At 73.9% G+C, this 114351-nt stretch carries 99 protein-coding genes (2 of these 99 running past the window's edge); 42 read left to right on the plus strand and 57 right to left on the minus strand.

Features of this window, described 5'->3' with window-relative positions; genetic code table 11:
• On the plus strand, nucleotides 1–231 hold the final stretch of the coding sequence (locus tag LG943_RS04575; RefSeq protein WP_270070893.1) for a peptide chain release factor 3. 1398 nt of this gene lie to the left of the window's left edge; the window shows 231 of its 1629 coding nt (coding positions 1399–1629); its start codon lies off the left edge, out of view; its stop codon occupies nucleotides 229–231.
• A gap of 145 nt (nucleotides 232–376) precedes the next feature.
• Here LG943_RS04575 and LG943_RS04580 read toward each other — a convergent pair whose 3' ends face one another.
• On the minus strand, nucleotides 377–1051 hold the full coding sequence (locus LG943_RS04580) for a TetR/AcrR family transcriptional regulator (protein WP_408648540.1): 675 nt from the start codon (nucleotides 1049–1051) through the stop codon (nucleotides 377–379).
• Between the two features lie 500 nt (nucleotides 1052–1551).
• On the opposite strand from LG943_RS04580, the gene LG943_RS04585 reads away from it, so the two are divergent.
• Nucleotides 1552–2907, plus strand: a complete 1356-nt coding sequence (locus LG943_RS04585; RefSeq protein ID WP_408648546.1) for an MFS transporter — start codon at nucleotides 1552–1554, stop codon at nucleotides 2905–2907.
• A gap of 18 nt (nucleotides 2908–2925) precedes the next feature.
• Here the strand turns inward: LG943_RS04585 and LG943_RS04590 are convergent, their stop codons facing one another.
• Both LG943_RS04590 and LG943_RS04595 read right to left on the minus strand, forming a co-directional pair.
• A complete protein-coding gene (locus LG943_RS04590) occupies nucleotides 2926–4134 on the minus strand; it encodes a nitric oxide synthase oxygenase (RefSeq protein ID WP_270070896.1) in 1209 nt (402 codons plus the stop codon).
• Between the two features lie 271 nt (nucleotides 4135–4405).
• Nucleotides 4406–5002: an HD domain-containing protein gene (locus LG943_RS04595; RefSeq protein WP_270070897.1), complete on the minus strand. Its 597-nt coding sequence runs from the start codon at nucleotides 5000–5002 to the stop codon at nucleotides 4406–4408.
• Nucleotides 5003–5182: 180 nt separating this feature from the next.
• On the opposite strand from LG943_RS04595, the gene LG943_RS04600 reads away from it, so the two are divergent.
• Nucleotides 5183–5806 carry a class I SAM-dependent methyltransferase gene (locus LG943_RS04600; RefSeq protein WP_270070898.1) on the plus strand — a complete coding sequence of 208 codons (624 nt, stop codon included), beginning with the start codon at nucleotides 5183–5185 and terminating at the stop codon, nucleotides 5804–5806.
• 60 nt (nucleotides 5807–5866) lie between these two features.
• Here LG943_RS04600 and LG943_RS04605 read toward each other — a convergent pair whose 3' ends face one another.
• From LG943_RS04605 to LG943_RS04615, 3 genes are all read right to left on the minus strand, one after another.
• A complete protein-coding gene (locus LG943_RS04605) occupies nucleotides 5867–6706 on the minus strand; it encodes a carbohydrate ABC transporter permease (RefSeq protein ID WP_270070899.1) in 840 nt (279 codons plus the stop codon).
• On the minus strand, nucleotides 6703–7725 hold the full coding sequence (locus tag LG943_RS04610; protein ID WP_270070900.1) for a carbohydrate ABC transporter permease: 1023 nt from the start codon (nucleotides 7723–7725) through the stop codon (nucleotides 6703–6705). The genes LG943_RS04605 and LG943_RS04610 overlap by 4 nt, the downstream gene beginning before the upstream one ends.
• A gap of 90 nt (nucleotides 7726–7815) precedes the next feature.
• Nucleotides 7816–9132 (minus strand): extracellular solute-binding protein, encoded by a 1317-nt coding sequence (locus tag LG943_RS04615; protein ID WP_270070901.1) that lies wholly within the window; start codon nucleotides 9130–9132, stop codon nucleotides 7816–7818.
• A gap of 449 nt (nucleotides 9133–9581) precedes the next feature.
• Here LG943_RS04615 and LG943_RS04620 point away from each other — a divergent pair, with 449 nt between their 5' ends.
• The 5 genes from LG943_RS04620 to LG943_RS04640 all read left to right on the plus strand — a co-directional run bounded on the left by LG943_RS04620 (nucleotide 9582) and on the right by LG943_RS04640 (nucleotide 14963).
• Nucleotides 9582–10475: a manganese catalase gene (locus LG943_RS04620; RefSeq protein ID WP_270070902.1), complete on the plus strand. Its 894-nt coding sequence runs from the start codon at nucleotides 9582–9584 to the stop codon at nucleotides 10473–10475.
• Nucleotides 10476–10765: 290 nt separating this feature from the next.
• On the plus strand, nucleotides 10766–11608 hold the full coding sequence (locus LG943_RS04625) for a helix-turn-helix transcriptional regulator (protein WP_408648541.1): 843 nt from the start codon (nucleotides 10766–10768) through the stop codon (nucleotides 11606–11608).
• Between the two features lie 298 nt (nucleotides 11609–11906).
• Nucleotides 11907–12929 (plus strand): iron-siderophore ABC transporter substrate-binding protein, encoded by a 1023-nt coding sequence (locus LG943_RS04630; RefSeq protein WP_270070903.1) that lies wholly within the window; start codon nucleotides 11907–11909, stop codon nucleotides 12927–12929.
• A 67-nt stretch (nucleotides 12930–12996) separates the two neighbouring features.
• Nucleotides 12997–13932, plus strand: a complete 936-nt coding sequence (locus tag LG943_RS04635) for a FecCD family ABC transporter permease (protein ID WP_408648542.1) — start codon at nucleotides 12997–12999, stop codon at nucleotides 13930–13932.
• Nucleotides 13929–14963 (plus strand): FecCD family ABC transporter permease, encoded by a 1035-nt coding sequence (locus LG943_RS04640; protein ID WP_270070904.1) that lies wholly within the window; start codon nucleotides 13929–13931, stop codon nucleotides 14961–14963. Before LG943_RS04635 ends, LG943_RS04640 begins: the two co-directional genes overlap by 4 nt.
• A gap of 31 nt (nucleotides 14964–14994) precedes the next feature.
• Here LG943_RS04640 and LG943_RS04645 read toward each other — a convergent pair whose 3' ends face one another.
• Together LG943_RS04645 and LG943_RS04650 are read right to left on the minus strand one after the other, a co-directional pair.
• Nucleotides 14995–15666 carry a response regulator gene (locus tag LG943_RS04645; protein WP_270071023.1) on the minus strand — a complete coding sequence of 224 codons (672 nt, stop codon included), beginning with the start codon at nucleotides 15664–15666 and terminating at the stop codon, nucleotides 14995–14997.
• Complete coding sequence (locus tag LG943_RS04650) at nucleotides 15654–17000, minus strand: sensor histidine kinase (protein WP_270070905.1); 1347 nt, start codon at nucleotides 16998–17000, stop codon at nucleotides 15654–15656. The genes LG943_RS04645 and LG943_RS04650 overlap by 13 nt, the downstream gene beginning before the upstream one ends.
• A gap of 205 nt (nucleotides 17001–17205) precedes the next feature.
• Here LG943_RS04650 and LG943_RS04655 point away from each other — a divergent pair, with 205 nt between their 5' ends.
• The gene (locus LG943_RS04655) at nucleotides 17206–17790 is read left to right on the plus strand and encodes a DUF6069 family protein (RefSeq protein ID WP_270070906.1); all 585 of its coding nucleotides are present in this window, start codon (nucleotides 17206–17208) and stop codon (nucleotides 17788–17790) included.
• A 130-nt stretch (nucleotides 17791–17920) separates the two neighbouring features.
• Here the strand turns inward: LG943_RS04655 and LG943_RS04660 are convergent, their stop codons facing one another.
• On the minus strand, nucleotides 17921–18163 hold the full coding sequence (locus tag LG943_RS04660; RefSeq protein ID WP_270070907.1) for a CsbD family protein: 243 nt from the start codon (nucleotides 18161–18163) through the stop codon (nucleotides 17921–17923).
• Between the two features lie 331 nt (nucleotides 18164–18494).
• Here LG943_RS04660 and LG943_RS04665 point away from each other — a divergent pair, with 331 nt between their 5' ends.
• On the plus strand, nucleotides 18495–19577 hold the full coding sequence (locus LG943_RS04665) for an MrcB family domain-containing protein (RefSeq protein WP_270070908.1): 1083 nt from the start codon (nucleotides 18495–18497) through the stop codon (nucleotides 19575–19577).
• A gap of 112 nt (nucleotides 19578–19689) precedes the next feature.
• Here the strand turns inward: LG943_RS04665 and LG943_RS04670 are convergent, their stop codons facing one another.
• The 5 genes from LG943_RS04670 to LG943_RS04690 all read right to left on the minus strand — a co-directional run bounded on the left by LG943_RS04670 (nucleotide 19690) and on the right by LG943_RS04690 (nucleotide 26112).
• Complete coding sequence (locus LG943_RS04670; protein ID WP_270070909.1) at nucleotides 19690–20871, minus strand: NAD(P)/FAD-dependent oxidoreductase; 1182 nt, start codon at nucleotides 20869–20871, stop codon at nucleotides 19690–19692.
• 160 nt (nucleotides 20872–21031) lie between these two features.
• Entirely contained in the window at nucleotides 21032–22468 is a 1437-nt protein-coding gene (locus tag LG943_RS04675) for a sodium:solute symporter family protein (RefSeq protein WP_270070910.1), read from the minus strand.
• Nucleotides 22469–22851: 383 nt separating this feature from the next.
• Complete coding sequence (locus tag LG943_RS04680) at nucleotides 22852–24060, minus strand: FAD-dependent oxidoreductase (protein WP_270070911.1); 1209 nt, start codon at nucleotides 24058–24060, stop codon at nucleotides 22852–22854.
• Nucleotides 24057–24812, minus strand: a complete 756-nt coding sequence (locus tag LG943_RS04685) for a GntR family transcriptional regulator (RefSeq protein WP_270070912.1) — start codon at nucleotides 24810–24812, stop codon at nucleotides 24057–24059. Before LG943_RS04685 ends, LG943_RS04680 begins: the two co-directional genes overlap by 4 nt.
• 157 nt (nucleotides 24813–24969) lie before the next feature.
• The gene (locus LG943_RS04690) at nucleotides 24970–26112 is read right to left on the minus strand and encodes an epoxide hydrolase family protein (protein WP_270070913.1); all 1143 of its coding nucleotides are present in this window, start codon (nucleotides 26110–26112) and stop codon (nucleotides 24970–24972) included.
• 63 nt (nucleotides 26113–26175) lie between these two features.
• Here LG943_RS04690 and LG943_RS04695 point away from each other — a divergent pair, with 63 nt between their 5' ends.
• Complete coding sequence (locus LG943_RS04695) at nucleotides 26176–27186, plus strand: helix-turn-helix transcriptional regulator (RefSeq protein ID WP_270070914.1); 1011 nt, start codon at nucleotides 26176–26178, stop codon at nucleotides 27184–27186.
• A 13-nt stretch (nucleotides 27187–27199) separates the two neighbouring features.
• Here LG943_RS04695 and LG943_RS04700 read toward each other — a convergent pair whose 3' ends face one another.
• Nucleotides 27200–29293: a prolyl oligopeptidase family serine peptidase gene (locus LG943_RS04700; protein ID WP_270070915.1), complete on the minus strand. Its 2094-nt coding sequence runs from the start codon at nucleotides 29291–29293 to the stop codon at nucleotides 27200–27202.
• Between the two features lie 239 nt (nucleotides 29294–29532).
• Nucleotides 29533–30855 (minus strand): FUSC family protein, encoded by a 1323-nt coding sequence (locus LG943_RS04705; protein WP_270070916.1) that lies wholly within the window; start codon nucleotides 30853–30855, stop codon nucleotides 29533–29535.
• Nucleotides 30856–30972: 117 nt separating this feature from the next.
• Here LG943_RS04705 and LG943_RS04710 point away from each other — a divergent pair, with 117 nt between their 5' ends.
• On the plus strand, nucleotides 30973–32331 hold the full coding sequence (locus LG943_RS04710; RefSeq protein ID WP_270070917.1) for a PP2C family protein-serine/threonine phosphatase: 1359 nt from the start codon (nucleotides 30973–30975) through the stop codon (nucleotides 32329–32331).
• A gap of 15 nt (nucleotides 32332–32346) precedes the next feature.
• On the opposite strand, the gene LG943_RS04715 is transcribed toward LG943_RS04710, so the two are convergent.
• Nucleotides 32347–32595, minus strand: a complete 249-nt coding sequence (locus LG943_RS04715) for a DUF397 domain-containing protein (RefSeq protein WP_270070918.1) — start codon at nucleotides 32593–32595, stop codon at nucleotides 32347–32349.
• 5 nt (nucleotides 32596–32600) lie between these two features.
• Nucleotides 32601–33470 (minus strand): helix-turn-helix domain-containing protein, encoded by an 870-nt coding sequence (locus LG943_RS04720; protein ID WP_270070919.1) that lies wholly within the window; start codon nucleotides 33468–33470, stop codon nucleotides 32601–32603.
• Nucleotides 33471–33667: 197 nt separating this feature from the next.
• Between LG943_RS04720 and LG943_RS04725 the strand changes: the two genes are divergently transcribed.
• Nucleotides 33668–34192, plus strand: coding sequence for an ATP-binding protein (locus LG943_RS04725; RefSeq protein ID WP_270070920.1), 525 nt, complete (start codon nucleotides 33668–33670; stop codon nucleotides 34190–34192).
• A gap of 40 nt (nucleotides 34193–34232) precedes the next feature.
• Here the strand turns inward: LG943_RS04725 and LG943_RS04730 are convergent, their stop codons facing one another.
• On the minus strand, nucleotides 34233–35279 hold the full coding sequence (locus LG943_RS04730; protein WP_270070921.1) for a LacI family DNA-binding transcriptional regulator: 1047 nt from the start codon (nucleotides 35277–35279) through the stop codon (nucleotides 34233–34235).
• A 418-nt stretch (nucleotides 35280–35697) separates the two neighbouring features.
• Between LG943_RS04730 and LG943_RS04735 the strand changes: the two genes are divergently transcribed.
• Nucleotides 35698–38013 (plus strand): AbfB domain-containing protein, encoded by a 2316-nt coding sequence (locus LG943_RS04735; RefSeq protein WP_270070922.1) that lies wholly within the window; start codon nucleotides 35698–35700, stop codon nucleotides 38011–38013.
• Between the two features lie 176 nt (nucleotides 38014–38189).
• Here the strand turns inward: LG943_RS04735 and LG943_RS04740 are convergent, their stop codons facing one another.
• Nucleotides 38190–38813 carry a maleylpyruvate isomerase family mycothiol-dependent enzyme gene (locus tag LG943_RS04740; protein WP_270070923.1) on the minus strand — a complete coding sequence of 208 codons (624 nt, stop codon included), beginning with the start codon at nucleotides 38811–38813 and terminating at the stop codon, nucleotides 38190–38192.
• Between the two features lie 262 nt (nucleotides 38814–39075).
• Between LG943_RS04740 and LG943_RS04745 the strand changes: the two genes are divergently transcribed.
• Nucleotides 39076–39300, plus strand: a complete 225-nt coding sequence (locus LG943_RS04745; RefSeq protein WP_270070924.1) for an EF-hand domain-containing protein — start codon at nucleotides 39076–39078, stop codon at nucleotides 39298–39300.
• Between the two features lie 37 nt (nucleotides 39301–39337).
• Here LG943_RS04745 and LG943_RS04750 read toward each other — a convergent pair whose 3' ends face one another.
• A complete protein-coding gene (locus LG943_RS04750) occupies nucleotides 39338–39811 on the minus strand; it encodes a hypothetical protein (RefSeq protein WP_270070925.1) in 474 nt (157 codons plus the stop codon).
• 262 nt (nucleotides 39812–40073) lie between these two features.
• Here LG943_RS04750 and LG943_RS04755 point away from each other — a divergent pair, with 262 nt between their 5' ends.
• On the plus strand, nucleotides 40074–40901 hold the full coding sequence (locus LG943_RS04755) for a hypothetical protein (RefSeq protein WP_270070926.1): 828 nt from the start codon (nucleotides 40074–40076) through the stop codon (nucleotides 40899–40901).
• Between the two features lie 90 nt (nucleotides 40902–40991).
• A complete protein-coding gene (locus LG943_RS04760) occupies nucleotides 40992–41705 on the plus strand; it encodes a hypothetical protein (RefSeq protein WP_270070927.1) in 714 nt (237 codons plus the stop codon).
• Nucleotides 41706–41825: 120 nt separating this feature from the next.
• Here the strand turns inward: LG943_RS04760 and LG943_RS04765 are convergent, their stop codons facing one another.
• Together LG943_RS04765 and LG943_RS04770 are read right to left on the minus strand one after the other, a co-directional pair.
• Nucleotides 41826–42695 (minus strand): NAD(P)H-dependent oxidoreductase, encoded by an 870-nt coding sequence (locus LG943_RS04765; RefSeq protein WP_270070928.1) that lies wholly within the window; start codon nucleotides 42693–42695, stop codon nucleotides 41826–41828.
• Nucleotides 42696–42829: 134 nt separating this feature from the next.
• Complete coding sequence (locus tag LG943_RS04770; RefSeq protein ID WP_270070929.1) at nucleotides 42830–43747, minus strand: aminoglycoside phosphotransferase family protein; 918 nt, start codon at nucleotides 43745–43747, stop codon at nucleotides 42830–42832.
• A 765-nt stretch (nucleotides 43748–44512) separates the two neighbouring features.
• On the opposite strand from LG943_RS04770, the gene LG943_RS04775 reads away from it, so the two are divergent.
• The 9 genes from LG943_RS04775 (at nucleotide 44513) to LG943_RS04815 (ending at nucleotide 56669) form a co-directional block, all read left to right on the plus strand.
• Entirely contained in the window at nucleotides 44513–46438 is a 1926-nt protein-coding gene (locus LG943_RS04775) for an NHL repeat-containing protein (protein ID WP_270070930.1), read from the plus strand.
• 130 nt (nucleotides 46439–46568) lie between these two features.
• Nucleotides 46569–47684: an AAA family ATPase gene (locus LG943_RS04780; RefSeq protein ID WP_270070931.1), complete on the plus strand. Its 1116-nt coding sequence runs from the start codon at nucleotides 46569–46571 to the stop codon at nucleotides 47682–47684.
• Nucleotides 47684–49366 carry a DUF58 domain-containing protein gene (locus LG943_RS04785; protein ID WP_270070932.1) on the plus strand — a complete coding sequence of 561 codons (1683 nt, stop codon included), beginning with the start codon at nucleotides 47684–47686 and terminating at the stop codon, nucleotides 49364–49366. Before LG943_RS04780 ends, LG943_RS04785 begins: the two co-directional genes overlap by 1 nt.
• Complete coding sequence (locus LG943_RS04790) at nucleotides 49363–51606, plus strand: transglutaminase family protein (RefSeq protein ID WP_270070933.1); 2244 nt, start codon at nucleotides 49363–49365, stop codon at nucleotides 51604–51606. The genes LG943_RS04785 and LG943_RS04790 overlap by 4 nt, the downstream gene beginning before the upstream one ends.
• 40 nt (nucleotides 51607–51646) lie before the next feature.
• Nucleotides 51647–54256 (plus strand): protein kinase domain-containing protein, encoded by a 2610-nt coding sequence (locus LG943_RS04795; protein ID WP_270070934.1) that lies wholly within the window; start codon nucleotides 51647–51649, stop codon nucleotides 54254–54256.
• 115 nt (nucleotides 54257–54371) lie between these two features.
• Nucleotides 54372–54860 carry a hypothetical protein gene (locus LG943_RS04800; protein WP_270070935.1) on the plus strand — a complete coding sequence of 163 codons (489 nt, stop codon included), beginning with the start codon at nucleotides 54372–54374 and terminating at the stop codon, nucleotides 54858–54860.
• A gap of 52 nt (nucleotides 54861–54912) precedes the next feature.
• Nucleotides 54913–55272, plus strand: a complete 360-nt coding sequence (locus LG943_RS04805) for a hypothetical protein (protein ID WP_270070936.1) — start codon at nucleotides 54913–54915, stop codon at nucleotides 55270–55272.
• Entirely contained in the window at nucleotides 55269–56123 is an 855-nt protein-coding gene (locus LG943_RS04810; protein ID WP_270070937.1) for a hypothetical protein, read from the plus strand. The genes LG943_RS04805 and LG943_RS04810 overlap by 4 nt, the downstream gene beginning before the upstream one ends.
• A 90-nt stretch (nucleotides 56124–56213) precedes the next feature.
• Nucleotides 56214–56669, plus strand: a complete 456-nt coding sequence (locus tag LG943_RS04815) for a hypothetical protein (RefSeq protein ID WP_270070938.1) — start codon at nucleotides 56214–56216, stop codon at nucleotides 56667–56669.
• Between the two features lie 127 nt (nucleotides 56670–56796).
• Here the strand turns inward: LG943_RS04815 and LG943_RS04820 are convergent, their stop codons facing one another.
• Nucleotides 56797–58527, minus strand: coding sequence for an NAD+ synthase (locus LG943_RS04820; RefSeq protein ID WP_270070939.1), 1731 nt, complete (start codon nucleotides 58525–58527; stop codon nucleotides 56797–56799).
• Between the two features lie 596 nt (nucleotides 58528–59123).
• Here LG943_RS04820 and LG943_RS04825 point away from each other — a divergent pair.
• On the plus strand, nucleotides 59124–60605 hold the full coding sequence (locus LG943_RS04825) for an alanine/glycine:cation symporter family protein (RefSeq protein ID WP_270070940.1): 1482 nt from the start codon (nucleotides 59124–59126) through the stop codon (nucleotides 60603–60605).
• A gap of 309 nt (nucleotides 60606–60914) precedes the next feature.
• On the opposite strand, the gene LG943_RS04830 is transcribed toward LG943_RS04825, so the two are convergent.
• From LG943_RS04830 to LG943_RS04900, 15 genes are all read right to left on the minus strand, one after another.
• Nucleotides 60915–61361 carry a hypothetical protein gene (locus LG943_RS04830; protein WP_270070941.1) on the minus strand — a complete coding sequence of 149 codons (447 nt, stop codon included), beginning with the start codon at nucleotides 61359–61361 and terminating at the stop codon, nucleotides 60915–60917.
• A 38-nt stretch (nucleotides 61362–61399) separates the two neighbouring features.
• Complete coding sequence (locus tag LG943_RS04835; protein WP_270070942.1) at nucleotides 61400–62203, minus strand: hypothetical protein; 804 nt, start codon at nucleotides 62201–62203, stop codon at nucleotides 61400–61402.
• A gap of 45 nt (nucleotides 62204–62248) precedes the next feature.
• On the minus strand, nucleotides 62249–62581 hold the full coding sequence (locus LG943_RS04840; protein ID WP_270070943.1) for a hypothetical protein: 333 nt from the start codon (nucleotides 62579–62581) through the stop codon (nucleotides 62249–62251).
• Nucleotides 62578–63054 (minus strand): hypothetical protein, encoded by a 477-nt coding sequence (locus LG943_RS04845; RefSeq protein WP_270070944.1) that lies wholly within the window; start codon nucleotides 63052–63054, stop codon nucleotides 62578–62580. Before LG943_RS04845 ends, LG943_RS04840 begins: the two co-directional genes overlap by 4 nt.
• Nucleotides 63055–63260: 206 nt before the next feature.
• Nucleotides 63261–63785: a DUF4913 domain-containing protein gene (locus LG943_RS04850; protein WP_270070945.1), complete on the minus strand. Its 525-nt coding sequence runs from the start codon at nucleotides 63783–63785 to the stop codon at nucleotides 63261–63263.
• A gap of 118 nt (nucleotides 63786–63903) precedes the next feature.
• Entirely contained in the window at nucleotides 63904–65637 is a 1734-nt protein-coding gene (locus LG943_RS04855) for a hypothetical protein (RefSeq protein WP_270070946.1), read from the minus strand.
• Nucleotides 65638–65709: 72 nt separating this feature from the next.
• A complete protein-coding gene (locus LG943_RS04860) occupies nucleotides 65710–66990 on the minus strand; it encodes a hypothetical protein (protein ID WP_270070947.1) in 1281 nt (426 codons plus the stop codon).
• Nucleotides 66991–67001: 11 nt separating this feature from the next.
• Nucleotides 67002–68858, minus strand: coding sequence for a type IV secretory system conjugative DNA transfer family protein (locus LG943_RS04865; protein ID WP_270070948.1), 1857 nt, complete (start codon nucleotides 68856–68858; stop codon nucleotides 67002–67004).
• A gap of 6 nt (nucleotides 68859–68864) precedes the next feature.
• Complete coding sequence (locus LG943_RS04870; RefSeq protein WP_270070949.1) at nucleotides 68865–70457, minus strand: hypothetical protein; 1593 nt, start codon at nucleotides 70455–70457, stop codon at nucleotides 68865–68867.
• Between the two features lie 18 nt (nucleotides 70458–70475).
• The gene (locus LG943_RS04875) at nucleotides 70476–71945 is read right to left on the minus strand and encodes an SCO6880 family protein (RefSeq protein WP_270070950.1); all 1470 of its coding nucleotides are present in this window, start codon (nucleotides 71943–71945) and stop codon (nucleotides 70476–70478) included.
• Complete coding sequence (locus LG943_RS04880) at nucleotides 71945–73528, minus strand: hypothetical protein (RefSeq protein ID WP_270070951.1); 1584 nt, start codon at nucleotides 73526–73528, stop codon at nucleotides 71945–71947. Before LG943_RS04880 ends, LG943_RS04875 begins: the two co-directional genes overlap by 1 nt.
• A 72-nt stretch (nucleotides 73529–73600) precedes the next feature.
• Entirely contained in the window at nucleotides 73601–74389 is a 789-nt protein-coding gene (locus tag LG943_RS04885; RefSeq protein WP_270070952.1) for a hypothetical protein, read from the minus strand.
• Nucleotides 74390–74423: 34 nt separating this feature from the next.
• Nucleotides 74424–74777, minus strand: coding sequence for a hypothetical protein (locus LG943_RS04890; RefSeq protein ID WP_270070953.1), 354 nt, complete (start codon nucleotides 74775–74777; stop codon nucleotides 74424–74426).
• Nucleotides 74778–74872: 95 nt separating this feature from the next.
• On the minus strand, nucleotides 74873–75199 hold the full coding sequence (locus tag LG943_RS04895; protein WP_270070954.1) for a hypothetical protein: 327 nt from the start codon (nucleotides 75197–75199) through the stop codon (nucleotides 74873–74875).
• A 5-nt stretch (nucleotides 75200–75204) separates the two neighbouring features.
• The gene (locus LG943_RS04900) at nucleotides 75205–75744 is read right to left on the minus strand and encodes a hypothetical protein (protein WP_270070955.1); all 540 of its coding nucleotides are present in this window, start codon (nucleotides 75742–75744) and stop codon (nucleotides 75205–75207) included.
• Nucleotides 75745–76387: 643 nt separating this feature from the next.
• Between LG943_RS04900 and LG943_RS04905 the strand changes: the two genes are divergently transcribed.
• From LG943_RS04905 to LG943_RS04925, 5 genes are all read left to right on the plus strand, one after another.
• Nucleotides 76388–77011 (plus strand): hypothetical protein, encoded by a 624-nt coding sequence (locus LG943_RS04905; RefSeq protein WP_270070956.1) that lies wholly within the window; start codon nucleotides 76388–76390, stop codon nucleotides 77009–77011.
• Nucleotides 77008–78474 carry a C40 family peptidase gene (locus tag LG943_RS04910; RefSeq protein WP_270070957.1) on the plus strand — a complete coding sequence of 489 codons (1467 nt, stop codon included), beginning with the start codon at nucleotides 77008–77010 and terminating at the stop codon, nucleotides 78472–78474. Before LG943_RS04905 ends, LG943_RS04910 begins: the two co-directional genes overlap by 4 nt.
• A gap of 135 nt (nucleotides 78475–78609) precedes the next feature.
• On the plus strand, nucleotides 78610–79110 hold the full coding sequence (locus LG943_RS04915; protein WP_270070958.1) for a hypothetical protein: 501 nt from the start codon (nucleotides 78610–78612) through the stop codon (nucleotides 79108–79110).
• A 91-nt stretch (nucleotides 79111–79201) separates the two neighbouring features.
• Nucleotides 79202–79846 carry a hypothetical protein gene (locus tag LG943_RS04920; RefSeq protein ID WP_270070959.1) on the plus strand — a complete coding sequence of 215 codons (645 nt, stop codon included), beginning with the start codon at nucleotides 79202–79204 and terminating at the stop codon, nucleotides 79844–79846.
• Between the two features lie 20 nt (nucleotides 79847–79866).
• A complete protein-coding gene (locus LG943_RS04925; RefSeq protein ID WP_270070960.1) occupies nucleotides 79867–80565 on the plus strand; it encodes a M15 family metallopeptidase in 699 nt (232 codons plus the stop codon).
• A gap of 160 nt (nucleotides 80566–80725) precedes the next feature.
• On the opposite strand, the gene LG943_RS04930 is transcribed toward LG943_RS04925, so the two are convergent.
• Entirely contained in the window at nucleotides 80726–82906 is a 2181-nt protein-coding gene (locus tag LG943_RS04930; protein WP_270070961.1) for a hypothetical protein, read from the minus strand.
• A gap of 1269 nt (nucleotides 82907–84175) precedes the next feature.
• Here LG943_RS04930 and LG943_RS04935 point away from each other — a divergent pair.
• The 3 genes from LG943_RS04935 (at nucleotide 84176) to LG943_RS04945 (ending at nucleotide 86630) form a co-directional block, all read left to right on the plus strand.
• Nucleotides 84176–84661 carry an acyl-CoA thioesterase gene (locus LG943_RS04935; RefSeq protein WP_270070962.1) on the plus strand — a complete coding sequence of 162 codons (486 nt, stop codon included), beginning with the start codon at nucleotides 84176–84178 and terminating at the stop codon, nucleotides 84659–84661.
• The gene (locus tag LG943_RS04940) at nucleotides 84658–85827 is read left to right on the plus strand and encodes an alcohol dehydrogenase catalytic domain-containing protein (RefSeq protein ID WP_270070963.1); all 1170 of its coding nucleotides are present in this window, start codon (nucleotides 84658–84660) and stop codon (nucleotides 85825–85827) included. The genes LG943_RS04935 and LG943_RS04940 overlap by 4 nt, the downstream gene beginning before the upstream one ends.
• Before the next feature lie 326 nt (nucleotides 85828–86153).
• A complete protein-coding gene (locus LG943_RS04945; RefSeq protein ID WP_270070964.1) occupies nucleotides 86154–86630 on the plus strand; it encodes a DUF3592 domain-containing protein in 477 nt (158 codons plus the stop codon).
• 113 nt (nucleotides 86631–86743) lie between these two features.
• Here the strand turns inward: LG943_RS04945 and LG943_RS04950 are convergent, their stop codons facing one another.
• The 5 genes from LG943_RS04950 to LG943_RS04970 all read right to left on the minus strand — a co-directional run bounded on the left by LG943_RS04950 (nucleotide 86744) and on the right by LG943_RS04970 (nucleotide 93887).
• On the minus strand, nucleotides 86744–88096 hold the full coding sequence (locus LG943_RS04950) for an alpha/beta hydrolase family protein (RefSeq protein WP_270070965.1): 1353 nt from the start codon (nucleotides 88094–88096) through the stop codon (nucleotides 86744–86746).
• Between the two features lie 651 nt (nucleotides 88097–88747).
• The gene (locus LG943_RS04955) at nucleotides 88748–89512 is read right to left on the minus strand and encodes an SDR family NAD(P)-dependent oxidoreductase (RefSeq protein ID WP_270070966.1); all 765 of its coding nucleotides are present in this window, start codon (nucleotides 89510–89512) and stop codon (nucleotides 88748–88750) included.
• Between the two features lie 88 nt (nucleotides 89513–89600).
• Entirely contained in the window at nucleotides 89601–91070 is a 1470-nt protein-coding gene (locus LG943_RS04960) for a mannitol dehydrogenase family protein (protein ID WP_270070967.1), read from the minus strand.
• Nucleotides 91071–91132: 62 nt separating this feature from the next.
• The gene (locus LG943_RS04965) at nucleotides 91133–92596 is read right to left on the minus strand and encodes an MFS transporter (RefSeq protein ID WP_270070968.1); all 1464 of its coding nucleotides are present in this window, start codon (nucleotides 92594–92596) and stop codon (nucleotides 91133–91135) included.
• Nucleotides 92597–92714: 118 nt separating this feature from the next.
• Nucleotides 92715–93887 carry an Ldh family oxidoreductase gene (locus LG943_RS04970; RefSeq protein ID WP_270070969.1) on the minus strand — a complete coding sequence of 391 codons (1173 nt, stop codon included), beginning with the start codon at nucleotides 93885–93887 and terminating at the stop codon, nucleotides 92715–92717.
• Between the two features lie 986 nt (nucleotides 93888–94873).
• On the opposite strand from LG943_RS04970, the gene ygfZ reads away from it, so the two are divergent.
• Together ygfZ and LG943_RS04980 are read left to right on the plus strand one after the other, a co-directional pair.
• Nucleotides 94874–95902: a CAF17-like 4Fe-4S cluster assembly/insertion protein YgfZ gene (gene ygfZ, locus LG943_RS04975; RefSeq protein WP_270070970.1), complete on the plus strand. Its 1029-nt coding sequence runs from the start codon at nucleotides 94874–94876 to the stop codon at nucleotides 95900–95902.
• A 241-nt stretch (nucleotides 95903–96143) separates the two neighbouring features.
• Nucleotides 96144–96920 (plus strand): GIDE domain-containing protein, encoded by a 777-nt coding sequence (locus LG943_RS04980; RefSeq protein ID WP_270070971.1) that lies wholly within the window; start codon nucleotides 96144–96146, stop codon nucleotides 96918–96920.
• Nucleotides 96921–97083: 163 nt separating this feature from the next.
• On the opposite strand, the gene LG943_RS04985 is transcribed toward LG943_RS04980, so the two are convergent.
• The 5 genes from LG943_RS04985 to LG943_RS05005 form a co-directional block, all read right to left on the minus strand.
• On the minus strand, nucleotides 97084–97794 hold the full coding sequence (locus LG943_RS04985; protein ID WP_270070972.1) for a type 1 glutamine amidotransferase: 711 nt from the start codon (nucleotides 97792–97794) through the stop codon (nucleotides 97084–97086).
• A gap of 11 nt (nucleotides 97795–97805) precedes the next feature.
• A complete protein-coding gene (locus tag LG943_RS04990) occupies nucleotides 97806–99062 on the minus strand; it encodes a MurT ligase domain-containing protein (RefSeq protein WP_270070973.1) in 1257 nt (418 codons plus the stop codon).
• 375 nt (nucleotides 99063–99437) lie between these two features.
• Nucleotides 99438–101432 carry a hypothetical protein gene (locus tag LG943_RS04995; protein ID WP_270070974.1) on the minus strand — a complete coding sequence of 665 codons (1995 nt, stop codon included), beginning with the start codon at nucleotides 101430–101432 and terminating at the stop codon, nucleotides 99438–99440.
• A gap of 311 nt (nucleotides 101433–101743) precedes the next feature.
• A complete protein-coding gene (locus LG943_RS05000; protein WP_270070975.1) occupies nucleotides 101744–102052 on the minus strand; it encodes a DUF1416 domain-containing protein in 309 nt (102 codons plus the stop codon).
• A gap of 51 nt (nucleotides 102053–102103) precedes the next feature.
• Nucleotides 102104–102943 (minus strand): sulfurtransferase, encoded by an 840-nt coding sequence (locus LG943_RS05005; protein ID WP_270070976.1) that lies wholly within the window; start codon nucleotides 102941–102943, stop codon nucleotides 102104–102106.
• A gap of 561 nt (nucleotides 102944–103504) precedes the next feature.
• Here LG943_RS05005 and LG943_RS05010 point away from each other — a divergent pair.
• The gene (locus LG943_RS05010; RefSeq protein WP_270070977.1) at nucleotides 103505–103801 is read left to right on the plus strand and encodes a molecular chaperone GrpE; all 297 of its coding nucleotides are present in this window, start codon (nucleotides 103505–103507) and stop codon (nucleotides 103799–103801) included.
• Nucleotides 103801–104124, plus strand: a complete 324-nt coding sequence (locus LG943_RS05015; RefSeq protein WP_270070978.1) for a type II toxin-antitoxin system PemK/MazF family toxin — start codon at nucleotides 103801–103803, stop codon at nucleotides 104122–104124. The genes LG943_RS05010 and LG943_RS05015 overlap by 1 nt, the downstream gene beginning before the upstream one ends.
• Before the next feature lie 18 nt (nucleotides 104125–104142).
• Here the strand turns inward: LG943_RS05015 and LG943_RS05020 are convergent, their stop codons facing one another.
• Together LG943_RS05020 and LG943_RS05025 are read right to left on the minus strand one after the other, a co-directional pair.
• Nucleotides 104143–104835, minus strand: a complete 693-nt coding sequence (locus LG943_RS05020; RefSeq protein WP_270070979.1) for an LmeA family phospholipid-binding protein — start codon at nucleotides 104833–104835, stop codon at nucleotides 104143–104145.
• A 220-nt stretch (nucleotides 104836–105055) separates the two neighbouring features.
• Complete coding sequence (locus LG943_RS05025) at nucleotides 105056–106273, minus strand: putative quinol monooxygenase (protein ID WP_270070980.1); 1218 nt, start codon at nucleotides 106271–106273, stop codon at nucleotides 105056–105058.
• 183 nt (nucleotides 106274–106456) lie between these two features.
• On the opposite strand from LG943_RS05025, the gene LG943_RS05030 reads away from it, so the two are divergent.
• On the plus strand, nucleotides 106457–107386 hold the full coding sequence (locus tag LG943_RS05030; RefSeq protein WP_270070981.1) for an HAD family hydrolase: 930 nt from the start codon (nucleotides 106457–106459) through the stop codon (nucleotides 107384–107386).
• 295 nt (nucleotides 107387–107681) lie between these two features.
• Here the strand turns inward: LG943_RS05030 and LG943_RS05035 are convergent, their stop codons facing one another.
• The 5 genes from LG943_RS05035 to hemL form a co-directional block, all read right to left on the minus strand.
• Entirely contained in the window at nucleotides 107682–108698 is a 1017-nt protein-coding gene (locus LG943_RS05035) for an NAD-dependent epimerase/dehydratase family protein (protein ID WP_270070982.1), read from the minus strand.
• A 147-nt stretch (nucleotides 108699–108845) separates the two neighbouring features.
• Nucleotides 108846–108944: a 30S ribosomal protein bS22 gene (locus LG943_RS05040; protein ID WP_013155353.1), complete on the minus strand. Its 99-nt coding sequence runs from the start codon at nucleotides 108942–108944 to the stop codon at nucleotides 108846–108848.
• Nucleotides 108945–109427: 483 nt separating this feature from the next.
• Nucleotides 109428–110063 carry a histidine phosphatase family protein gene (locus LG943_RS05045; protein WP_270070983.1) on the minus strand — a complete coding sequence of 212 codons (636 nt, stop codon included), beginning with the start codon at nucleotides 110061–110063 and terminating at the stop codon, nucleotides 109428–109430.
• A gap of 64 nt (nucleotides 110064–110127) precedes the next feature.
• Nucleotides 110128–111069, minus strand: a complete 942-nt coding sequence (locus tag LG943_RS05050; RefSeq protein ID WP_270070984.1) for a LysR family transcriptional regulator — start codon at nucleotides 111067–111069, stop codon at nucleotides 110128–110130.
• A 650-nt stretch (nucleotides 111070–111719) separates the two neighbouring features.
• Nucleotides 111720–113009: a glutamate-1-semialdehyde 2,1-aminomutase gene (gene hemL, locus LG943_RS05055; protein ID WP_270070985.1), complete on the minus strand. Its 1290-nt coding sequence runs from the start codon at nucleotides 113007–113009 to the stop codon at nucleotides 111720–111722.
• A 280-nt stretch (nucleotides 113010–113289) separates the two neighbouring features.
• Here hemL and rraA point away from each other — a divergent pair, with 280 nt between their 5' ends.
• The gene (rraA, locus tag LG943_RS05060; protein WP_270070986.1) at nucleotides 113290–113784 is read left to right on the plus strand and encodes a ribonuclease E activity regulator RraA; all 495 of its coding nucleotides are present in this window, start codon (nucleotides 113290–113292) and stop codon (nucleotides 113782–113784) included.
• Between the two features lie 12 nt (nucleotides 113785–113796).
• Nucleotides 113797–114351 carry the 5' portion of a hypothetical protein gene (locus LG943_RS05065; protein ID WP_270070987.1) on the plus strand. Its footprint extends 45 nt past the window's final position, so only the first 555 of its 600 coding nucleotides appear in the window; it begins with the start codon at nucleotides 113797–113799; the stop codon falls past the right edge of the window.

Genomic DNA, 114351 nt, shown 5'->3' on the forward strand with positions numbered 1-114351 from the left:
CGCGCCCCCATCGAGCTGGCGCACCTGGACTACACCCTGGCCCGCCGCACCGACGCCGCCTCGGCGCCCACCGCCCACAGCCTGTCGGGCGCGGAGGTGCTGACCCGCCGCTCCGACGGCGAGCTGCTGGTCCTGGTCCACAACAAGTGGCGCCTGCGGGTGATCCAGCGCGACCACCCGGAACTGGTGTTGGAGCCGCTGCTGGCCGGCGGGGTCGAGCAGGAGGAGTAGCTTCCAGCCCGGGGCGCATCAGCCACCGGGGTGCGGCCCGTTGACCGCCCACCCCGGCCGCCCCCGGCCGTCGCCGGCCGTCGCCGCCGTCATCGCAGCACCGACCAGCCGTCCCGCGAACCGATCACGCCCGCCGCGTCTCCCCCTATTCCGCTTCCCCTCCCGCCACCTCAGCGGGGGTGACCTCGGCATGCCAGATGGCGGTGATCGCGTCGATCAGACCCGTGGCGGTGCCGTGCCAGTCGGGCTTGGCGGTGGGGGCGCCGCGTGCCAGGGCGCGTTCGCGTTCGGCGCACATGTGGACGAGGAGTTGGCCCGCCATCTCGGCGCGTTCGGCGTGGACCTCCAAGGGGAGGTCGGGCAGCCGCCGGTTGAGGCGGTCGACGACCTCCCGCAGCGACGGCGTGGTCAGCGCCTGGTCGGTGAGGATGCCGCGCAGCGCGGGGTCGGTGGCCAACTGGGCACCGAACCTGGCGTACCAGGAGGGCACTCCCAGGCTGCCGAGGTGCTCGGTGACCGGGCGCACCAGGCAGGCCACCCACTCGCGGACTCCGGCCGCCGGGTCGGTGCGGGCCAGCAGCAGCTTGCGGCGGCGTTCGATGTCATCGGCGTGCCTGCGGGCGATGGCCCGGACGAGGTCGGCCTTGGTGCCGAAGTGGTACCCCACGGCGGCGGTGTTGCCCTGCCCGGCGGCCTCGCTGATCTGGCGGTTGGACACCGCGACCACGCCGCGCTCGGCGAACAGCCGCTCGGCGGTGTCGAGGATGTGCTCGCGGGTGGCGGCGGCCCGGCGCAGGCGCCCGTCGACCGTGCTCACCACCGGACCGGGACCTCGCGCCGGCCGCCGACCGCCGGGTCCACGGCCGGCCCCACCGCCGGTCCCGCCCGGCGGGCGCCGACGCGGCCGGCACCGGCCCGGCGAGCGACCAGGCCACCCGCCGGGGCGTCGCCGAGCGGGGTGATGTACGCCACCGGGCGCCGCTCCCCCCGGCCGCCCCGCCCGGCGGGCGGAGTCGGCGGGACAGGCGCTGACGTGGGGCGACTCAGCGGGAAACCGGTTCTCCGCCGCTCCATGGCGACCTCCTCGGGTCAGGGGGACTGGACCGCACAGTCAACCCGCGTCGGCCGTTTTAAGTCAATCGACTGATTTAATGGGTGGCGTCTTCCCCCTTCCTCCCCCTTCCGCTCTCCCGGAGGTTCGCCGTGTCAAACGCCGCCGCCGCGCCGCCCTCAACCCCATCCTCGGTCCCGAACGCGCGGGCGCCGCGGACCGCCACCGTGGTGGGGGTGCTCGCCTTCGCGGGGATCGTGGTGTCGCTGATGCAGACGGTGGTCATCCCGCTGGTGCCCCGGCTTCCCGGGCTGCTGGGGGCGACGCCGGCCGACACGAACTGGGCGATCACCGCGACGCTGCTGGCCAGCGCCGTGGCCACGCCGGTGGTGGGCCGGTTGGGCGACATGTACGGCAAGCGCCGGATGCTGCTGGTCAGCCTGGCGCTGCTGGTGCTGGGGTCGGTGGTGTGCGCGCTCAGCGGCTCCCTGGCGCCCCTGGTCCTGGGCCGCGTGCTCCAGGGCCTGGCCGCCGGGGTCATTCCGCTGGGCATCAGCATCATGCGCGACGAACTGCCCGCCGACCGCCTGGGCTCGGCCATCGCGCTGATGAGCGCCTCCCTCGGCGTCGGCGGCGCCCTCGGCCTGCCCGCCGCGTCCTTCCTGGCCGAGCGCGCCGACTGGCACGTGCTGTTCTGGACCGCCGCCGCCTTCGGCGTGGCGGCGCTGGCGCTGGTCGCCGCGCTGGTGCCGGAGTCGTCGGTGCGCAGCGGCGGCCGGTTCGACCTGCTCGGCGCGGTCGGGCTCTCGGCCGTGCTGGTGTGCCTGCTGCTGGCGATCTCCAACGGCGCCGGCTGGGGCTGGGGCAGCGCCCTCACCGTGGGGCTGTTCGCCGGCGCCGCCGCCGCGCTGGCGCTGTGGGTGCTGTGGGAGCTGCGCGCCGCCCGCCCGCTGGTGGACCTGCGCACCACGGTGCGCCGGCAGGTGCTGCTGACCAACAGCGCCTCCGTCGTCTTCGGCTTCGCGATGTTCGCGATGTCGCTGGTGTTCCCGCAGCTCATCCAGCTTCCCGAGGCCACCGGCTACGGACTGGGGGCGTCCATGCTCACCGTCGGGCTGGTGATGGGGCCGTCGGGCCTGGTGATGGTGGCCATGGCGCCGGTGTCCTCGCGGATCTCCGCCGCGCGCGGCCCCCGGACCACGCTGATGCTGGGCGCGGTCGTGGTCGCGGCCGGCTACGGCCTGGGCATCGTGCTGATGTCGAGCGTGTGGCACCTGGTGGCGGTGTCCACCGTGATCGGCGCCGGGATCGGCCTGGCCTACGGCGCCATGCCCGCGCTGATCATGGCGGCGGTGCCGGTGTCGGAGACCGCCGCCGCCAACAGCCTCAACACGCTGATGCGCGCCATCGGCACCTCGGTGTCCAGCGCGGTGTCGGGCGCCGTGCTGACGCAGTTGACCATCGTGGTCGGCGGCGTGGACGTGCCCTCCCAGACCGGTTTCCGCGTGGTCATGGCCATCGGCGCCGCCGCCGCGCTCACCGCGCTGCTGGTGGCCGCGTTCCTGCCGCGCACCGGGCGGTCCGGGCGCGCCGGCGCGCCCGCCGCCGGCGGCCACGGCCGCTGATGCGGGGGCGCGCGGCCCTCACCAGGGGAGGCGCGCCACGAACGCCGGGCGCAGCGCGCCGGGCACGGGGTCGTAGTAGCGGTGGAACACGGCGGTGGCCGAGCCCGAGATCGGCGGCACCAGCCAGCTCCAGTCGGCCGGGACCGGGCGCCCCGCCCGGTCCTCGCGCTCGATGTGGGCGAGGAACCGGCGCGCCTCGGTGTGGTGGTCGGCCATGGTGACCCCGGCGCGGCGGAAGGAGTGCAGCACCGCGAGGTTCAGCTCGACCAGCGCTCGGTCGCGCCAGAGGCTGTCCTCGGCGGCGGTGTCGAGGCCCAGGCGGCGGGCGACCTCGGGCAGCAGGTCGTAGCGGCCGGTGTCGCCGAGGTTGCGGGCGCCGATCTCGGTGACCATGTACCAGCCGTTCTGCGGCGCCGAGGGGTAGCAGACGCCGCCGACCTCCAGCGCCAGGTGCGACACCGCCGGGACCGCGTGCCAGCGCAGCCCCAGCTCGGCGAACCACGGCAGGTGGGGGTGGGTGATGGCGACCTCGTGCACGGTGTCCTCGGGCAGCCGGAACCAGCGCGGCGCCCGGTCGGGGCGCTCCTGCACCACCAGCGGCAGCACGGTGAACTCGCCGACGGGGTCGCGCCAGCCCAGCCGCCGCGCCAGGGCGGTGGTGTCGGCGTTTTTGGGGTCGCCGACGCGGCCACCGGTGCCGCGCAACCCGGCGTAGGACACGAGCTGGCCGTTGCGCACGCGCGGCCCGGGGCACCCGGGCCGGTCGGGCGCGAAGACCGACACCACCGGGCGGATCCGCCCGCCGTTGTGGCCCTGGCGCAGGTGCTCGAAGCAGGCCGCCGCGATCCCCTCGGCCGAGGACACGTGCCGCAGGTCGCGCACGGTGAGGCTCTGCCAGTACAGCCGGCCCAGGCAGCGCCCGGCGTTGCGCCAGGCGACCTTGGCGCCGAAGACGAGTTCGGCGCGGGTGTGGGTGTAGGTGCCGGTGGCGGCGATCTCGGCGAGCGCCTGGCGCAGGCGCGGCTCCACCGGTCCGGCCTCGGGCCGCTCGCGGTGGTACTGGCGCAGGAACGCCTCGGCCTCGCGGGGGTCGGCCCGGCCGTCGCGGACCCGCTGCACGGGCTCCTCGCCGGGCGCCAGGACGGCCCGTTCCGGGGCGACCGGGTCAGGTGCGGCTGTGTGGTGGGGGCAGCCGGGGTGGGCGCCGGTCAGGGGGTGAGCTGTCATGGGGAGCGCCGTTCGTCGCGAGCGAGCCCACGGTGCCGTGGCGAGGCCGGGGGGAGCCTCCGGAAAGCAGAGTAAGACATCAACGGGAATTGTTCTATAATCCAGAGGGGTAATCGGTTCTGGAGTTTCCCGTGTGGTTTCCGGTCGGTAATAACACGATCCAGTCGGATATTCCGCACCCGTTTCCGCCTACCGGACCACCGTCGATTCGACTGCCGGTTCCCCCTGTGTACTGGGCGTTCCCCGCATCGATCGGCCTGCGCGCGGACACCTAGACCAGCGCGTGGCCGTATTTATCGATAAACGGCGTGAGATCCGGTTCGCCGAACCGCTCGCGCATTGCGGCGAACTTCGAGACCTTGTCCTTGCCGAACCTGCGCAGCGTCGCGGCATAGGCGGCCGGGGTCAGGAAGACCGGCGGGTCGGTCTTGCTGTGGAACTTGTCGGCGTACATCACCAGCGCCTCCTCCTCCGACTCCGCGAGGTAGTCCCCCACCGGGATCGGCAGGTGCTGGCGCAGCACGTCCCGGCTGGTCAGGCCCATCCCGGTGTGGCAGGAGCAGAACCGGCACAGCGCCTGCGGCAGCCCGTCCTCCTCCAGCAGGGCGTGGCCGAGCACGCCGTGGGCCACGTAGCGGGAGTGGTCCAGCCGGCCCTCGGCGTCGTAGAGCCGGTAGACGCCGATGTCGTGCAGCAGGCTTCCGGCGCGCACCAGGTCGCGGTCGAGGCCGAACCCGCCGGTGTCGAGCAGTTGCTCGGCGATCCCGCACACGATCTCGCAGTGGGTGTAGACCAGTTCCAGCGCCTCGGGCGTGGGCGCGTGGCGCACGTGCAGGGCGCGGATCTCCTCGTCGGTGGGCAGGCGCATGGGCCGGACCCTACCGCCCGGCGCGCCCGGCCGCAGTGCGTGCCGCGCGCCCCGCCCACGACCATGCCGCCGGCCGCGCGCACCCCCGCCCGCGTCCGCGCCGCCGTAGGCTGGTGCCCGGCGCGGCGGCGCGCCGCCGGGCCGTAGCACCGCACCACCGTCGGCGGAAAGGGGCCGGTCATGGCGATGGCGTACTGGGAGGGGCCGGGCGCCGGCAAGACCTTCACCCACCCGGTGCCGCTGGACCTGATCGCGCGCCACGTCGACACCGGCGCCCGCATCCTGGACTTCGGCTGCGGCTACGGCCGGGTGCTGCGCGCCCTGGCCGACGCCGGGTACCGCAACACCGTGGGCACCGACCCCTCGGCCGCGCTGATCGCGCGCGGCCGCCGGGAGTCCCCCGACCTCGACCTGCGCCACGCCCCCGCGCTGCCGCTGGCCGAGCCCGACGGCGCCTTCGACGCGGTCCTGCTCGTCTCGGTCCTCACCGTGATCCCCGACGAGCGCGACCAGCGCGCCGTGACCGAGGAGGTGGAGCGCTTGTGCGCCCCCGGCGGGGCGGTGGTGCTGTGCGACTTCCCGCTCCAGGACTCCGCCCACTACCGCGCCACCTACGCCGCCTCCCCCCACCCGGTGCACGGCGTGTTCACCCGCCCCGACGGCGGGGTGTTCCGCCACCACGACCCCGCCCACCTGGAAGCGCTGTTCCCCCGGTGCGCCCTGGAGCACGCCGAGCCGGCCGACATGACCAGCCTCAACGGCCACGCCATGCGCGGCCTCCAGTGGGTGCTGCGCCGCCGCTGACGCGCCGGCACCGTGCCCGGAGCCGGCTCCGGCCCCACCCCCGGAGCCGACCCCGGCGCCTCACCGCACCGCCCCCGCCGACAGCCCCGACACGAGGTGCCGCTGGACCAGCAGGAACGCCACCAGCACCGGCAGCGAGACCGTCAGCGAGGCGGCCAGCAACTCGTTCCACCGGGTGTCCACCTGGCTGGTGTAGAGCTTGAGCCCGATGGACAGCGTGCGCGTCCGGTCGTCGGTGAGCACCGAGGCGAACAGCACCTCGCCCCAGGCCGTGACGAACGCGAACACCCCCACCGCCACGATCCCGGGCCGGGCCACCGGCAGCACCACCCGCACCAGGGCGCCCAGGCGGCCGGTGCCGTCGATCATCGCGGCCTCCTCCAGCCCCTCGGGGATCGCGCTGAAGTGGCTGGCCAGCATCCAGATCGAGAACGGCAGCGCGAACGTCAGGTAGGTGAGGATCAGCCCGTGGTAGGTGCCGGTCAACTCCACCCCCAGCAGGTCCTCGGTGCGCACGTAGAGCAGGAACAGCGGCAGCAGGAACAGGATGCCGGGGAACATCTGGGTGGACAGCACGGTCATGGCGAACACCCGCTCGCCGCGGAACCGCAGCCGCGCCAGCGGGTAGGCCGCCAGGATCGCCACCGCCAGCGCCAGCGCCGTGGCCGACACGGTCACCACCAGGCTGTTGGCCAGGAAGCGGGCGAGCGGGATGGTCGACCACATGTCCACGTAGGGCGCCAGCGTGACGCGCTCGGGCACCCAGGTGAACAGGCCCCGCACGTCCTCCAGCGGCTTGACCGAGGTGGTCACCAGCACGTACAGCGGCAGCAGGGTGAAGGCCGCCAGGAACCCCAGCGTCAGCCGGCGGAACCAGCGGAACCCGGTCGTCTCGGTCATGCGCGCCTCCGGGGCAGCACCGCGCGGATGTAGAGGGCCGAGGCCGCCACCAGCGCCACCAGCAGCAGCGCGCTCATGGCGGCGCCCAGCCCGAAGTTCCAGTTGACGAAGGAGTGCTCGTAGACGAGCGGGGACACCAGCCGCGCGCTCTCCGGCGAGGTCTCGCCGAACAGCAGGTAGGGCAGGTCGAACTCGTTGAACGTCCACAGCCCCATCACCAGCAGCACCACCCCGTTGGCGGGGCGCACCACGGGCAGGGTGACGGCGGTGAACCGCTTCCAGTTGGAGGCGCCGTCGATCGCGGCGGCCTCGTACACCTCGTCGGGCACGCTTTGCAGCGCCGCCAGCAGCATCAGGAACGCGAACGGCCACAGCCGCCACACCGACACCACCACCAGCACCCAGAACGCGTTCTCGCCGATGAGCCAGAACGGCCGCTCCTCCAGCAGGCCCAGGTCCGCCACCAGCAGCCGGTTCACCACGCCGTCGCGCTGGTTGACCATGAACGTCCACACGATGGCGGTCACATACACCGGCAGGGCGTAGGGCACCAGGAACAGCGTGCGCAGCAGGCCCCGGCCGCGGAACCGGGAGTTCAGCGCCACGGCGGCGGCCATGCCCAGCGCCCACGACAGCCCCACCACGCACACCGTGTAGACGACGGTGCGCCACAGGCTCTGGTAGAGCGCGGCGCCCAGCGCGCCGCCGGGGTCCAGTCCTTCGGCGAAGTTCTCCCAGCCCACGAACGGCGCGGTGGTCCAGCGCCGGATGGTGAGCTGGGTCAGCGAGGTGAAGGCGATGTAGATCCCCAGGGCCATGGGGATGATGTGGATGAGCAGTTCCAGCAGGGCCGCGGGCGCGACCATGCCGTAGGGCAGCAGCGAGCGGCGGCGGCGCTCGGCGCCCCGGCGCGCCGCCGGGGGCCGGGCCGGGGGCGGCGGTGCGGCGCCCGGCCCGGGGGGCGGTGCGGCGCCCGCCGGGCGGGCGGGCCGGGCGGGCCGGTCGGGGCCGGTGGACATGGCGGCGCCTCCAGGGGGATCGCCGCCCCCGCCCGGCAAAGAGGGCGGGGGCGGGGGGCGTGGCTGGACGTTGGTGGCCGGCGCGCGCCGCTAGTCGGCGGCGTTCATCTGGGTCTCGGCGTCCTCCAGCGCGGCGCGCACCGCGTCCTCGCTGACATCGCCGCCGGTGGCGGCCTCGGCGAACAGGCCCGCCACGGCCTCGCCGAGCACGGTCTCCATCTGGCCCTCCTCGGGGATCTGCGGCATCGGCTCGGCGTGCTCGGCCAGGATGGTGCGGAAGGTCTCCATGTGCTCGTCGGCACCCAGCGCCTCGTCGTCGTAGGCGGCCCGGGCCACGGGCAGGGTCTGGAACTCCTGGCTGAGGTAGACCTGCTCCTCGGGGCTGGTCAGGTGCTCCACCAGGGCCAGCGCGCCCTCGCGGTCGCCGGTGTCGGTGAAGACGCTGATGTTGATGCCGGCGGCGATGCTCTGCACCGGCTCGCCGGGCAGCGGGTCGAGCACGGGCACCTCGGCGATCTCGTAGTCGCTGAACCCGCGCTCGGCCATGCTGGTGCGGGTGCTGCCCTGCACGATGACCATGGCGGCGCGGCCGTCCACGAAGTCGCCCACGGCCTGGGTGCCGTCGCTGAACTCGGCGTTGCCCGGGTCGACCACCCCGTGCTCGGCCATGAGGTCGACCCACATCTTCACCGCGTCGACCTGCTCGGGCGAGGCGAAGGTGGGGCCGTCGTCCCACAGTCGCCCGCCGTGCTGGCGGCCGAGGACGAACGCCATGTGGGAGTTCTGCCGCTCGCTGCCGCCCTCCAGGGCGAACCCGTACTGGTCGGTCTCGCCGTCGCCGTCGGTGTCGCGGGTCAGCTCCTCGGCGGTGGCGACGAACTCCTCCCAGGTGGCGGGCGGCTCCTCGATCCCGGCCTCCTCGAACATCGCGGGGTTGTAGAACAGCGCGTAGGACAGGCCGTAGAGCGGCACCGAGGTCGGCGGCTCGCCGGGCGCGCCGCCGGTGGCGTAGCTGGTCTCCACGAACCGGTCCTGACCGCCCACCGCGTCGAGGTCGGCGCCCTCGAACGGCACGAACGCCCCGGTCTCCTGGAGGCTCGCCGCCCAGGTGTTGCCGATGTTGAGGACGTCGGGGGCGTCGCCGCTGCTCACGGCGGTGAGGATGCGGTTGTACAGCTCGCTCCAGGGGATCACCTCCAGTTCGACCTCGATACCGGTCTCCTCGGTGAAGCGGTCCAGCGCGGGCCGCAGGACCTCCTCGTCCTCGGCCACGCTGGCGCCCTGGTTGCTGGCCCAGTAGGTGAGGGTGCGGTTGTCGCCGGAGCCGTCGCCGCCGCACGCGGTCAGGGCCGCGGCGAGGGCGAGGGCGGTGCAGGCGCCGGCCGCCGGCTTGAGGGGGACGTGCACGACCTTCTCCGATCTGGTTGAGGTCAGGGGTGCCGGCGCCGGCCGCCGGACGCGGCGGGCGAACGGCCGAGGGGGAGGGCGCCTGCCCGGTGGCGCGCGGGGGCACGGGGCGCACAGGCGGCGCGGGGGCACGAGGAGGGGGATGCGGACGCGGGTCGAAGGGGCGCGCCGGGCGGTGGCCGGGCGCGCGCGGTAGGTCGACTGAACCGGTTTGCCGCGCGTGAGTGTAACCCCGGCCGGCCCTCGAAGGCCACCATCGGTGATCAGGCCCGTGCCGTCGGAGACCGACCGCGCGGTCGGCGCGGCCCGGGGCGGCGGCGGAAAACCGGGCGTGCGGGGGAGTCGGACCGTGCGCGGCGGGTAGCGGCGCCCTCACGCTGCCCCCGCGTTCCCCAGCGGCTCAGGTGGAGCCCTGCGCGGCGCCCGGCAGCCCACGGCAAGGAGAGCAGATGTTCCGCCACACCAAGCACTTGCAGTTCGAGGCCAAGCCGGAGAAGCCCGACGCGCTCTACGCCATGAAGCTCCAGGAGCTGATCGGCGGCGCGTTCGGCGAGATGACCGTGACCATGCAGTACCTCTTCCAGGGCTGGAACTGCCGCATGGAGGGGAAGTACAAGGACATGATCATGGACGTCGCCACCGAGGAGATCGGGCACGTGGAGATGCTGGCCACGATGGTCGCCCGCCTCCTGGAGGGCGCCCCCGACGACGTCACCGCCGAGGCCGTGAAGGACCCGGCCGTGGCGGCCGTGGTGGGCGGGATGAACCCGCAGCACGCCATCGTGGGCGGCGGGGGCGCGCTGCCCGCCGACTCCGCCGGCACCCCGTGGAACGGCAAGTACATCGTCGCCAGCGGCAACCTGATGGCCGACTTCCGGGCCAACGTGGCCGCCGAGGCGCAGGGCCGGCTCCAGACCGCGCGGCTCTACCACATGACCGACGACCCCGGCGTCAAGGCCATGCTCAAGTTCAACCTGGCCCGCGACACCTACCACCAGAACCTGTGGCTGGCGGCGATCCAGCAGCTTCAGGAGGACGGCGTGGAGGGGCCCGTGGTGCCCTCCGACCTGTTCGACGAGGAGAACCAGGAGCACGCGGGAACGTTGTGGCACCTGTCCGACGGCACGGAGTCCGACCAGGGCGCGTGGGCGTCGGGGCCGGCACCTGACGGCCGCCACACGTTCGAGTACCTGGCCGACCCGGCCGCGCTGGGCGGCCCGGCGTCGGGGCCGGCGCCCAAGCCGACCCAGTACGTGACCTCGCACGTCGACTCCTCGGGCAAGCCCAAGCAGCCGCCGCAGGCCAAGGGGCCGGGCGAGCGGATCAAGGACGCGTTCCAGTAGCCGGACGGACGCCGCGGGTTTCCGGCGCCCGCGCCCCCACGGGGGTGCGGGCGCCGCGCTTGTGCGGGGGGCCGGGTCCGCGCCGCCGTCCCGCGCGGACCCGGAGCCGGGAGGGACCCCGGGACGGGGCTCACCGGCGGAGCGCGGCCCACAGCCGCGCGGTGGCGGCGCGGGAGACACGGCGGACGCGGGGGGATGCGGGGGCACAGGAGGCGCGGCGGCCGGGCCGAGCACCCGGGGCGCGGGGCGCGCCGCCATCGGCGAACAGCGCGGTGATTAGCCTGTATGCCGTGGTCAGACCAGATATCGCCGCCGTCACCGCCGCCGCGGACCCGCCCGCCGCCCGGTACGCGCGCACCGGCGCCGACCGCCGCCGGCTGCCGCGCTACGCCGCCGGCGAGATCGAGGTGCCCTTCGTCATCGCCACCCGCGCCGAGGCCATCGACCGCGACACCTTCTGGGAGGAGCATTCCCACCCCACCCACGAGCTGCTGTGGAACGAGCGGGGGGCGTCGTGGGCGCGGATCGGCGGCCGGGTCTGGACGGTGACCCCGGCGGTGGCCCTGTGGATCCCGGCCGGCGTGGCGCACTCGGGGTGGGCGCCGGCGGGCACGCTGCACCGCGCGGCGCAGTTCGGGATCCACGCGGTGCCGCTGGTCTCCGACCGGCCCGCCGCCATCGCGACCACGCCGCTGCTGCGGCTGCTGCTGGACCGGCTGGAGTCCCCCGGCCTGGCCGCGCCGGCGCGGGCCCGCACCGAGGCGATGGTGCTGGACCTGCTGGCGCCCGCCGAGCACGAACTGAGCCTGCGCATCCCCGACTCCCCGCTGCTGGCGCCCATCGTCGCCGCCGTGCGCGCCGACCCCGCCGACACCACCACACTGGCGGCCTGGGCGGCGCGGCTGGGGGTGAGCACCCGCACCATCACCCGCGCGTTCCTGGCCGAGACCGGCACCGGGTTCAGCCGGTGGCTGGCCACCGCGCGGGTGCAGCACGCCATGGCGCTGCTGGCGCGCGGCGAGGAGATCGACGAGGTCGCGCTGCGCGTGGGGTACCACTCGGCGAGCGCGTTCGGCGCGGCCTTCCGGCGGATCACCGGGGTGAGCCCGGGGCGGTTCCGGGCGCAGCGGTAGGTCCACCGGGGACGGGCGTTCCGGCGCACCGGTGTCCGTTTCGCTAGAAAGAATGTCTTATACGCGGTATTGCGCACTTTTGGGCGCTCTTCTAAATTCGGTTAGGCAAACCTAACCACCTGCCACGGCTGCGGCGGCGTACGCCCCCGCGCCCCGCACGCGGCGCTCCGGCCGCCGTCCCCTCCGCCCCCTCGGGCGGCGCACCGCGCCGCCGCCCGACGCAACGGGCGGTCCGGCACCGGAGCCCCGCCCCCGCCGTGGCGGCGGCCGCACCCCCGGCCACAACCGGAAGGAAACCATGCCCCGCGCTTCACGGCTGGTCGCGCTGTCCACGGCCGCACTGCTCGCCTGCGGGCTCGCCGCCTGCTCCTCCCCCTCCTCCGACGGCGGCGGCGAGGGCTCCGGCGACTGGGAGCCCATCACCATCGAGCACGCGCTGGGCACGACGACCATCGACGCCAAGCCCGAGCGCGTCGCCACCGTCAACTGGGCCAACCACGAGGTCCCGCTGGCCCTGGGGGTCGTGCCGGTCGGCATGGCCTCCGCCGACTTCGGCGACGACGACGGCGACGGCGTGCTGCCCTGGGTCGAGGAGCGGCTCACCGAACTGGACGCCGAGACCCCGACGCTGTTCGACGAGACCGACGGCATCGACTTCGAGGCGGTCGCCGACACCCGGCCCGACGTCATCCTCGCCGCCTACTCCGGGCTGACGCAGGAGGACTACGACACCCTCAGCGAGATCGCGCCCGTCGTGGCCTACCCCGAGACCGCCTGGGGCACGCCCTGGCGGGAGATGATCGAGCTGAACAGCCGGGCGCTGGGCATGGCCGACGAGGGCGCGCAACTCATCTCCGACCTGGAGGGCGAGATCGCGGACTCCGTGGCCGAGTACCCCGAGATCGAGGGCCGGTCGGCGATGTTCCTCACCCACGTGGACTCCTCCGACCTCAGCGAGGTCAGCTTCTACACCACCCACGACACCCGCGCCCAGTTCTTCGCCGACCTCGGCCTGGAGACGCCGGAGAGCATCGCGACCGCCTCGGAGGAGACCGACCAGTTCTCCCTGACGCGCAGCGCCGAGCGGGCCGACGCGTTCAACGACGTCGACATCATCGTGACCTACGGCGGCGACGACCTCGTGCGCAGCCTGGAGGAGGACCCGCTGCTGTCGCAGATGCCGGCGGTGGCCGACGGCGCGGTCGTCAACCTGCCCGGCGAGGAGCCGCTGGGCACCGCCGCCAACCCCACGCCGCTGTCGATCTCCTGGGTGCTGGAGGACTACCTGGAGCTGCTGTCCGCGGCCGCCGGCGAGGCGTAGTGGCGGCGGCAACCGCCCCGCCCGCGTCCTGTGGCTGGCCGGCCTGGTCGCCGCCCTCGCCGCGCTCATGTTCACCTCGGTCGCCGTGGGCTCGCGCACCGTGCCCTGGGCGGAGGTCGTGGCGGCCCTGGGCGGCTCGGCCGAGGGCTTCGACCAGGCGGCGGTGGCCAAGCGCGTGCCCCGCACCCTGCTCGCGGTGCTGGCGGGCGCGGCGCTGGGGCTGTCGGGCGCGGCCATGCAGGGGGTAACCCGCAACCCGCTGGCCGACCCCGGGATCCTGGGCGTCAACATGGGCGCCTCGCTCGCCGTGGTGGTCGGCCTGTCCTACTTCGGGCTGTCCTCGGCGACCGCCACCATCTGGACGGCGATCGCCGGCGCCGCCGCCACGGCGGTGTTCGTCCACGTCATCGGGTCGCTGGGGCGGGGCGGCGCGACACCGCTCAAGCTCGCCCTGGCCGGCGCGGCGACCTCCGTCGCGCTGTCGGCGTTCATCAGCGCCGTGGTGCTGCCGCGCGCCGACATCGCCGACCGGGTGCGGTCCTGGCAGATCGGCGGGGTGGGCGGCGGCACCTACGAGGCCATCGGGTACGTGCTGCCGTTCCTGGCGGTGGGCGCGGCCGTGTGCCTGCTGTCGGCCGCCGGGCTGGACCTGCTGGCCCTCGGCGACGAACTCGCCGCCGGGCTGGGCACGCGGGTGGCGCTCGTGCGCACGGCGGCCTCGGTGGGCGCGGTCGTGCTGTGCGGGGCCACCACCGCCGTGTGCGGGCCGATCGGGTTCGTCGGGCTGGTCGTGCCGCACATGTGCCGGCTCCTCGTGGGGGTGGGCCACCGCTGGCTGCTGCCGTTCTCCGTGCTGGCCGGCGCGGCGCTGCTGACGGCCGCCGACGTGGTCGGCCGCCTGGTGGCCCGGCCCGCGGAGATCGACGTGGGGATCGTGACCGCCCTGCTCGGCGCCCCGTTCTTCGTCTACATCGTCCGCCGCCAGAAGGTGCGCTCGCTGTGAACCTCTCCACCGCCCCCTCCATCGGCCGCGACCGGGCGCGGCGCGCGCTCCGGCGCCGCGCCGTCATCGGGGTGCTCGCCGCCCTGATCGTGGTGGCCTTCGCCGTCAGCCTGATGGTGGGGCAGACGTTCTACCCGCCCGGCGACGTGCTGGGGGTGCTGCTGGGGCAGAACGTGCCCGGCGCGTCGTTCACCGTGGGGCGGCTGCGGCTGCCGCGCGCGGTGCTGGCGCTGGTGGCCGGGCTGTGCTTCGGGCTGGCCGGGGTGACGTTCCAGACGCTGCTGCGCAACCCGCTGGCCAGCCCCGACATCATCGGCATCAACTGGGCGGCCGGGGCGGCGGCGACCTTCGCGATCATCGTGCTGTCGCTCGACGGGATCGGGGTGTCGGTGTTCGCGATCACCGCCGGGCTGCTGGTGGCGGGGGCGGTGTACCTGCTGTCGTTCAAGAACGGGGTGTCGGGCACCCGGCTGATCCTGATCGGGATCGGGATCTCGGCCATGCTGGAGAGCGCGACCTCCTACATCCTGGACCAGGCGGCGTCCTGGGACCTCCAGGAGGCCATGCGGTGGCTGACCGGCAGCCTCAACGGCACCACGTGGGCGGAGACCCTGCCGGTGGTGGTGGCGCTGCTGGTCATCGGGCCGCTGCTGCTGGCGCAGTCCACGCGCCTGTCGATCATCCAACTGGGCGACGAGACGGCGGCGGCGCTGGGCGTGCGGGTGGAGCTGGTGCGGCTGGTGGCCGTCATCGGGTCGGTGGGGCTCATCGCGTTCGCCACGGCGGCGGCCGGGCCGATCGCGTTCGTCGCGTTCCTGTCCGGGCCGATCGCGGCGCGCGTGGTGGGGCGCGACGGGTCGCTGCTGCTGCCGGCGGCCCTGGTGGGGGCGCTGCTGGTGCTGGTGGCCGACTTCTGCGGCCAGTTCGCGTTCGGCACCCGCTACCCGGTGGGGGTGATCACCGGCGCCCTGGGCGCGCCCTTCCTCGTCTACCTGATCGTGCGCACCAACCGGGCGGGCGGCTCGCTGTAGCCGCCGGGCGCTCAGGCCAGGCCGGCGGGCGTCAGGCCAGGCCGGCGTCGTGGGCCAGCAGGGCGATCTGGGTGCGGTTGTCCAGGCCGAGCTTGGTGAGGACGCTGGAGACGTGGGCCTTGACCGTGGCCACGCTCATGTACAGCTCGGCGGCGATCTCGGCGTTGGTGCGGCCTTGGGCCACCGCCAGGACCACGTCGTTCTCGCGGGGGCTCAGCGCGGCGAGGGCGCGGCGGGCGCGGTCGAGGGCGTCGGCCTGGACGGCGGCACGGTCCATGAGGCGGCGGGTGACGCGCGGCGACAGGATCGGCTCGCCTGCCGCGACCCGGTGGACGGCGGCGACGATGCGCGGCGGCGGGGTGTCCTTGAGCAGGAATCCGGCGGCGCCGGCGCGCAGCGCGCGCAGGATGTTCTCGTCGGTGTCGAACGTGGTGAGCACGACGACCTCGGGCGGGTGGGGGCGGGCGCGCAGGCGGCGGGTGGCGGTGATGCCGTCGACGCGGGGCATGCGCAGGTCCATCAGCACGACGTGGGGGCGGTGGGCGTCGACGGCGGCGAGGACCTCGTCGCCGTCGGCGGCCTCGCCGACCACGCGGATGCCGTCGCCGCCGTCGAGCATCATGGCCAGGCCGCCGCGGACCAGGGCGTCGTCGTCCACGACGAGGACGCGCAGCTCACCGGGCATGGCGGTCATGCCGGCCATGGTAGCCATGCGCGCAGCGCGAACTCCCCGCCGGCGGCGCCGTGGTCCAGCCGGCCGCCGGCCAGGCGCACCCGCTCGGTGAGGCCGACGAGCCCGGTCCCGGTCCCGGGCGGCGGAGGGGGAGCGGGTTCGCGAGGGGAGTCGGGGTCGCGGGGGTGGGGGTCGCCGGGGTGGGGGTCGCCGGGGCGGAGGCCACCGTGGCCGCCGCGCCCACCGACCGGACGAGGAGCGAGGTCGCCGGGGTCATCGGGACGGGGGCCGTCGGCGCCGGCCAGCGGGTTGGCGAGGGAGACCGTAAGTCCCTCTCCCGGGGCGCCGTGCACGGTGACGGCGACGGGGCTGCCCGGGGCGTGCTTGCGGGCGTTGGTCAGGCCCTCCTGGACGACGCGGTACAGCGCGCGGGCGGTGCCGGCGGGGAGGGTGTCCAGCCGGTCGTCCTCGACGCGCAGGCGCAGGTGGACCTGCGTCCCGGCCGCACGTGTCTCCGCCACCAGCCCGGCGAGGGCGGCCGAGGGCGGGCGCGCCGCCTCGGGGGCGTCGAGGTCGTCGTCGGCGGCGCCGTCGTCGGCGCGCAGCAGCACGATGACCTCGCGCAGCTCCTCCAGCGCCTGGTGCACCCCCTCGCGCACGACGCCGGCGGCCGCGGCCAGCCGCTCGGGCGCGGAGTCGGGGCGGTACTCCAGCGCGCCGGCGTAGGTGGCCAGCAGGGACAGCCGGTGCGCGAGGACGTCGTGCATCTCGCGGGCCAGCCGGGTGCGCTCGGCCATGCGCGCCTCGGCCACGCGGCGACCCTGCTCGGCCTCGGCGCGCCGGGCGCGCTCGCGCAGCGAGCCCACGAGCGCGCGGTGCGCGCGCAGCAGGGCGCCCCAGCCGACCATCGCGCCGTACCCGGCGGCGACCAGCAGCAGCCACCAGCCGTAGGAGATGCCGCCGCTGGGCTGCCACAGGCCCTGGAGGGCGTGGGCCGCCAGGCCCGCGGCGGCCACGGTGACGGCGACGGGGAGGCGGTGGCGCTGGGCGGTGAACAGCGCGGCCATGGTCGCGACGGGGGTGGCGGCGGGCGAGAGCAGCGCCAGGACGGCCAGCGCCAGGGCGACGGGCACCGGGCGCCACAGCAGCGCGGGTGCGGCGACCCAGGCCAGCAGGCCCACGGCGATGTCCAGCGCGGGGACGGCCCCGGGCGGGCCATCGGCCAGGCGCACCCACACGGTGGCCGCGACCAGCGGCAGCACGGCGGCGGCGACGGCCACGGCGGCGACGGGCGTGGGCCGCCAGGGGTCACCGCCGTCGCCGGCGGGGAGCGCGGTGGGGAACGCGCTGACCTCGGATTTCATCGGGCCAGGGTAGCCCCGGCGGGCGTCGGGCCGACACCGACCAAAGTCGGGGCCAGGGGGTCCGTAGGAGGGAACGCGAAGGGCCGGCCGCCCGATGCGCGACGCCCCGCCCCGAGGCGAGGGTGAGGTGGCCGGAAGCGCAGGGGGCGGCCCACCGCCCGAACCCAGCGCCACAGACCACCGCCAGAAAGAAGGCGAACCGCCCATGAGCAGCCACAGCAGCCAGAAGACCCCCCACGCGCCCAAGCCCGCCAAGCCCGCGAAGCCCGCCGAGTGGCCCGAGTCGTCGCCGGAGTCGGGGGAGTCGCCAGGGGCGCCCGTAGGGACGGCCACCGAGGCGGCCACCGGCACGGCCACCACTCCCACCACCAGACCCGGCGTGGTGGCCATCGCCGCCACGGCGGGCCGCAGGCGCGTGCGCCGGGCCCTCGCCGTGGGCGGCGCGGTCGCGGCGTCGCTGGGGGTGTGGGCGGCGGCCGTCGCGGTGGGCGTCGAGGTGGAGGCCCTCCAGGGCAACACCGTCCAGCCGGTGGGTCCGGTGCCGGTGGCGGTCGCGAGCCTGGCCGCCGGCCTGGCGGGCTGGGCGCTGCTCGCCGTCCTGGAACGCACGATGAAGCGGCGCAACCCCTACCGCCTCTGGACGGCGACGGCGGCCGCGGTGCTCCTCCTGTCCCTGGTCGGCCCCCTGACATCAGGCACCGCCCCGGCAACCACCTGGACCCTCGTCCTCCTCCACACCACCCCCGCCGCCATCCTCATCCCCCTCCTCCCCCGAGCCGCCTGCCGATGACTCCGGCTCCCCCGGAGCACGGCGGGGCGGGGAGTGCCCACCGGAACCGCTCGAAGAGCGGAAAACACGGAAGACACGACCGGGGGCGGGCCGATGATCGGCCCGCCCCCGGATGGGTGGTTGTCAGCGGTCAGACGCGGCGGTCGGGGCCGGGGCCCTCACCTCGGCGGTGGGGGTCGTCGTCGCGCATACCCTCGACGAAGCCGCTCACGGCACCCTTGGCGTCTTCCTTGGTCTCGCGGACGTTGCCCTTCACCTGCTCGCCGCGACCCTCGTTCTTCAGCCGCTCGTTGGCGGTGAGCTTGCCCGCGGCCTCCTTGATCTTGCCGCTGATCTGCTCACCCTTGCTCTGGCCCTTCTCGCCGGCGCTCATGTCAGCCTCCAGACCGGCCGGATCACCACGACCCGACCGCGATAGCGGTTTGGCCTCACTCCTCCACTTCCGCGTCCTCGACGTTCTATGCGTCCCAGATCGCGTCATTACGTAGACGCCTAGGTCAGAACGGCTCTGGCCCTGCTGACGTGCCGCGCTAAGTCGCCGCGTACCTGGCCACTTGCGGCCTAGGGGGCGGCTATCCAGGTCAGTATCGACTGCTTATGATCTCGAATCACCTGACTCTGAACTGCCACCTAACAACACAGCAATAGAAAAATATTTTCGAAAACCCAAATCGGGAGAGTATGTGAAACTTCGAGATTATCTCATGTCCATCGCCGAAAATTATGACCGCGATCACCCCATGAGTTCTCCCGTGCAAATTCTACTCAGACAAGCAAGTCGCCATTTAGCGGACATAACCCCAGCCGGACTCATTGTACGCGGCAGCGGAGGACAGGGAAAGGGAACATATACGCCTTGGATCGGATTTTTCGATCCAGACGAAACAAGCAACCCTGGCCATGGTTTGTATGTGGTCTACATTTTTTCCGCGGACCTGAAAAGCGTCACACTCATGCTCAACCATGGCGTCACCGAACTCCGCAAGCAACTTAAGGAAGCATCCCAAGGGAGCCAAAATGAACTACACGAACGACTTCGACTATCGTCAAAGAAATTGATTGGCCGAATACCAGAATCGATGTTGGATCACTGGTCGGATCCTGTCGATCTGAAATCAGATGGGTGGCGACAGAACGCGTATCAGGCTGGTTGCGTAGCCGCCCGAAGGTACGATGCGATGCAACTCCCCGACGAGGACTCCCTTCGCACTGACCTATGGCACATGACCGGGATCTATCAGGAAGCCATAATCGCTCGCCACAACTTGGCTGCAAGCGGCCAAGACCCCATGACCCCAGGCGATACCCCATCCGACCTTAAGGCACCTATCCCGAGTAACGCTCTCATTGAGTTCCGACCGAAGAGCGACTCCGACTATATCGCCCACATGAAAGGGCACAGGATTGTCAAGAAACGCCGACACGAGACTTTAATCGCCGAGTACGGAACCCAGATACAAAAACATGGATTCCAAGCGGCTACGAATGTCCATCCGCGCGACCTTCTTCTCCACCACGGAAGCAAGGTTTGGCTAGTGGAAGCCAAAGTCGTGTATCAAGGAAACGCGACAAACGCAGTGCGCGATGCGATCGGCCAATTGTTCACTTATCGGCACTTTCTTCACAGCACCCCTCCCGAGCCCCACATGGTCGCACTTTTCACCGAATCCATTGGACAGGGATACGTCGACCTACTCGAGAGTTTGTCCATAGCCTCTGTCTGGAAAACGAGGAACGGGTGGCACGGATCACCATCGGCCGAGAACGATTCCCTGATCCCCGGATAGAGCGCGGTTCGTGTTCAGTAGTCGAAGTCCATCCAGGCGGGGGAGGACGCGGGCGGTCGCGTCCTCCCCTTTTTCGGGTGGGTGTCCTGTCGCTTCGGGGGTGGGGCCGGGCCTATTGCTGGCCGGGGAGGCGGACTTGGGTGAGGGTGGTGGTGGGGCGGGCGTCCCGGGGGAAGCGGGTGGGGCGGAAAGCTTCCAGCAATGGGATCTCCGTGGGGGTGTGGACCTCCTCCGTGACCCAGCCCGCCAGTGCGGGGGCCAGGGTGATGCCGCTGTGGGTGGCGACCACGTACAGGCGGCGGTGGGTGTCGGCGTCGGCGAAGCCGCAGACCGTCAGGCCGTCGGCGGGCAGGGCGCGGCGGCCCACTCTCACCTCCGCCACCCGGGTGTGTTCGCCGCCCGTCATAACCTCCGCCAGGCGGGCCGTCAGCTCCCTGGCCACCCGGGAGTCCGGGCCGAGGGGCGGGGCGGCGGGGTCGGCCTCGGCGTCGAGGTCGAGGCCCTGGAGGACCAGGCGGCCGCCGCCCTCCGGGCGGGCGTTGATGCGCGAGGTCGTCAGCACCCGCTCCAGCCGCACCGGGGTGGGCTCGGTGTAGGCCAGGTACCCCACGGTCGCCGAGCCCACGCCCTCCGGGTCGGCCATCGGGATCGTGACCCCCGCCGTGGCCGCCAGTTCCTCGGTCCAGCGCCCCACCGCGCTGATCACGGTGTCAGCGGTCTCCACCGCGCCGTCCTCCAGAGTGATGCGGGCGCCCTCGGCGTCGGCCGCCACGGCGCGCACCGGGGCCGGGCAGCGCAGCCGCACGCCGCGCGCGAGCGCGTCGGTGAGCAGCCGGGCGAGGTACTCCCCCGGCAGGACGTAGCCCTCGTCCGGGAACAGCACCGCCCCCGCCACGCCGTCCGGGATGCGCGCCCCCGGCTCCAGGGTCCGCGCGTCGTCGGCCCCGATCCACTCGGCGGCGTATCCGCGGTCGCGCAGCCGCTCGACCGACGCCTTCAGTGCCGCCTCGTGCTCCGGGGTCGAGGCCCACTCCAGGTTCCCGGTGGGGTGGAACCAGCGCGGCCCGTCGGCGAGTTCGGCGTGCAGGGCGTGGTGGGCGCGCACGCCCGCCAGGTTCAGCTCGTGGTAGGCCATCGGCTCCTTGGCGTGGGAGTTGACCCAGGCGAAGCTGGTGGAGCTGGTCCCCGCGCCGGGCCGGACCGCCTCGTAGACGGTCACGTCGTCGCCGCGCCCGGCCAGTTCGCGGGCGATGGACAGCCCGACCACACCGGCTCCGATGATGGCGATCCGCACGTTGTTCCTCCTGTGATGCTCTTGCTGTGATGCTCTGGGCCTGTGGCGGTCTTGGTGATCTTGGCGATGTTGGTGATCTTGGTGATGGCGGGGGGCGATGGCTTGACGGGCGATGGGGCCGGGGCGCCGACCGGCGATCCCGGCCCCACCCTTTCCCCGCTCAGGCTGTGGGCGCCGGCGTGCGGTCGCCGCCCCTGGCTCCGCGTTGGACGGCCACGGCCACCAGCATGCCGACCAGCGACACGACGATGCCGTACACCGCGTACGGCACCTCGGTTCCGATGATGTGGGCGGCGGCGCAGCCCACCAGGCCGCTGCCCATCGCCGTCAGGGCGATGCCCGGCGTCAGCCGCACCCGGTTGCGCAGGGCGAACCCGACGAAGATCGGCACCGCCAGGGTGGCCGCCGAGTACGCGTAGGTCGCCACCAGCCAGTCCAGCGCCCGGGGGAACGCGATCGCCAGCAGTGCGGCCGTCACCGTCACGCCCACCGTGATGAGCTGCGACATCCGCACCAGCTCCCGCTCGGGCCGGTCGCCCCCGCGGATGTTCTGGTAGAGGTCGCGCACCAGGTTGGTCGTGACCGAGTGCAGCGCGCTGGAGGTCGTCGACACGATGGTGGCGACCAGGAACCCGCTGAAGATCGCCATCACCCACAGCGGCAACTGCCCGATGAACCACCCCGCCGCCAGCTCACGCTCGGCCACGCTGAAGTCCGCGCCCATCGCGCGCACCGCCAGCCCCAGCACGCCGGCGTAGACCCCGGCGATCAGCATCATCACCCCGCTGACGACCAGGCTGCGGCGCACGTTGGACATGTCCTTGGTGGCGAAGATCCGCTGGTAGTAGAGCTGGTTGGTGAGGGTGCCCGGCACGATCGCGAAGACCCACAGCAGGATCGTCGGCCAACCCACCAGGGTGATGGAGGACGGCGACCACAGCTCCTCGGGCACGGTGGTGGTGATCGCGCCGACCCCGCCGGCGGCGTAGACGGCGTAGCCCACCACGAACACCGTCACCACCAGCATGAACACGCCGAAGATGTAGTCCGACCAGGCCACCGACAGCAGCCCGCCCGGCAGCACGAACAGCAGCGACGCCACCGCCATCACGGCGATCAGCACCGGCAGCGACATCCCGGTGAGCTGAGAGAACAGCCGGGCGAACGCCACGAACTGGGTGGCCAGCCAGCCGAAGGGCACCACGATGCTGCACAGCGCCGCGATGGCCACCACCTTGGTATCGCGGCCGAACAGCCGGCTGAGGACCTGCGGGACGGTGTCGAACTCCTGGCTGCGCAGCCACTTGGCCAGCAGCACCAGCAGCAGGAACCCGGCCGTGCACGCCAGTTCGTACACCAGCACCGACCAGCCCCAGGCGTAGCCGATACCGACGTGGGCGACGAGCACGCCGCCACCCGAGGCCGTGGCGAACTGGCTGAACACGACCACGCGCAGCGGAAGCGAGCGCCCGCCCACGATCCAGTCGTCGGAGGTGGCCGCGCGGCGGCCGTAGTAGAACGCGATCAGGGCGCCGGCGGCCATCACGATCAGGGCCGAGGCGACGACGACGGCGGTGGAGACAGTGGATTCAGGCATGGGTTCATCCCCGTTTCGGGCATGCCGATGACACGGCAGAGGTGTGCGGCGGATGGCGACGGAGGGGCGGGCGGCGCGGAGCCCTCGGGCGCGCGTCGGTGCGCGGACGCGGGGGTTCCGGTCGGCGCGGCGCCGCCGGTCCGGTGCCGCGCGGGACGGGTCGGAGTCCGCGCGGCCGCGATGGCGGGATGGTGGACGACGTGATGCGTGGATGCGTCCGGTGGTCGGACGTTCCGGCATGCCTCCGCTGGGTGTGCGGGGAGGGTTCCGGGGTGCCGGTCCCGGGTGGCCGCACCGGGGGTCTCCCGGTGCGCGGCCCGGACCGGCCGCTCGTGTGAGTACGCGGTTCCGCTACGCTGCGGCTCCGCTGCGCTGAGGTGCCGCTACGCTGCGGCGCCCAGGAGGCGGGCGGGATCGAGGTGGCCGATGTCGTACGCGGTCTCCCCGTCGATCGCGAGGTCCGCGATGACCTCGCCGAACAGCGGGGAGAGCTTGAAGCCGTGCCCGGAGAACCCGGTGGCCAGGACCACCCCGGGGCTTCCGGGCAGCGGACCCAGCAGCGCGTGGCCGTCCGGGCTGAACAGGTCGGCGTAGACGGCGGTGCGGCTGGGGTCGGGGTGCAGCCCCGGCAGGTGGCGGCGCACGGTCTCGCGCGCCGTGGCGACCACGTCGGGGGCCGCGCGCGGCGGCAGCTCGCCCGGGTGGCCGACGGCGGGCCGGGGCGCGCTGTGCGGGCTGACCTTGACCGAAACCCCGTCCATGACGGGGAAGCAGGAGTAGCCGTAGTCCCCCACCCGGATGGCGACCGGGTTGGGTCCGGGTATCAGGGCGTCGGGCTCGCGGGCCGGGAACCAGGTCATGGGGATCTGCCGCGCCTGGAGCCCTGCCGAGGCGAGGAGTCCGTGGGCGAAGGTGCCGGGTGCGGCGCTCCACGGCCCCAGGGCCAGGACCAGGCGGTCGAGGTCGTGGCGGCGCCCTCCGGCGGTCACCGACCATCCGGCACCGCGCCGCTCCACCCCCTCCACCTCGGTGTAGCGGTGGATGCGCGCGCCCAACTCCTCGGCCCGCGCCGCCGCCGCGAGCAGCGCGGCGTCGGGCCGCACCACTCCGGCGCGCGGGTCCAGCACGGCGGTCTCGCCCGCCCCCACCGGGTGCTGCGGGAAGCGCTTGGCCGCCTCCTCGGGGGTGAGGACGCGGTGGTCCAGCCCGTACTCTTCGGCGCCCTCCACGATCTCGCGCATGCGGGGGTCGTCGGTCGGCCCGATGGACAGCCCGCCGCACAGGTCGAGCAGGCGGTGGCCGGTGCGGTCCTCCAGTTCGCGCCAGAGTCCTTCGGCGCGCTGGAGGAGCGGGATGTAGCGCCGCCCCTCCAGGTAGGCGGTGCGGAAGATGCGGGACTCGCCCCCGGCCGCGCCCCGGTCGTGCCCGGGTGCGTCGCGGTCGAAGGCCACGACCTCGGCGCCGCGCTCGGCCGCGCGCCAGGCCGCCATGGTGCCGATGGTTCCGGTGCCGATGACGCCGATGCGGGGCCGGGGGCGGGCGCCGGGCCGGGGGCCGGGGCCGGCGCTGGGGCTGGGGTGCGGGCTGGTCATGGCGACTCCTCTGCGGTGGGCGGGGCCGGTGCGAGGGACTGCTCGATGTAGAACGGGCTCTGGTCGGGCAGCAGGTGGGCCTGGAACACCTCGGCGAGCGCGCCGTCGGCCAGCCAGATGGCGCGGCGCAGCCGGAACACCGGCCGCCCCGGCGCGGTGCGCAACTGCTCGGCCTCGGCCTCGGGCAGCGCCACCGGCTCCACGTACAGCCGCGACCGGTGGATCGGCACGCCCGTGGCGCGGAAGTAGGCCACCGTGGTGAGGTCCTCCAGCGGCTCCTCCAGCAGGCGCGGGGCCAGCGCGAAGGGGATGACCGCCCGCTCGGTGGCGATGGGGTTCTCGGCGGCGTCGAGCTTGACGCGGCGCAGCAGCACCACGGGGGTGTCGGGCGCGAACCCGGCCGCCGGTCCGGCGGCGCCGGACCCGGCCGCGCCCGCGTCCTCGGCGGTGGCCACGCGCGCCTCGGCGACCAGGTGGCGCCCTTCGATGTCGGGCCCGGCGCCGTGGGGGTTGACCAGCCGCAGCAGGTCGCGTTCGGGTTCGGCGCTGGCGACGAACGTGCCGCGTCGCCGGTAGCGCACCACCAGGCCGCGCCGCACGAGTTCCTGCACCGCCCGCTGCACGGTGACCCGGCTGACGCCGTGGGCGCGCGCCAGCTCGGCCTCGGTGGGCACCCGGGTGCCGGGCGGCCACTCTCCCGAGGTGATCCGGGCCTCCAGCTCGGCCCGGATGCGGTCGTACCGTGCGGTCATTTTTTGAGTTAACCAATCGGGCATTTGATAAGTCAATACCCGTTCCCTGGAGTTTCCGCCGGTGAAACACGTGCACGTCGGTGAAACACCCGCGCCCCGGGCGGCCGGCGGCCGTCCGGGGCGCGCGGGGCGGGGCGCGGGGCGCCTGCCCGCCCGGCTACCGGAACTCGCGCAGCGCGGCCCGCAGGTCGCCCACGAGCAGGTCGGGCTCCTCCAGCGCCGCGAAGTGCCCGCCCCGGTCGAACTCGGTCCAGCGCACGATCGGGTTGTTGCGCTCGGCCAGCCGCCGCACCGGCAGCATGATGTCCTCGGGGAACACCGCCACCGCCGTGGGCACCGCCGACTCCGGCTCCGGCTCGCCCCAGGTCTCCACGCCCTCCTTGTAGTAGCGCGCCGAGGACCCGGCCGTGCGGGTGAACCAGTACAGCGACACGTTGGTCAGCAGCGCGTCGCGGTCCACCGCGTCCTCGGGGACGTCGGTGCAGTCCGTCCACGCCTTGAACCCGTCGGCGATCCAGGCGAGCTGGGCCACCGGCGAGTCGGTCAGCGCGTAGGCCATGAGCTGCGGCTTGGTGCTCTGGATCGCCGCGTAGCCGCTCAGCTCGTACTCGTAGCGGTAGTGCTTCTCCAGGCTGCGCTTCTCCGCCTCCACCGCGACGTCGGCGGTCTCAGGCGTGGCCCCCGCCGAGAACACCTGGGTCAGGTGCAGCGCCGCCATGTGCTCGGCGTCGATGAGCGCCAGTTCCCGCGACACCAGCGCGCCGAAGTCCTGCCCGTGCGCGGCGTAGCGGGTGTAGCCCAGGCGGCGCATCAGCTCCCGCCACGCCCGCGCCACCCGCGCCACCGTCCACCCGGTCTCGCGGGTGGGTCCCGACAGCGTGAAGCCCGGCGGCGAGGGCACCACCACGTGGAACGCGTCGCCCGGGTCGCCGCCGTGCGCGCGCGGGTCGGCCAGCGGCCCCACCAGCTCGGCGAACTCCGCGAACGACCCCGGCCACCCGTGGGTGAGCAGCAGCGGCAGCGCGCCGGGCTCGGGCGAGCGCACGTGCACGAAGTGCACCGGGTGCCCCTCCAGCTCGGTGGTGAAGTGCGGCAGCTCGTTGAGCCGCGCCTCCTGCGCCCGCCAGTCGAAGCCGGTGCGCCAGTACTCCGCCAGTTCCCGCAGGTAGCCCAGCGGCACGCCGTAGGACCAGTCCTCGGCGGGGTCGTCGGGCCAGCGGGTGCCCGCCAGGCGGCGGGCGAGGTCGTCGAGGTCGTCCTGGGGGATGTCGATGCGCAGCGGCGTGATCGTCTCGGTCATGGCGGGCACGCTAGGCGGGGTGGCGGACGACCTCCGTCCGCCATTCCTGCCAGACTCCCGCCCATGATCGAGACCTCGGCCCGGCTGCTGCGGCTGCTGGGCCTGTTGCAGTCCCGCACGGAGTGGTCGGGCGCCGAACTCGCCGAGCGGCTGGGGGTCAGCACCCGCACCGTCCGGCGCGACGTCGACCGCCTGCGCGGCCTGGACTACCCGGTGGAGGTCGATCTGGGACCCTCCGGCGGCTACCGGCTGGGCGCGGGCGGGCGCCTGCCGCCGCTGCTGCTGGACGACGAGGAGGCGGTGGCCGCCGCCGTCGCCCTGCGCACCGCCGCCGGAAGCAACGTCGCCGGGATCGGCGAGGCGGCGCTGCGCGCCCTGGTCAAGCTGCGCCAGGTGCTGCCGCCGCGCCTGCGCGGCCGGGTGGGCGCCCTGGACATCGCCATGGTGCGCGTCCCCGGCATGCCCTCGGTCGACGCCGGGGAGCTGGCCGCCATCGCCACCGCCTGCCGCGACCGGCGCGGCCTGCGGTTCGACTACCGCAGCCGCCCCGGCCGGGAGAGCGTGCGGCGGGTCGAGCCGCACCAGGTGGTGGTGTGGGGCGACCGCTGGTACCTGGTCGCCTGGGACCTCGACCGGGTCGACTGGCGCACGTTCCGGGTGGACCGCATGCGCCTGCGGCCCGGCACCGGCGCCCGGTTCGCCGCGCGCGAGGTGCCCGGCGGCGACGCGGCGGCGTTCGTCACCGCCAGCCTCGACCGCGCCTGGCCCCACCAGGCCACGGTGCGGCTGCACGCCCCGGCGGACTCCCCCACGGCCCGCCGCGCGCGGACCTACGGGCGCGTCGAGCCGGTGGACGAGCGCACCTGCCTGCTGCACTTCGGCGCCGACACCCTCCACTCCCTGGCCTTCCTGCTCGGCACGCTGGAGGAGGAGTTCGAGGTGGTGCGCCCGCCGGAGCTGGCCGCCGAACTCCGCCGCCTGGCCGCGCGCCTGGTGCGCGGCGCCGAGGCCGCGGAGGAGGAGGCGGTGGTGGAGGTGGAGAGGCGGGCGGACGCCCCGGCGGAACCGGGGTAGGGCGCCGTCCCGGCTAGCGCCCCTTGCCGCGCCCCTTGCCGCGCCCCCTGTCCGGATCGCGGCGGACGGCATTGCGCAGGCCGCGCCCGCCGTGCCGGGCGGCGCCCTTCCGCAGGTCGCGCAGGCCCGGCGCGCGGGCGGCGGTCGGGCCGGCGCCCGCGCCCTCGGTCGCGGGCGGCCGGGAAAGGCCCAGGAATTTCAGCACGTACCCGGTCTCGACCTCGCGGACGGCCTCGGCCACCTCCTTCGGGCGCCGGTCGGGGTTGTGGCCGTCGGCGAAGTCGGTGAAGGAGATGTTGTCCTTGCCGCGCTCGCGGACCGCGTCCTCGAACGCCTTGGCCTGGCGGAAGCCGTAGCGGGTGTCCAGGGTGTAGCGGAGGACGTGCATCCTGCCGGTGATGCCGTCGCTGTTGAGCCGCGCCGAGGCCCGCTCCCATGCCTCGGGCGAGGCGTCCGGCGGCCCGCCGAAGTGGGTCTCGTGGGTGATGCGCATGGACAGCGCCGCCTTGGGGTCGGCGTGGTTGATCTCGGGGGCGAGCAGCGGGCCGCCGCAGACCCCGTTGGGAAAGCCCCGCGTCATGAGCAGTGCGACCAGGAATCCGCCGTAGGAGAACCCGTAGCCGGTCATGTGGTCGGGGTTGACCGCCCGTTCCGGGTTGGCCCGGCCCCGGGCCACGACGGCCTCGACGGCGGCTTGCAGGTGGTCCACCTCGGTGGTGCCCGCCCTGCCGTAGATGCTGGTGCGCCAGGCGCGGCCGTACCCGCCCGACCCCGCGTAGTCCGGCATCACCAGCACCGCGCCCGCCTTGACCGCCGTCTGGGAGACCTCCGAGGGCGGCGCGTTGGGGATGCTGGAGACCGGCCCGCCGTGCACGTCGAGCAGCAGCGGGTAGCCGCCCGGCGGCGGTGGGGCGGTGGGGGTCACCACCACGACCGACAGGCGGCCGTTCTCGGGTACCGCAACATCCACCCACATGCGCTGCACGCGGGCCTCGCCGGGTCCCAGCAGCGGCGGCTTGGACGGGGCGAACGGGAAGACCGCGCCGGAGGTGGAGCGGTACTCCCCCGCGCTGAACATGTTCTGCCACCGGTACTCGACGCTGCCGTCGGGGCGGGCGGCCACGTCCTTCAGCGTGCCGGGCTCGGTGGGCACCAGGGTGGGCGGGGCATCGGGCCGGGTGGTGTCGAACCTGTAGACGCGCTGGTCGAAGCCGTCGTTGAACACCGCCAGCGCGGTCCACCCGTCGGGCGCGTAGCGCGCCTCGGTCAGCCACCACGAGGTCCAGCGCTGGTACAGCTCCCCGACGACGCCTTCCCTGGAGAGGCGGCGCTCGTCGGCGGGGTCGTCGGCGTCGGCCACCACCAGGCTCCGCAGGTCGTCGTCGGGGCCTTCGCGGAACAGCAGGAGTTCGTGGGAGGCGGGGTCCGTGCTGAACTGGATCGGGACGACCGACACGCCCTCGCGGTCGCCCACCCGCCGGACGGGGGAGCCGTCGGCGGTGCGGCGGACGTCGGCCCACGCGCCGCCGATGACGCCGTTGACGAAGGCGACGAGCGTGCCGTCGGCCGACAGCATCGGCCCGTTGAGGAGCGCGGTGTCGTCGGCCGCGATCTCGCGCACGGTGCCCTCCGTGCTCTCCGTGCCCTCCCGTTCGGCCACGTAGACCCCGAACCGCTTCCCGCCGGGCGGGAGTTCGCCGTCGAACTCCATGCAGAACGCGAACTTCCCGGCACGGGCCGAGCCGCCGAGGTAGCGGCCGGGCGGGAGGCCGGGCGCGACGGGGGCCTCGTCACCGGGGGCGCTGGCGAAGGGCTGGCTCACCCAGGTCCCGTCCTCGGAACCGGGGTGGGTGGGCTTGAACCAGTACACGGTCTCGCCGTCCGCCGAGATGACGGCGTCCGCGGCGTTGTGCTCCAGGTCGGTCAGCCGACGCCGCTCGCCGGTGGTCCGGTCCCAGGAGTAGACCGCCCACTTGCCGGGCTCGTCGTCCGGCGGTTCCTCGCGGTAGCAGTAGATGCTCCGGTCGGGCCGCCGCTCCGCGGTCCTCAGCTCCGCCGTGTCGCCCTGTTCGCGGGGCGCCCCCAGCGCCGTCGCCGCGTCGTCCATGGCACACCCCTCTCCCCGCCGCGCGCGGACCGCCTCGGCCGGGTGTCGACTCCGTTGTCGTCAGGCGGATCCTACGGGAGGCGGATCCACGGGAGTCGGCGTCCCGGCCCTTCTCAGCGCGGGTGCGGGGTGGAGGGGGTGGGGTGGTGGGGGTGGGGGTGCGGGCGGACCGAAGGATCGGGGGATCAGGGGATCGGGGGATCGGGGGCGAGGGCCGGGGCGATCAGGAGCGGGGCGCGTCACCCGCGCCGGCCGCGCTCGGTGGTCTCGTCGTGCTCGTCGTGCTCGCCGGGCTCACTGCCCGCCTCGCGTTCGACCGTCCGCCGCAGGACGTCGCACGTGTACTGGAACTCCTCCTGGAGCCGGGTGGCGTCCACCAGCAGGGTGGCGTACGGGCTGGTGCGGTCGGTCAGCGGCAGGTCGGCCTGCGAGACGTGGTCGGCCAGCCCCTGGGCGTACTCCTCGACCTGGTCCACCTTGCGGCACAGGTCCTCGGTCTGCTCGGCCAGCCGCTCCTCCTCCACCTCGCCAAGGTCGCGGGTGACCTCGGCGGCCGAGGCGAGGAAGTCGGCGTAGCGCCCCAGGAACTCCGTCCGGTCGGGACCGGCCTCGGTCTGGGCGACCGACACGTCCAGGGTGCGGGCCACCGACGCCAACTGGTAGCCGACCCGGTCGAGGGCGTCGACCACCTCCGCGTAGCCCGTGAACGACGTGTGCCCCCGGTTGCGCCGCAGCAGGCGGCGCGGGTTGTAGTACACGCTCTCCTCGGCCGTCCGCACCGCCGACCTGGCCTGGTCCACCTGGCGGCCGAGGTTGTTGGCGCGGCTGCGCCACTGCGCGGTCCGCTCCTCGTCCAGGGAGCCCTCGCGCAGCGGCGGGTGCATGTCGGAGATCAGGTCGCACATGACGTGCGCGAGCGCGCGCACGCCGTATTCCGCGCTGCGGAACCGCATCGGCGGCAGCACCAGCAGGTTCACCAGCACGCCGACCCCGCACCCCACGCACACCAGCAGCACGATCTGGCCCAACTGCGCCAGCCGGTCCAGCGGCGTGGTGGCCGTGACGTACATGGAGAACGCGAAGAACGCCGCCGTGGCCACCTGCGAGCCCTGCGAGCCCAGCCGGGGCCACCGCCCGATGACCAGCGCCCCCAACGCGACCAGCGCGAACGTCAGCACGTCCGACCCCGCCAGGAACCCGAACACCCCTTGGAGGGCCACCCCCAGCACCACCGCGCCCAGGTAGCGCAGCGACTGCGCCACCGACTGGTACACCGTCACCTGCATCATCAGCACCGCCGAGAACGGCGCGAACGCCGGTGCCTGGGCGCGCATGCCGTAGTAGGCGATGGCCCAGGCGATGGTAGCGGCCAGCGTGCTCTTGGCGATCATCAGCAGGACGTTGCGCTCGTGGCCGTCGGACCGCGCGCGGTGCAGCCACTGCCGGGCGCGCGACCACCGGTCGATGGACGCGGGCGCCAGTCCGGTCCGCTCCGAGGGGCGCCGCGACCGGCGCGGCGACCCCGACGACTGCGACGACTGCGACGACCCCGATGAACCCATGCTCCGCTGCCTCCTGCCTCTGCCCTGCGCTCCCGTGCCGCCGCGCGGGACCGGCGGCCGGGCCGCGCGCTCACGTCGGCTCCCGCCCTCCTCCGGATAACCGCGAACGCCGCGAACATGTCGCATTCGGTGCGTGTCGGCGGCAACGGCCTGTCGGTCGTGGCCCCGCCGCGCCCGGTGGCCGAGACTGAGGCGGGGGTGGTGGGGGCGATGGCGGACGGCGAATCGGAGACGGCCGTGGCCGGGCTGCGGCTGCTGGCCGAGGTCAGCACGGTGGTGGGCAGCAGTCTGGACGGCGAGGACGTACTGCGCCGCCTCGCCCGCCTGGTGGTGCCCGAACTCGCCGACTGGTGCGTGGTGGACCTCATCGGCGAGGAGATGCGCCGGGTGGCGCTGGTGCACCGCGACCCCGACGTGCGCCCCGCCCCCTACACCGCCGGAATGACGCTGCCCGCGCCCGACCCGGTGGCCGCCAGCCCGGTCGAGCGGGTCCTGGCCGGTGAGGGGCCGCTGGTCGTCACCGACTTCCCCGCCGCCCGGAGCCCGCTGGGCCGCGAGCACCGGCAGCTCATCGACGCCTTCGGCGCCCACACCGAGGTGCTGGTGCCGCTGCGCGTGCGCGGCCGGGTGCTGGGGGTGCTGGGGCTGGTGCGGACCTCGCCCGAGCGCCCGGTGACGGACGAGGATCTGGGGCTGATTCAGGACATCGCCCACCGCGCCGCGATCGCGCTGGACAACGCCCGCCTGTACGCGTCGGTGCGCGGCGCCGCCCAGGACTTCCAGCGCGCGCTGCTGCCCCACCTGCCGGACCTGGGACCGCTGGAACTCGCCGCGCGCTACCTGCCCGCGCAGGACGAGGTGGAGGTGGGCGGCGACTGGTACGACGCGTTCGTGCTGCCCGACGGCGCCGCCGCGCTGGCCGTGGGCGACGTCTGCGGCCACGACCAGACCGCCGCCGTGGATATGTCCAAGCTCCAGAACATGCTGCGCGCGCTGGCCTGGGACCGCGCGGAGCCGCCGAGCGGGATCGTGCGGCGGCTGGACGTGCTCATGGACCTGCTGGGGGCCAAGACCGCGACGGCCGTGTTCGGCCGCCTCCACGGCCCCGACGGGGGGCCGTGGTCCTGGACGTGGAGCAACGCCGGGCATCTGCCGCCGCTGCTGCTGACCCCCGACGCCCGCACCCGCTACCTCGGCGGCGACCCCGACCTCATGCTGGGCACCGGGGTGCCGATGCCGCGCACCGATCGCACCGAGACCCTGCGGCCGGGGTGCACCCTGCTGCTCTACAGCGACGGGCTGGTCGAGCGGCGCGGGGAGTCCCTGTCGCGGGGGATGGTCCGGCTGCGCCAGCAGCTCGCGCTGCGCGCCCGCGAGCCGGTGGAGACGCTGTGCGACGCGCTGCTGGAGAGCATGGTCCCGCAGCGCGGCGACGACGTGGTCCTGCTGGCCCTGCGGGTGCCCGAGGGCGGGTGAGGGCGTGTGGGCGGTTTACAGTTCGGCGGCGCGAGCGGCGGCGAGGAAGGCGTCCCATTCGGCGGCGGGGAAGGCGAGGTGGCCGCGCTCGGGGTGCTTGGAGTCGCGAATGGCGGCCCCGGCGGGGAGGTCCGCGACCTCGACACAGTCGCCATTCACACCGCTGTGGCTGCTCTTGCGGAAGGACGGCGGCAGCGTGGCGACCTCGACGCAGTTTACATCGCGGCCACTGTAGCTACTCTTCCGGAATACCAATTCCTTCATCGCTGTCAGTTACTTTCTAGATGATCGATGTGAGCTTTGATAAAGGCAGCCGATTCAGATGAACTGCTAGCCGAACCCTGAATGTCGCCAAAGGTCGCCGAGTACGACTCGACCACGTCTGGTTCCTCAAGATAGAGGGCGTCGGTCAACGTAGGAACACACACGATCGTCGGATCGAGGGGACTGGGGAAGCTCATGATGACGAACGGTGCAGTCAGCCCCGCATGCGCTCCCTTGCTGAAGGGAAGCACTTGGACGTCGATGTGAGGCATCTGCGCCATGTGTAACAGGTACCTCAACTGCTGGAGCATGACTTCCTTGCCACCGATAAGGCGATGGAACGCCGCCTCATCGATAACCGCTCGCAGGTGCACGGGATCGAACCGCGTGAGAATGTCCCGGCGTGCCATACGGGCATCGACTTGACGCTTGACCTCTTCCTGGTTGGCATACCGGGCGCCGTGAAAGATCGCTTCGGTGTACTCAGGGATCTGTAGCAGTCCAGGAATCACCTGCGCCTCGTACGTGCGCAGGTTCGATGCTTCGGCCTCGAAGTCGGGAAGCGTCTCGTTGCGGAAGACGTCTTTGTACTTGGCCCACCAACCGCGCTCCTTGGCGTCGCGAGCGAGTTGGTGGAGGGCTCCCCGCTTCTCGGCGTCGTCCACCTTGTACAGATCCAGCAGCTTATCGAGATCTGCGGGCTTTACCGACTTCGTCTCAGCATTCTCAATCATGCTGAGCTTCCCGACCGCCCAGCCGAGTTCCCTGGCGGCCTGGACCGCCGTGAGAGGCACCTCGATCCGAGCGCGGCGCAGCTCCGCCGAGAGTCGGCGACGCCGGAGGGAGGGACTGCGGGGGTGCTGCTGCATGATCATGAGCCTATCGCGATACGAAAAGTATGAAGTTCATAAGTTCTGCTTGACTTGCATGAGCTTCAAGATGACCATGGCAAGTGAGACCAGTCACTGTGGTTCCGCCCAGCGGTACTACGCACCGTCTCAGCCACACGCTCGTCCTCATGCTTGAAGGAGTCGCCGTGCCCGTCCCTCCTGCCCTCAATCAGCTACCGTCCGTGACGATACCGCTCGGCCTACTGGTCCCCTGGCAGAAAGAGCATTACTTCGACCCCACCGCACCCCGCATCAACTTCCGCTGCCGGGCCCACACCTTCTGGGGCGACACCGCCCTCTTCCCGCTCGTCCACGCCTTCCTCGACGCCTGCGCATCCGACCAGCCCGACGACTACCGCTACGTCTTCAACCTCCTCGGCAGCGAACTGGCCGCCAACGCCATCCGGCACTCCCTCTCGGGCGACCCCGGCGGCACCTACACCCTGCGCGTGGACCGCTCCGCCACCGGCATGACCGTGACCTGCCGCGACGCCGGAATACCCGTGGACCGCCCGTGGGACATCCGCAACCGCCGCTACCTCTCCCCCGACCCCAACGCCCTCAACCCCGAGGTCGACGCCGGGCGGGGCCTGGCCCTGATCGACCTCCTGTCCACCTCCTGGGGCGACAACGGCATGGTCACCCACCGCCATGTCTGGTTCCACCTGGACTACGACATGTCCGACAACGCCTGGTCCACCGCCTGAAGCGGACCGGGGGCCGGGGCCAGGGGCGGGCGGGCAGCGCTCAAGGGCGCCCGAGGGTGCTCTCGCGGGGGATCAGGGCGAACCCGGGCCGGATGTGGCGCGGGGGCTCGGGAGACACGGGAGACACGGACGACTCGGGGGTCGCGGCGGGGCCGGGGCGCAGGCGGGCGAGGAGGGCGTCCACCGCCTCCCGGGCGATCGCCTGCTTGTGGGGAGCGATGGTGGTCAGGGTGGCCGCGCAGTAGCGGCCGTCCTCGATGTCGTCAAACCCCACCACCGCCACGTCCTCGGGCACGCGCAGCCCGCGTTCGCCCAGCGTGCGCATGGCCCCGATCGCGACCAGGTCGTTGTAGCAGAACACCGCGTCGGGCGCGGCCCCCGAATCCAGCAGGCGGGCCATCGCCCGCGCCCCGTCGGCGCGGGTGTAGCCGTCCGTGGTGGCCACCAGGTCCTCCCCGGCCGCCGCGCCCGCCGCCGACACCTCCTCCCGCCAGCCGCGCAGCCGCAGGTGCGCGGGCTGGCGGGTGCGGCCGTGGCGGGCGCCAAGGAACGCGATACGCCGCCGCCCCAGCTCCAGCAGGTGCCGCGTCGCCGCGCGGGCGGCGGCCACGTTGTCGATGGCGATGTGGTCGTAGGGCGCCTCGTACTCCCGCTCGCCCAGCAGCACCAGCGGCGCGTCGGAGCCGCGCGCGGCCAGGTCCTCGTTCTCCAGCTCGATCGGGCTCAGGATCAGCCCGTCGATCAACCCGGCGCGCACGCCCCGGATGAACAGCACCTCCTGGTCGCGCCGCCCGTGGGTGTGGTCCAGCAGCACGGTGTAGTCCCGGCCGGCCGCGTAGGCGATGACCTCCTCGGCCAGCTCGGCGAAGTAGGGGTTGCCCAGCTCGGGCAGCGCGAGCGCGATGATGCCGGTGCGCCCGGCGCGCAGGTGGCGGGCGGTGAGGTTGGGGCGGTAGCCGAGTTCGTCAATGGCCTGCTGCACGCGCCGCCGCGTGGCCGGGGTGACGTGGCGGTAGCCGTTGACGACGTTGGACACCGTCTTGGCCGAGACCCCGGCGCGCTCCGCGACGTCCTTGAGACCGACCACACCGCCCCCTTCGCCCGTGGAGCCGCCGCCGGGCGCGTCAGGGGCGGCGGCGCCGCCCGCTCCGGCTGTGCTCGCTCCGGCTGTGCTCGCTCCGGCTGCCCGCTCCGGCTCTGCCCGGATTTCCATCGTTATACAGCACGGCCCAGCCCGCCACCCCGGCTTGCCAACCCCGCCCCGCCACCCCGACCTTCAACCCGACTCCGCAGCTCGGCGCCGCACCCGGCGCCCGCGCGCGGGAGGGCGGGGCGGCGGCGGACGGGCCGGACCCCGTCCGCGACTCTGGACAGCGGACGGTGACTGTGCTCTCATCGTGGGTGAACCCGGGTTTTCCACGTTGTAAAAGCGCGACGCAGGCCGGAGCGAGTGGCGGACACGACCCGCTCCCGCTCCGGCCGTCCCCCCGTTCCGGAGGCCCCCCATGAGACTCCGCCCCTCCGATCCCCCGGCCCCTCCCCCCGCCCGCATCCGCACCGCCGCACCGGCCGCCGTCCTCGCGGCGGCCCTCTCCGCCGCCCTGCTGGCCCCCGCCACACCCGCAGCCGCCGCCGAATGGCAGCCGCTGGAGCCCCCGCTCACCACCCCGTGGACCGACGACGTCTCGCCCGACAACGCCCTGCCCGAGTACCCGCGCCCGCAACTGGAGCGGCCCGACTGGCGGAACCTGAACGGCGTGTGGCAGTGGGCGCCCGCCGCCGAGGGCGAGGCGCCGCCGATCGGCGAGGAACTGGACCGCGACATCCTCGTGCCCTACCCGGTGGAGTCGGCGCTGTCGGGCGTCGGCGAGGACACCGACCGCATGTGGTACCGCCGCACCTTCACCGTGCCCGACTCCTGGGACGGCCGCCGCGTGCTGCTCCATTTCGACGCCGTGGACTGGCGCGCCGACGTCTGGGTGAACGGCACCGAGGTGGGCGGCCACTCCGGCGGCTACGACCGGTTCTCCCTCGACGTCACCGACGCCCTGCGCGAGGGCGACAACGAGGTGGTCGTGGGCGTGCACGACCCCACCGACGCCGGGTCCCAGCCGGTCGGCAAGCAGCGCGACGAGCCCGGCGGGATCTTCTACACCTCCTACACCGGCATCTGGCAGACGGTGTGGCTGGAACCGGTCGCCCCCGCCCACGTCACCCGGGTGGACCTCACCCCCGACGTGCCCGGGGAGCGGCTGGACGCGGTGGTCCACGCCGAGCGCGCGGGCGGCACCACCGCCCGCGTGACCGTGCGCGACGGCGACACCGTGGTAGGCAGCGCGCGCGGGCGCCCCGGCGCCGAGATCTCTGTGCCGGTGCCCGACCCGCACCTGTGGTCGCCCGGCGACCCGTTCCTCTACGACGTGGAGGTCACCCTGGAGCGGCGGGGCCGGGTGGTGGACCGCGTGGCGAGCTACGCGGGCATGCGCTCGATCGACACCGCCGAGGTGGACGGCGTGGTGCGCCCGGTCCTCAACGGCGAGTACGTGTTCCAGATGGGCACGCTCGACCAGGGGTACTGGCCCGACGGCATCGCGACCGCGCCCACCGACGAGGCGCTGCGCTTCGACATCCAGGCGCACAAGGAGCTGGGCTACAACACCATCCGCAAGCACGTGAAGGTGGAGCCCGACCGCTGGTACTACTGGGCCGACCGGCTGGGCGTGCTGGTCTGGCAGGACATGCCCTCCATGGCCGAGGTGCCCGACGCCGCCGGGCGCGAGCAGTTCGAGACCGAGCTGCGCGAGATGATCGACCAGCACCGCAGCTCCCCCGCCATCACCCACTGGATCCCGTTCAACGAGGGGTGGGGGCAGTACGACGGCGCCCGCATCGCCGACGAGGTGGCGGCCATGGACCCCTCGCGCCTGGTCACCGGCGCTTCGGGCTGGCACGACACCGGCAACGGCGACGTGATCGACTCCCACATCTACACCGGGCCGGGCGACCCGGCCCCGGCCACCGGCACGCGCGCCTCGGTGCTGGGCGAGTACGGCGGCCTGGGGCTGCGGGTGGAGGGCCATGAGTGGAGCCCCGGCAACGGGTTCGGCTACGAGATGGTGTCCGACGGCGCGTCGCTCACCCACCGCTACACCGGCATGCTCGCCGGGCTCCAGCGGCTGGAGCGCACCAACGGGCTGTCGGGCGCGATCTACACCGAGATCACCGACGTGGAGAACGAGCTGAACGGGCTCTACACCTACGACCGCCGCGAACTGAAGGTGGACCCGGAGGCGGTGCGGGCCGCGCACGAGGACCTGATCGCGGGGCGGCCGGTGAGCGAGGCGGCCGACCTGCCCGCCGGGGAGTGGCGCTCGCTGCGGGTCACCACGCCGGGGCACACCGACCGCTACATCCGCCACGCGGACGGGCTGGGGTTCACCGCCGTGGTGGACGGGTCCGGGTCCGACCTGCTGAAGGCCGACGCCACGTGGAAGATGGTGCCCGGCCTGGCCGACGACGCCTGCTATTCGCTGGAGTCGCGCAACTACCCCGGCGAGTACCTGCGCCACCGCGAGGACCGGGTGCGGCGCGACGCCGACGACGGGACGCGGCTGTTCGACCAGGACGCCACGTGGTGCGCGGTGCCGGGGCTGTCGGGCACCGGGGTGTCGCTGCGGTCCTACAACTACCCCGACCATTTCCTGCGGCACTACGACTCCGAGCTGTGGCTGGCCGGGATGGGCGGGCCGCAGCCCTACGACACCGCCGAACTGTTCGCCGAGGACGCGAGCTGGGCGGTGGCCGACCCGTGGGCGCCGTGACGGCCGTGGCGGTCGTGACGGCCGCGCGCCCCTGAAGGACCGGCGTCGGCGGTTCGCCCCGCCGCCGGCGCCGCCCCGCCGCCCGCTCGCACCCGTCCGGCGAGCGGGCGGCGGACTGCGGAGGGCCGGACGCGGGTGTCGGGCCGGGCAAGCGGGTGTCAGGCAGGCGGTAAGGGTCAGGCCGGGCAGCGGGAGCGGAGTTCAGCGACGCCCTCGCCGGTGAGGTCGTCGCAGAACGCGGCGCGGCCGGTCATGGCCATGATGAGGGCGATCGTGGGACCCGACACCAGCAGGCCGTCGCCGCCGCTGAAGTCGGTGTCGGTGGCCTCCAGCCGCAGGCCCTTCACACGGGACTTGGCCTCCACCACGAAGTCGCTGCCGTGGTAGTAGGCGGCCAGGCGGGTGAGGACCTCGGGCGGGTGGTCGCGGCGCAGGCCCAGCGGGCGGCGGATGTCCTCGCCGTGGACCACGGCCTCGCCCAGGTTGGCGATGGGCGGCAGCGGCGAGGTGGTGCTGGTGACCACGCGGCGGAAGCGGTCGAGGGTGTCGGCCGGTGAGGAGCCCAGGTGCTCCCGCAGCCGCATGGCGACCATGGCGTCGAAGTCGAACCGGCAGCGCAGCACGCCCACCAGCCAGCGCGCCATGTTCAGACTGGCCCCGGCGGTGAGGTGGGCCAGGACCTCGCGCACCGACAGGCCCGCGCACAGCGAGGGCGTGGCCCAGTCGGCATCGCTGAGACCGCCGAGGTCGGCGGCCAGCGCGGCGCGCTCGGAGTGGACCAGGGGCCAGAGTTCGTTCATACGTACGACCCTACTGACCGGGTACGACAACGGCCGGGTACGACAAGCGGGTGCGGCGGGTGCGGCGGTGCGCGCCGAGCCGCGTCGGCCCCCGGCCGCCTCCGTACTGAACCCTCCGGCCCACCCCCATCGCCGGCCGCGTTTCCGTTCCCCGGCCGCGTCCCGGATCCCGGGCCGCGCGGGCGCACCGGTAGCCTTTCCGGGCGGCTCCCCCGGCCGCGCACCGACGACCCCCCGCAGATCCCGCAGAAGGGTGGCGACCATGGCCGACTCCACCGAGCACGCCGAGTACGCCGAGACGTTCGCGCTTGTCGACGGCGACGACGACGGCCTGATCTCCGCCGACGAGTTCGCCGACCTGCTGGCCCGCCTGGGCCAGGGCCGCGACACCGAGCGGGCCGCCGCCGCCGTGGCGGTGCTGGACTCCGACGGCGACGGCCGGGTCTCCCTGGCGGAGTTCACCCGCTACATGGCCCAGGGCGGCTGATTCCGCCGCCCCCGGGGCACCCGGGCGCGGCGCGTCCTCACCGGCGGAACCGCCCGGAGGGGCCGAAGTAGTCGTCGTAGAGGTCGCCGCCGCGCCGGACCCCCACCACCGTCAGCACCGCCAGCAGGATCACGCCTCCGGCGATCGGCAGCAGCGACGCCCGGAAGTTCGCCGCCCGCTGCTCCTCCACGGTCTCGAAGCACACCCACCGGTCGGTCGTGACGCAGTGCGGCTCGAAGGCGGCGATGAGGTAGCCGCCGAGCGCGATCAGCCCGAACGCCGCCGCCACCCCCGCGAACCAGGCCAGGACCAGCGCGGCGTCGGTGGCCGCGAAGCTGCGCGGCACCAGCCAACCGCCCACCACGCACCCGGCCATGATCAGCGGGAAGCCGACGGCCGGGATCAGCCACGTCTGGAAGCCCACGGCGGCCGGGACGAGCACCATCGCGGCGGGCACCGACACGTACAGCCCCAGCCGGACGCTCTCCCAGAAACCCAGGTGGCGCTCCACCGGCGTCCTCCTTCGCTCGTGGCGTTCAGGCGTGCGGGCGGGCGCCCGCGTGCGCCCGGTGACAGCATGCCCGTTTTCCCGCGCCGCCGCCGCGCCGCGCGCCCGCGTCGCCGCAGTTGGCGGCCGGGTTTCCGCCCTCTCCGCTCTTGACACGACCGTGACCGATGGTTTACCCCACCGTTGCCGGGTAGGCGCTCCGACACAGCCTTACGGGGTCCGCGCCGCGGATCCCGACCAGGGAACGAGGAGGCCGAAGAACGATATGAGCACCGGCCTGATCATCGCGATCGTCGTGATCGTGCTGCTGGTCGCCGCGGTGGCGGTCGCGGTGGCGGTCATCCTGCCCCGGCAGCGCACCCGGCACCTGCGCCAGCGGTTCGGCCCCGAGTACGACCGGGCCGTCCAGGAGCACGGCAGCCGCGCCGCCGCCGAGCGGGAGCTGGCCGCGCGCGAGAAGAAGCACGCGCAACTCGACCTGAAACCCCTCTCCGAGCCGTCCCGGCGGGGGTACGAGACCGGCTGGGCGCGCATCCAGGAGCAGTTCGTGGACACCCCGGCGGAGTCCGTCCGCGAGGCGCACGACCTGCTCACCCGCCTCATGACCGAGCGCGGCTACCCCACCGAGGACGACGACCGGCGGATCGCGGCGCTGTCCGTGGAGCACGCGGGCACCCTGGACCGGTACCGCGAGGCCCGCGCGATCAGCCGCCGCACCGGCAGCGGCGAGGCGTCCACCGAGGACATGCGCAACGCGATGGTGCACTACCGGGCGCTGTTCACCGAACTGCTGGCCAACGGCACCACCGGCAGCACCCCCGCCGACGCGGCGGGCCGCTCCGCCCACGACCGGCCGGGGCACGGCACCGGCCACCATGCCGGACACGACGCCGGGCACAGCCCTGGGCACGACGCCGGGCACGACCGCACCGGCCGGACCGACCACGGCACCGCGCCGCCTGCCCCGCGCACCGGTGAGCAGGCCGCGCCGGGCGTGACCGCCGCCTCCGGCACCGCCCCCGGCGCCCACGCCCGCCCGTCGGGCGCCCCGGCGGAGTCCGACGAGCACCGCCGCCACGGCCCCGCGCACTAGCCGGTGCCGCGCGGCGCGCTCCGGCCGGAGCCGCACCGACCTCCCGGCGCGCCCCGCGCGCGCCGCCCCGAGCGAAGGGAGACCCCTCCCATGAGCAGTCCCACACCGAGTTCCAGCCCCCGTCCCGGCGGCCCGCTGAACCACCCGCACGACCCGGCCGCCCCCGGCGTGCCCGGTGCCGCAGGCGCCCGCGACGACGTCCACGCCGTGGGCTCCGACGGCACGGTGACCCCGGGCGGCACCGGCCAGACCGGCGACGCCGCGAGGCACCGCGCGGAGGACCGCTACGCGGCCGAGACCGGCACCCGCACCCCGCCCACCCGGGCCACGACCATCGGCAGCGCCGAACGGCGCGGGTCCGCCCGCTCCGGATCCGGCCCGCAGAGCACGCCCGCCGGGGGCGGCGCCACCGGTTCCCCGCCGCACGGCTCCCCGGCGGGCGCCGAGGCCGCCTCCGACGGCCACACGGCCGCACCGGTGGCCTCCGACCGGGCGGCGAGCACCGCGCCGCGCGGCGACGGCGCCGACGTCCTCACGCTGTTCTCCGAGGAGGACCGCAAGCGGTTCCAGGACAAGTGGCGCGACGCCCAGGGCGACTTCGTGGACGACCCGCGCGCGGCCGTGCACACCGCCGACGAACTCGTGGACGAGGTGCTGCGCACGCTCACCGCGAAGTTCACCGACCACAAGCGCACCCTTGAGGCGCAGTGGTCGCACCAGGGCGAGGCCGACACCGAGACCCTGCGCACGGCGATGCGCAGCTACCGGACGTTCTTCCAGCAGTTGCTCCAGACCCGCAACTGACCCGCTCCCCCTCCGCCCGCCCCGGCCGTGGCCGGGGCGGGCTTCGGCTGTCGGGGCGCGGGCGCGGAGTGCCGGGGGCGCGCCGCGAAGCGGCGGCCCTCAGCGCCGAAGGCCGCCGGGCTACTCGGCGGCGCCCGGCGCCCCCGCCTCCGCAGCCGCCGGGGCGGGGGCGGGGGCGGCGGAGTCGTCCACCCGGTGCACGCCCAGCCCGGTGCGGCCCGGCTCAAGGTCGGGCCGCAGCACCAGTTCGCCGTCGTAGTCGGCGCTGTTCTCGTAGCGGTAGGCGATGGGCCGCTGGGTGGGCAGTTCGGCCAGGCGGGCGCGCAGCCGCGCGGCGGCGTCGGCGGCGGCCTTGGCGTCGGCCCGGTCGGCGCCGTAGACGACGAAGGGCGGCAGCGCCGCCGCGCCGGTGTACCAGAACGTGCCGTGCAGCAGCGGGAACAGCACCTCGTCCACGTGCCCGTGGATCCCGCGCGGGCCGAAACTGGCCTCGCGCGCCCCCACCGAGGTCACGATCAGCGCGCGCTTGCCCACCAGGCCGCCGTCGCCGTAGCGGCGGGTGCGGCCCTGGTCGTCCTTGAGCCCGAACGCGAACCCCTGCACCAGCACGCGGTCCAGCCAGCCCTTGAGGATGGCGGGCGGGCCGAACCACCAGAGGGGGAAGTGCAGGACGATGGCGTCGGCCCAGTCGATCTTCTCCTGCTCGGCCAGGACGTCGGGGCTGAGGCGACGCTCGCGGTAGCCGCGCTCCTGGGCCTCGCCCACCACCAGCCGGTCGCCCTCGGCGCTGCACGCGTCCGTGCCCGTGCCCGCGCCCGCACCCGCACCCGGGAAGTCCGCCGCGTCCACGACCGGTTTCCAGCCCATCGCGTATAGGTCGGACACGCGGACGTCGTGCCCGCGCTCCGCGAGTTCCGCGAGCCCCGCCTCCATGAGGGAGCCGTTCAGCGAGCGCCGTTCGGGGTGGGCGAACACCCAAAGGATCTTCATCCAGACGATGGTGCCTTAAAGCTCGTAACACGATCGTGTTGAGGTGTGCTGGTCGTGTTCTGACAGGGGTGACGATTCGGCCGTTCCGCAGGGTAAACACCTGGCGGAGATCTTCATCCTGCCAAGGGGCAGGGTCACCGGTTGAGCAGCGACTCCGCGATCGCGACGGAGGACGAGGCGAGAGCGGTCTCACCGTCGCCGATGTCCCAAAGCGAGTTCTGCAACAGCCGCCCGAGCGTCCAGCCGGTAGCGCGTGCGCGGTCCAGGCCGAGGACCTCGGTGAGCAGATCGAAGCGGCGCCGCACTACGCGCACGGCATCGTTCTTCGTAACGACATCGTCCCACCTGCTGTCCAGGGCGGGCCAAAGGTCGAAACCGGGGTCCCCGGCGAGCGGCTCGGGATCGATGGCGAGCCACGGCTCACGCTGCGCGGCGAGGACGTTGTCGTAGTGCAGATCCCAATGCAGCATCCGGTCTCCGGGCTCGCCGACCAACTCGGCCACCGCCGACGCCCAGCCGCGCAGGAGTTGCCGGTCGGCCGGGTCAGCCAGAGCCGCGACCGCCTTGGGAACCTGCTCCAGCATCTCAGTGGCGATGTCGCCGAGGCTGCGCAGTCCCTGCGGAGCAGGGACGCAGACCAGCCGAGCCTGAAGCTCGGCGAGGATACCCATCGCAACGTCGTCGTCCTCGATCGAGGTCAGCGTGCGGGCAGCGTCCAGCCGCTCCAGGAGCATGGTGCTGCTTTGAGGATCGTGGTCGAGCAGCCGCACCATCCCATCGCCGTTCCAGGTTCGCAGTCCGATGAGTGCGGCGGTGGTCTCCTCTCTGGGCATCTGCAGTTTGAGGACCGCGCGCGTGCCGTGCTTGCGCAGCACCGGCAGCACCAGCGAGGCTTCCCCGGCTTCGACCGCCCCGTCCCGTTTCAGCTCCCAGCGGTCCAGGAATTCCGCAGCGAGGGCCGGCAGTCCGGCGATCCAGGCCCTCCCTTCCTCGCCGAAGGCGCTGGCGTACGACGCCGCCAGTGACTGCGGGACCTCGGCCGCTTCTAACATGCTCAGATCGTGTGCCCTTCAACGGGAATCGTGTTTCCCGCTGCAACTTACCGGAGCGCAGCGGAGGGCCCTACCGTCACCGACCTTCACCAGCCATCTTCGGCTATCGCTCACACACGATCACGATGGGCTTTCTTGAAGCGTGTCCAGCAGATGAGACCGCGGGCGAGGGAGACGAGGGCGCTGTGCAGGTCGAGGCGCCGAAGGCAGACGTTTTCGCCCCAAGAAGGCAACCGGAAAGCGCCTTCGCGCGTCTTAGCTAATCACCATCGAGTGGAAGGGCGTAGGCGAAAAGCGCCGGGCGCGAAAACCACTACGGGCCGCACCGCACCGGTGGCGCGGCGTCGCCGCCGGGGGGCACCGGTGCCCTCCGGGAACCGCCGTGTGGACGGCGCCGACTCGGGCCACGACCGGAAGAGGACACCGAAACACCGATTTCCCTGCTGGTTCCGTGATTGTTGGCCGCATTCGCACCTTTAACCGGCGTTGCCAGGCGGGTACTATCGCTGCTGCGGCAACTCCGTACGTGGATTTCCCGCCGAACCGACGATTCTTCGCCATGGCGCCGCGACACCTCCCGCCCGGGTGCCCCGCCCCCCGCGCCACGGCGCCCACGCCCTCCCGGTTCCGGCGCGGCCGTCCCAGGCTGCGGCGGGGCCGCCGGGCCTTGAACCGCCGTTCTTCACCCCCAGGAGCGACAGGAGTTCGGTTACCTTGCGGCACCAGTCCAGAACGGCACGCGGACGCCTCGGCAAAGGCACGACCGTGGGCGCCGTGACGGTCCTGGCCACAGGACTCGTCGGCACCGCGATCTTCGGCGTCGGCGCCTACAACCACTGGGACGACATCTCCAGCGGCAGTGTGTGGCTGTGGAGCAGCGTCACCGGTGAACTCATCCGCGTGAACGCCAATAACGGCCAGGTCGACCTCGTCCAGGAGGTCGAGGACTCCGAGAACCACCCGGTGCGCCTGGCGCAGAACAACCGGTACCTGGTCGTGCACGACCTCGACACCGGCGCGCTGTCCTCGGTCGACCTCGCTCGCATGGACTTCACCGGGCAGACCGACGTCGGCACCGCCGGCGACAACCACTTCGTGCTCGGCAACGACACCGCCGTCATCATCGACAAGGCGCGGGGCGAGGTCCGCCGCGTCAACCCCGAGACCCTGGAGTCGGTGGGCGAGCCGCTGCGGCTCGTCGGGCCGCTGGTCGGCGGGGAGTTCGACCGCGACGGCACGCTGTGGGTGGCCTCGCGCTCCCAGGGCACGGTCGTGGCCATCGACACCGCGCGCGACCAGCCCGAGGTCATCGACAGCGTCGCCGTGAGCGACCCCGGTGCCGACCTGGTCATGACCGTGCTGGACTCTGGCGCGCTGGCCGTCAACCGCGACACCGGAGAACTGAGCGTCGTCGGCAGCGGGTCGGCCACCACGGTGGACTCCCCCATCGACCTCAAGGGCGCCAAGGTCCCCGACCGCACGGTCGGCAACCTCGCCTCGGTCACCGTGCCGGGGTCCTCCTCGCTGGTGGCGCTGGCCAACCTCACCGGCGACCCCGAGGCGTCGTCCTTCGAGATCCACGGCACCAAGCCCGAGACCGCGCTGCCCTTCGCCCAGGACATCTTCGTGCCCTACAGCGAGGAAGGCCTGGTCCGCAGCTTCCGCCCCGACGGCTCGCAGAAGAACACCATCCGCGTGCCCGACGCCGGCGACAGCCCGCTGGAGCTGGAGGTCCGCGACGACCACCTGTTCATCAACGCCCCGGAGTCGGAGTCGGCGCTGGTCATCGACCCCGACGGCCGCGTGCGCAAGGTCGACAAGTACGACCCCGAGGGCGAGGGCGACGGCGAGGGCGGCACCAGCCAGGAGGAGCAGGAGGAGGAGGCCGACCCCTACGTCGAGGGGCCGGACAGCGACTACGAGCCGCCGCAGCTCGACCTGCCCGACGCCAGCAACCAGGAGGACCTGCCGCCGGACGTCCCGGTGGTGCAGGCCGACCAGGAGAACGGCCGCAACGAGGACGACGAGAACGACCCGCCCGGCCGCCCCGAGGACGAGTACTCCCGGCCGCCGAACGACGGGCCCCGGTTCCCCACGCCCGACGAGTGGACCCCGCCGCTGCCCGACCTCGACGACGATGACGACGAGGACAACGGCGAGAACCAGACGCCGCTGGAGCCGCCCGGCTGGGACAACGGCAACGGCAATGGGAACGGCAACGGCAACGGCGGCAACGACGACGATGACGACGACAACGGCGGCATCTTCGATCCCCCGGACTGGGGCGACGACGATGACGACGAGGACGACGACAACGGGAACGGGAACGGCAACGGGAACGACGACGAGGAGGAGCCCGCTCCCGGCTGGCCCGGCCTGCCCGACGAGGAGGAGCCGGAACCCGAGCCGGAGCCGGAGCCGGAACCCGAGCCCCAGGAACCGCCGACCGACCCCGTCGAGCCGCCGACCGATCCGGTAGAGCCGCCGCCGGACCCCGTCGAACCGCCGGTCGACCCGGTGGAGCCGCCGCCGGCCCCCGTCGAACCGCCGCCGGTGGATCCGGCGCCCGTTGACCCGGCACCGGTGGACCCCGCCCCCGTGGACCCCGCGCCGGTGGATCCGGCGCCGGTGGACCCCGCCCCCGTGGAGCCCGCCCCCGAGACGGGCACCACGCCGCCGCCCGCGGCCTAGCCCGGCGGCGCCGCGCGGGCGACGACCCCGTCCCGTCCCGCCTCCGCGCCCGGATCCCCGGGCGCGGGGGCGGGCACCCGCCGGCGGCCCGTCGCGGGCCGCCCCGCACCGACCTTTCAGAGAAGAGACCGTGACCACTCCGGACCCGCAGGCCGAGTCGGGCGCCGACACCGCCCCGGCCCTCGACGCCGACGCCGCCCCCGCCGCCGCCGAGGCAACCGCCGAGACGGCCGCCCCCGCACCGCAGGCCGACCCGGGCACCGTCGCACCCGCACCGCTCACCGCGGAGGAGGCCGGTGAGCACGCCGAGCGCTTCGCCCGCCTCTCCGCCGAGATCGAGTCGGCGGTGCTGGGCAAGCGGGAGATGGTCCGCCTGGCGCTCGTGGCCATGCTCAGCGAGGGCCACGTGCTGCTGGAGGACGTTCCCGGCGTCGGCAAGACCACCCTGGCCCGCGCCATCGCCGCGGCCACCGACGGCGAGTGGCAGCGCATCCAGTTCACCCCGGACCTGCTGCCCTCCGACGTCACCGGCGCGCCCGTCTACAACCAGGACACCCGCGAGTTCCAGTTCCACCCCGGGCCGGTGTTCAGCAACGTCGTCATCGCCGACGAGATCAACCGCGCCTCGCCCAAGGCGCAGTCGGCGCTGCTGGAGGTCATGGAGGAGCGCCAGGTCACCGTCGACGGCCGGCGCCACCCGGTGCCGCGCCCGTTCCTGGTGGTGGCCACGCAGAACCCGGTCGAGATGGACGGCACCTACCGGCTGCCCGAGGCCCAGCTCGACCGGTTCCTGGTGCGGCTGTCCATGGGCTACCCCGACACCGAGTCGGAGCTGGCGATCATGCGCGGCGACCGCCTGAAGGACACCGAGGAGCTGAAGACGGTGGTGGACGGCGCCCAGCTCGCCGAGATGTCGGCCGCCGCCCGGCGCGTGCACATCCACGACGCCATCTACTCCTACGCCCTGGGCATCGCCCACACCACGCGCGACCACGAGGAGATCCACGTCGGGGTGTCGCCCCGGGCCACCGCCGCGCTGATGCGGGCGCTGCGCATGTACGTGCTGAGCGAGGGCCGCCACTACGCCACCCCCGAGGACGTCAAGGCGCTGGCCGTGCCGGTGTGGGCGCACCGGCTCGTGCTGGCCGCCGGGTCGGCCGTCAGCGGGCGCACCCCCGGCGAGGTGCTGGCCGACATCGTGGACCGCGCGCCCACGCCCCAGCCGGTCCGGCTCGGCGGCGAGTGATGGCCGGCGACGCGCGTCCGGACTCCGTGGACGCCGCCGGCGCGGCTCCGGCGGTGGCCGGCCCGTCGCCCTGGGCGCCCGAGAGCACCGCCGCACCGGCTGCCGCAGCGGCCCCCGCGTCCGCACCCGCCGCGCCGCGACCGCGCTCCGCCACGGCCGACACCGGGTCGGACTCCGGGTCGGACGCTGCGGCCTCCGGCGGCCCGGCGAAGGCCGAGCGGCGCCGCGCCCGGCGCGGCCGCACGGACCCCGACACGGAGACCGGCGGGAACGCCGGCAAGAAGACCGGAAAGAAGACCGGCGGGAAGCGCCGCCCGGCCAAGCGCGCGGACGCGTCCGCCGCCACCGGCACGCCCGACGCGGCTGAGGCGTCCGCGTCGGGCCGCGCCGGCGCCGGGCTGCCCGGACCCGCCGTCAGCGGCCCCGCGCCGCGCCCCGCCGGCACGCGCACCGCCGCCCCCGACACCTCCGCCACCGCCGCCGACCGCCCCGCCGCCGCCGAGGACGCGCGCGAGGACGTCCGCCGGGGCGCCGCCGCCCTGCCCACCCCGCGCGGCTGGTTCGTCCTGGCCGGCGGCGCGGCGCTGCTGGGCGCCGGCGTGGCCTTCGGCTACCGCGAACTGGTGGTGCTGGGCTCGGTGCCGTTCGCCGTCGTGCTGCTGTCGGTCGTGCTGGTCGGCCGGCTGCGCCCCATGACCGTCTGGCGCAGCGTCGCCACCCCTCGCGTCTCCCCCGGCGACGAGGTCGAGGTTCTGCTGGGCACCACCGAGGACGGGCGCGGCCGGGGCGCCCACCTGCTCACCGACCGGGTGGCCGGCCCCACCGGCACCCGCACCGTGGAGCTGCCCGCCCGCCGCTCCAGCGAGACCGGCCCCGTGGGCTACCGGCTGCGCGCCGAGCGGCGCGGGGTGCTGGACCTGGGCCCGCTGGAGTCGCGGCGCAGCGACCCGCTGGGCCTCATCGCCACCCGGCGCAGCTCCGGCGGCACCGAGCGGGTGTGGGTGCACCCCCGCTTCGAGCCGCTGCCCTCCATGCCGGTGGGCCGCACCGACGACCCCCAGGGGGTGTTCGACGGCGGACGCGCGGGCAGCGTCAGCTTCCACTCCCTGCGCGACTACGTGCCCGGCGACGACGTGCGGCACATCCATTGGCGCAGCTCCGCCCGGCACAACAAGCTGCTGGTGCGCGAGCACCTCGACACCTCCCACACCCGGCTCAGCGTCGTGGCCGACGACCGGGGAGGCGCGGCCGGCGACGAACTCGCGGCGCTGGACGAGGTCGCGGGCGCGGCGGCGGCCGTGGTGGCCGCCTCGGTCAACGGCCGCTGGGCCTGCGAGCTGCGGCTGGTCAGCGGGCGCAGCCTGGAGAGCACCGGCCGGATGGCGCCCATGCTCGACCTGCTCGCCGAGGCGCGCGTCAACAGCGGCGCCGACTTCACCGAGGAGCTGTGGCGGCTGCGCAACCGCCCCTTCGGCGACACCCTGGTGCTGGTCAGCGCCTCGATCACCAGCGGCGAGGCGCGGCTGTTCGCGCGGCTGCGCGACGTCTACCCGCGCCTGGTGCTGATCGTGCTGCGCCGGTTCGGCCAGCCGCTGGGCGCGATCCCCGGCGTGACCGTCGTCAACGCCGCCGACGCCCACGACCTGGCGACCCGCTGGGAGAGCGAGCGGTGGTCGGCATGAGCCGTGCCGCCGCCCGGGTCGCCGACACCGCCGGCCTCGCGGCCCTCGTCGCCGCCAGTGCCGCGCCCGGCCTGGCGCTCGCGCCCGCCTACGTCGACCAGATCCTGGTGGGCGGCCTGCTCGCCGGCTGGGCGGCGGCGGCCGTGCTGCTCACCACCGCGCTGCGCCGCACGCTGAGCGCGCCCGCCACCCTGCTGGCCGGGGTGGTGGTGGCGCTGAGCGGCGTGGCGGTGCTGGCGTCGTTCTTCCCCGGCCCCGAGCGCGACCTGGCGCGCGCCGTGCTCGACGCGGTCGTGAACTCCGGCGCCCGCATCCTGACCACCTCCCTGCCGACCGAGATGGCGGTGGACACCCTGGCGCTGCCCGCGCTGGCGGTGTGGCTGTCGGGCGCCGCCGCCGCGCTGGCGGTGCGCGCGGGCTACCCGCTCGCGGGGATGCTGTGCCCGCTGCTGGCGCTGGCCGGCGCGGCGGTGCTCAACGGCCCCGAACTCTCCCCCGCCTACTTCCCCGCCGCGCTGTTCGCGCTCTCGGCGGTGGTGGTGCTCGCCGTCGCGGCGCGGACTCCCTCCCCCGAGGAGCTGGCGGTGGACGTGGGGCCGGGCACGGTGGTGCCGATCGCCGCGCCCGACCGCGCCGGCCGGATCGCCCGCGCGCTGCCGCGCGCGCTCAGCCTGGGCGGGGTGCTGGCGCTGGTGGCCGCGCTGACCACCTACCTGGGACCGCTGGCGCTGTACGGCACGCCGATCCGCCCGGCCGACCCGCGCGCGGCGGTGTCGCCGCCCGAGGAGGAGACCCAGGTCGTCAGCCCGCTGAGCTACCTGGCGGGCTGGACCGAGGAGCCCGGCCACCGGCTGATGACGGTCACCTCGCCCGAGCCCACCGAGCTGCGCTGGGTCACCCTGTCGCACTTCGACGGGGTCACCTGGCAGCCCGAGGGGCGCTACCGCCCCTCCTCGGAGGTGCTGCCCGACCCCGAGCAGGACGTGCCCGACGGCCCCGAGCGCACCGTCGAGGTCGACGTGGAGGAACTGCCGGGGCACTGGCTGCCCACGGCCGGGATCCCCGATCGGGTCACCGGCACGCCGGTGGCGGTCCAGCCCGTCTCGGCGACCCTGCGCACCCGCCAGGGCGACGCCGCCGGGCTGGCCTACCGGGTGCGGGGCCACGTGCCCGAGTACGACCGGGAGTCCCTGCGCGGCGCCACCGAGGCCGACCGCGCGGAGTTCGCCGACTACCTCGCGCTGCCCGAGGGCACGCCGCCGGAGATCCACGCCATCGCCGACGCGTTCGCCGACGGCAGCCCGTACGAGCGCGCCAACTGGCTGGCCGCGCACCTGCGCGCCAACTACGGCGTGGACCCCGAGGCGCCCGGCGGGCACGGCTACGCCAACCTGGAGGAGCTGCTGGTGCCGCCCGACGAGAAGGGCGGCGGCGGGACCTCCGGGCAGTTCGCGAGCGCGTTCGCGCTGCTGGCGCGGGCCTCGGGGCTGCCCAGCCGGGTCGTGGTGGGGTTCGGCCCCGGCACCCCGGCGGGCGACGGCGGCGACGAGCGGATCATCCGCTCCGGCGACGCGCTGGCCTGGGGCGAGGTCTACCTGGAGGGCGTGGGCTGGGCGCCGTTCGACGTGCAGCCCGGCGACCCCAAGCGCAACGGCCTGGACCAGGGCGGCGAAGGCGGCGAGGACGGCGGCACCGCCGGGCAGGCCGCCGGCGGCACGGAGTCCGAGGAGGACCGCGGGTTCTTCCGGGTCGGCGGCGCCCCGCTGGATGTGGGCTACGCGTGGTCGATGGCCGGGCGGTCGTCGGCGGGGATCGTGGCGGCGCTGGTGCTGGCCGCGCTGCTCAGTGGGGCGGTGCGGGGCGCGCGGCGCGGGCTGCGGCTGGGCGCGCGCGACCCCCGGCGTCGGTTGGCGGGCGCGTGGTGGGAGCTGCGCGACGGGCTGCGGCAGGCCGGCGCGCCGCCGCGCCCCTCCGACACCGTGACCGACGTGCTGGTCCGCTCCGACGGCCTGCTGCCGCCCGAGGGCGGCGGCCGGCGCGACTGGACGCTGGGCCGCACGCTGAACGCGCTGGCGTTCGTGCCGGCCGAGGAGCGCGCGGCCGCGCTGGACGCGGAGTCGGCCCGCCGCGCGGCCGAGGAGGTGCGCGCCTACACGGCCGCGCTGCGGCGGCGGCTGCCGCGCGCGCGGCGGGTGCTGTGGTGGCTGGACCCGCGTCCACTGTTCTGGAGGCGGCGGTGAGCGCGGCGGGGACGCCGCGCCCGGGGACGGGAGTGTACCGATGAGCTCGGGCAGGATCGCAGCGCGGCCGGAGCCGTGGCTGGTGCCGGGTGTGCACTCGGCGGAGCTGCTGCACAGCGGCGCCCAGTCGGTCGTCTACCGCGCGCGGCGCGCGCCCGCCGACACGGTGGTGGTGGTCAAGGTGCTGCGCGCGGCCGGGCCGGAGGGCCGCCGCGACGAGATCGAGCTGTGGCGCATGCACTCCTCGATCCGGGGCGTGCACTCGCTGCTGGACGACGGCGTGACCGAGAAGGGGCGCCGCTCCTACGCGGTGATGGAGGACTGCCCCGAGGGCGACTACGAGTGGATCTCGGTGCGGCGCGGCCCCCTGCCGGTGGAGGAGGTCCGCGCGGTGGGCACGGCGGTCGCCGACGCGCTGGCGGGCGTGCACGCGCGCGGGCTGCTGCACCACGCGGTGGAGCCGGCGAACGTGCTGAAGGCGCGGTTCGGGCCGGCGCTGATCGACTTCGGGTCGGCGCTGCCGCAGGACGCGCCGTTCGCACCGGTGTACCACTCGCGGGAGTCGGTGCGGTTCGCCCCGCCGGAGGAGCTCGCGGGCGGGGTGCCGTCGCCCGCGTCGGACGTGTACCGCCTGGCGGCGACGCTGTGGACGCTGCTTGTGGGCCGCGCGCCGTTCGAGGACGCGCCGGGCGAGCCGGAGTCGGTGGAACACTACCGCGCGCGCGTGCTGGGCGGTGAGGTCCCGGCCCTGCCGCGGGAGGACGTGCCGGAGTGGCTGGCCGCCGCCCTGACGGCGGCCCTGGCGCCCGACCCGGCGTACCGGGTGCCCACGGCGGAGGAGTTCGGCCGCCTGCTGCGTGAGGAGGCGGCCCCGCAGGTCCCGGTGGCGGGGGCGGGTCCGGGGATGGACGCGGCGCAGGTGGCGGCCGGCGGCCTCGCGGCAGGGGCGGCGGGCGCCGTCGGTGCGGCGGGCGCGGCCGGAATTCCAGCGTTCGGCGCGGAGGCGCCGGACGAGCGCGCGTTCGACGCGCCCGCCGAGGTGGACACGGCCGGCGCCGCCGCACCGGAACCGCAGGAGTCGGCGGAGCCGCAGGAGTGGCCGGAGCCGCAGGAGACGCAGCGGCTGGAGCCGCCGGTGGAGGCGGAGCCCTCGTTCCCGGTGGACCCGGTGGCCCCGGCGGACCTGGCGGCCGAGGCCACCGCCGTCCTCAACCCCGGCCCGCAGCCCGCCGAGCCGGTCGCGGACGACGCCCCCGCCTTCGGCGCGGAGGCGGCACCCTACGCCGACACGACCGGGAACACCGGTCCCGCTGAGGCCGCCGACTTCACCGGTCCTGTCCCCCCTGCGGAGACGACCGCGTTCGGCTCGGCCGCCGGTCCGGCGCTGCCGCCCTGGGAGACCGGCCCCGCCGAGCACCCGGCGGCCGATGCCCTGCCGCCGCTCCCCCCGATCCCCGCCGCGCCCTACTCCGTGCCGTCGGCGCCGCCTGGGCCGTCAGCGCCCTCGGTGCCGCCGGCGCCGCCGTCCGTTCCCGACCCGGCGCACGGCGCGGGCACGCCCGCGCACGGCGTCGCACCGGCCGCACACGGCGGCGGGTCCGCCGGCACCGGCCCGCACGCGTTCACGCACCACACCCCGCCCCGGGGAGCGCCCGCGCCCGGGTCCCCGGCGACGCCCCGGGACGCCGCCCACCACGCCGCCCCCGCCGCGCCGTGGCCGGAGGCCGACGAGGCGGCGCAGCCGCCCGTGCCTCCGCCGCCGGCGCCGCTGCCCGACTCGGCCGCTCAGGCCGCTCCGACCGCTCCGGCGCAGCCCCCGCACGCCCTTCCGGAGTCTTCGCACGCCCTGCCTGAGCCCCCGCACGCCTTTTCGGCCCCGTCGCCGCACGCCCCCGGAGGGGATTTCGGCGCGGACGCGGTCCCGCCGCCGCCCTACGGGATGGCCCCCGCTGTTTCCGGTCCGTTCACCGGCCCCCAGGGCCGCCCCCAAACGCCGTATTCCGGTGTTTCCCCTGATCAGGGCATTGCAGCGGACCCGGCCAAGCGGGATCTGCACGCCCGCGTGCTGGAAAGGCGCAGGCAGGCGGAAAGCCTTAACCAGGCGGGGATGACATCTTCGCAAACGAATCGTAATCGCCCTCTGAAGACAAAACGGCGCCCCGCGTTGTACGCTCTCGCTGCTGTGGCCTGCGTGGTTGTGGTCACGGCGGTGGGCTTGGGGGCCGCTTCCCTGCTCTCGAACGACTCCCCTCAGCCGCCTCAGGCGGGCGAGGCATCGCCGGTCGAGGACGGCGAAAGCATCGCTGAGGACGCGGCCGGCTCCGCGGACTCCGCGGAGGAGTCCAGCGCCCCCACTCCCTCAGCCTCAGCACCGGACATCACCCCGACGGGGGTGGCGCTACGCGACGGAAACATCACCGTGGCACTGTCGTGGGAGCAAGGGACCGGTGAGGAAGCCGTCCACTACGTGGTGGGCGGTCCCACGGGGGGAGAGGAGTCGACCATGGCGAGCGTGCCCGCCGGCGAGAGCCGCGTTGAGATCACCGGTCTGAATCCGGACGTGGAGTACTGCTTCCGCGTCGTTGCCGTCCAGTCGACCGAGGTGTCGGCGGCATCCGAGCGCGTCTGCACCGAACGCACCGAAAACTGACCCCACCGACCGGTTTCGCACGCCTACGGGGAACCCGCGCCCTATCGCGCGACCATACCGCTCCGGCGCGCCTACCCCATAGGCGTATTCGCATGCGATCAGGAGGGAGGGGATAATGCTAAGCGATTTGGCAGAATTGTTCTTTGGCGGCGGCGCGCCTGCCGTCACCGGGTGGGTTATCGCCCTCAACGTCGCGATCAACGGCGTGGTTTTCGGTTCCTACCTCGGAATCAGGAAACTCGCCAACCATCGCCGAAACATCCAAGACAAATTCCAGGGCGCCCTGCTCAGGCCGGCCGAGAGAGCGATCAAGGAGCGGGAAGCGTGGAACAAACTGGAAAAGCTGGTGGAGGACGACCACAAAGAAATCTACAATGACATTGCGGAAAACGTGCCCAACCAACTGAAGACGTCTATTATTCACTCGTCGCAGGTACTTGGGAAATGGTATCAAACCATTCCCATGGCGCGGGCCGCAATGGACAAGCACAGCGGGACGCGATTCATGCGGCCCGCCGCGAAAAACGCGGAGCTTTCGCGCCGCGGTGTGGATCTGGGAACAGCCACTCTGTACAACATCGGAGGCCGGACGCCAGGCCGGTAGCCACAAGCGCAACCTTGTTCTCCATCGCCACATCCAGAAGGGGGTGAGGGAAGTGGAACAAATCGTCACCATCATCATACTCGTATTTTCAGCCGCCCTGGTGGTTCGCATGACCGTGGTCGTCATGCTGATTAAAAAAGGCGTCTACATGCGGAATTTCAAGGCACGAAACCGCATCACCGACCAGATCGACGTCATTGAGCAATCCAGTTCCGCTCTCACTGATGCAGAGGTTGCCCTGTTCGAGAAGAACAGAATCGTCCTTCACCTTTTGGACCTCGCCGAGTCGGCCCGCACGAGTCCGGACCCGGACGCCGTGGACCATGCCAGGAGTCGGTTGGCGGTGTACGAGGAGAGGCTACGCGAACTGGACGCCATCGCGGAGACCGCCCACAGAAGGGAACCCGCGTGAGCCTCTTTGAACTGACGGTGGCGATGCTCGGGAGCATGGCCGCAATGGTCGGAGTCAGTGAAATACTGGCGCACCGGTTGACAAGGAAGTACACGGACCACGCGACTCACGAAAACCGCCTGGACCGCGTCACCGACACCCTGCTCAAAATCTTCGGCCTCAACTCTAAGAACTGGTACAAGGACGTCAACAAGTTCCTTGTCCTCAACCAGTTGCTTAAGGGGAAGGACGCCTTCAACGATGCGAACCGCCTTCTACCGGTTCGCCACGAGCAGTACCTCGAATTCAATGCGGTCGTTGAGCACCTACGCAGCGTCGGCCTGGCGGACAAGTCACTGGACGAGATGCTCTCCTCGGATTCTCCCATCGAGATCCGGTCGCGGGAGAAGCGCCCGTGGCGCCGCGCCCACGAAAGCCTGAGCGCAGAGCACGCGGCCACTCTCAGCAAGGACCTCGAGACGTTCCGGGCGCAGGTGAACGACCTTGGTGAGCGCGTGCTGCTGTGGGAGACGGTAGCCCGGCAGTTGACCGACCGGGCAGCGCCCCTTGAAAAGGCACACACGTTGGGGCTGAGCACCATCAAGCGCAACGAGATGACCAACTACGACAGCACGATGCGCGCGATCCACGCGGGCTACGCCAGAACCCCCGAGGAAGTGGCCGCGAATGTGGGGATGACCACGGAACTCCTCATCGCCAAGACCCTCTCCGATATCGCGGAAGGAAAAGGGCTTGGGTACATCAGGAAGTTCACGATGCGCAAGGAGATCAGGAAGGCAAGAGAGTTCGATGCACGGGTTCGCTCGACCAAGGGGCTTCCCTACGACAAGCACCACGGCCCGCACCTGTGAACGTGGCCGTGGCACGGCTTCCGCCGCGCCCACTCCTCTTATGGTAATTCCGCCCGGATATTGAGGGAGGTCACTATTTTTCCGATAGGATTGGCCCTGGTTTTCCTCGTCGCCTTCACGGCTTCGGCTGCTTCCGTGTTCCGTCTCTACGAGTCCTACGTCGACTTCCCGTTGCAGTCGGTCCGCAACACAACGGACGAGCGGATCCTCGGGGTTCAGCGCTCCATCCTGGCAAGGAAGAGCGTTCTCATCGAAGAGAAGACGCGGATCGCCAAGCAGCACCTCGTGGAGGTGCTGTCGGGGTCGGGCGGTCCGCTGCCCAAGGACCAGCAGGCGCAACTGGAGTCACTGGACCGCCAGCTTCAGCAGACCTCGGAGACCGAATACGCACAGGTCCGGCAGGAAGAGCGCGAAGGCGCCGGTACTCTCGACCAGCTCAACCACCTCCGCCAACTCGCGATCCGCGGCGAGGCGGTGTTCCTCGCCGTGTCGCTCATCTGCACCGTGGCAACGGGCATCCCGCTCTTCGGCATGATCACGGTGTGATGCCATCGCGATCCCTACCCGGCATGCGGCACCGACTCCACCGGTCTCTACGACGGCCGCCTGCTGATCCCCGGCCTTGGCAGGGAACCAGCAGGCGGTTTTTGCTGTGCCCGCCTTCTCCGGGCTTCTAGGTCCAGCGGTTGGTGATCGGGAGGCGGCGGTCGCGGCCCAGGTTGCGTTTGCTGATCTTGGGGCCCGGCGGGTACTGGCGGCGTTTGAACTCCGCGCGGTCGACCAGGCTGACGATGTTCTTGACCAGGTCGGCGTCGAACCCGGCCGCGATCAGCTCGGCCTGGCCCCGGTCGGTGCCGATGTAGGCGTCCAGCAGGCTGTCCACCACGTCGGGGTCGGGCAGGTCGGGCCAGTCGCCCTCGACGGCGCGGTCGAAGGAGTTCGCCGGGATGGGCGGGGTCGTGCCCTCCTTGGCGGCCGCGCCGTTGCGCCAGCGGGCGAGGTCGCGGACCTGGGTCTTCCAGCAGTCCTTCAGCGGGGCGTAGCCGCCCACCGAGTCGCCGTAGAGGCTGCCCTCGCCGGTGGCCAGCTCGGTCTTGTCGCCCGTGGCCAGGACCAGGTGCCCCTCCTCGTTGGACAGCGCCATCAGCAGGTTGCCGCGCACGCGCGACTCCAGGTCGCGCTCGCCGGCCCGGCCCAGGCCGGCCGCCGACTCGTAGGCGTCGACCATCGGCTTGACCGACACGGTGCGGCCGTTGATCCCCTGGCGCCGGACCAGGTCCTCGGCGTCCTCGATCTCCTGGGCGGTGGTGGTCCGCCCCGGCATGACCACGCCGTGGACGTGCTCGGCCCCCAGCGCGTCGACCGCGATGGTCGCGGTCAGCGCGGAGTCGATCCCCCCGGAGAGCCCCACCATGACCGAGGTGAAGCCGTTCTTGCGGGCGTAGTCGCGCAGGCCCGTGACCAGGGCGGTGTAGACCTCCGCCCGGTCGTCGGTGGGGTTCCTGCGCGGTGTCAGCACCGGGGTGAGCGGCTCGTAGGCGGCCGGCGGCTCGTCCGAGACCGTGTGGCGCACGATCCGGAACCCCTTGGCCTCGGCCGGCAGCACGGCCGGGTCCTTGGCGCGGGGCAGCTCGACGTCGGTCACCAGCAGCGCGTCATCGAACTGCGGCGCCCGCGCGACAAGCTCGCCGTCGGAGTCCACGATGAAGGAGTCGCCCTCGAAGACCAGTTCGTCCTGGCCGCCGGTCATGTTGACGTACCCCACGGCCGCCCCGGTCTCGCGGGCGCGGCGCTGGCACAGCTCCAGGCGGACGTCGTCCTTGGCCCGCTCGTAGGGGGAGCCGTTGAGGGTGATCAGCATGCCGGCGCCCGCCCCGCGCACCGCCGACACCGGGCCGCCCTCCTGCCAGAGGTCCTCGCAGATGGCGAAGGCGATGTCGGCGCCGTGCAGGCGGACGACGGGCAGGGTGTCGCCCGGCACGAAGTAGCGCGCCTCGTCGAAGACGCCGTAGTTGGGCAGATGGTATTTGGCCGAGACGAGCCGCAGCTCGCCGTGGTGCAGCAGGGCGAGGGAGTTCTGCGGCGCGCCCGGAGGCTGCCCGAACCGCTCGCCCAGCCCCTCACGCCGGCTGAGGTAGCCGACGATGACGGGCAGATGCCCCAGCCCCTCCGCCTCCAGCCGCCGCGCAAGGCCGTGGGTGGCCTTGATCGACGCCGAGACGAACCCGTTTCTCAGGGCAAGGTCCTCGACCGAGTATCCAGTGACGACCATCTCAGGGAATACCGCGAGATGGGCGCCGGCGTCGTTCGCTCGACGGGAGTAAGCGACGACGCTGTCGCAATTACCTTCCAGGTCGCCCACAGTGGGATTGACCTGGGCCAGAGCTATCCGAAGTTGTACCACACAGGGGAGGGTAGCGAACTCGTTAACACAACGGAAATATGTCACGGAAATATAACGAGGAGGACAACAATTGATTGTCATCCCATCTATCGACACTGTCCGAAAACCCGCTAACGGGAGCGTTAAATCACGTGATGATCATCACACAAGATGACACCGCGAGGCATCACACCAGGTCACCGCACGGTTCTGCCACGATGAACACCCTTCGCCCATTCACTGGAGAAACCACAGCTCACAGGCATTTCCCGGCATGTGCCGCAAAGGGGCGCGCACTGACCCAGCGCGACCGAGGGCGACCGCCCCGCGACACAAGGCGACCCCCCACCGGTGCGGCCGCCCCTTGACGCGGAGGGGCGTCTTGCGGTTCACGGAGTTTTCCCGTTACGTTGTCGCGGCCCTAACACCCTGGGGTTGCCAACACCACACTTCGAATCCGACACACCGGCGACGACCTCGCCGCCGTTCACCGTGCGTGCACCGATCCGCGCACACCGACCGCACCCCCCATCGCGGTGATCCCGCGTCAGACGCAAGTTGATGTCGCGGAGCGAGACAGCGCCGTCTCCGCCGACGACGAAGGGAACGATCCCCCCGTGGACGCCTTGAACAACGGCATCTTGGCCTTCAACGATGCCTTTTGGGCTTATCTGCTCATCCCACTCCTGACCATCCTGGCCATCTACTTCACGATCCGCTCCAAAGCGGTGCAGATCCGGCTGATCCCGGAGATGTTGCGGGCTCTGACGAGCGACCCGGGCATGTCCGAGGACGGCAAGAAGCCGATCTCCTCCTTCCAGGCGTTCGCGGTCTCGGCCGCCGCCCGCATCGGCACCGGCAACATCGCCGGTGTGGCCACGGCCATCGCCCTCGGCGGCCCCGGCGCGGTGTTCTGGATGTGGGTCATGGGCCTGCTGGTCGGCTCGGCCTCCTTCGTGGAGTCCACGCTGGCCCAGCTCTACAAGGTCCGCGGCGGCACCGGCGGCTTCCGCGGCGGCCCGGCCTACTACATGAAGTTCGGCCTCAAGGCTCCGTGGATGGGCGTCCTCTTCGCCATCACGATCACGCTGACCTTCGCGTTCGTCTTCACGGCGGTGCAGAGCAACACCATCTCCGGCGCCCTGGCGCAGTCCGTGGAGACCGTCAGCGGCTCGGCCCCCGCCCCGTGGTTCGCCTACGCCGTCGGCATCGTGCTGGCCGCCGTCACCGCCCTGATCATCCTGGGCGGCGCCAAGCGGATCGCGCAGGTCGCCACCGCGCTGGTGCCGCTCATGGCCGGCATCTACATCCTGCTCGGCCTGGTCATCATCGTGATGAACATCGGCGAGATCCCGGGCGTGATCGCCAGCATCGTCTCCCACGCGTTCGGCATCCAGGAGATCGCCGCCGGCGGTGTCGGCACCGCGATCATCCAGGGCGTCCGCCGCGGCATGTTCTCCAACGAGGCCGGCCTGGGCTCCGCCCCCAACGCCGGTGCCAGCGCCGCCGTCACCCACCCGGTCAAGCAGGGCCTGGTGCAGACCCTCGGCGTCTACCTCGACACCCTCATCGTCTGCTCCACCACCGCGTTCATCGTGCTGCTGTCCAACCCGGTCTTCGACGAGACCCGCGGTGCCACGATGACCCAGGACGCGGTCGCGGCCAACCTCGGCTCGTGGACGATCCACCTGATGAGCCTGATCATCCTGCTGGTCGCCTACACCTCGGTGCTGGGCAACACCTTCTACGGCGAGTCCAACGTCGGCTACCTCACCCAGAGCCCGACCGTGATGACGGTCTTCCGCTGGCTGGTCGTCGTGGTGGTCTTCCTCGGCTCCATCGGCTCGGTGGACCTCATCTGGAACCTGGCCGACGCGACCATGGGCATCATGGCCCTGATCAACCTGGCGGCCATCGCGCCGCTCGCCGGGGTCGCCATCCGGCTGCTGAACGACTACGTCGCCCAGCGCAAGGAGGGCAGGGACCCGGTCTTCACCAAGGACCGGATGCCCGACCTGGTCAACGTGCAGTGCTGGGACGCCTCGGACCTGCCGAGCGCCGGCCCGGCCTCCGCGACGGGGAGCACCGCTCGGGACTGACCGTCCCGGTCCCGGTTGCCTCCCCCCGGAAGGCGCGGTCACCGCTCCCTCGTGCCGCGCCTTCCGGCCCCCGGGACCCGGCGGGCCGACCCCCGGGTCCCGGCCTCCCCGAGAACACGCCGCGAGCCCGCGGCCGACGCCTCTCACCACGAGAGGCGACCGGCCGCGGGCTCGCGGCGTTGCGGGGGATGGAGGTCCGGGTGAACGTGCGGTGGGGGTGCGAACGGGGTTCCGGTGGCTCCGGGAGGCGCTGGAACGGCCCGGCACACTCCCGGCGGCCCTCCGGCCGCGCGGGCGCGGCTCCGGGCCTCAGAGCACCAGCAGGAGGACCGCCACAAGGGCGACCAGGGCCGCCGCCGTGCTCGCCGCGACGAGCGCGATGTCCATGCCCCGGGCCAGCCGCCGTCCCGCCTCCGCGCGGTCGCGGGCGGCGGCGGTCGCCGCCGCGACCTCCGCCAGGCGGTCCTCGACCTCGCCGTCCAGCAGCGCGAGGTCGGAGTCGAGCCGGGCGACCGCCTCGCCGGCGCCGGGCGCGCCCGAGAGCACCTTCGCCTCCGCCGCCTCCAGCAGCTCCCCGCGCCGCCGCAGCCCCTCGGCCCGCACCCGCTGCCCCTCGCGGATCTCGTCGCCGCGCAGGAGCAGCGGCGGGTAGTCCAGCCCGTTGTCGGCGAGCCGGGCCGCCGACCGGGCGCACACCCAGCCGCAGACCGCCAGGGTGCCCGCCGCCAGCGGCAGGGTCAGCAGGACGTCGCTCATCGGCGCCACTGTGTGTCTCCTCTCGTCGCCGCCGGGGCCTAGCGGCCCCGCCGGGTCTGGCGCTCCGACCGCAGTCGCGCGGCGTCGAACCGCCGCATCGCGGTGGCGCGGCCGCCGGTGAGTCCCTGGAACACCGCCGACTCGGTCATCCGGGCGGTGCGCTGCCGCGACTCCAGCGCCAGCCGGTCCCTGACGCGCTGGATCCGCTCCTGGGGGCGCTCCTGGAAGGCGAGGGCCTTCTCGGTCTCGGTGATCGCCAGCTCGTCCACCCCGAGGTTGTCCGGGTGGACCCGCTGCTGGAAGTTGGCCACGTCCTCCGTGGTGACCGGGTTGATGTCGAGGTCGCGCCCGAACCCCTTCAGGGGCGCCTCGCGCGCCAGCTCCGCCCGTCCCACCAGCACGCTGTCGAGGAAGGCGGCGTCATCGCCGCCCCGGGCCAAAATCTCCGGGCGGACGCGGGGCACACCGTCACGCACTTCCGCGATTCCCTCGGCGACCAGGGCGTCGACCTCCCGCCGCGCCTGGTACTCGTAGGAGTGGTAGGACTTCTCCGAGCGCTTGAGGCTCTCCTGGACCTCGTCCCACCTCTTCTTGAGGTTGGCCATCCCCCGGCGCAGCGTGCCCGCCTTCTTCGCCGAGAGCACCTTCGCACCGGACCCGTAGCTCTCGATCTGCGCGTCGCGGAAGAGCCGGTCGGCGCGCTCGACAATGGCATCGGCCTGGGAGCGGCCCGATTCCACGACCGCGCGGGCACCGCGGAAGACCGCGGAGATGCTGGCGACCATGAATCCCATGGAGCCCAGGGCCAGTCCCCACAGCCCCACGGCGGCGAGCGTCGACAACGCGAACCCTCCTCTTCATGCCGCGCACGAGCGCGGAAGCGGACCTCAGTCGCCCAGTCCGTCGACTTCGGACCGGAACTGGGCTCGGATCCGCTGGGCGGACTCCCGAACCTGGGGGGCGGCGGGGCCGGGGGCGCCGGCGCGCTCGCGGGCGGCGTCGGACAGCAGGTCCCGCCAGGCCGTGGCGTGGCCGAGGGCCGCGCCCAGGCGCCGCTCGGCCTCGATCGCGCGGTCGCTCCGGTCGGTGAGTACCGCCGTGGTCTCGCCGGGACGGCGGTAGACGCGCAGCCGGGTGAAGCGGCGGCCGCTCCACCAGCTCAGGGCGGCCAGCACGGCGGCGAGCACGGCCGCCGCCGATGCGACGAGTACGGGAGTCATCGGCGCCTCCCCGTCCGGGCGGGAACGGGAGCGGTGTTGCGGCGGCGCGTCCCCTCGCCGGTGAGGCGGGCGCGGACGCCGTCGAGCAGGCCGCGCCTCGGGGGCCGGTCCTTCAGTGTCTGGCGCAGGTTGCCCGCGGCCAACTTGAGGTCGCTGAGGTTCTCGAACTGCCGCTGGTTGAACCGCCGCCGCTCCTCGGCCAGGGTCACCACGTCCCTCAGTTGCTGCTCGCGGGTCTTCAGCTCCTCGCGGCCGAACGTCTGAGCGGACTCGTAGGCGGCGACGAGCGCGTCGTTCTGGGCGATCTTCAGGACCTCGGGCGACTGCTTGACGGAGAGTTCGTAGCGCTCCGCGCGGGCCACGAGCATGCGGGCGCGGGCGCGGCCGGCCCAGCGCAGGCCCACGGCCGCTATCGCCGTGAGGAGGCTGGCCGAGCCCAGCACGATCGGGAAGTTGGCCAGGATCTGGTCCACACTCGCCCCCGTCCCCCTGTGTGCGGCGCGCACCGCGCCCCCGTGCTGACGGGACATTTGTAGTGGCGGGGGGATGCCAGCTTCATCATGGCGGGTTTCACCGGGCCGACGGCCGGGTGAACAAACGGTATGCGCACGCCCGGACCTGCGGCGGAGTGTGATCCGGGCCGCCGCGCGCGCTGTTCAGCCCGGTGTCACCTGAGGGCCTACCACTCGTCCTCGAACCAGCCCTCGGGCGAGGGGTCGGCCGGCAGCGGGCGCGGCTCCTGGTGGCGGCGCGAGGTGCACTCGCGGAACGGCCCGGTGTCGCCCAGCAGGATGCCCATCTGGAAGTCGAGGTGGTCGCGGTACCACACGGCCATGCCGGTGCCCGGCTCCCAGCGCAGGACCTCCCAGGCGTGCCACAGCGCCTGGAACCGCGACACCGCCTCGGCGTGCCGCCACCACTCCTTGCACCAGCGGAACTGGCCGCCCTCGGGGCGGACGTAGACCGGCAGGAACCGGTGCCGCACGAACTCCTCGACGTTCTTGAACACCGGCTCGGGCGCGGGCTCCTCGGCGTCCTCGGGGGGCGCCTCGGCGTTCTCGTCCACGCGGGACACCGCCGTGCCCACGCTGGGGGCCTCACCGGCCAGGGAGTACCCCGGGCCGACGCCGTCCTCGGGCTCGAACGTCGCCACGGTCTCGGGCTGAGCCCCTTCGTCCGCCCATCCCGGCTCAGCGCTGCTCATCGCCGCCGCTTCCTCTCCTGTTGACTCCTGTTGACGCTGTGGTGCCGCCGCCGCCCGGTGCGGCGCGCGGCCGCGCCCGCCCGGCCGCACAGGTGCGGTCGGGCGCCGCGCGGGTGCCTCATCGGCGGGCGGTGGTCGTCCTGCGCTCGCGCTGCGCCAGGACGGCGTTGCGGGTGCGCGCCGTCGTCTGGTGCTTGCTCAGCCGCGCGAGGGCCGCCCGCTTCTGCACGGCGCTGCGCGGCAGCCGGGAGTCGCCCCGCACCGCGCCGACCCGGTCGCCGCCGCTGTGGCGCGCCCGGACGTCGCTGGAGCGCACCCCGCCCGCCGTGCCGTGGATCCGGCCGACGCGCACGTTGCTGCCCTCGCCCACGGCGGCGCCCCGAGCCGCCGCGCGCCGGTCGGCCTCGGCGCGCCCCTGGCGCACACCGCTCCCCTGCCCGAGGTCGCGGCCCTGCTCCCGGGCCCGCTGGTTCAGCCAGTCGGTGCCGCTCTGGCGGGCGTCGGCTTCGACCATCTCGCGGACGGGCCGGCGCAGCCCCGAGCCGGAGGCGTTGTGCGCGCGCACGGCGTCGGCTATGTTGCCCGGCAGGACGGAGTCGGCCGCCTGGCGCGGGTCGGCCGCCCGGATCTCGGTGCCCGACGCGGCGGCCTGCTCGCGGTAGGCGGCGGCCTGGGCGTTGAGCGCCGTGACCCGGTCGGCGGGGGTGGCCCGGGCGAGGTCGTCGGCGGGCACGCCCCGGAGCTGGTCGGCGGTGGTCAGGGCGGCGTCGGCCGCCGGGTAGCCGTTGCCGGTGCCGCGCTCGGCCCGCTGCTCCTCGCGCTGGAGGTTCTCGCGGTAGCGGTCTGCGAACCCGGCGATCTTCTCCTTGGCGTGGTTGAGCCGGTTGACCAGGCTCTCCCAGGCGGCCTTGCCGCCCACCACACCGGCGGCCAGCGACTCGAACCTGTCGCGCCAGGCGTCCAGGTCCACGCGGTCGCGCCGGGCGTCGTAGCCGGTGGCGGCCTGGTTCCACTCCTGCTCGGGGGTGCGGGCCGAGGAGTCGTCCAGCCGCACCGAGGAGCGGGCCGCGATGGCGGGCCAGTTGAGGTCCTTGGAGGTGTTGCTGTCGCGCCAGTTGGGGTCGGAGGCCATGGCGCGGCCCAGGGAGTCGGCCAGCAGCGGGTGCTCGCCGTCGATCCGCTCGTTGACGCGCTCCAGCGCCTCGCGCGCCTCGGCCTCCTGCGCCATCGCCGCGCTGAGCTGGGCCTGGATCAGGTGGCGGGGGTCCATCTTGTTGAGGGTGCGGTCGTCCAGGGCCAGCCGCCACACCTGCTCGGGCGGGGTGGAGCCGGTGATCCGGTCGCGCAGCCCCTCGGCCGCCGCCCGCTCCAGCCGCTCGGCGCGGTCGTCGTCGCCGTAGAGGACCTCGCCCACGTCGGAGTAGGTCAGGCCGCGCTGGACCTGGCGCAGGTACTCCGGATTGAGGCCGCTCGCCTGGGCGGCGGTGTTGGGGTCGGCGCTGCGGGCCAGGTGCACGTTGGCCTGGATGACCTCGGGCGAGCGCCGCAGGTTCTCCTCGGGGGTGTCGAACTGGCCCTCGCGGACCTGGCGGCGCTTGCGGGTCTCGTAGTAGGTCGCCGCCGTCGCCGCCTTGTCGCGGTTGGTCGCGGCGCCGGGGCCGCGGCCGACCGCCGCCCGGTACTGGGCGGCCAGCAGGGCCTCCACGGCGTCCTTGCCGCCGCCCGAGGACCCGGACTCACCGTCGGCCCCGGCCTGGCGCGCGCGGGCGTCGAGCAGGTTGCGGGTACGGCGGCGGTCCTCCGCTTCCTTGCCGAGGAGCGGATTGCGGTTGCCTGGCTCCTGGTCGGCCATGGGTCCCTCCGTGACGAAACGGGCGTGGCGGGCGCCGCGCGTTCGGCGCCCGCCGCGCTGGTGCGGCCGGTGCTAGGGGGTCGGCCCGCGCCCGCCTCCGGGCGTGGGGCCGGAGTGCCGGGTGCGAGCGGCCCGCCGCGCCGCCGCGTTCCGCCCGATGCGCACGTTCGGCTGAGTGCGCCCGTGAGGGAGCGTCGCCGTTCCGTGGGGATTGTTGCGGAGGGCGTGCGGCGCTGCCGGGGCCGGGGCCGGGGCGGGCGCCGCGGCGGGGTTTCCGGCCGCGGCGGGTGCGCCGGTCGCGGCGGGCGCGGCCGGAGCGGCGGCCGCGGCGTTCGTCGGCGCCGTCGTGGGAGGCGGCGGGGCGCCGTGGCGGGCCGCCTCGAACGTGTCGCGCATCCGCTGCCGCTCCGCGCGCATCTGGGGCAGGTAGGTGTTCTGGACCTCTTGGGGCAGGATGTCGTTCTTGCGGACCTGGCGGTCCAGATCGCGCAGCTCGCGCACGTGCCGCCGGTGCTCGGTGCGGTAGTCGGAGTACGCCGCGTTGGCTCGCGCGCGGTCGCGCAGGGTCTCGGTGAGGCGGACGTTGGTGGGGTGCGAGATGTGGTCGAAGGCCCTGTTTCGGCGCTCGATCTCGGCGCGGACCCTCCGGGTGTACAGCTCGCGCCCGCCCCGGGCGTCGAAGCGGTTCAGCCTGTCGGCGCGCGCTCCCACGGCCTCCCGGTTGCGCTCGTTGCGCGCCTCGATGATCTGCCGGCGATGCTCGCGGTCCCGTGTGCCGCGCAGCAGTTCGCGCGCCGCGCGGTTGTTCTCGCGCCGCTGGGCGTTGAGCCGCCGCGTGGCCCTGAGGAACACCCGCAGCCGGACCATGCGCGCCCCGAGCATGCGCCGGAGGTTGCCCGCCCGGAGGCGCAGGCGGCTGAGGAACCGCCGCACGCGGGCGTAGAACACGCGGCGGCGGGCGCGGTTGCGCACCCGGCGCACCTGCCGGCGCTGCCGGTTGGCCGCCCGCCGCTCCTTCTTGATGTCGATGCGCGCCTTGCCCTCGGGGGTGGCCCGCTCGCGGCGGCGTTCCTGGCGGCGCCTGCGCAGCCGCCGCACCGCCTGGAGCAGAAAGCCAATATAGCCCAGCAGGGCACCCGTCACTCCGCGCGAGAACGACTCCAGGAACTGGCCGATCCACTTGCGCAGGCCCTCGATGCCGCGCAGACCCGAGATCGTCCCGTTGGCGGGATCCTCTCCCGGCCCTCCGTTCAGATTGGGGTCGCCCGGCCCGCCGCCGTGGGCCATCTTGGCCCGCATGTTGTGCGCCGCCATCTCGGCCGCTGACGGCCCTCTGGCTCCCGCGTCGTCCATGTCCCGCGCTCCTAACCCACAAGCTGGGACGCGACGTCACCGGCTCCGGAGCCCTGGGCCGGACGGCCCTGCTCCCGGCGCCTCGCCCCTGCGGTGATCTGTTCCTCGGCCTCGGCGATCGCCTTGCCGATGAGCTTGGCCTTGCTGGTCTTGTACCAGGGCAGCATGCGCAGGATCGTGGGCCGGGCCGCCGTCGCGAACAGCAGGCACTCCCCCTTCTCGATCTGGCGGATGTCCGAGCCCTGCATGATCTCCTGGCGGCGCAACTGCACCGACTGGTTGCCCTTGCCGTCGCCGTAGCTGAACGACGTGGTGGACACGTCGTGCTGGCCGATCAGCTTCGACAGCGCGTCGACGATCTTGTGGTCGTCAAGGCCGGCGCCGAACACCTTGACCGTGGCCGCCGACCACATCGCCTCCATGCCGTTCTCCGTCCACACCCGCACCCCCTGCCGGTAGCTCTGGAGGATCGTGACGGGCACGATACCGCGCGACCCCAGGTGCGAGTACATGTCGGGCAGGTCGGCGATCTTGCAGATGTTGGCGGCCTCGTCCAGCACCGCCACCAGCGGCGGGTCGAGCCGGCCGCCCTGGCCCTCGGCGGCCTCCTCACCCGCGAGGAAGATCGCGTCGGTCATGGCCGCGATGAGGGGGGCCGCCGCCGCGCGGGACTTGCTGAGCAGGTGCAGGGTCTCGCGGCTGCGCACGAACGTGCGCGGGTTGAACTCCGGCAGCGTGGGGTCGTCGGGACGGGTCACCCACGACATGATCGCGGGGTCGTCCAGGCACCGCGCGGCGGTGCGCGCGGTGGTGTAGATGCCGTCGCGGGTCTCGGCGACGATGTTCTGCGTCTGGCGCAGCGCCTCGGCGTAGGCGGTGAACCCGTGGTCGAACAGCAGGTCCACCGGCATCGGCAGCTTGGTGTCGTTGAGCCACTCCCCGACCCGGTCCAGCCCCAGGCCGCCCACGGAGGCCGCGAGGATGAGCTGGGAGAGCAGGGCGCGCGCCGCCGGGCCCCACATGTCCTTCTTGGAGTCGTCGTCGATGGTGAGCACGAAGTGCCCGGCCACGCGGTACGCGTCCTCCACCGTGTTGACGTTGGCCAGCGGGTTCCACCAGAACGTCTGCTCCTGGTGGGTGACGTGCTGGGGGTCGAACAGCCACACCCGCTCGCCGGTCATGCGCTCGCGCAGGCTGGCGGTGGCCGCCCACACGTCGGCCTTGTTGCTGGTGGCCAGCGCCGGGCCGGGCGCGTCCATCACGTAGGGGATCGCCAGCGCGGTGGTCTTGCCGGCGCGGGGCGCCATGTAGGCGAGGATGGTGTCCTCCCAGGAGGCGAACAGCCGGGGTCCCGCCTTCTTCCCGTTGCCCTTGATGTCGCCGATGATCAGGCCCACCTCGGCGTCGGGCAGCAGCTTGGGCTTGCGCTTGGCCAGGGAGCGCTTGCGCAGCCGGACCGCCTTCTCGGCCGCCTGGGGCCGCGCCAGCTCGGCCACGGTCTCGTTGTCGCGGTTCAGGGCGTCGATCGCGTCGGGCTGGGCGTAGAGCCGGCGGCGCACCAGGCTCAGCACCCGCCAGGTGCCCAGCACCGCGCCGCTGAGCAGCACCGCGAACACCAGCAGCACCGGCAGGGTGGGGGTGCCCGGCCAGGTGGTGGCGGTGTCGCCCATCAGCAGGGAGTAGGCCCAGAACGCGCTGAAGCCGCCCACGCCCCCGCCGGTGACCGCGGCCACCAGCCAGGCCGCCACCCAGAACAGGAAGAACAGGCCCACCACGCCCCACAGGGAGAGCAGGATCAGCAGGGGCGGGGCGCCGGCCGCCGCCGCGCCGCCCTTGACCTGGTAGGTGGGCTTCTTGTTCCGCGCCATGGCGCCTCAGTCCCTCCGGATCGCCTGGTCGGTGTCGTAGAGGACCATCTCGTCGCGGGTCAGCGACATCTGCACCGGGATGCCGAGCCGCTCCGCGCCGGTCTTGATCAGGTACTTGCCGCGGCCGGGGTGGCGCGCGCCGGGCTGCCAGGAGTCCGGCGAGGACCACGAGGACACCAGCCCCTGCTCGGGCGCGGTCAGCGGGGTGATGCGGTTGACCCACGCCAGCTCGCGCGGCGGCAGGCCGGCCAGCACCGTGATGGCGGAGCGGTCCACGAACCCGCGCGCCTTGGCGCGGTCCTCCTCGGTGGACAGCGCCTCCAGGTCGCTCAGGGAGTGCGTGACCATCACCGACGCCATGCCCTTGGAGCGGTTGAGGCGGGTGAGGGAGTCGGCGAAGTCGACCAGGCCGGGGGCGCCGCGCAGCGCCCGCCACAGCTCGTCCATGACGCCGATGTAGGAGCGGCGGCGGATCAGGCCGTGCTCGGCCAGCACCGAGGCGGCGTCCACCATGCCGAAGCCGTAGCTCCAGGTGCACAGCATCGCCGCGGTGAGCAGCTTGTCGCCGGCGGCGCCGACCCGGGAGATGTCGACGCTGACCCCGGGCGCCTCCATGTCCAGTGCGCGGGTGGTGGCTCCGTCGAATACGCCGGCCAGCGACCCCGTGCACAGCAGCCGCAGCGTGAAGACGAGGTTGTCGACCCGCTGGTCGTAGGTGCGGGCGTCGGCGCGGGCGTAGGAGCGCAGCGCGTCGGGGCCCTCCTCGACCACTTGCAGGACGTCCACGACCGTGGGTTCGCGGCTGCCGGCCAGGCGCTCGTCCAGCAGGTCCACGGCCGCGCCCAGCACGACCTCCTCGGCGTTGCTGATGCGGTCCTCGCGGATCAGCGTGCACAGCGCCATCAGCAGGGAGATGCGGCGGGAGCGGACCTCCCAGCGCAGCTTGTCGCGCTCGACCTGGCTGAGCCGGCTCATCACGCCGCCCAGCGGCCCGGCGTCCAGCGGGTTGATGCGGTCCAGGCCGCGCCCGATGCGCACCACCTGGCCGCCCAGGTGGCGGATCAGCTCGGTGTAGTCGGGCTTGGTGTCGCCCAGGATGATCGCCTGGGAGCCGAACGCCACCGCGCCGGTCACCAGCCGCTTGACGAACGTGGACTTGCCGGTGCCGGGCTGGCCCAGCACGAAGCAGCCGGGGTTGGTGACCAGGCCGGCGCGCAGCCAGCCCATGGGGTCCATGCACACGACCTCGCCGGAGAGCAGGTCGCGGCCGATGGGCGTGCCGATGGACGGCGGCTTGGAGGAGGTCACGAACGGGTACAGGCCGCACGCCTGGGCGGTGGTGGCCTGGTACTCGGGCGCCTGGGGGACGTTGACGGCCGCGCCGCCCCCTCGGTGGCGCCAGCCGCGCAGCGGCGCGATCACCTCGCGCCGGTCGCCGGCCTGCTGGCCGCCGCCGCGGCGGCGCCCGCCCAGCTCGCCGCCCTGGTCCTGGGCCTCGCGGCCCTGCTGCCCCTTCCTGCCCGCCTGCTTCTGGAGCTTGCGCTCGGCCTTCTGCTGCCGGCGCTCCTCGCGCCGGCTCTGGCGCTGCACGATGGCCATGTGTGTCCGCTCTCTCCCCTAGCCCATTCCGCGCTGCACGAGGAACGGCGGGCACACGCCCAGCGGCAGGGTCGTCGCGAAGGCGACGTCCTGGCTGCCCCATGCCCGGCGCAGCCGGATCTTGGAGGTCTCGGCCGCCGACTCGGTGTGGGCGACCGCACGCTTGAGCTGCTCGGGGTCCTCCACCGTGACGCTGGCGTACAGGCTCATCTGCACCAGCCCGGCGCCGCGGGTCTCCTCGCGGGCGGCCTGGCGGGCGTAGGCGAGGTCCTGGTTGTCGCGGGCGCTGACCCTGCGGCGCACCCGCCACGACAGCTCGCTCTTGTACTGCGCGGCGGAGTTCTGCGACTCCAGCGCGCGGGCTGCGGCGGCGGCCGGCCACGGGCGGAACAGCAGCGTGGTGCGCTTGGTGTAGCGGGTGGGCGCCAGCAGCTCGGCCAGCACGGTGCTGGTGACGTGGGTGCGCGGCGCCTCCTGCCAGATCCAGGCGACGCTGTGCCCGCTGTCGTGGACGTAGCGGTCGTGGAAGGTCTCGGCCTCCACGGGGGTGGCGTCGGTCCAGTCGCCGGTCTCGATGCCGGCGGGGTTGGTCCGCAGCAGCGTGTTGAACTCGTTGAGCGCCGCCGGGTCGTAGGCGGTGCGCACCATGGCGACGAGCTGCTGGGGGGTGGCCCGGCCCAGGACGGTGACGCCGGCGCTGCCCAGGCTGGACTCGATGGTGTTCAGGTAGTTGCTGATCTCGGCCGCCGCCTCCAGGCGGTCCTTGGGGTTGGCCGGGAACTTGCGCGGGTCGAAGGTGATGGACACCCGGGTCTCGATCTGGGCGCTGATGGCCGGGGCCTGCTCCACCAGGTCGCTGACGATCTTGCGGGCGGCCTCGGGCGAGAACGGGTCGACCTGGGAGGCCACCCCCTCGCGCAGGGCCGCGCCGGGATCGGGCCGCGACTCCACGGTCACCGTGATCCACTGGACCCACGGCATGTGCCCGAAGGACGCCAGCCAGGAGTGCCAGTTGGCGACCCAGCCGTCGACGTCGCCGGGTTCGGCCAGCCACACCGAGTTGGACGACACCAGCACGGTGGCGGTCATGTGTCCCAGGCGGCGGTTCCAGGCGATGCCGAACCGCCCGCCGCGACCGTCCTCGCACGACAGCAGGGTGATCGGGGCGAGGATCCCGGGGAGCTGGAAGGCGCGCGGGTGCTCCACGAGCACGCCGGCGCGGTAGCGGGTGTGGCCCAGGACCGAGGCCCACCACCAGCGCAGCCGGGTCAGCAGGAAGCTGAGCAGCGACTCCCCCTGCACGGGCACGGCCGCCAGCGCGAACACGGCGGCCATGACCGGCAGCAGGTAGAGGAACAGCGCCGGCGCGTACAGGCCGGAGAACATGAGCACGATCAGGCCGGCCAGCAGGCCCAGCGTCGCGTTGAAGCTCAGCCCGAACAGGCCGATGCTGCGGCGCCGGCGCCAGCCCCCGTAGGTGCGGGCCATCAGATGAGCCTCCCTTCAGAACCGTCGGGCAGCGGCGGCGAGGACGACGCCGGGGTGGCGGCACCGGGCTCGGCCGCGGGGGAACCGGTGGCCAGGGCGCCCTCGGCGCCGGGTCCGGGGTCGCCGCCGGCCGCGCCGGGGGCTTCGGCGGCGCCGCCGGGGGTGTCGACCGCGGCGGTGCCCGCACCGGTGGTGGCGGTGGACTCCGAGGCGCCCGAGGCGGTCTCGTAGCCGGCGGTGGTGGCGGTGGTGGCCGATCCCGACTGGTCGGTGGCCTCGGTGGCGCCGGTGGAGAGCGCGCCGGAGTCCTCGCTGATGAACGACCCGCCCTCGCCGCCGAGCGCGCCGCCGCTCATGTTGCCGGCGCCGCTGAAGGAGCCGGCGGAGAACCCGCCGCCCTGGGTGCCCAGGGCCGAGACGGTCTGGGCGCCGCTCGTGGGGTCGCCGGCGCTGCCGGGCATGGAGCCGTCGCCCAGGCTGTTGTTGAGCGAGTTGGCGTGACCGATGGCGCCGCTGGCCGCGCTCGCCGGCTGGACGTCGCCGGAGCCCGAACCGGAGCCGGAGTAGGAGGAGGGCTGGGCGTCGGCCGCGCCGGAGCCCTCACCGCCGCCGCCTCCACCGCCGCCACCGCCCCCGCCGCCGCCTCCGCCGCCGAGGAGGCCCATGGAGCTGGCGCCGCCGGCGGCCAGCGCCATCATCCACACGCCGGAGGAGCTCATCAGCCGCATGAGGACCGGGAGCGCCCCGGTGGCCAGCAGCAGGATGGCGGCCCCCAGCAGGTAGCGGAACAGGTCCTGGCTCTCGTCGCCGCCGGAGCCCTCCGACGCCTGCTGGGCGCTGCCCAGGATGATCAGGCCGGCGAGGTAGATCAGTAAGACGAGCGGCTTGTAGAGCATGCAGGCCACCAGCCACCCGATGACCTTGGGGAAGATCTTCAGGTTGGGCACCATGGTGCTGGCGGCGGCCAGCGGCAGCACGCAGGCGATGATGTAGATGACGCCCTGGAGCAGGGTCACCACGATGATCTGGGTGATCATGCCGAGGATGACCGCCAGGCCGATCATGTAGGTGAGGGCCTGCGTGGCGGCCTCGTTTTCGATGCCCAGGCCGTTGCCGCCCTCCTCCAGCGCCACGCGGAAGACGCTGGGGTAGACCTCCTTGGCGGTGGGGATGAACCCCTCGGAGTCGCGGTCCATGCCGGTGGTCATGACCATGATGCCGAGGTTGCGGCTGAGGTCCATCAGCATCGAGACCAGGAAGATTCCGAAGAAGGTCGCGCCGATCACCGTGAGCAGGCCGCGGACCATGTCCATCATGGGGTCCAGGCGGCGGTGCCACAGCAGCCGGATGCACGCGAACAGGATCCCCAGCGTGGCCAGGAACAGCACGAACGGGCTGAGCACGTTCTGGAGGTGCAGCATGCCCTGGTCCAGCTCGGGCGGCACGGGCTGGCCCGTCGAGGTCGTCACGTTGCCCGTGTTGCCGGAGATCAGGAACGGGTCGTAGAGCAGGCGGTCGAAGAGGGTCGCGATCAGGCCCTCGATGCTCTCGGTGATCCAGTCACCGGACTCTTCCTCGTTCACCGCCGCCCTCCTTTCTGGATTCCGGCCGACCGGGGTGGGGATCGGCGGCCCGCCGGCGCGGCCTCGGCCGCGCTAGCGGTACTGCTCGTCGGTGTTGGGGTCGCAGTAGCGGTCCGGGTCCTCCCGCTGGTCGTTCACCCACTCGCGGTAGTGCTCGCACGCGTACTGGCGGTAGGCCCACTCGGTGGTCCAGGCGACGTCCTCGGGCGCGTCGTCGGGCATGGGGCCGTCGGGGCAGTTGGGCGCCTCCGAGCGGGGCTCGGGGTCCAGCACCGGGCAGGCGTAGTCGGCCCAGATCCAGTCCTCGGAGCGGAAGTCCTGGCTCAGGCACGGGGAGTGCTGGATGGGCGACATCGGCTGGACGTAGCAGTACTCGTAGCAGTTGACCTGCTCGTCGTCGTCGTTGCGGCAGCGGGGGTCGTTGTCGCCCTGGACCGGGATGGTGGTCGACAGGTCCTCCCAGTCGTCGTCGTCGGGGCAGACGAAGGGGTCATCGGCCTCGTCGTCCTCGGGCCGGGGCAGGCAGCCGGGGCGGGTCTCCTGCTCGATGTCGCGCTGGCCCTCGCCGGCCTGGTCGATGACCTCGCTGATGTCCTGGTCGGTCTGGTGGATCGAGCCCTGGAGCAGGTTGGCCGCCAGGGTGCCCGAGCCGATCAGCAGCACCACGCCGAGCACGACGTAGGGCAGGTCGGCCATGCCGCGCGCCGCGATCCAGGGGTCGCCGGTGAAGTTGGCGTGGATCATGCGCCCGCCGATGATCACCAGGGCGAGGACGCCCACCAGCACGCCCAGGCCGGCGACGTAGCCGAGCAGTTCGTTGCCGCGCCCGATGAACTCGGCGCGGCCCAGCATCACCAGCACCGTCCCCGCCTCCTGCCGTCCGCGGCCGTGCGCATCAGACCCCCGCGATCGTGGTGGCGACCGGGATGGCCACGAGCATCAGCGAGACGCCCATGATCGTCCAGACCACGCCGCCCACGCCCTCGGCGGCCACCTCGGAGCGGCCGAGCCGCCCCACCACCATCTTTCCGGCGGAGTAGAGGATGCCCAGGACGCCCAGGACGACGATCACCCCCTGGGCGTAGTTGAGGAACCGCTGGATGGGGTTCTGCTCGGGCGCCTGGCTGTCGCCGAACCCGTAGTCGGGCAGGCGGGGAGTGGTGTCCCACTCCACTACGTTGGCGATCGGGATCGAAACCGTGTCCGCGAGCGCGGCGAGCATCTCGACTCCCGCGTGCATGACCGTCATGTGGCACCCCCTCTGCCGCGGAGATCGATACGGGTCCGCGCCGTCCGGCACTGCCCGCCGCGAAGCGCGGGGGCGGGCCGGGCCGGCGCGGCGGTTCAGGCGACGCTGGCGACCGTGCGGATGACCGGGATGGCCACGAGCATCAGCGAGATGCCCATGACGGTCCACACCAGCCCGCCGACACCGTCGGCGGCGAGGTCGGAGCGGCCGAACTTGCCGATCGCCATCTTGCCCGCGGCGAACAGGATGCCGATGATGCCGATGACGACGATGATGCCCTGGCCCCAGTTGATGACCTGCTCGATGGGGTTGGTGCTGCCGTTGAAGTCGGGCAACTCCGGGTTGTTCGACCAGTTGAAGCTCATGGGCACGAGGGCGAGGTGGTCGACGAGACCACCGGCGAGGTACAGCAGACCGTCCACAGTTCTCAACTCTCCTCAACCTGGCGCGCCAGAGCGCCCCGCGCGGCGCTGAAGCACGCGTTCCTGATCTCGTCCAATGCCTGCTGCGCCTTCTTCGGCAGCTTCACCTGGCCCACCTCGGCGACGTCCACGAAGCGCAGCCCCGCGACGAAGGGGAAGCGGATGAGCCGGCCCACCCGCGCCTCCACCAGGCGCAGCCGGGTCGTGGCCTCGGGCGGCTCGGGTCCCGAGCCGTCGGCCACGACCACCATGGCCGCCGGGACGAGCCCGCCGGCCTCGATGTTGTTCACGACCTCGGCGGCGCGCGCCGTGGCGGCCGCGTTGTCGCGGGTGACCAGGACGAGCGGACGGCCGAAGGTGGCGATCTCCCGGCGGTCTGCGGAGTAGGCCCCGAACTCCCACGGCGTGTTCAGCAGGACGCGCAGCGTGGTGGTGCCGGCGCCGCCGTGGCAGCCCAGCAGCACCATCTCGCGCGCCCATTCGGGCAGGGTGGCGGCCAACTGGAGGGTCTGGGCCGCGTCCTGCTCACCGCGTCGGCGCGCCATGGCGACCCCCGTTGTCCGACGTCCCGTCCGACGTCCCGCCCGGCGTGCGCACCGCGCCGCGAGCGGCCGCGCTCATCGCGCACCGCGCCGCGAGCGGAATTCGCCGCCCCGCGCCCCTGCTCCCGCGAACGGAATCAGGATCGCCACTGAATCCGCGCATTCCAGAGCCCTTAAGTTCGTGATTCCAGATAACGAAGACAACGGTCGCCGGACGCGCCTGCGGGCGCGATGGTCAAGGGCGACACAACGGGGCATATCTATCGCACCCGGGGCATGCATTGCAAGTGTCGCAGATCACAGCGCTCACCCAGCGCGTTCCCCGTCTGCCGGGGGAATCGCGAAAGGTGAGAATCGCATGGAACAATTCACATTTCCGCGCGGAATTTCCGCGGCGCCCGGGAACGGGAAGCCGCGCCCCGCACCGCCGCGCCGGCAATCGGCCCGATTCGGCCAATGCGGGCGCCGCACCGCTCAATACCCGCCCGCAGCACCGGGAAAACCCCGAAAAACCACGAAGCGTAGCCGGAATCCCGGGTGAAAGGGATTGCGCGCGACCACGGTTCTTCGGTATCAAGGGACGTCCTTTCCGCACGAATCGACGGTGAGGTGTGCCCATGTCCAGAACGGCCGGTCAGGGACCCTCATGAGTGAGTTCACCGGCGGCTCGTCGCGCGAGCGGGTCCTCGTGACCGCGATCATCGTGACGCTGGTCGCGGCGGCGGTGTTCCTCTACCTCCAGTTCACCGGCGGCGGAGAGCCCGACGAAGGCGCCGGCGGCACCGGCGCGGCCGGCGAGTCCGGCACCTCCGGCGGCGCCGCCGACCAGGACCGCCCCGTCGGCGACGTCATGGCGCTGCTGCCCCACTCCGAGGACGAGCTGTCCGCCGGCGCCGCCGTGGCCCGCGACTTCGTGGCCGCCTACGCCACCTTCGACCCCGACGAGGACCCCCAGGAGCGCATGGACCGCCTGGAGCCGCTGACCGGCGACGACTTCGTGGGACAGTTGGAGACGCTGCTGCTGAACCCGCCGACCGCCGGGTCGCGCCAGGGCGCGCCCGCCACCACCGCCTCCGCCGAGGTCGTCGAGATCCGCAACGTCGGCACCGACTCCGTCATCTTCGTCGTGGACGCCAACCTGTCGGCCGAGACCGGCGGCGCCGGCGAGACCCAGTCGGCCAGCTACGCGGTCACGGTCGTGCCCGAGGCCGGGGAGTGGCGGGTCTACGGCTTCCAGGACGCCTCGCTCGGCGACCCGGGGATGCCGTGAGCGCCCGGGGGCGCGCCGGCGCCTGGGGCGAGCGCCTGGCGGCATGGGTGCGCGGGCTGGGCGGCCGGCTGCGCGCCGCCGGCGACCGCGGCGAGGTGGTGCCCCGGGTGGCCGGCGGGCTGTCGGCGCTGCTGGTGGCCGGGACGGTCACCTACGTGGCCACCGCGTGCGGGGCCGACCCCACGGCCTCCACCGCGAGCACGGCCGGGACCGGCCAGGCGGTCAACGCCTCCGTCTCGGGCGGCACCATCACGTTCGACGCCCACGAGGAGGGCGGCATGGACACCACCAGCGTGCCGCGCAACATCCCCGCGGACATCCTGGAGATCCAGGAGAAGGCCGCGGAAAAGTACGACTTCCCGTGGGCGATCATCGCCGCGATCTCCCAGAAGGAGACCCACAGCGGCCAGTACGTCGACAGCGGAGACCCCAACTGGGACACCGGTGTGCTGCCGGGCACCCGCAACCCCTACGGCGCGGCCGGCATCATGCAGTTCGGCGTGCTCGATCCCGTGACGGGGCAGGAGGGCGGCCGGCTCGGCAACGCGGGCAACGCCTGGGGCGGCATGCCCAAGGAGCACGTCTCCGAGCGCGCGAACGACTGGGAGCCCGGCGAGATGCCGCCCAACCCGGGCGGGTTCGGCATCGACGGCAACAACGACGACTGGGTCGACGTCTGGGACCCCTGGGACAACATCATGTCGGGGGCGTTCCGGCTGGCCTGGGTCGCCAAGAACGTCGAGGAGAACCCCGGCGGCTCCTACGCCCGGAAATGCCGCAACAAGGAGCGGCCCATCACCGACCCCCTCGAGTGCACGATCTTCATCCACAACAACGCCGACTGGTACGTGTTCCAGATCCTCGACCTGGCCGAGATCCTGGACCGGGAGTACGAGGTGGGGCCCGCGCTCAACCTCACACCGGCCTCCTACACGCCCGCCGGCGACTCCGCCGACTGCGAGCCGGGCCAGGGCGGTGTGTTCGGCGCCTCCTACGGGATCCCCGCCGGGGTCACCGACGAGCACCGCGCCTTCCTGGAGTTCATCCACGCCCAGGTCGGCAAACCGTACGTGTGGGGCGCCACCGGGCCCAGCAGCTTCGACTGCTCGGGGCTGGTGATGACGGGCTTATCGAAGATCGGCGTGACATCACCACGGGTCTCCCAGGACCAGTGGCGAAATATCGACGGCTACAGCGGCAACGGCGTCACGGCGCACCGGGTGCAGACCGGCACGCTCGACGTCTCCAAGCTCCAGGCCGGTGACATCGTGTTCTTCGGCGGCTCCGCCCCCACGCACGTGGGCGTCTACATCGGCAACGGCGAGATGATCGACGCCGGCAACCCGCGCGTGGGCGTGCGGCGCGGCCCGCTCGACACCGGCTACTGGCGGGGGGAGTACACCGGCGCGGTGCGGCTCTCCTTCGGCGGAGGCGGCGACGACGGCGGCGCGATCCAGGCGTGACGGGCGCCGCGGCGCCTCCCCGGCCCCGGTCCCCCCGAAACCCACCCGACCACGGCACCGACACCGACCACCCGACGACGACCGACCGCCGCGGCCCCGCCCCCGCCGAGGCCACACCGGAAAGGACGAATGACAATGGTTCTACCCGCGGTACTCGCCGTCGGAGGGGCGGCACTGCGCGTGGCCGGCCCCTGGATCGCCCGCACGGCGCTGCCCTGGCTCGGCCGCCAGGCCATGAGCAAGGTCATCACACCACTTGCCACCCGGTTCGGCCCCCGCATCACCGGCTGGCTCGCCCAGCGCGGCTGGGGCCGGGCCCTGATGAGCTTCGCCGGCAGGGTCGGGCCCAAGCTCGGCGGCGCGTTCAGCTTCCTCGGCGGCGCGCTCAGCGTCGTCGGCAAGGGGCTGGGCCTGTTCGGCAAGGCCGCCGCCGCTCTCGCCCCCGGAGCCATGTCCGTCGCAGGAGACATCGCCGGCGCGGGCGCCGCCGGACTCCAAAGCGGCGGCGGGCTCTTCAGCCTGGCGGGGCAGTTCGAGGCGGCGGTCGCCGGGGGCGGCGCGTCGCAGTCCGGTATGGGCACCACCGTCGCCGACGGCCTGCGCAAGAGCAGGGGCCAGTTCGGCCTGGCCGCCTGACCGGCACGTCCCGGGCGGTCCGGGGCCGGAGGCGCCGCGCACCCGCGCTGCCCCCGGCCCCGGCCGCCCTCCGCACCACCTCGGCAAGGACATGAGAGACTCGCTCTTCCCGCAGCGCACGACCATCGTGTTCGTCGTGGTCATCGGCGGCCTCATCGGCGCGCTGATCGCCCTCGCCGTGGCCATGATCGACGGCGGGTCGCCCGGGGCGGACAGCGGCCCCAGCGACCGGTCGAGCTACCCGCCCTTCAGCGACGCCCTCCCGGCCGACGCCGACGACTACGCCGACGCGGCGGAGGTGGCACTGGCCCACGCCGAGAGCTACGGCACCTACACGCCCGGCCAGAGCGCCGAGGAGCACCTGGCGGCGGTGCGCGAGGCCGCGCCGCTGGCCGACGTCCCCGACGGCGTGGATCTGGCGGGCGCCACCGCCGCCCACACCGCCCTGGATGAGCGGGGCGCGGCCACGGCGGGCGCCGCCGAAGTGGTGGGCATCGAGTACCTGGGCGCGGAGTCCATGGAGCTGTCGGTCGACGTCACGGCGCGGCCCGAGGACGCCGGGAACTCCGAGGACACCGCAACCGCCGAGGACGCCGATGACATCGAACTGGGCCGCTACACCCTGCTGCTGATGCGCGAGGCCGACGCGTGGGTGGTGGCCGGCGCGGTGCCCGCCGCACCCGAGGACGGCGGCGACGGTGGTGTCGGCGGCGACGAACCGGCGGCGGACCTGTGAAGTACCCGAGGAGGTGGGCGATGTTCAGACGACGCGGCGGCACCGCTTCCCGCATCGCGCGCCGATGGCGGCGGGGTGAGCGGGGCAAGCGGAGCGACCGGGGCGAGCGGGGGGAGATCCGCTCCGACTACTCCATCGCCGGGGCGTCGCTGTCGGTCAGCGGCATCCTGAGCTTCGTGGTCGTCCAGGCCATGACCGGCTCCACCCCCTTCTCCGAGGACCAGCAGGCCGGGACCGACCAGGTGAACTACAGCACCGCGGCGGCCGGCGACTGCGACCGCGGCACCGTGCAGCAGGCCGAGGAGTACGAGAACGGCCGCATCCCCACCGAGGCGCTGTGCGAACTGACCGAGGAGGGCCAGTTCCTGCGGGCGGACGCGGCGGTGGCGTTCCTGGCGATGAACGAGCGCTACCGCGAGGAGTTCGACGAGGACATCTGCATCACCGACGCCTACCGCAGCTTCGCCGACCAGGAGCGCCTCTACGACGCCTACGTCAGCGGAGAGGGCAACCTCGCGGCGCGGCCGGGCACCAGCAACCACGGCGAGGGCCTGGCGGTGGACCTGTGCGGCGGCGTGCAGAACTTCGGCACCCCGCAGCACGAGTGGATGCGCGCCAACGCCAACGACTTCAACTGGTTCCACCCCGTCTGGGCCCAGGAGGGCAAAAGCACCTCCGAGGCGTGGCACTGGGAGTTCACCAACGCCATAGAGGCGTAACCACCGGCCCACGGCCATGCCCGGGGTCTGGGTTTGGGGCCGCGACCACCGACCGGCCACGCCTTGCCTCGGTACCCCGCCGCCCGCCGCCATCGCCGCTCCGGCCGCCGGCGGTGGCCGCCGCCAGAACGGCAATCCCCCGTCAGCGATGGCGGTCCGCCTACTCGGGCCGCTCCTCCCCGTCGAAGCGGTTGGTGCAGACCTCCTCCGAGGACTCCGTCTCCTCGCCGCTGACGACCGCGACCACGGTGAAGCAGTAGTCCACGTCCGGGTTGAGGCCGACCAGCTCGACCTCCTCGGCCGGGGGCCGGGTGTCGGCGAGGAGCACGGAGGGCTCGCCCTCGGGGCCGCCCATGATGTTGTAGACGTCGTCCGCGTCGTGGCCGCGCCAGGTGAGCAGCACCGACACCTCGGTGTCTTCGGCGATCTCCACGTCGGCCGGGGGGCGGGGTGCTCCGCCCTGGTCCTGCGGGCGGTCGGGCTCCGCCGAGCCGTCCGACTCCCCCGCGTTCCCCGACTCTCCCGCATCCCCTTCCCCGCCCGCGTCGCCCGACCCCTGCGGCCGGTCGGTGCCCGCGGAGGAGTCGGCCTGCTGCGACGCCTCGGCGCCGCCGCCCGCGCTCCCGCCCTCGCCGCTCTCCTCGTCGTCGCCGAGCACCAGCACGACGGCGGCGACCGCCAGGGCGACGGCGGCCGCGGCGACCGCGACCGCCAGTGCCGCGACGAGGACGACGCGGTCGGCCGGGCCGCGCGCGGGCTCGGTCGGTGAGGCGAGCGGCAGCGGGGCGCCGTGCGCCGCGCCGGGCAGGGCGCGGTAGCCCAGGAAGGGCTCATCAGGCGAGAGCTGCGCGGTGTCGCCGCGGCCGTCCCCTACTCCGCCGTCACCGCCGTCGCGGTCGTCGGCGGCCCGGTCGGCACGGCCGTCGCGGCCGTCCTCGTCCTCGCCCTCGGCCCGCTCCTCCGCCGCGCGTTCGGCCGCCCACTGCGCCCGGCGCACGGCGGCCGCCGCCGTGGGGTCGGGGCGGGCCTGCTGCGGGGCGCCGCCCCAGACGTTGTCCGCGCGGGCCGGCGGGGTGCCGCCGCCTTCCCCGGACCAGCGCGTCCAGACGGGCGCGGTCCAGTTGCCGGCCGCCCGCTCGCTCTCCTCCTCGAAGTAGACGACCCGCTCGGACTTCTCCGACCCGGGCTCGGCGAAGGCGCCGCCAGGGGTGTCGGGCTCGGCCGCCTCCTCACCGGCGGGCGGGGCCGGGTCCGGCGGGGAGTAGACGCCGGTCTCCTCGCCCTCGCCCTCGCCCTCGTCCTCCGCGTCAGCGGTCCCGTCCGCGCCGGCGCCCGCGCGGCGGCGGTGGGCGGCGGTCTCGGCCGCGCGGGGCGAGTACACGCCCGGCTCGGCCGCGTCCGCCGCCGTGTCCGCCGCCGGGGGCGGCGGCGCGGTCCCGGCCGCCGCCGAGGCGGCCGCACCGGCGGCCGGACCGCCCGCGCCGGGGCGAGGGGCCGAGGCTGAAGGCGGGGCTGAGGGCGCGCCGCCGGCCGCCGCCTCAGCGCTCTCGGCCGCTCCGCCTCCCTCGGTCCCCTCGTCCCCCTCGGCCGCCTCCGGCGCCCAGCCGTGCGCCCGCGCGACGGCGGTCAGGGCCTCGGCCAGCGCCCCCGCGTGGGCGGGGCGCCGGGCCGGGTCGGGGTCCAGTGCCCGGTACAGCACCTCGGCGAGGTCGGCGGGCACGTCGGGGCCGAGCGGGTCGCCCGCCTCCTCCGCCGCACCCCGGGGCTCCGCCGCCGGCGGCACCCGGCCGGTCAGCAGCGCCCACAGGACCGCCGCCACCCGGTAGACGTCGGCGGCGGGCGTGGCGGGCCGTCCCGCCCACGCCTCGGGCGGAAGGTGGTCGCGCAGGTCGCGGTCGAGGGCGCGCGGCGGGAACGGCACCCCGGCGGGCAGCGGCGGGTCGGCGTCGGGATCCAACCGGGCGCCCGGCCCGCTCAGCAGCACGGTGCGCGGGTGGATGCCGTGGTGCACCCAGCCGGCGGCGTGCAGCGGCGCGAGCCCGGACGCCAGCGCCGCGCCGGCGCGGACGGCGTCGGCGGCGCCGAGCCGTTCGCCGCGCGCCAGGAGCGCGGCGGCCGAGCCCGGTGGGGCCTGCGGCGAGACGGCGAAGGGGGCGCCCGGCCCGCCGGCGGAGCCGCCGAAGATCCCGCCGGGGCCGGGGGCGCCGCTGAGCACCCGCACCAGCACCGGCAGGCCGTCCCGCGCGCGGAGCGCCCGGAAGGTGCGGCCGGCGCCGGCGGACCGCACCGGCCCGGTGATCCGGTAGCCCGGCACCTTCGGCGCGTCGGCGTCGGTTGTCATCGCGTGGCCCTCCGAGGTCGGCCGGTCAGCACAGACGGCGCCGGCCCGTGGCCGCCGCCGACCGGTCGGGGCGCGGACGCGGTTGCCGGGTGGCCGGGTGGCCGAGCGCCCGGCGCGTCCGGCCTCCCGACGCGCTCGCTCGGCCTTCCGACGCGACCGCCGCTCGGGGGGCCGTTCCCAGGCGGGGCGACCGGTGATGGGGCGGTGCGCGACAGGCGCCGGCGGCGGAGCCGATCGAACATGGGCGGACCCGCGACGAGTGCGGGGCGGATCCGCTGCGGGAACCGACGCCGGGGTAGCGGCCCGAACCGGGACACACCGGCCCACGAATCTTGCCGCCGCCGACTGCGCCACGTCAAGTGCGCTCGGCGCGGGATGGCCCTACCGCACGGGCGTCGCGGCACGGCCGTCCCCGAGCGCGGGCACGGGCATCGCGGCATGGATGGCACGGCGCAGGGGTCGCGGCACGGGCGTCAGGTCGCAGGGGGCAAAGGGGCAAGGGGCACTGCGGGGCGTAGCGGCAAGCGCGTCCCGGCGAGGCGCGGCAGCACGGACCGCGCGGCACGGGGATCCCGGAGCGGGGCACGGGGGTAGCAGCGCGAGTGTCCCGGCACAGACGCGGTGGGCGGGCGTAGCAGTGCGAGCAACGGACACGAGCGGCACGGCATGAGGGGCCCCGCGCGGGCGTAGCGGCGCGGGGGCACGGCGCGGGCATCTGGGTGCGGGGCGGCCCGGCGGATGCGTGGCGGCGCAGACATAGAGGACAGGCGCCGCGCAGGCACAGCGGCACGGGCGGCACGGCACGACGGTCTCTCCGCACGGGCGGCACGGCACCGGCTTCGCGCCGGGGTTGCGTCCGCGCGGGCGGCACGGCACGGGCGGCCTCGGCGGGAGCGTCATGGCCCGAGCGGCACGGCATGAGCATCGTGGCACGCGCGTCACGGCTTGGGGGATTACGCGGCAGGGCGGCGGCGCGCGTCACCGCCCTGCGGCGGCCAAGGCGCGACCGTCACCGGGCGGGGTGGTGGCACGAGCGGCACAGCGGCGTCTCGGCGAGGGCGTCTCGGCGGGGGCCTCGCGGCCGAGGCTCCGCGCGGTGCGCGGGGCGGACGCCGTTGTGGCGGCCTTGGCGGGCTTGGCGGCCTCCGCCTCCACCACCTGCCGGCGCGTCCCCCGCGCGCGGGGCTCGTGTGCCGGGCCGCTACGGTTACATACCGAGCGGTATGCACAGGCGCCGCCGGGCGCCCCGCACGACACGGAGGTGGACGGTTGAACGCGGCCGACCAGGACCCCGGCCGGGGCACGGCGCCCCGGCCCGCCGACGCGGCGCCCGCACCGCCCGACCACGCGCACTGGCAGGAGATCCCCACCCGCTGGGCCGACAACGACGCCTACGGCCACATGAACAACACCGTGCACTACGCGTTCATGGACACCGCCATCAACACCTGGCTGGTGGAGCAGGGCGGCCTGGACTACCGGGAGGGCCCGGTGATCGGCATGTGCGTGGAGTCCCACTGCGTCTACACCGCCGAGGCCGGGTTCCCCGAGACGCTGGCGGTCGGGCTGTCCGTGGGCCACCTGGGCACCTCGTCGGTGCGCTACGAACTGGGCCTGTACCGGAGCGACCGGCGCACCCGCGTGGCCGAGGGCTACTTCGTGCACGTCTTCTGCGACCGCCGCACCCGGCGGCCGGTCCCCATCGAGGGCCGGCTGCGCACCGCCCTGGAGAAGCTGCGGAGGAACGACGGATGAGCGCACCAGCACCCGCATCCCGCTCCGGCGCCGACGGCATGTCCGTGCGGGCCGCCGTGCTGCACGAGATCGGGGCGCCCGCCCCCTACGCCGAGTCGCGCCCCCTGCGCGTGCGCGAACTCGCCCTGCGCCCGCCCGGCCCCGGCGAACTGCTGGTCCGCGTCCGCGCGGCGGGGCTGTGCCACTCCGACCTGTCGGTGGTCAACGGCGACCGGCCCCGCCCGGTGCCGATGGTGCTGGGCCACGAGGCCGCCGGCGAGGTCGCCGCCCTGGGGCCGGGCGCCGAGTCGCGGTTCGCGGTCGGCGACCACGTGGTGCTGTACTTCGTGGCCCCGTGCGGCACCTGCCCGCGCTGCCTGGAGGGCCGCCCGGCGCTGTGCGTGCGCGGAGCCGCCGCCAACAACGCCGGCGACCTGGTCGGCGGCGGGCGGCGCTGGCGCGCCGAGGACGGCTCGGAGCCGGCCCACCACCTCGGCGTCTCGGCGTTCGCCGAGTACACGGTCGTCTCGGCCGACTCCGCCGTGCGGGTCGACCCCGACCTGCCGTTCGAGACGGCCGCGCTCTTCGGCTGCGCGGTGCTGACCGGTGTGGGCGCCGCACTGCGGGCCGCCGAGATCCGGCCGGGCGAGCGGGTGGCGGTGTTCGGGCTGGGCGGCGTGGGCCTGTCGGCGCTGCTGGGCGCCCGGGTGGCGGGGGCCGCCCAGATCGTGGGGGTGGACCCGGTGGCCGGCAAGCGGGAGCTGGCCGGTCGGCTGGGCGCCACCGACCGCCTGCCCGGCGGCGCCGAGGTGGTCGCGGCCGTGCACCACCTCACCGGCGGGGGCGCCGACAAGGTCATCGACACCACCGGCAGCGCCGAGGTCCTGGCCCAGGCGTACCTGGCGGCCCGGCCCGGCGGCACCACGGTGACGGTGGGGCTGCCCCACCCGGACCGGACGGTGGCGATCCCCGCCGTGACCCTGGCCGCCCAGGAGCGGACCCTGCGCGGCAGCTACCTGGGCTCGGGCGTGCCCGCCCGGGACATCCCCGCCTACATCGCGCTGTACCGGCGGGGGCTGCTGCCGGTGACCGAGCTGCTGTCGGGCCGGTTGGAGCTGTCGGAGGTCAACGCGGGCTTCGACCGCCTCGCGTCGGGCGAGGCGGTGCGCCAGGTGGTGCTGTTGTAGCCGGTGGAGGAGTTGCCCGCTGCTGAGCGGCTGTAGGCGGCGGCAGGTGAGGAGGTAAGGGGGGTTCGGCGGGCGGTCACCGGACCGCCCGCCGGTGGTCGGCGCGAGCGACGGGGCGCCGGCGGCGGCGGGTGGTCGGTGCGGGCGGGAACGACTCGGCGTGGGGGCTGCCTCGGTGGCGCGCCGCTGCCTCGGCCGTCCGGGCCGCTGGTCGATGACCGCGCGCCCGGACCTTCGTCCTCGTCCGCTTGCTCTTTCCGCGCCGATGGTGAACCAGGAGCCCCGCGCGGGCGGTCAAAGGGGGGCAGGCTTCACCAGGGTGGCCGTTGGCGGCCGCCCTCCTGGCCGACCCCCTGGAGGCACCCGTGTTCCACGCCGTCAGCGCCTGGCTGTCCGACGCGTTCCCCTACCTCCTGCTCCTCGGCTCGGGTACCGCGTTCACGTGGGTGGGCGGGGCGATGCTGCGCCGGATCCTGTGGCTGCGCTCCAAGGGTGTGCGGGTGCCCGGGGCGGTCGTGGAGCGCGCCGTCGACCAGGACCCCGGTGAAGCGCCCACCTACGCCGCCGTCTTCCACTTCACCACCCGCGAGGGCCGGATGATGCGCGTGCGCCAGTCGGTGTCCAGCAGCTCCAACCGGCTGCGGGTCGGGCAGCGGGTGACGGTGGCCTACGACCCGCGCGACCCGGCCCGCGCCGACATCGTGGAGGCCGGGAGCCAGCTCACCGGCGCGGTGCTCTTCACCGTGGCCGGCGTGGCCTCAGTGGTGGGCGGCGCGGTGCTGGTGGTGCGGGACCTGCTGTGATCGGGCTGATCCGGCCTGCTCCGCGCTGACTCCGCACGTGACCTGCTCTGACACGGGTGTGGGGCCGGGCCCCGGACCGGCCCCACACCCGGACCGGCTCCCCGGCCCCCTCCTCAGCCGATCAGCTCGGCCTCGGGGTACTCCGGTGACGGCCCGTCGAGCAACGGCTGCTCCTCACCCCGCAGGTGCTCGGTGAAGAACGCCGCCAGGTAGGCCCGCTGCGCCGCGACACTGCGCTCGGCGTCGATCGTGCCCACCGACTCGGTGCGGGTCGTCTCCCAGGCCGGGCTGTCGGGGTGCAGCCGCTCCTCGATCCGCGCCAGGACCCACTGGTGGTCCGTGAAGCTCATGTGCTCGGCCTCGGCGAGGTACACCTCGGTGAACTCCCCTGTCGAGGCGGCGCGGAACCTGCTCCAGTCCGGGGCGTGCTCGCTGGTGTGCGGCAGCCCCTCCCGACCCGAGCTTCCGCCGCCCATGAGGAGGAAGGGCCGGGGCGCGCCCGCGAGGGTGGCCCGGGTCCAGTCCTCGTTGCCGACGTGGTAGGCCATGCTGCCGTCGAGGTTGGCGGCGGCGTCCACGCGGTCGTCCACCAGCATGGTCTCGGCCGCCGTTATCCCGCCCGCCGAGTGGCCGAACACGCCGGTGTGCGCCGGGTCCAGCGCCGCGCCCAGGCCGCGCGGCAGCGTCCGCCCGTCGTCGCCGGCGCCGGCGTCGGGGTTGCGCCCGGCGGCCAGCTCTGCCACGGCGTCGAGCGCGAGCCGGGTGTCGGCCACCCGGACCGCGATGGCCTCGCGCATCGTCTCGGGGTCGGAACCGGCGGCGGTGTCGCGCACGATCCGGCCGTCGGGGAACTCCACCGCCGCCGACTCGTAGGGGTGGTCCAGGGCGACCACGGCGAACCCCCGGCTCGCCAGGTCGGCGAGCTGGGCGGCGGCCTGGTAGCGCGTCTGGCGGAACCCGTGGGAGTACACCAGCACCGGCAGCCGCCCCGCCTCCGCGGCCACGGGGGCGCCCACCACGGCGCCGGCGCGGGCGCCGGCGAAGTCGACGGCGTCGCGCGCCAGCCCCACCTGCTCCAGTTCGTCGGCGAGGCGGCCGGCCGCGGCCGGGGAGGCGTAGGGTGCCGGGTCGCCGTCGGCGCCCTCGGCGGCCGGGTACCACACGGTCGCCATCAGCTCGCGCCGCTCGGAGCCCTCCACCCAGGGGTGGCCCCGCGTGGGGTCGACCAGGTGCAGGTCCACCTGGCCCACGGCGTAGGGGCCGGTGGGCGCGGGCGGGCGCAGCCGGACGGGATCGGGGTCGGCCACCGCCGAGACGACGGAGGGCAGGGCGCAGCAGGCGGCGAGCACCGCCGCTGCGGCGGTGTAGGCGAGCGCGCGGACGCGGCCGGGCGAGCGGCGGCGGTCGGCGGCCGCCGAGCCGCGTGCGGTGGAGTCGGGGGCCGTGGGGTCGGGGATCGTGGTCATGGTGCCATCGTCGCGCCGCCGCCCCGCCCCCCACATGACCCGGACGTCGCCGCCCCGCTATCCCGATCGGCATATCCGGGCGGAAGACAGGCGCAGGAGGGAACGCCGACTAGGCAGGCGGGCACGCCGGCCGACCCGCGGCGGAGAAGCGTAGGCAGAGGCAGTGCCAACCGGTCAGGCGGACACGCGACAGCCAGGCTGCGGCGGCGGGGCCGCCTGGGTACCGGCCGCCCCCTCGGCCGGTCCGGCAACGGATGCGCCCGCCCGACCACCGACGGACACGGAGCCGACCGGGGCCAGGACCGGGCCGCCGCCCGGCGGACACACGCCCACCGGGCAGTGACGGACGTATGCCGACTGAACCACCGGGTCGCCGGTCGGCCCGGTCGCGCCGACGGCGGGCGGGCGGCGTCCACTCGGCGGCCTGCCCGGTCTGCTCGGCCGCCGCCAGTGGACAGGCCCCGAGCGGGCAGGCAGCGCCCGCGCGCGCCCGACCGCCCACCTGTCACCGTCCGCACGCTCACCGGTCCCCCGGCGGCGCCTGGCCGGGCACTACCCCGCACCCGCAGCCACGCCTACGCCCTCGGCCATGCCCACGGCCGCATCCGCAGTCGCTCCGCGTCAGTGCGGGTCAGTGCGGGTCAGTGCGGGTCAGTACTTGACGTGCTTGCCGCCGTCGATGATGAGGGTCTCTCCGGTGACCGCGTCCATTTCCAGCATGGCCAGCAGGGCGTTCGCCACCTGCTCCGGCTGGGTGGTGGCGCGCAGGGGGATGGACTCCCGCTCCTGGCGGGCGAACTCGGCGAAGCCCTCCTCTCCGCGCAGCCCGGTCTGCCAGCGGGTGGCCACCGTGCCCGGGGCCACCGCGTTGACCCGCACCTCCGGGGCCAGGACGGCCGCCAAGGACCGGGTGAGCTGCTGGAGGGCGGCCTTGCTGACCCCGTAGGCGATGGAGGAGCCCCCGGCGCGGAACGCCGAGATGGACGAGGTGTTGACGATCGCGCCGCGCGCCTCCCGCAGCGGGCGCTCCAGGGCGCGGGCGCAGCGGAACGCGCCCACCACGTTGACGTCGAGGATCTCGTGCCAGATGTCGTCGGTGAGGGCGCCGAGGTCGCCGGGCGGCACCGCGCGGGTGGTGGCGGCGTTGTTGACCAGGGCGTCGACCCGCCCGAACCGCTCCACCGCCCGCTCGGCCAGCGCCTCCACCTGGGCCGTGTCGGCGACGTCGGCCCGCACCGCCAGCGCGGGGGTGCCCAGCCGCTCCGCCTCGGCGGCGGTGGCCTCGGCCTCGGCGGCCGAGCGGGAGTAGGTCAGCACCACCCCGGCCGCGCCCCGGCGGGCCGCCTCCAGGCTCACCGCCCGTCCGATCCCGGTGCCGCCGCCCGTCACGACCAGCACGGATCCCTTGATGCGCATGGCGCGTCCTCCTTGTTCGTCGTCGCTCAACGGTGCGGCCGAGCGGTCGCGGCCGCGCGGTCACTGCGGCCCCGCCATTGCCGCGCGGTCACGGCGCCGCCGCGCGCAGCGCCCCTTCGACGCCCTCGCGCTCCAGTTCGGCCAGCGCGTCGGCCACCCGGTCGCCCAGGTCGCGCCCGCTCCCCCCGCACAGCGCGGGCACCGGCCCGCGCAGCAGGTCCACCGCCTCGCGCGGCCCGCGCGCGGCCGCCAGTCCGGCGGCGACGCGCTCGGAGCCGGGGTCCAGGGCGGGACGTTCGTCCGGCGGCGTGCGCAGCAGGCGCGCCCACGCCGCCACCGCCAGGCACGCCAGCCGGGGCTCGCGCCCGGCCGCCAGGTGCTCGGCGGCCGGGGCCAGCAGCCGCTGCGGCAGCTTCTCGGCGCCCTGGAGGGCGATCTGGGCCAGCCGGTGGCGCAGGCGCGGGTTGCCCAGGCGTCCCAGCAGCGCCTCGACGCCGGGCGGCTCGCCGCCGTGGGCGGCCGCGCTGGGCGCCAGCTCCCGCTCGTAGAGGGCCGCCAGGAACGGCCGCAGCACGGGGTGGCCCACGGCGTCGGCGACCGTCGCGGCGCCCAGCGGGAGGCCGAGGTAGGCCGCCGCCGAGTGCACGGCGTTGACGCAGCGCAGCTTGACCGTCTCGTAGGGGGCGAGGTCGCCGACCAGGCGGGCGCCCACCCGGTCCCAGGCCGGGCGGGGCCCGGCGAAGGCGTCCTCGATGATCCAGGAGCGGTACGCCTCGCCGACCACGGCCGCGTCGTCGCGGTAGCCCAGCGCGGCGGCGACCCGCTCGGCGTCGCCCGGCTCGGCGGCGGGCACCACCTGGTCGACCACGGTGCCGCAGAACGCGGTGCGGGCGCTGATCCACTCCCACAGCGGACCGCCTTCGCGCTCGGGCAGCAGCGCGCAGAACGACTCCACCAGGTCGCGCAGCAGCCGGCCGTTGGCCGGCAGGTTGTCGCAGCTCAGCACCGTCAGCGGCGGGCCGTCCAGGCGGCTGCGGACCTGGAGGCCGCGCACCAACTGCCCCACGGCGGTGCGCGGCGGGCGCCCGGCGGCGTCGGCGGCGGTCTCGGGGTCGTCCGGCGCCAGCCGGCCGGTGGCCGGGTCGTGGCGGTACCCGGCCTCGGTCACGGTGAGGGTGACGACGTGGGTGGTGGACGCGGCCACCGCCACCGCGAACCGCTCGGGCTCGTCGCGGGCCGAGACGGTGTCCGCGATCGCGCCCACCACGCGCAGCCGGTCGGCGCCGTCGGCCGCCCGGTCGGTGACCGTGTACAGCCCGTCCTGGGCGCGCAGCGCGTCGACCACGGAGCGGCCCCGGCCGGCCGCCGCGCAGATCGACCAGTCGCCGCCCTCGGCGGCCATGGCCTCCTGGGTGAGGACCGCCTGGTGGGCGCGGTGGAAGGCGCCCGGCCCCAGGTGCACGATCCCCACCCCCGCCCCCTCGGGCGGCAGGCCGCGGACGGCCTCGGCGGGCAGGTGCGCCCGCGCGGCCCGGGACAGGCGCGGCGGGTGGTCCATGGCGTGGCCTCCCCTCGTTGGGTCTCGTCTCGTCTGGGTGCGCGGCGGGCGGGTGGGCGGGGTCAGTCGGTCCCGCCGGCCGGGGTCCCACCGGCGGGGGTGCCGCCGGCGGGGGTGCCCTCGGTGCTGCCAGTGCCACCGGTGCCACGGGTGCTCCCGCCGCGTCCCGTCCCCACGATGCTGCCCTGGCTGGTCTCGAACGCGGTGATGTCGATCTCGCGTGTCTCGCGGGAGAACAGGAACGCCACCAGCGAGACCGCGCAGGCGCCCACCATCATCAGCGCCACCAGCCACGGGTCGCCGCCGGAGTACTCCAGCAGGAACGACGCCACCACCGGCGAGAAGCCGGCGATCGCCGCGCCGATCTCGCGCGAGGCCGCGAACCCGGTGTAGCGCACGCCCGCGCCGAACAGCTCGGCGTAGAACGCGGGCTGCACCGCGATCATCGGCGCCAGGCCCAGGGTGGTGGCCACCAGCAGCGCCAGCCAGATCACCACCGGCTCACCGGTGTTGAGCAGGAAGAAGAAGGGGTAGGCGAACAGCGCCGTGAACACCACGCTGAAGATGTTCACCGGCCGCCGCCCGATGCGGTCCGACAGCGCGCCGTAGACCGGCTGGAGCAGGATGACCGCCACGCCGAAGGCGATCACACCGGTCAGCGCCACCCAGCGCGGCTGGTCCAGGGTGGCGGTCAGGTAGGACACGCTGAACGTGGCGTAGATGTAGACGACGGCGGTGTCGGCGATGTGCGCGCCGATCCCCACCAGGAAGCTGCCGGGGTAGCGGGTGAGCGCCCGCAGGATCGGCACCTTGACGGTGGTGCGGTTGGCCGCCGCGCGCAGGAACACCGGCGACTCCGCCACCCGCAGCCGCAGGTACAGCGACACCCCGATGAGCAGGAAGCTCAGCAGGAACGGCAGCCGCCAGCCCCAGGAGTACAGCGCCTCGTCGGGCAGGAAGCCCACCAGCAGGAACACCACCGTGCCCATGACCAGGCCGATCTGCACGCCGGTCTGGGCGTAGGAGCCGTAGTAGCCGCGCCGGGCGGGCGGGGCGTGCTCCGACAGCAGTGTGGAGGCGCCGCCGAACTCCGCGCCGGCGCCCAGGCCCTGGCAGACCCGCAGCAGGGTCAGCAGCACGGGCGCCCAGATCCCGATCACCGGGTAGGTCGGCAGCAGGCCGATGAGCCCGGTGGAGACGCCCATGATCAGGGTGGTGATCACCAGCGTGGTGCGCCGGCCGAAGCGGTCGCCGATGTGGCCGAACACGAAGCCGCCCAGCGGGCGGAACACGAACCCCACCGCGAAGCTGGCGAAGGCCACCAGGGTGCCCACGGCCGGGTCGGCGTCGGTGAAGAACAGCGTGTTGAAGACGAGGGCGGCGGCCGTGCCGTAGATGAAGAAGTCGTACCACTCCAGCGCGGTGCCCACGAGCGAGGCCAGCACGACGCGGCGCATCTGGTCGGGTGGGGTGGGTCCGGCGGGTCCGGTGCTGCCGGGGGCGGGCGCCCCCTCGTGTGCGGTCATGGCGGTGTACTCCGTCTCTCCCCCGTCTAAGGTCAGCGGTCGGTCCGGGCGGCGGCTCGGGCGGCCCCGCGCGCGGGCGGGCCGTGGTGCCAGCGGTCCCGGAAGCGGTGGTGCGGTGTCAGTTGTGCGGGCGCGGCTCCTCCGGCGGGGACGGCCGCGCGCCGCCGTCCCCGCCGCCCCCGGTGCCGGCGGCGCGGTCGGCGCCCCGTGCGTCCGCTCCGCCGGGGGGCAGCAGGTCGAGCAGGTCGTTCCAGGTGGCGGCCGGCACCGGGATCCCGGCGGCGGTGCGCTCGGCGCGCGCCCGCCGCTCGACGTCGCCGGGCACCAGGACCTCGGTGTGGCCCTGCGCGGCGGGGGTGCGCCGCAGCTCGTCGGTGAAGTCCTCGACCTGGGCGCGGAACACCGCGGGCGGCAGGAACCGGGCGGGGTCGACGCCCATCAGCACCGTGCCGTTGCCGCCGTCGTAGTCGGGCAGGCAGGAGATCCCGCCGCCGGACAGCAGCCCGCCCACCGCCTCGATCATCACGCTGAGGCCGTAGCCCTTGTGGCCGGCGAAGGGCAGCAGCGCGCCGCCGCCGTAGAAGTCGCCGGGCTCGGTGGAGACGCGGCCGGCGGGGTCGAGCAGCACGCCGTCGGGCGCCGGCTCGCCCCGGGCGCGCAGCATGGCGAGCTTGCCCTCGGCGATGGCGGAGGTGGCCCAGTCCATGACGACCGGCTCGCCGCCCCCGGGGTCGCCGGGTGCGGCGGGGCCGCAGGGCAGCGCCCAGGCCAGCGGGTTGGTGCCCAGCCGGCGTTCGCGCCCGCCGAAGGGCGCCACGGTGGGATCGACGTTGCACAGTGCGATCCCGATGTGCCCGGCGCGCGCCATGGCCTCGACGTACTCGCCCAGGCGGCCGATGTGGTTGCACTCGCGGACGGCGGCCACGCCGATCCCGTGGGAGCGCACCGCCTCCTCCAGCGCCTCGACGGCCGCCGCGGCGGCGATCTGCCCGAAGGCGCGGTGCCCCCGGACGGTGACGACCGCGCCGTCGCGGCCGGTGACCTCGGGCCGGGCGGCGGGGTCGATGCGGCCCAGGCGCACCGCCCGCGCGTAGACGGGCAGCCGGCGCACGCCGTGGGAGTCGTGGCCGACCAGGTTGGCGCCCACCAGGGAGGCCGCCACCGCACGGGCGGTGTCGGGCGGCGCGCCCATGTGCGCCAGCGCCGACTCCGCCATGGCGGTCAACTCGTCGGCGGACACCACACGCGGCGCGGCCTCGGCGTCGAGCCCGCCCTGCCCGCCGGTGTCCATCCATCCGTCGCCGCCAACCGGCGCCCGCCCCCCGTTGTGCACGGATCCTCCCCTGGTCCAGCGCGTGCGTTTCATTGAATGAAACGCCATTCCATTGCGTTGCCCTGCATGGTGGCACAGATGTGAGGACATGTGAAGGGGGTCACAGCAATGGGTGCGCAACGCCGCCCACGGAACCGACTGAGGTACGGATCCCGAGGTCAGGGACGGGCGATCACCCGGAGGAGGCCGGGGCGGACACCGGCGCGAAGCCCGGGAAGCAGTGCGCAGAAACCGGAGGGCGGGGCGCGGAGCCGGAGGGCCGGGGCGCGATGACCGGGAAGAGGGGCGCGGCGACCGGGGAACGGGCCGGGCGCCTGAATCGGGGCCGGAACGGGACTTGGCGCCCGGAAAGAGCGGTGCAGCGGGCGCGGGTGCAGCGGGGCGCGGCGACCGGGGAACGGGCCGGGCGCCTGAATCGGGGCCGGTGACCGCAGAGCCGGGCGCGAGGCCGGACACGGCGGCCCGGACGTGCGTGGCGGGCGGGGCACAGGGCGGGTGCGAAGCCGAAGGGCGGGCGGCGGGCGCGGCCCTGTCGGATGCCCCGGCCCGTGGCCGGGGGCGGGGCGGACGGCCGCTCTCCGGGCCGCAACAGGCCGGAGGACAGGACAGATCCCCGGGCTTGGCCCCGCCTGTGCGGAGCCTGCCGGCTGGACAAGGTCCGGCGCCCGGGGATCCGGGTGTCCGTTGTGGATTCGCTAGGGCGAATCGATCACTCGTGCCGTCCTAGCGGACGGACACCTCGCTAGTCCCAAGCTTCATCACTGTCAGGACCACCTCCTTTCCTGCGTGGCTCCGACAGTACGACCCGCGTGCCGAACGGGGCAAATGTTTTTTCGGTGCCCTGCCCCACGTCCTTCGGGAGGCCCCGGCGGCCCTCTTCGGCGAGGTCCGCCGCCCGCCCCGCGCCGCCCGGCGGCGCGGGGCGGGCGCATACCATCGGGAGTATGACTTCGCCGCTGTTGACGCGCCCCGGCGCCGTGGCCGCCGCCTCCCCCGACTCCGACGTCGCCGCGCACTACGGCGAACCCGCGCAGGAGGGCCGCGCGCTCGACCGCGCGGCCGCCTGGGTCGACCGGAGCAACCGCGGCGTCGTGCGCGTCTCCGGCCCCGACCGCCTGAGCTGGCTGCACAGCCTCACCAGCCAGGCCCTCACCGGCGCCGCGCCCGGCACCGCCACCGAGGCCCTGGTCCTGGACACCCGGGGGCACATCCGCTTCCACCTGTCGATCGTCGAGGACGGCGCCGCCGTGTGGGCGCACACCGAGCCCGGCGCCGCCGCCGAACTCGCCGCGTTCCTGGACTCCATGCGGTTCCTGCTGCGGGTCGAGGTCGAGGACCTCACCGACTCCCGCGCGGTGCTCACCCTGGCCGGCCCCGACCGGGAGTCCGCGCTGGCCGGCGTCCCCGACCTCGGCGCCGACGTGCCGGTGCGCCGCGCCGGCGACGAGATCGACCTGTTCCTGCCCGCCGAGTCCCTGGCCCCCGTCGCCGCCGCCCTCAGCGACGCCGGCGTGCGCGGCGCGGGCCTGTGGGCCTACGAGGCCGCGCGCATCGCCGCGCACCGCCCCCGCCTGGGCCTCGACACCGACCACCGCGCCATCCCCCACGAGACCGGCTGGGTCGGCTCGGCGGTGCACCTGGACAAGGGCTGCTACCCCGGCCAGGAGACCGTGGCGCGCGTGCACAACCTGGGCCGCCCCCCGCGCCGGCTGGTGATGCTGCACCTGGACGGCATGGCCGAGCGCCTGCCCGAGCGCGGCGCGGCCATCGAACTGGACGGCCGCCAGGTGGGCGTGGCCGGGTCCTCGGCGCGCCACCACGAACTCGGGCCGATCGCGCTGGGGCTGGTCAAGCGCACCGTGCCGGTCGACGCCCAGTTCAGCGTCGACGGCATCGCCGCCGGCCAGGAGGTCGTCGTGCCGCCCGACACCGGCGCCAACGCCGACATCCCCCTGCGCCGGCGCGGCGGCTGATGGGCTCGCCGCGCCCGCGCGGGTGTGATCTCACAGGCGCGACCGCGCGGGTGTGACCGCCGACAGGGCGGGTAGTCCCCCTACTCGCGTCCGGCGCCCCGTCCCCCCGACCGGACCGGGTGCGCGTCCGGGCCAGGGCGTTCAGTAGCCTTGCCCAGGTCCGTCCGCGTGCGGTGCCCCGTCCCCGGGGCACGGCGGGCGTCGGCGGGCGTCCCACCCCTCGACCGATAGCGGAAGCGGCATGAACAACATGGCGGTAACCCTCCAGCTCCTCGCGCTGATCCTGGTCGGTCTCGGCTGCTGGCTGTGGCTGCGCGCCATGAAGGCGCGGGCGCACCGGCTCAGCCTCCAGACCACCCCCAACTTCACCCTGGGCAGCCTCGCCGAGGCGGCCGACCCGCCCGAGACCGCCGAGGTCCTGGCCCAGGCGTGGGCCGGTCCCGACGGCCAGCTCACCGCGCCCTACTCCCAGACGCCGTGCGTGTGGTTCCGCGTCGAGGTGGTCCACCACCACTGGGAGGAGGAGGCCGGTGACCGGATCGAGCTGACCCCTGTCTTCGACCTGCACTCCCACGAGCCGTTCGCGCTGCGCGACTCCGGGACCGAGGCCGTGTGCCGCCCGCACTGGATCACCGTGGACGACGCCGAACTCGTCCACGACCGGTTCGAGGCCGACGCCGTCCCGCCCCGCGACCCGCTGTCCCCGCCGCACCTGAGCATCGAGGAGCGCGCCGAGCGCACGGCCAGCACGGCGGTGGCCGGTCCCGCCGCGCTCCAGCCCGGCTGCACCTACCGCGAGTGGGTCATCCGCCCGGGCACGACCGTGTTCGTGCGCGCCCACCCCAAGCGCACCGAGGACGGCGCGCTCATGCTGATCGGCGACGAGGACGCGCCCATGGTCGTCTCCACCCACACCGAGCGGGAGCTGATCGCCGAGGACCGCACCAAGGAGTTCGTCGGGTTCTCCGTGCTGCCGGTGGCGGTCATCCTGCTGCTGCTCGCCCTCACCCTGGGCTAGCGGGGAAGGAGGTCCGGGCGCCCGCCGCGACGGCGGCGTGCCCGGACCGCGCCTCGCCCCGGCGCCCCCGTCTCCGCCGCAACCGTCCGTCCCGCAGGCCGACGACCGCGCGGCCGCCCGGGGCGGCACTCCTCCCGGACGGCATGCGCCCGCCGGGCAGCGGCTACAGGGCGGCCGCCAGGCGCTCCTGGTGCAGGGTCTCGCCCCACGACGGCGGCAGCGGCGGGATCTCGCCCACGCGCATCCGCAGCAGCAGATCGGCCAGGTGCGGGTTGCGCGGCAGCGCCGGGCCGTGCAGGTAGGTGCCGATGACCTGGCCCTGGTAGGCGCCCTCGGTGTGGCCGTCGTTGCCCACCCCGGTGACCGTCCGCGACAGCGGCACGGCCGAGGGGCCGACGGCGGTGCGGCCCTGGTGGTTCTCGAACCCGGTGATGCGCCCGCCGCCCAGCTCCGGTGCGATGTCGGCGACGATCTCGCCGACCGCCCGGGTCTCGCCGCGTCCGCTGCGGACGTCGAGGATCCCCACGCCCGGCAGCGGGTTGTCGGCGTCGTCGCCGTAGCTCTCGCCGATGATCTGGTACCCGGCGCACACCGCGAACACGGCGGCGCCGCGCTCGGCGGCCCGCTTCAGGCCGCCGTCGGAGCGCAGCCGGTCGGCCGCGAGGATCTGCGGGCGGTCCTCGCCGCCGCCCAGCAGGTAGACGTCGCCCTCCACCGGCACGGGGTCGCTGGAGAGCACCCGCACGAGTTCGGTCTTGATGCCGCGCAGCTCGGCGCGGCGGCGCAGGATCAGCGCGTTGCCCTGGTCGCCGTAGGTGCTGAGCAGGTCGGGGTAGATCCAGACGATGCGCAGGACGCTGCTGGTGTCGCTCATAACGCTCCTCGCTACTGGACGCGGCCGTAGGCGGCGCGGATCTGCTGGAAGGCCGTGTAGTTGGCGATGACGTCCACCTTGGTGATGTCGGGCTGCTCGGCCTTGAGCCGGGTGATGACGTCGCTCACCTTGTCGGCGACCTCGAAGGGGACCTCGTCGGTCTCCAGCCGCAGCGCGAGGTCGGTGCGCCGCTCGCCCATCACGAACACCCGCCGCCCGCGCAGCACGGTGTAGTCGACGTCCCACAGCCAGGAGGTGTCCTTGCCGTCGGGGATCTGGGCGTTGACCGACAGGATCACCGGCACCCGGGGCGGGTCGAGCACCGCGAAGGACTCCAGCCAGCCCGCCGGGTTCTTGGCCAGCAGCAGCCGGACCTCGACGCCGTCGGTGACGACGGAGGTGTAGCGGCCCGCGACCGACCGGATCTCCTGGAGGCGCGGCAGCGACCGCTCCGGCGGGATCCCGTAGGCGGCGGCGGTGGCCATGGCGATCGCGGCGTTGGCGCGGTTGGCGTCGCCGGGGAGGTTGAGCCGCAGCGGCCAGCGCTGCTCGTAGGGGTCGACCACCGCGTCGGTGCGGTTGTCGACCGCCCAGGTGGTCTCGGGGCGGCGCATGCCGCACTCGGGGCACTCCCAGTGGGGCTCGGGCTCGCGCTTGAGGTGGCCCCCGCACTCGGGGCAGCACCAGGAGTCCTCCTTCCAGCGCTGGCCCGCCGAGACCCAGGTGGCGTAGTGGGCGCCCATGCCCGCCCAGGCGACGAGGGGGTCGTCGGCGTTGGCGACCACGTGGGTCTCGCTCAGCGCCAGCGCCTCGCGCCACTTCTTGGCGAGGAGGTTGATCTCGGAGGCGCGGTCCATCTGGTCGCGGCTGAGGTTCATCAGCACGACCACGGCCGGGTTGGTGTCGCGCAGGACCCGCGGCAGGTACTTCTCGTCGACCTCCAGCACGCCGTTGCGGGCGTCGGGGGCGTTGGACAGCGCGGTGATGTGCCCGGTGGGCATGTTCGCGCCGTGCTCGTTGGTGGCGACGGGTCCCAGCTCGCGCAGCGCGGCCGCGATCAGCCGGGTCGTGGTGGTCTTGCCGTTGGTCGCGCTGACGAGGGCGAGGCGGCGACCGCGGGCCAGCTTCGCGAGCAGGTCGGGCTCGACCTTGAGCGCGATGCGCCCGCCGATGACGGAGCCGTCGCCGCGCCCGGTGGCCCGGGACAGCGAGGCCGCGCCCTTGCCCAGAACCGCGGCCAGTTGGGCGCGCAAGGGAAGTTCGCTCATGATCCCCACAACGTTCGATACGGGTGGATTGCCTACGCAACAGGCGGTGGGACCAGCCTATTGCCCTGTCCGAGCGCGGAACCCGCCTCGGCGGGCGGGCGGCGCCATCGGGGACGGGCCGGGCGGAGTCCGGCGAACGACCGAGGGGGCGACATACCGGCCACCGGGGGCGATACCGGACCGTCGGAACGTCGGGAGCGCGGGGCCTCGCGGCACCCTCGCGGGCCGCGCGAGGACGCGGGGAGGTCGGTCGCGCGGCGACCCCCGCGGGCTTCGCCGCCCGCGCCCGGTTCCGTCGACCGGTGTCCGGCCGCACCCGCCTCCCCGGCGCCCCCGGCCCTCCCCCGCCCGCCCCGGCCCTATGCCGCCCTCCGGCTACCCCTCCGGCACCGCGCGCCAGTCCAGGCGCTCGGGCGGAGGCCCCAGGTTGGGCGGCGGGCCGCCGTCGTCGCCGACCGGGGCGGCATCCGCCGGTGCGGACGCCTCCGGGGCCTCCTCCACCGTGCCCAGCGTGGCCGTGGGCAGGGTGAGGATGCCGGGGTTGGCGTCGGCCAGCACCGGCCCGCCGGGGCCGGGCAGCACCATCGCCGAGTGCGGCAGCGTGCGCAGCCCGTGGGTGTCGAGCCGGTGGTCGCCCAGCACGTCGCCGGTGCCCGGCCCGCCGCCGTCGAGCCCGGCCGCCTGGGCGGTGGTGCGCCCCCAGGCGGTGGCGGCGCGCACGTGGCGCACCAGGTCCAGCGGCGGCACCGAGGTGGCGGCGTTGCGCATGGTCACCGGCGCGGTGACGCCCTCGGCGCTGTCCTCGACGTAGCTGTCGGCCACCGACCCGCTCAGCGCCTCGGCGATCACCTCGGTCAGCCGGTGCACCTTCACCACGGGCGCCCGGGTGTCGGCGCCCGGCCCGCCCGCGCCCCGCGCGCCCCCCGCACGCAGCGCCGGCAGCACCCGCGCGGCGGCGCGGCTGCCCGGCTGGCGCATCACGACCGGGAAGCACCCCTCGCCCGCCAGCCAGTGCGCGGTGTCCTCGCCGACCTCCCGGAACATCAGCACCAGGCCCGCGCCGGCGAAGCTCGCGGTCTCGGCCAGGCGCTCCAGGTCGTGCTCGGGCACGGAGTCGGCGCCGCACACCACCACCGTGTGCCGCCAGGGCGGTGCGGCGGCGCCGGCGGCGCGGGTCGTGCGGGTGGCGCGCAGCTCCAGCAGTTCGCTGAGCGCGGCCACGGTGTAGGTGCCGTAGGCGCGCGCCGCGACGTCGCCCAGGGTGCGGTCGGTGGCGATGACCTTGATCTGGGCGTAGGGCTCCTCGGCCGCGCGCCGCCCCACGCCCTCGAACGGGGCCAGGTGGTGCTCCAGCTCCCAGGCCCGCTCGCGCACGGCGCGGTCGCGACCGCAGCGGGCGCGCAGCTCGGCGCGCTGGGCGGCGGTGAGCTGCCGCAGCACGGCGTCGCCCTCGGTGCCGGGGTCGTCGGCGGGGGTGCTCAGCGCCCGCAGCCCGCCGATGAGCACCGCGATGCTGATCTGGGGGCCCAGCACCTCGAAGATCCGCAGCAGCAGGGTCTCGTCGGCGTCGATGTCGGCCTTGGCGTCGGAGGCGCAGGCCAGCGAGGCGAGGATGCGGGCGCGCGGCCCGGCGCCCAGGTTGGTGCCCAGGGTCATGCGCGGCAGGTCGGCCGGCAGCACCCAGATGCGCGGGTTCACCGCCGAGCGCTTCACCAGCGAGCACAGCTCGCCGGCCACCGCGCGGCCCGACAGGTCCACCACGGTGAGGTCGCCGCCCACGCGCAGCACCGAGGTGCCGACCGTGGCCAGCAGCGCCGACCAGCCGACCTCGGTGCCCCCGGCCACCACCACGGTGTGGGCGTCCTCGGGCGGGCGCACGGTGTACCACCGGGGCTGGGCGTCGTAGGCGCGCTTGCGCCGCTGCCACTCGGTGTAGGCGCGGGCGTGGTCCTCCTGGCGCTCGCGCAGGTCGCGCTCGCGCTCGGCGCTCTCGGCGGCCAGCCGCTCCTCCTCGCGGCGCAGCCGCTCGCGCATGGCCTGGCGGCTCTGGAGGAGGGCCACGCCGACCGGCAGGGCCACCACGACCGAGGCCAGGCACACCCCCAGCGCGAACACCCCGGGCAGGACGCGCACGGGCCACAGCAGCACGCTGAGCAGCGACAGCCCGGCCAGGGCGGCGAGCATGAGGTGGAGGGGGCGGTTGGTGCGCTTCTCGCCGGCCCGCTGCGCGGCGATCCACTCCTGGGTGACCCGGATCCGGTCGGGCGGCGCCGGGCGGTGCGGGGGCGGCCCGGGGTCGGGCACCAGGATCTCGTACCGCCATCCGAGGGAGGTCGGATTCGCCTGCGTTCCCGCTGCGGGGTCGGCCACCTCGAAGCACCTCCTGCCCGGCCTGCTGGGGGCGTCCGGGTCGCATCGCGTTGCATGCGGAGATCTGGGGAGACTACCTGGAGATGTTGTCAGGCGGTTGCCGAGTTGTCACGGCTTTGCCGCAAAGTGCGCCGACCGCTCCGCCACCGGCGCCGCGCACGGGTCCCGGGGGCCACCCGCGCCGCACGCGCCACCCCCGTCACCGCGCGGGCACCCGGCCCGGTGCGGGCGCCCCGGAACGCGCGAACGCCGGCGCGGGCGGGGGTCGCCCCCCGCCCGCGCCGGCGCGCGGACCCGGCCCGGCGGTCGGGTCAGGCGTCGACCGGGAGGGCGATGACCGTGCCGACCACGGCGGGGATGTCGTACTCGGCGGTGAAGCCCTTCGAGGCGAGCACCCGGACCTTCCACGCGCCGTCGGCGGCGAAGAACCGGAAGGTGCCCTCCTCACCGGTGGCGACCTCGCCGACGAAGTCGCCCGAGGCGTCCAGCAGCCGGGCGTAGGCGCCGCTGAGCGGCACGCCGCCGCGCCGCACGACCCCCTGGATCACCGCCTGGCCCTTGGCGTCGACGTCGGCCAGGGCCACGCCCCCGACGGGTGCGCCGCATCCGTTGTCGCTCACAGCGTTCCTCCTAGTCAGTGCGGTTGGCGTGCGCGGGCGAGCGGCCGGGGCCTACTTCGCCTCGCCCAGCTCGACCGGCACGCCCACCAGGGAGCCGTACTCGGTCCAGGAGCCGTCGTAGTTCTTGACGTTGGGCAGGCCCAGCAGCTCGTGCAGCGCGAACCAGGTGTGCGAGGAGCGCTCGCCGATGCGGCAGTAGGCGATGATGTCCTTGTCGAGGTCCACGCCGGCCTCGGTGTACAGCTCCCGCAGCTCCTCGTCGGACTTGAAGGTGCCATCCTCGTTGGCGGTCTTGGACCACGGGATGTTGCGCGCGGTGGGGATGTGCCCCGGGCGCTGCGAGGTCTCCTGCGGCAGGTGCGCGGGCGCCAGCAGCTTGCCCACGAACTCGTCGGGCGAGCGGACGTCGACCAGGTCCTTGGTGCCGATGGCCTCCACGACCTCGTCGCGGAACGCGCGGATCGAGGTGTCCTGCTCCTTGGCGGTGTAGGTGGTGGCGGGGCGCTCGGGCACCGCCTCGACCAGCTCGCGGGAGTCCAGCTCCCACTTCTTGCGGCCGCCGTCGAGGAGCTTGACGTCCTGGTGGCCGTAGAGGCGGAAGTACCAGTAGGCGTAGGCCGCGAACCAGTTGTTGTTGCCGCCGTAGAGGACCACGGTGTGGTCGTTGGCGATGCCGCGCTCCGACAGCAGCTTCTCGAAGCCGGTGCGGTCGATGAAGTCGCGGCGGACGGGGTCCTGGAGGTCCTGCTTCCAGTCGATCTTGACGGCGTTGCGAATGTGGCCCTTGTCGTAGGCCGAGGTGTCCTCGTCCACCTCGACCAGCACCACGTTCGGGTCGTCCAGGTGAGCCTCCACCCAGTCGGCGTCCACCAGGACGTCGGAGCGGCTCATGGGAACCTCCTTGGTTCGTCGGTTGATCTCGTTGTCCGCCGCGCGGGCGGGGTGTGCGGCTGGTCGGGGCGCGCCCTCACCCGGCGCGGTCCACGGCGGCACCGCCGCGAACCGGCGGCGGTGCCGGTCGGTGCGGCGGCGGTGCAGGACGGGAAAGGCAGGCGGGCGCGCCGGAGGAGGCTGCGGAGGGTGCGGGCACGGCAGCGGTGCGCTGCCCTCGCGGGTCGACCGGCATAGGGGCTTCCCACCTGGGTGAGTGTGTGCTGGAGGAGTCGAAGGGGCCGGGCGCCGGTGAAGAAGGGGCGCGGCCGGGATCCGGGCGGGGGTGGACCCCCGCGGGGTTCGGCTCTAGCGGGCAGCGCGACAGAGCGCGGTGGCGACGTGGCAGAAGTCCACGGCGCGCCGCTTCGTCAGGAAGGGCTCTGTCGGAGAACTCACGACCCTGATGGTACGGGCTGGCGCGGCGGATGTCACGAGTGGGTTCGTTCACTCCCCCCGCACGGCCTGCGGTTTGGCCGCTTTCCCCGAACATGCCGCACTTGGTGTGGCAGAATGTGCTGCATGGATGCGAAGACCCGGAAGTCAGTGCCCGTGCGGGCGGAGTCGGCGCGGGTGGCCAACAGCCTCCGGCGCCCGGGCAGCCCGGAGCGCCGGGCGCTGCTGCGGATGGGCGTCAGCCTGCCTGAGGGCGAGGTCTCGGAGAGCGCGGCGCTGGCTGCCCTCGTGGAGGCCGGCCGCGCGGCGCTGGCCGACGAACTGCTCGCCGACGAGTACGCCGCCATGGCGGTCGAGCGCACGGATGAGGACTCGGCGGCGCGGGCGGCCATGCGCGGGCGCGTCTCCCGGCGGGCCGACTGATGGCCGCACTCCTGCCGGTGCGCGGCCGCGTCTACGCCGCCGACATCGGTTTCGGCCGCAAGCCGTGGCTGGTGGTGTCCAACAACCACCGCAACCGCGCCTTCGACGACTGCCTGGCCGTGCGGCTGACCACGACCCCGCGCCAGACCCGGAGCACGATCGTGCCGCTGGGACCGGCGGACTCCCCGCTCGTGGGGAGGGTGATGTGCGACGACATCACTCTCCTGTACCGCGAGGACCTTCTCGAAGACCTCGGGGCGGTGTCGTTCGCGACCATGACGCTGGTCGCGGGCGGCCTGCGCGCCGCGCTCGACCTCCAGTAGGCCGCAGCGGGCCGGGGGTCAGCGCTGGGGGTTCTCGCCGACGAGGACCACGTCGGTGGCCTCGGCGGTGACCTCGACGCCGTTGGGCTGGGCCTGGATGTCGCTGACCCGCAGGCCGAACGGCATCTCGGGTACCGGCACCGACAGCGCCAGCAGGTCCTCGACCAGGCCGAGGTCGCCGAACTGGCTCTGCCCGACCTCGATGTTGGAGGGGGTCACCACGATGGTGCCCTGCTCGACCGCCACGCCCAGGTCGGCCGAGACCGGCACGCTGTACTGGCCCAGGGCGAGGTCGCCCGACATCCGGGGGCTGCCGTTCTCGTTCTCGATGACGATCCCCTCGGGCAGCCGCTTCTGGAGTTCGCTGTAGGGCAGCATCACCCGGGCGTCGGCGCTGCCCGCCACCACGCTGGGCTCGGTCAGCAGGTCGCCGATGGGCGCGCGGACGTCGCGCGCGGTGACGTCGACCCGCTCCAACTGGACGTCGTCCACCACCACCGCGCCGGTGACGATGTGGATCTCGTCGTACTCCCCGCCGATCGCCTGGGTGAGGAAGGGGAAGCCGCCGATGGTGACCTCGGGCTCGGAGGTCATCTCATACTGCTGCTCCACGCGCGAGGCGATCTCGCTCTCCGCGGCGTAGTGCAGACCGCGATCGGCCACGGCGAGCACGATCAGCACGAATATGAGGAAGACGAGGAACTTACGCATCGGGCTTCCAGCACGCTCCTGGTTGGTTCCGGCGCGGCGTCCGGACGGGGGATACGGTTCGGCGGGGGACGCCTGGTGCGGCGTCGCGGGACGCCCAGACTCAGCACGAAGGTTACTTCACCCGATTCGCCCCGCAGCGCTCCGGTGCGATATCTCAGCAAACTCCAATGAACCCGCGGGCCTGGTGCGGCGGCCGGGACGGCCCCCCGCGCGGGCGGGGTCAGCGCGGCATCAGCATGCCGGCGAGGTTGTCGGTGGCCGACGCCCCCGACAGCGCGAGTTCGATCACGTTGGTCGCCACCACCGTGTTGGCGCTGCGCCGGGCGAACTCCAGCACGTGCGGCTGCTGCTCGTGCTCCTCGAACGCCAACTGGTCGCGGTAGATGGCGTAGACGATCCGCTGGAGCGGCGCGCTGGGCACCGTGTGGCAGGCGAACAGCAGGGTGTCGGGCTCGTGCCGGGCCACCTGCTCGACCACCGCGTCGGCGTAGTCGTCGAAGGCGTCGGCGCGCCCGTCCATCAGCGTGTAGATGGTGATGATGCCGCGCAGCCGCTGCCGGCGCTGCGCGCCGCCGCCGGGCTCGCCGCCGTCGGTGCCGTCGGCGTCGCGGTCGTCGCCGTAGTCGTCGTCGTACTCGTCGTCAAAGTCGTCGTAGTCGTCCCGCTTGCGGCGCCTGCCCCACACACCGTCCTCCTCGTCGTCGGGTCCGTCCTCGTCCTCGGAGCCGCCCCGCCCCCTGCGCCGGCCGCCCCGGCCCGCGCGCCGGTTCGGGCGCTCCCGGGGCGGGTTCAGCGCCCGCAGGAAGCCCGTCCACAGCGCGGCGATGGCGCCGAGCATCAGCAACTGGCCGAGGATGCCCAGCCCGAAGCGGCTGACGATCACCTCAAGGAGCACCGTGAGCGCGAGCAGGCCCAGCACCGTCAACTCGTGCTGGGATCCGCGCGGCCGCTCGCCCAGGCGGCGGGCGGCCGCCCCGGCGGCCACGGCCAGCGCCACGAAGGCGAACGTGTGCACCAGGCCCAGCGCGATGCCGGGCAGGAAGTCGTAGTGCTCGCGCATGGCGGGGTAGCCGTTGCCGAACTGCCCGCGCAGCCGGTCCATGGTGAGCACCACCAGCGGCACGATGCCCAGGGTGGTCACCACCAGGCGGGTGCCGAACCGGGTGCGCGGCTCGCGCACGGCGTACTCCACGGCGCCCCAGCCCAGCAGCAGCGGGCCCAGCAGGCCCACACCGATCTGGAACATGCGGAAGGTGGCGGCGGAGAAGCCCAGGAGCGCGCCCGGGAACGCGGCGCTGAGGGCGATCGCGAGGGCGACCGCCGAGGCCACCCAGGCAGCCATGAAGAGCCGCGGGTCCCGGATCCCGCGGGCGATCAGCGCGGCGGTCGCGCTCCACGCCACCAGGGCGCAGATGAATGCCAGTCCTACCTCGACCATCCCGCTAATCATGCTGCACTTGAGGCGCGGGCGTGAACGGAGTAGGACATTCGCCGCACCGTTTTGCCTGCTAATTGCCCTTTTGAGCGGAATAAGTCGGTTAACTTGTGAGTTACCTCACCGGTCACGGCCTGTTCCCGGCTCGATGTACACCTGTGTTCCGGATAGCTCTAGGCTCGAACCATGTGGCGCTATCTCCGTCGAGACGACCGTGGCCGCGCCGCCCTCGCCGGGGAAGCGTCGGCCGCCGCCGCCGAGGCCCTGCGCGGCGCGGGCCGGCCGAGCGGCGCGTACGTCCCGCCCCTGCCGGCGGGCGCTCCGCCCGCGCGCCGGCCTGAGCCGCCCACGGCTCCCCCCATCGCGTTCTTCGACGTCGACAACACCCTGATGCGCGGCGCGTCGATCTACCACTTCGCGCGCGGCCTGGCCTCCCGCGACCTGTTCACCACCCGCGACCTGCTGCGGTTCGGCTGGGGCCAGATGCGGTTCCGCATCAGCGGCACCGAGCAGGCACAGCAGATCAACGCCGCGCGCGAGGCCGCCCTGGCGTTCGTGGCCGGGCACGACGTCAACGACCTGGTCACCCTGTGCGAGCAGATCTACGACGATTCGATGGCCGACCGGATCTGGGAGGGCACGCACCGGCTGATCCACCGCCACCTGCGCGAGGGGCAGCGGGTGTGGCTGGTCACCGCCACCCCGGTAGAGTTGGCCGACATCATCAAGCGTCGGCTGGGCCTGGACGGCGCGCTGGGCACGGTCGCCGAGACCGTCGACGGCGTGTACACCGGCCGCCTGGTCGGCGACCTGCTGCACGGCCCGGCCAAGGCGGCGGCGATCGAGGCGCTGGCCCGCCACGAGAACGTCGACCTCGCCGAGTGCACGGCCTACAGCGACTCCAGCAACGACCTGCCGCTGCTGAACGCGGTGGGCCACCCCAACGCCGTCAACCCCGACACCGCGCTGCGCGACCACGCCATCGAGCGGGGCTGGCCGGTGCACGAGTTCCGCCGGCACCGCGCGGCCCTGCGGGTCGGCGTGCCGGCCGCGATCGCCGGTGCGGTGGCCGGGGGCGTGGCGATGAGCGTGCTGCGCCGCAGGGCGCGGCACTGAGCGGCTGAGACCGCAGGAACCGTGAGGCCGGCGGGCCGCTTCGGCGGCCCGCCGGCCTTGTTTCTGCGGAGGGTCCCGGTCGGTCTTCGGAGGGTTTTGGCGGCGGCCGCTTGCGGCCGGTAGGACCCGGCGGCGGGCACCCGGCGGCAACGGCGGACAGGGGGGTTGGGGCACCGCGCGCACGCAGGCGCGCGGCGCGTGGGAGTACACGTCCGGCCCGCGCCCGGTCGGGGCGGGCTCAGGCAGGGGCGGGATCGGGCAGAGTCCGGCTCAGGCCGAGCCGGGACGGCCGGCCTCAGGCGGGCAGTGCCGGGCGGGTGCTGTGGGCGCGCGGCCCGGCCGCTCCGGCGCCGCGCCGGCGCAGCGGGCGCCCGCGCTCGCTCGCGTAGCTCTCGAACGCCTCCTGCGAGGTGTAGGCCGGCGACCAGCCCAGCGCCCGTTCGAGCTTGCTGAAGTCCAGGACGCGGTCGTAGCACAGCACGCGCAACTGCTCGGGCGTGTAGTCCAGTTCGCTGCGGCGCGCCAGGCCGCCGAGCATCCGCAGGCCGGGCTCGGGCACCGCGAAGCGGCGCCGGCCCACCCGGCGCAGGCACAGCGACAGCGGCAGCGAGCCGGACCCGGCGACGTTGAACACGCCCTGCCCGTCGCTCAGCGCCATGCGGCGCACCGCCTCGATGCCGTCGTCCTCGTGGATGAACTGCATCAGCGGGTCGTAGCCGCGCACCGTGGGCACCAGGCGCAGCCCGAAGTAGCGCGTGAGCGGGGTGTCGACCGAGGGGCCGATGAAGTTGGCGAAGCGCAGCACCGCCACGGCGAGGTCGGGGCGCCGGCGGGCCAGCCCGCGGGTGTGCTTCTCGACCTCGGCCGCGCTGTTGGCGTAGACCGAGCGCGGCAGCGCGCGCTCGGCGCGGTCCTCGGTGCACAGCAGCGGGTCCTGGGCCGACTGGTTGTAGACGGCGGCGCTGGAGCGCACCACCAGGCGCCGGAGGGTGTCCGAGCGCTGGCAGGCGTCGAGGAGCTGCATCGTGCCCAGGACGTTGGCGTGCGCCGCCGCGGCGCGGCCGCCGGCGTGCCGCGCCGACGGCGTGAGGCCCAGGTGGACCACGGTGTCGGCGCCGGACTCCAGCACGGCGCGCCCGATCCCGCCGTCGTGGAGGTCGGCCTGGATGTAGTCGGTGCCGCCCAGCGGGTGCCGGGGGGCGACGGGGTCGAGCCCGACCACCCGGTCGACTCCGGGTTCGGTCCGCACGGCCTCGGCCACCCGGGCGCCCAGGTAGCGGGAGACTCCGGTGATCAGTACGACGCGGCCCATGCCACACGCCTCCACGAGTCGGGGGGGATTCGCTGGATGGGGCGGGAGGTGTCTCCGCGTCGACCGTGCCGCCGCGGACCGAGCGGGCCGGGACCGCCGCGGTCGGTGTCGGCGGAGAGACTGCCCCACCCGATGCCGAAGGCTCGGCTACTTCTTGTTGCGGCGCGCGACGCGGGTCCTCTTGAGCAGCTTGCGGTGCTTCTTCTTCGCCATGCGCTTGCGGCGCTTCTTGATGACGGAACCCATACGGTTCACCTCTCGCCTACGTTTGGATCACATGACACGACGGCACACCCGATTCGGGCGCGCGAGGCGCGGCCCGTGAGGTGAACCGACGGAGGGAGTGCGGCGAACGCAGTCGCCCGGGGGCGGACACGCGGCGGCCGCGTGCCGATGAAAACGCCGCACCCGTTGGACCAGCCTACCTCCTCGCACAAGGGGCGGCCGCACACCGGTGGGTCGCGGGTGCGGGGCGGAGGGGGAGGCGGCGGGGAGGCGGGGGCGAACCGGGGGCGCGGCGGGCGCGGAAGGGGCGAAGGCGGGGGACGCCCCTCGGGAGGCCGGGGAGGAGGTGCCGGTGTGCCGCAAGGCCCGGGCGGCGGGGCTGGGCCGGCCCAGGGCGTGCGCGGCCGGCGGGAGCCGGGCGGCGGGTGCGGCGGCGCTCGGCGGTGCGGGCCGCCGGGCGTCGACGCGGGTCAGGCGCCGGGCGTCGCCGGCGCGGTGCGCGGGTCAGGCGCCGGGCATCGCCGGGCCCTTGCGGTACAGCTCGGCCGCCGGCTCGGTGTAGCCGACGCTGACCAGCCGGTGGTCCTCGAACGTCAGCGAGGTGATGCTGGCGAGGTTGCACTGCCGCCGGTCGGGGCGGTGCCACAGCCGCTTGCGCTCGGCCGCGCGGCGCGCCATCCAGATGGGGAGCTGGTGGCTGACGCACACGGCCTCGCGGCCCCACGCCTCCTTGCGCACCACCTTGATGATGTCGACCATGCGGGCGACGATGCGGGAGTAGGGCTCGCCCCACGAGGGCCGGAACGGGTTGTAGAGCCGGCGCAGCACCTCGGGGTCGCGCATGGAGCGGGTGGACAGCGCCATGCCCTGGAACGTGTTGCCGGCCTCGATCAGCCGCTCGTCGAGCCGGATGGCCACGCCGAACTCGTCGGCGACGGGCTGCGCGGTCTCCTTGGCGCGGTCCAGCGGCGAGGAGTACAGCGCGGCGATGTCGCGCCCGGTGAACCACTCCGCGGCGAGGCCCGCCATGCGGCAGCCGTTCTCGCTGAGGTGGAACTCCGGCAGGCGGCCGTAGAGGATCCCCTTGGGGTTGTGCACCTCGCCGTGCCGGAGGAGGTGGACCACGGTGGTCGTACTCATGTTCGCGCGACCGATTCCTTCCGTACGTTTCGCTGGACGGCGCGGACCGGGCGGCGTGTGCCGCCTAGACGGGCGCTGACGTGGCGTCCAAGCTCCGCGTGCCGTCATCCAACTTATCGACCGTGGACCGCAGCGCCGCCACGGCGGCGCGCACGGCGGGGCGGCGCCCGGCCTCGCGGCGCAGCAGCACGTAGACGCTGCGCACGAGCACCGGCCGCAGCGGAACCGTGCGCACGCCCGGCGGCAGCAGTCCGCGGCCCAGGCGCGGCAGGACCGCCAGCCCGAGGCCGGCGGCCACCAGCGCGATCTGTGTGGGGTACTCGGTCGCGTAGTGTGCCACGCGCGGCTCCACGCCCGCACGGCGGAGGGTGTCGCACAGCCACTCGAAGCAGATGGTGCCCTGCGGCGCGACGATCCAGTCCTCGTCCACGAGTTCGCCCGCCGCGAGTTCGTCGCGGTCGGCGAGGGGGTGGTCGGCGGGCAGCACGATCTCGGCGGGGTCGTCGAACAGGTGCAGGCGCTCGGTGCCCTCCAGCACGGGCAGCGGGGAGTTCACCCAGTCCTGGACGAGCGCGAGGTCGTAGTCGCCGCGCTGGACCAGGGTCTGGGAGACGCCCGGGTCGGCCTCGAACATCTGGACGTTGAGGTTGGGGTAGCGCAGGGCGAGGTCGCGCAGCGCGGGGGGCAGGACGCTGCGCGCGGCGGTGGCGAAGGCGGCGATGCTCAGCCGTCCCGCGACGCTGCCGAGCTGGGCTTCCAGGTCGGCCTCGGCCTCGGCGATCATCGCGAGGATGCGCTCGGAGTGCCGCACGAGGAGCTGCGCCGCGTCGGTCAGCCGCACACCGCGCCCGCTGCGCTCCAGCAGGCGCGCGGAGGTCTCGCGCTCCAGCTTGGCGATCTGCTGGGAGACGGCGGAGGTGGTGATTCCGAGGACGTCGGCGGCGGCGCTGACCGACCCGTACTCGGAGATGGCGTTGAGCGCCCGAAGGCGGTCGATGTCGAGCACGCGGCAATCATAAAGCGCTGTTTAACGTCCGAAGCAGGTAATTGAAAGATGAACTTCCCATTGAGGGACGGTTCCCCCCAAACAAGCACATAGGGGAACGAAGTCAGGCGTGCGGCCATCGGCCAGGGGGGCGGATGGCCGAGGTGGCGACGGGGCGCCAAAACCGGGACAGCCCTTCCGCCGACGGCGGGCCACCGGCCGACCGCACCGCCAACCCGCCGGAAGAGCGCGCCTAGGACCGCTGGTGCGCCTTCCACGCCCGGTGGAGTTCTCGCCGACGCTCGTACTCCCGCTTCGTGCGGAGCAGCGGATCGGTTTCGGGGGTCAGGGCCGCCGGTCCCATGACGTGGAGGAGCGCGTAGTTGATACGGAACCCCACCCTGTACGGCAACGAGAACGAGTCTTTCCCGCGCGGCTTCTCCACGGCCGTCCCCTCTCCCTTTCGCCGACATGCGGATGCCCGCGAGCGCCGTCGAAGCAGATTCCATCGCCGGAGAACCCCCGGCTTTCCCGCCCGCAGCGTATCCGCCCTGCTTTCGCCGCCCCGACCGGCCCCGCCCCGTGACCTGGGCTGTCACCGGGGCCAGGGACGGGTGATCGCGGTTCGGTCCCGGTCGAGGGCCGGGCGGTGCCGCCAGGCCCCCGGGCCGCTAGACCTCGGCGGCCGCGCGGGCGGCGCGCGGAAGGGCGCTGATCACGCGGTCAATGGCGGCGTCGTCGTGGGCCGCCGAGAAGAACCACGCCTCGAAGGCCGCCGGGGGCAGGTACACGCCCTGCTCCAGCATGGCGTGGAAGAACGCGGCGAAGCGGGCGGTGTTCTGCGCGCGGGCGCCGTCGAAGTCGGTGACCTCGGCGTCGGTGAAGAACACCGTGAAGAGGTTGCCGCCGCGCTGCACGCGGTGCGGGACCCCCACCGCCGACAGTTCGCGCTCGACCGCGTCGGCGACCTGCGCCGACACCGCGTCGATGCGGGCGTACACGTCGTCGGTGGCGTTGCGCAGCGTGGCCAGCCCGGCGGCCGTGGCCAGCGGGTTCCCCGACAGCGTGCCCGCCTGGTAGACGGCTCCGCCGGGGGTGAGGTGGGCCATCAGGTCGGCGCGCCCGCCGAACGCGGCGGCGGGCAGGCCGCCGCCCATGACCTTGCCGAAGGTGACCAGGTCGGCGGCGACGCCTTCGAGCCCGTACCAGCCCGAGCGGCTGACCCGGAAGCCGGTCAGCACCTCGTCGAGGATCAGCAGCGCGCCGTGGGCCGCCGTCAGCTCCTTCAGCCGGGCGTTGAACCCGTCGCGCGGCGGGACCACGCCCATGTTGGCCGGGCACGCCTCCACGATGACGCACGCGATGTCGGGGCCGGACTCGGCGAACACCCGCTCCACGGCCTCGATGTCGTTGTAGGGCAGCACGATGGTGTCGGCCGCGCCGGCCCGGGTGACGCCCGGGGTGTCGGGCACCGCGAACGTGGCCACGCCCGAACCGGCGGCGGCCAGCAGGGAGTCGACGTGCCCGTGGTAGTTGCCCGCGAACTTCACGATGCGCCCGCGCCCGGTGGCGCCGCGCGCAAGGCGGATCGCCGACATCGTCGCCTCGGTGCCGGAGTTGACCAGGCGGACCTGCTCCACCGCCGTGCGGGCGATGATCTCCTCGGCCAGCTCCACCTCGCCGGGGGTGGGCGCGCCGAAGGACGTGCCCTTGGCGGCGGCCTCGGCCAGCGCCTCCACGACGGCGGGGTGCGCGTGGCCCAGGATCAGCGGACCCCACGAGCACACCAGGTCGACGTAGGTGTTGCCGTCGACGTCGGTGAGGTAGGGGCCAGATCCCGAGGCCATGAACGGCGGCGTGCCGCCCACGGCGCCGAACGCCCGGACCGGGGAGTTCACCCCTCCGGGGACGACGGCGCTGGCACGCTGGAACAGCTCGGCGGAAGTCTTGTCGTTACCCACGCCTCCAGTGTGGCAGCGGTGGCGCGCGGCGCGCGCCGACCCCGCCGAAGGGCGCGCCGGGCCTCTCTGCGGGGACCGGACCGCTCGCACACACCCCGCGCCCGCCCCGGTCGCCGCCCGCCGGGGCACCTCCCGCGTTACCGCCGCGCGGTCGGCATCAGTAGGTTGAGACGGCACCACGTCCTGGGACGCACGACACCCCCGCGACCGCACCCGACAGCATGAGACCGCACGAGGCCGGTGCCTGGCAGCCGGGCCTCCGCACGCAAAGGACACTCCCATGCCCGAGGTCTTCGCCACCGCCGACCTGATCGACGCCCACGGCGACGCCCTGGCGAGCTGCGAGACGCAGTTCCGCCAGTACGGAGCACGCAGCGCCTTCCACGGCCCCATCGCCACCGTCAAGTGCCACGAGGACAACGCGCTGGTCAAGGAGCAACTGAACCAGCCGGGCGAGGGCTGGGTGCTGGTGGTGGACGGCGGCGGGTCGCTGCGCACGGCGCTGATGGGCGACCTCATCGCCAAGGCCGCCCAGGAGAACGGCTGGGCCGGGGTCGTCATCAACGGCGCGGTCCGCGACGTCGCCGAACTCGCCAAGGTGGACCTGGGCATCAAGGCGCTGGGCTCCAACCCGCGCAAGTCGGCGAAGACCGGCGCCGGGGTCCTCGACGCCCCGGTGGCCTTCGGCAACGTGGTCTTCACCCCCGAGGCGTGGCTGTACAGCGACGACGACGGGATCGTCGTCAGCGAGGAGAAGCTGGACCTGCCGGGGTAGGGAGGGGCACAGGTGAGCGGGTTGAACGGCGGCGGCGATGACGGCGGCAACGACGTGCGGGACGGAACCGGGGGTCACGTGACGGGCGCGGCGCAGGTGCCAGTGCTGGGCGTGGACGTGGGCGGGGTGATCATCCGCCGCAGCGACGGCGACCAGGACACGTCCTTCTTCGGCGAGCACCCGATGCGCACCCCGGCCGTCGAGGGCGCCTTCGAGGCCCTGGCCGAGCTGGCGGCCGGGCCGTTCGCGGGCCGGGTCTACGTGATCTCCAAGGCCAAGCCCGAGACCGCGCACCGCACCGTCGAGTGGCTGCGCCACCACGACTTCGAGCGGCGCACCGGCATCACCCGCGACCACATGCACTTCGTGCTCAACCGGGGCGACAAGGCGCCCGTGTGCGAGCGCCTGGGTGTCACGCACTTCGTGGACGACCGGGTGGACGTGCTGCGCCACCTGACCATGGTGGCGCACCGGTACCTGTTCACCGGCGGCCTCGGCGACGAGCCGCCGCCCGGCGTGATCCCGCCCTGGGCCGAGCACACCGACGACTGGAAGACCCTGGCGGAG

This window comes from Streptomonospora mangrovi, assembly GCF_027604915.1.
Lineage (GTDB): Bacteria > Actinomycetota > Actinomycetes > Streptosporangiales > Streptosporangiaceae > Streptomonospora > Streptomonospora mangrovi.

Coding starts and splice junctions, on each gene's coding strand:
- LG943_RS04585 (WP_408648546.1), top strand. CDS start 1,552: ATGCAGACGGTGGTCATCCCGCTGGTGCCCCGGCTTCCCGGGCTGCTG.
- LG943_RS04590 (WP_270070896.1), bottom strand. CDS start 4,134: ATGACAGCTCACCCCCTGACCGGCGCCCACCCCGGCTGCCCCCACCAC.
- LG943_RS04595 (WP_270070897.1), bottom strand. CDS start 5,002: ATGCGCCTGCCCACCGACGAGGAGATCCGCGCCCTGCACGTGCGCCAC.
- LG943_RS04600 (WP_270070898.1), top strand. CDS start 5,183: ATGGCGATGGCGTACTGGGAGGGGCCGGGCGCCGGCAAGACCTTCACC.
- LG943_RS04605 (WP_270070899.1), bottom strand. CDS start 6,706: ATGACCGAGACGACCGGGTTCCGCTGGTTCCGCCGGCTGACGCTGGGG.
- LG943_RS04610 (WP_270070900.1), bottom strand. CDS start 7,725: ATGTCCACCGGCCCCGACCGGCCCGCCCGGCCCGCCCGCCCGGCGGGC.
- LG943_RS04620 (WP_270070902.1), top strand. CDS start 9,582: ATGTTCCGCCACACCAAGCACTTGCAGTTCGAGGCCAAGCCGGAGAAG.
- LG943_RS04630 (WP_270070903.1), top strand. CDS start 11,907: ATGCCCCGCGCTTCACGGCTGGTCGCGCTGTCCACGGCCGCACTGCTC.
- LG943_RS04635 (WP_408648542.1), top strand. CDS start 12,997: ATGTTCACCTCGGTCGCCGTGGGCTCGCGCACCGTGCCCTGGGCGGAG.
- LG943_RS04645 (WP_270071023.1), bottom strand. CDS start 15,666: ATGGCCGGCATGACCGCCATGCCCGGTGAGCTGCGCGTCCTCGTCGTG.
- LG943_RS04650 (WP_270070905.1), bottom strand. CDS start 17,000: ATGAAATCCGAGGTCAGCGCGTTCCCCACCGCGCTCCCCGCCGGCGAC.
- LG943_RS04655 (WP_270070906.1), top strand. CDS start 17,206: ATGAGCAGCCACAGCAGCCAGAAGACCCCCCACGCGCCCAAGCCCGCC.
- LG943_RS04660 (WP_270070907.1), bottom strand. CDS start 18,163: ATGAGCGCCGGCGAGAAGGGCCAGAGCAAGGGTGAGCAGATCAGCGGC.
- LG943_RS04665 (WP_270070908.1), top strand. CDS start 18,495: ATGTCCATCGCCGAAAATTATGACCGCGATCACCCCATGAGTTCTCCC.
- LG943_RS04675 (WP_270070910.1), bottom strand. CDS start 22,468: ATGCCTGAATCCACTGTCTCCACCGCCGTCGTCGTCGCCTCGGCCCTG.
- LG943_RS04680 (WP_270070911.1), bottom strand. CDS start 24,060: ATGACCAGCCCGCACCCCAGCCCCAGCGCCGGCCCCGGCCCCCGGCCC.
- LG943_RS04685 (WP_270070912.1), bottom strand. CDS start 24,812: ATGACCGCACGGTACGACCGCATCCGGGCCGAGCTGGAGGCCCGGATC.
- LG943_RS04690 (WP_270070913.1), bottom strand. CDS start 26,112: ATGACCGAGACGATCACGCCGCTGCGCATCGACATCCCCCAGGACGAC.
- LG943_RS04695 (WP_270070914.1), top strand. CDS start 26,176: ATGATCGAGACCTCGGCCCGGCTGCTGCGGCTGCTGGGCCTGTTGCAG.
- LG943_RS04700 (WP_270070915.1), bottom strand. CDS start 29,293: ATGGACGACGCGGCGACGGCGCTGGGGGCGCCCCGCGAACAGGGCGAC.
- LG943_RS04705 (WP_270070916.1), bottom strand. CDS start 30,855: ATGGGTTCATCGGGGTCGTCGCAGTCGTCGCAGTCGTCGGGGTCGCCG.
- LG943_RS04710 (WP_270070917.1), top strand. CDS start 30,973: ATGTCGCATTCGGTGCGTGTCGGCGGCAACGGCCTGTCGGTCGTGGCC.
- LG943_RS04715 (WP_270070918.1), bottom strand. CDS start 32,595: ATGAAGGAATTGGTATTCCGGAAGAGTAGCTACAGTGGCCGCGATGTA.
- LG943_RS04720 (WP_270070919.1), bottom strand. CDS start 33,470: ATGATCATGCAGCAGCACCCCCGCAGTCCCTCCCTCCGGCGTCGCCGA.
- LG943_RS04735 (WP_270070922.1), top strand. CDS start 35,698: ATGAGACTCCGCCCCTCCGATCCCCCGGCCCCTCCCCCCGCCCGCATC.
- LG943_RS04740 (WP_270070923.1), bottom strand. CDS start 38,813: ATGAACGAACTCTGGCCCCTGGTCCACTCCGAGCGCGCCGCGCTGGCC.
- LG943_RS04745 (WP_270070924.1), top strand. CDS start 39,076: ATGGCCGACTCCACCGAGCACGCCGAGTACGCCGAGACGTTCGCGCTT.
- LG943_RS04755 (WP_270070926.1), top strand. CDS start 40,074: ATGAGCACCGGCCTGATCATCGCGATCGTCGTGATCGTGCTGCTGGTC.
- LG943_RS04760 (WP_270070927.1), top strand. CDS start 40,992: ATGAGCAGTCCCACACCGAGTTCCAGCCCCCGTCCCGGCGGCCCGCTG.
- LG943_RS04765 (WP_270070928.1), bottom strand. CDS start 42,695: ATGAAGATCCTTTGGGTGTTCGCCCACCCCGAACGGCGCTCGCTGAAC.
- LG943_RS04770 (WP_270070929.1), bottom strand. CDS start 43,747: ATGTTAGAAGCGGCCGAGGTCCCGCAGTCACTGGCGGCGTCGTACGCC.
- LG943_RS04785 (WP_270070932.1), top strand. CDS start 47,684: ATGGCCGGCGACGCGCGTCCGGACTCCGTGGACGCCGCCGGCGCGGCT.
- LG943_RS04790 (WP_270070933.1), top strand. CDS start 49,363: ATGAGCCGTGCCGCCGCCCGGGTCGCCGACACCGCCGGCCTCGCGGCC.
- LG943_RS04795 (WP_270070934.1), top strand. CDS start 51,647: ATGAGCTCGGGCAGGATCGCAGCGCGGCCGGAGCCGTGGCTGGTGCCG.
- LG943_RS04800 (WP_270070935.1), top strand. CDS start 54,372: ATGCTAAGCGATTTGGCAGAATTGTTCTTTGGCGGCGGCGCGCCTGCC.
- LG943_RS04830 (WP_270070941.1), bottom strand. CDS start 61,361: ATGAGCGACGTCCTGCTGACCCTGCCGCTGGCGGCGGGCACCCTGGCG.
- LG943_RS04840 (WP_270070943.1), bottom strand. CDS start 62,581: ATGACTCCCGTACTCGTCGCATCGGCGGCGGCCGTGCTCGCCGCCGTG.
- LG943_RS04850 (WP_270070945.1), bottom strand. CDS start 63,785: ATGAGCAGCGCTGAGCCGGGATGGGCGGACGAAGGGGCTCAGCCCGAG.
- LG943_RS04855 (WP_270070946.1), bottom strand. CDS start 65,637: ATGGCCGACCAGGAGCCAGGCAACCGCAATCCGCTCCTCGGCAAGGAA.
- LG943_RS04860 (WP_270070947.1), bottom strand. CDS start 66,990: ATGGACGACGCGGGAGCCAGAGGGCCGTCAGCGGCCGAGATGGCGGCG.
- LG943_RS04865 (WP_270070948.1), bottom strand. CDS start 68,858: ATGGCGCGGAACAAGAAGCCCACCTACCAGGTCAAGGGCGGCGCGGCG.
- LG943_RS04870 (WP_270070949.1), bottom strand. CDS start 70,457: ATGGCCATCGTGCAGCGCCAGAGCCGGCGCGAGGAGCGCCGGCAGCAG.
- LG943_RS04875 (WP_270070950.1), bottom strand. CDS start 71,945: ATGGCCCGCACCTACGGGGGCTGGCGCCGGCGCCGCAGCATCGGCCTG.
- LG943_RS04890 (WP_270070953.1), bottom strand. CDS start 74,777: ATGACGGTCATGCACGCGGGAGTCGAGATGCTCGCCGCGCTCGCGGAC.
- LG943_RS04900 (WP_270070955.1), bottom strand. CDS start 75,744: ATGGCGCGCCGACGCGGTGAGCAGGACGCGGCCCAGACCCTCCAGTTG.
- LG943_RS04905 (WP_270070956.1), top strand. CDS start 76,388: ATGAGTGAGTTCACCGGCGGCTCGTCGCGCGAGCGGGTCCTCGTGACC.
- LG943_RS04915 (WP_270070958.1), top strand. CDS start 78,610: ATGGTTCTACCCGCGGTACTCGCCGTCGGAGGGGCGGCACTGCGCGTG.
- LG943_RS04920 (WP_270070959.1), top strand. CDS start 79,202: ATGAGAGACTCGCTCTTCCCGCAGCGCACGACCATCGTGTTCGTCGTG.
- LG943_RS04925 (WP_270070960.1), top strand. CDS start 79,867: ATGTTCAGACGACGCGGCGGCACCGCTTCCCGCATCGCGCGCCGATGG.
- LG943_RS04930 (WP_270070961.1), bottom strand. CDS start 82,906: ATGACAACCGACGCCGACGCGCCGAAGGTGCCGGGCTACCGGATCACC.
- LG943_RS04940 (WP_270070963.1), top strand. CDS start 84,658: ATGAGCGCACCAGCACCCGCATCCCGCTCCGGCGCCGACGGCATGTCC.
- LG943_RS04950 (WP_270070965.1), bottom strand. CDS start 88,096: ATGACCACGATCCCCGACCCCACGGCCCCCGACTCCACCGCACGCGGC.
- LG943_RS04955 (WP_270070966.1), bottom strand. CDS start 89,512: ATGCGCATCAAGGGATCCGTGCTGGTCGTGACGGGCGGCGGCACCGGG.
- LG943_RS04960 (WP_270070967.1), bottom strand. CDS start 91,070: ATGGACCACCCGCCGCGCCTGTCCCGGGCCGCGCGGGCGCACCTGCCC.
- LG943_RS04965 (WP_270070968.1), bottom strand. CDS start 92,596: ATGACCGCACACGAGGGGGCGCCCGCCCCCGGCAGCACCGGACCCGCC.
- LG943_RS04970 (WP_270070969.1), bottom strand. CDS start 93,887: ATGGACACCGGCGGGCAGGGCGGGCTCGACGCCGAGGCCGCGCCGCGT.
- ygfZ (WP_270070970.1), top strand. CDS start 94,874: ATGACTTCGCCGCTGTTGACGCGCCCCGGCGCCGTGGCCGCCGCCTCC.
- LG943_RS04980 (WP_270070971.1), top strand. CDS start 96,144: ATGAACAACATGGCGGTAACCCTCCAGCTCCTCGCGCTGATCCTGGTC.
- LG943_RS04985 (WP_270070972.1), bottom strand. CDS start 97,794: ATGAGCGACACCAGCAGCGTCCTGCGCATCGTCTGGATCTACCCCGAC.
- LG943_RS04990 (WP_270070973.1), bottom strand. CDS start 99,062: ATGAGCGAACTTCCCTTGCGCGCCCAACTGGCCGCGGTTCTGGGCAAG.
- LG943_RS05005 (WP_270070976.1), bottom strand. CDS start 102,943: ATGAGCCGCTCCGACGTCCTGGTGGACGCCGACTGGGTGGAGGCTCAC.
- LG943_RS05010 (WP_270070977.1), top strand. CDS start 103,505: ATGGATGCGAAGACCCGGAAGTCAGTGCCCGTGCGGGCGGAGTCGGCG.
- LG943_RS05015 (WP_270070978.1), top strand. CDS start 103,801: ATGGCCGCACTCCTGCCGGTGCGCGGCCGCGTCTACGCCGCCGACATC.
- LG943_RS05020 (WP_270070979.1), bottom strand. CDS start 104,835: ATGCGTAAGTTCCTCGTCTTCCTCATATTCGTGCTGATCGTGCTCGCC.
- LG943_RS05025 (WP_270070980.1), bottom strand. CDS start 106,273: ATGGTCGAGGTAGGACTGGCATTCATCTGCGCCCTGGTGGCGTGGAGC.
- LG943_RS05030 (WP_270070981.1), top strand. CDS start 106,457: ATGTGGCGCTATCTCCGTCGAGACGACCGTGGCCGCGCCGCCCTCGCC.
- LG943_RS05035 (WP_270070982.1), bottom strand. CDS start 108,698: ATGGGCCGCGTCGTACTGATCACCGGAGTCTCCCGCTACCTGGGCGCC.
- LG943_RS05040 (WP_013155353.1), bottom strand. CDS start 108,944: ATGGGTTCCGTCATCAAGAAGCGCCGCAAGCGCATGGCGAAGAAGAAG.
- LG943_RS05045 (WP_270070983.1), bottom strand. CDS start 110,063: ATGAGTACGACCACCGTGGTCCACCTCCTCCGGCACGGCGAGGTGCAC.
- rraA (WP_270070986.1), top strand. CDS start 113,290: ATGCCCGAGGTCTTCGCCACCGCCGACCTGATCGACGCCCACGGCGAC.